Raw genomic sequence first — 115,343 nt, 5'->3', positions numbered from 1 at the left:
GGCACCCATGCCATGTGGCTCTATTACTGGCTAGGCAATTTCGGCATTAATCCGATGAAAGACACCAAGATTATCACTGTCCCGCCACCACAAATGGTTGCTAATATGCGCAGTGGCAACATGGATGGCTATTGTGTAGGTGAGCCATGGAATGCCCGCGCAATCATTGATGGTATTGGCTTTACAGCAACGACGACCCAGGCCATTTGGCAAGACCACCCAGAAAAAGCACTCGGCGCAACAGCGGAATTTACAAAACGTTATCCAAATACTTGTAGAGCAGTGATGTCGGCCATTTTAGAAGCTGGTAAATATATTGACTCTTCAGTAAGTAATAAACATTCAACTGCAGAAGTTGTTTCGGCTCCTTCCTTTGTCAACACAGATGTCAATGTGATTCAAGACCGGATGATGGGTCGTTATAACAATGGTATCGGTAAAACTTGGGATGACCCCAATGCCATGAAGTTTTATAACGATGGGTTAGTAAACTACCCTTATTTATCAGATGGAATGTGGTTCTTAACGCAACATAAGCGTTGGGGATTATTAAAGGATCATCCTGACTACTTAGGGGTGGCGAAGAAAGTAAATAATATTGCGCTTTACAAAGATGCTGCAACTGCCACGAAGACCCCTTTGCCGAAAAGTGATATGCGTTCAAGTAAGTTTTTTGATGGTGTTACTTGGAATGGATCAAATCCTGCAGCCTATGCTGATAGCTTTAAGGTTAAAGCATGAGGAAGCAAAAATTAGTATTAATTGGTAATGGGATGGCAGGTGTTAGAACGGTTGAAGAATTATTAAAATTTGATCCTGAGCTGTACGATATTACGATCTTTGGTGCTGAGCCACATCCTAATTACAACCGTATCTTACTCTCTCCAGTGTTGGCTGGCGAGCAAACGCTAGAGCAAATCGTTCTTAATGATTTGGCTTGGTATGAAACGAATGGGATCCATCTTCACCTGAATAAAAAAGTAGTGAAGATTGACCGTAAAGAAAGAACAGTTACCACCGATGATGGCATTATTGAGAGTTATGACAAGTTACTCTTAGCGACTGGTTCGCTACCATTTATTTTGCCAGTACCCGGTAACAACTTACCTGGAGTAATTGCTTACCGAGATATTAAAGATACCAACGAGATGATTGACGTTGCCACTCGTTATAAAAATGCCGTGGTCATTGGGGGTGGACTCTTAGGTCTTGAGGCAGCGAACGGTTTAGCGCTTCGGGGAATGAGTGTTACTGTAGTGCACCTTGCACCTTGGCTGATGGAACGTCAGCTCGATCAAGTAGCGGCTGATTTATTGCAAAGCTCTTTAGAAGAAAAAGGTTTGAGATTTTTACTCAGCACTTCGACCGAAGCAATCTTACCGAACGCTGCCGGTGATCGCGTTGGCGCTATTCGATTTAAAGGTGGCTTAGAAATTCAGGCTGATCTCGTGGTAATGGCGGCAGGTATTAAACCGAATACCGCTTTAGCAGAATCTGCGGGACTTTATTGTAATCGCGGCATTGTTGTGAATGACACGATGCAAACCTTTGATCCCCGTGTCTATGCGGTGGGAGAATGTGCGAGTCATCGGGGTATCGCTTATGGCTTAGTTGCGCCATTATTTGAGCAGGCTAAAGTCTGCGCCAATCATTTAGCAGAAATTGGTATTAATGTATATACAGGGTCAGTCACTTCCACCAAACTCAAAGTAACAGGCGTTGATCTCTTTTCAACGGGTAAGTTTATGGGCGGTGAAGGTACAGAAGAAATCACGCTAGCCGACCCCATTGGTGGCGTTTATAAAAAACTAGTCATCCAAGATGATCGTTTAGTCGGTGCTTGCATGTTTGGCGATACCAGTGATAGTACTTGGTACTTTAAGCTGATGCGAGATGCAAAAAATATTTCAGAAATTCGTGACTCTCTCATGTTTGGTGAATCGAACATTGGCGACGTTGGACATCAAGGCCACAACAAAGCAGCTGGCATGAATGATGCAGATGAAGTATGCGGTTGTAATGGAGTAACAAAAGGGACTATCGTTAAAGCCATTCGTGAACAAGGTCTGTTTACGTTAGATGAGGTCAAAAAATGTACCAAAGCAAGTAGTTCCTGTGGCTCGTGTACTGGACTCGTTGAACAAGTGCTGATGAATGTTTTAGGTACTGATTATTCGGCAACACCGCGTAAAAAATCTATTTGTGGCTGTTCAGAACATTCTCATGAGGAAATTAGAGAAGCGATTCGTGCCAAACATCTGATTTCTCAAGATCAAGTTCGTACTGAGTTAAATTGGCGGACACCCAACGGTTGTGCAACTTGTCGCCCTGCCCTCAATTATTATTTAATTTCAACTTGGCCCCATGAGGCACAAGATGATCCACAATCACGCTTTATTAATGAAAGAGCGCACGCAAACATTCAAAAGGATGGGACCTACTCCGTAGTGCCTCGGATGTATGGTGGCTTAACAACACCAGCAGAACTCCGGAGAATTGCTGATGTCGCTGAAAAATATAAAGTGCCAACTGTCAAAGTCACTGGTGGTCAACGGATTGATTTGCTAGGTATCAAAAAAGATGATTTACCAGCGGTCTGGAAAGAGCTCGATATGCCATCAGGTCATGCCTATGGCAAATCCATTCGTACGGTAAAAACCTGCGTGGGTGATGAACATTGTCGTTTTGGCACCCAGTCATCGATGAAAATGGGCGTTGACTTAGAACGTATGTTGTTTGGAATGTACTCGCCTCATAAAGTCAAACTCGCAGTCTCTGGTTGTCCTAGAAATTGCGCTGAGGCTGGTATCAAAGACGTTGGTATTATTGGCGTTGAGTCTGGCTGGGAGCTTTATATTGGTGGCAATGGTGGCATTAAAACGGAAGTTGCTGAGTTTCTTTGCAAAGTCAAAACCGATGAAGAGGTCCGTGAATATTCAGGAGCCTTTTTACAGTTGTATCGTGAAGAAGCTTGGTATTTAGATAGAACCGTGCACTATTTAGCGCGGGTTGGCATGGATTACATTAAACAAAAAGTCGTAGATGATGCTCAAAGTCGTAAAGCACTGTATGAACGTCTCTTATTTGATTTAAAAGATGCTCCAGATCCTTGGAAAGATTTTGAACAAGCTAAAGTGGATATACGACAATTTAAAACGATACCAATTGTTGAGGTAAACAATGTCGAATAATACGGACAACACCGTTTGGAAAAAAATCCTACCGGTAGATGATATTCCTGTGATGGGCTCCAGAATTTTGCAAGCTTCAGTTGGGCCAATTGCCATCTTTAGAAATGCACAGGATGAGGTATTTGCCATTCTCGATGAATGTCCTCACAAAGGCGGCCCCTTATCTCAAGGCATCATGCATGGTAAAACAGTCACTTGCCCCCTACATTCTTGGAATATTGATTTATCAACTGGCTGTGCTCAAGAGCCTGATGAAGGCTGCGCAAAATCATTTGCTCTCAAAATTGAAGCTGGTCAAGTCTATTTAAATCTAGAAGAAATACAAGCCCCTCATGCCTGAAGTTAAAAGTACCTGCTGCTATTGTGGAGTGGGTTGTGGCGTAATTATCGAAACTACTGCAAATCAGTCTGGCGATTTAGTAGTGTCTGGCGTCCGAGGTGATCCTGCTCATCCAGCCAATTTTGGCAAGCTCTGTAGCAAGGGCTCCACGCTACATTTGACGGCTCAGCCTCACCTGCAAAAACAAGGACGTCTAGGATTTCCAGCTATTCGACAAAACAGAGAAGATGACCCGATTCAAGTGACATGGCCAGAGGCCATAGATACAGTCGCCCGTCGCTTTGCAAAAATTATTCACCAATATGGTCCTGACTCGGTTGGGATTTATGTCTCAGGTCAACTACTGACGGAAGACTACTACCTATTTAACAAATTGATGAAGGGCTTGATTGGTTCTAACAATATTGATACGAATTCAAGGCTTTGTATGTCCAGTGCTGTGGCTGGCTATAAGCAAACTTTGGGGATGGATGCTCCCCCCTGTTCCTATGAAGATATCGAGCTAGCTTCAACCATTTTTATCACCGGCTCTAATACCGCCTTCGCTCATCCGATCTTGTATCGTCGCTTAGAAGCTGCTCGTCAAGCGCGTCCTGAAATGAAAGTGATTGTGGTGGATCCGAGAAGAACGGATACGGCAAAAGATGCTGACTTATACCTTCAGATCCAACCTGGTACGGACGTGGCTTTATACCATGGCATGCTCCATATAATGCTTTGGGAGAAGTGGCTGGATGAATCTTATATCGCAAGCTTCACAGTAGGCTTCGAAGAGCTGAAAAATTTAGTGAGGGACTTTACTCCTAAAGCAGTCGCAAAAATTTGTGGCATTGAGGAAAAGGATTTATATCAAGCAAGCCAGTGGTTTGCACAATCGCCGGGAACCTTATCTCTTTACTGTCAAGGACTGAATCAATCGGCCTCTGGAACCGCAAAAAATGCAGCCTTAATTAATTTGCATTTAGCGACGGGGCAAATCGGCAAACCGGGAGCTGGACCTTTTTCTTTAACAGGTCAACCAAATGCTATGGGTGGACGAGAAGTCGGTGGCTTAGCTAATTTATTATCAGCTCACAGGGACCTGAGCAACCCGGTCCACCGTAGTGAAGTCGCCAACTTTTGGGGGGTTGAACAAGTCCCTGAAAAACCAGGTTTGACGGCAATCCCTATGTTTGAAGCACTCCGTACGAAGGAACTAAAAGCCATTTGGATTGTCTGTACGAACCCCGCACAATCCATGCCTGACCTCAATGCTGTGCATGAAGGATTAAAAAATGCTGAACTCGTGGTGGTTCAGGAAGCCTATGCAAATACTGCGACGACTCTGTATGCGGATATCCTTTTACCTGCGACTACTTGGGCAGAAAAAATCGGTACTGTAACCAACTCAGAACGCACTATTTCTAAAGTAAACCCGGCCATTGCGCCCTTTGCGTCAGCAAAACATGATTGGCAGATTGCTCTAGAGATTGCACGTGCACTTGAGCAATTACTCACTAATCACAAAAAAGATGGCCTTACTACTTTATTCCCCTACAACAGTGCAGAAGATATTTGGAATGAACACCGCGCTACTACAGAGGGACGTGACTTAGATATTACCGGTTTAAGTTATCAAATTTTGGAAGATCATGGTCCACAACAGTGGCCCATGCCGAAGGGTGCTGCGCACGGCAAAAAGCGACTCTATGAAGATGGTATTTTTCCCACCAAAGACCAGAAAGCACACTTCATAGCTACGCCATACACGGCAACAGCTGAAACGGTAGATGCCCGCTATCCATTCGCATTAAATACTGGACGTCTGCGAGATCAGTGGCACGGGATGAGTCGGACGGGGACCTTGGGTACCCTGTTTGCTCATGCTCCTGAGCCGAGTATTGAGATATCCCCCAAAGATGCCAGTCGCATGTTACTCACGAATGGTGATTTAGTGCACGTGACGAGTCGCCGCGGTAGTGAGATCTTTCCTGTCAAAATTTCAGAAGATATTGCTAACTCCCAAGCTTTTATCGCCATGCATTGGGGATCGGAGTTCATCTCAGGATCTGCTGGCAAACACCCTAGTCGTGGAGTGAACGGGCTGACCTGCAGTCGGATTGATCCAATTTCTGGGCAGCCCGAGTTAAAGCATGCAGCAATTAAAATTCTTCCAGTCAATTTACCTTGGCAATTGGTGGCTTTTGGCCTTTTTCCGAAAGAACAAGCTTTTACTCTTCAAAATGCCTTGCGCAAGCTACTGCCACAATTTGCCTCCGCCCATTGCGTTCTTTTTGGCAGAGAGCAAGATAGTCAACAGATTGGTGTGTCTTTCAAAGCGGCACATCCAGAAGATCCCTCAAACGAGGTGGATTTATTAGCGGCCAATGCGGTGAAAGAAGTAATGAGACTGTTTCAACTCGACGAAACTGCGACTGACCCGATTATGCGTTACTCAGATAAAAGACGCGGTGTCGTCCGCTTGGTTCGAGCGAAAGAGAAAGTGCTGTCAGCAATGTTAACTGGCTCCATGGATAGTTTAGCGAGTACCGTTTGGCTTAGACAATATGTCGAACAGGGATTGGATGCGAAACTTCTCGGTCGTTCATTACTAGTGCCCTTCAGTAAGCCCCCTCTTGAATTAAAAACCGCAGGTAAGGCGATTTGTAATTGCTTTAATGTGAAAGAAGATACGATGCTCGATATTCTTCGTGCTGCTCAGGTGGACACCACTGATCAAGCCATGAATTTATTGCAAGAGAAAACACTTTGTGGGACGAATTGTGGCTCCTGTAAGCCGGAAGTCAAACAACAAATATTAAAGTATTTCGCCGCCCTACCAGTGGCATAATGCCTGAATGAGTATATCTTCATATTTAAAGATTATCGGTCGCGGGAGCAAGGGCTCTGGGGACTTGACGCGAGAGCAAGCACAAGCTGTTTTTTCTAGCATTCTATTGGGTAAGGTCAGCGACCTTGAGCTTGGTGCCTTTTGTATCGCCATGCGCATCAAAGGTGAAACCGTTAATGAACTCCTTGGCTTTATGGACGCTGTAGAACCTCATGTGATTTCACTAGAAACCAGCGCAAAACCAACGATTATTCTGCCCAGTTATAACGGTGCCAGAAAACAAATCAATTTAACGCCCTTACTAGCTGGTCTTTTAGTTAAAAATGGCTTTCATGTCATTGTGCAAGGAGTCACCGAAGATGCGAGCCGAGTCACTAGTTATGAAATCTTTCAACAATTAAATTGGCCGATTTTAGGTACCTCAGATGATTTCAAGCAACTATTGAACCTTAATCAACCCATCTTTTGTCCATTACAAGTACTCTCACCCCAACTGCAGAAGATGCTAGATTTGCGGCAGCAAATTGGTCTGCGTAACTCGAGTCATGTGCTTGCTAAGTTAATCAATCCGTTTAAAACGCCGGTTTGGCAGGTCTCTAACTATACGCACCCAGAATACCCACTCAAGCTACGCGAGTATTTTTTCGCTCGTTGTGCGAGTGCGATTTTAATGCGAGGAAATGAAGGCGAACCAACCGCTTCTATCCATCGACTCCCTGAAATGAGTTTTTTATATGCCAATCAAAGTAGTCGTCTGACACCAGAAGAACGTTTTGAATTTGCCTTGCCATTGACAGAAATTGACGCAGCTTCGACAGCGACCTGGACGACTCAGGTGCTCCAAGAAAAAACTTCTGCTCCGGATTCGCTACTGCGACAAGCAGAGCAAATTCAAGAACAAATTGGGCAGTGAGGTGGCCCTTGAAATGGGATGTTATTAACGTTAAATCGATTGCACCACTGGCTTTGCAAGTCCAGTTTGCAGATGGGACTGTTGGAAAGGTTATATTTGAAAGTAGTCATTTAACTGGTGTATTCGAAGCATTGAAGAACCCAGTTACTTTTAATCAGTTCCATATTGACAATGTTGCTGTTGCTTGGCCTGGAGATATCGATCTTGCGCCTGACGCAATGTACGCCCAAATTAAATCACATGGTGAATGGGTTCTGAGATGAAATCGCCGTTTTAAGATGATTATTATGGCCTTTGCCCACCAGTTTTCTCAACAATGGATATCCTCTTGAAAAGGACATCAACTTGGAACAATCTTAACGCTCAAGGTTGAAATGATTCAAGCAATGAAATGGCGACGAATCGCTTTTTCAATACCTGACTGATCCAGCCCACACTGCGCCATGAGTAATGCCACATCACCATGGTCAATAAACGCATCTGGCAAGCCGAGTTGCAACAGGTTCACTTGAATATTTTCACGGTTAAAAAACTCTTGGACAGCGCTACCGGCACCACCTGCGATCACACCATCTTCAATGGTCACAAAACCACGATGTGTCAGTGCTAATTCCTTTAGCAATTCTTCATCAAGCGGTTTCACAAAACGCATATCAACTAAGGTTAAATCGAGTGACTCACTCGTTGCTATACATTGCTGGAGTAAGGTACCAAAAGCAAGGACAGCTATCTTTTTAGCATTCTCTAAGGAAGAGTGGCGACGAATAACTGCTTTACCGAGTGGCACTGGTTCAAGACTATCGGTAATTTGTACGCCAGTTCCAGAGCCTCTAGGATATCGTACAGCACTAGGATGTTGGGAATGATAGGCTGTGTTTAAAAGCAGACGCATCTCATTTTCATCACTAGGTGTCATTACCAAGAGGTTGGGGATGCATCGCATATAAGCAATGTCAAAAGATCCAGCATGGGTAGCACCATCGGCGCCCACTAAACCGGCTCGGTCAATGGCGAATACCACTGGCAAATCCTGCAAGGCGATGTCATGAATCAGCTGATCATAACCACGCTGTAAAAATGTCGAGTAAATCGCTACGACGGGCTTGAGTCCTTCGCAAGCTAAACCACCAGCAAAAGTAACGGCATGCTGTTCAGCAATCCCCACATCATGATACCGAGTAGGAAATTGTCTTTGAAAATTGCCCATTCCTGAGCCCTCGCACATTGCCGGGGTAATACCAATCAATCGCTCATCAGCGGCTGCCTTATCACAGAGCCACTGACCAAATACTTGTGTAAAGGTCGGTTTGCTGGCTGGGGCTGATTTTTTAATCCCTACCAATGGATCAAACTTACCTGGCCCATGATAAAGAATTGGATCTTCCTCAGCCTGAGGGTAACCTTTACCTTTTTTCGTTACTACATGTAAAAATTGCGGACCATCTCCCTCTAGTGACATCCGTTTAATATTTTCAAGGGTCGGTACTAGTGAATCTAAATCATGGCCATCAATTGGGCCAATGTAATTAAAGCCAAACTCTTCAAAAATATTTGCTGGAACTAACATCCCCTTGGCTTGCGTTTCTAATCGTTTCGCAAATTCCTTGAGCGGGGGCAGAATTGATAAAACATTACCAACCCCATTTTTGGTGGCCTCATAAAATGGACTACTGATGAGACGCGCCAAGTAGCGGTTCAGAGCACCGACAGCAGGGGAAATCGACATATCATTGTCGTTTAATACAACCACTAATGGGAGTGTACGGTTGGTACCAGCGTGATTCATCGCTTCAAAGGCCATACCACCTGTCATGGCACTATCCCCAATAATCGCAACCGCAATTCGTTTTTCATGTTTTAACTGAGCGGCATAAGCCATCCCAGCTGCGGCAGAAATACTGGTTGAGGAATGGGCTGTGCCAAAAGCATCATAATCACTTTCGGAACGCTTTGGAAAACCAGAAATACCTCCCAGCTGACGCAAACCGGCCATCTGATCTTGACGACCTGTCAAAATTTTATGCGCATAACTTTGATGTCCAACATCCCAAATGAGTCGATCATCCGGAGTATTAAATACATAATGGAGCGCAACAGTCAGCTCCACAGTACCTAAATTAGAGGATAAGTGGCCACCTGTTGAAGATACCGAGTTGAGAATATATTGTCTTAACTCCTGAGCAAGGGCGGGCAACTCAGATCTCGAGAGTTTACGAAGTTCATGCGGGGATTGAATCGATTTTAAGGGACTAGTCATGGCGAAATAATACTGAAATTTTAATGCTTACGTTGATTTGCCATAAAGATTTGAGTCAACATTTTTTGATACTCTTCCATTGACTCGACATCTGACTGATGTAATGAATGCAAAGAACCATGCATAAATTTATTCGCTAGGCCTCTGGCCAGCTCTGTCATCACTTGCATTGGGTCTTCGCCACGAGCCAGTCGTCTTTTAGCTTTTTCGATTTCAATTTGCTGCAGTGCTTCGCTTTTCTCAATCAAACTATTGATAAAAGGTACGCTTGACCTTTTTTGCAACCAATGCATAAATTGGCTCACTTGAGTATCAATAATCCCTTCGGCGCCTTTAACAGCATTTGAGCGGAATTTCATCCCCTCTTTCACCACTTCCCCTAAATCATCCACGGTATACAAATAGATATCTCGTAAATGGTTAATTTCTGGTTCAAAATCACGTGGCACCGCTAAATCAACTAAGACCATCGGTTGATGTTTTCTAAGTTGCAATGCTGTCGTTATCATCCCGAGACCAATAATGGGTAAAGTACTCGAAGTACAAGAGACAACAATATCAAACTCATGCAAATGTTTAGGCACATCCGACAGTGGTAAAAACTTTCCCTGAAAACCTTGGGTACTTAGGGTTTGGACTAATGCTTGGGCGCGTTCTGCAGTTCGATTTGAAATCGTAATAGACTTTGGTGACTTCGCCGAAAAATGGGTGGCGCACAAATTAATCATCTCACCAGCGCCAATAAATAAAACGCGTTGGTTTTCCATAGCACCCAAGACGCGAGTACTCAATTTTACGGCTGCACTCGCCAACGAAATGGCGTGAGTACTAATTTCAGTGGTAGCTCGCACTTCTTTCGCGACAGAAAACGTTTTATTAAATAATTGGTTCAAATACGTACTTATAGAGCCTGCCTTTTGAGCATCTGCTGCGGCTTGCTTCATCTGGCCTAAAATTTGCGTTTCACCTAAGACCATAGAATCCAAACCACAACCAACTCTAAATACATGCCTAACTGCTTCAGAGGCAACGGAGGTCTGCACAAAGGGCATCAACTCATTCACTGAGAGCTGTTTTTGAGCGGCTAACCAGTCGAGCGTCTTGATTTGAATCTGGTTGTCAGAAATTTGTTGATCGTTGGCGGCACAGTAAACCTCCATACGATTACAAGTCGACAAAATAGCGACTTCCGAAGATTGATCAGCAGTTTGATTTAAGTAATTTTTAAGATCCGCTAGTGCATCTTGCATCGTATCAGGGGACAATGCTACTTTCTCCCGAATATCGACAGGTGCAATCTGGTGGTTAATGCCGATTGTTAGAAGATTCACAACACTCCTTCAACAACGATTGGCAAATAGGATCTATCCATTTTCATAAAAAAATTTGTGCAACTTCCTCAATTTGATGATTCCAAAAATTACCGTGAAAGGAATCTGGTAAAGATTGAAATAAGATACTGAATTTTATCCCATTTTGCACCTATTCAGCGCTTTGCGGGCGTTTCAGTCCGATTCAGTCCGCTAACGCGAACTTTCTAGTCCAATTACACCTTGAATTACAAGTAATTACTCTGTGAGATTAAAACCATGTAGCTCAGATTTTCTGTTTTACCGAGGTGATTTTACTTCCACGAATCTTGACGTTGAAGGTTATACTTAAACCTATGCCTGAATGCACTTTCATTACCTTACAAAAGACGATTCAAGGAACTACAAACTTGGTAGATGGCCTGACATTGTATTTTCTTGAGTCAACCCCATGTTGAATGCTAATTTATCTAAAATCCCTAAAGATTGGCCTAATTTAAGCTTAAGTACCAGTATTTTAGTCAATCAAATTCAGTGGCATGTGCAAATTCATCGGCATCCGAATCCTGAAGCGCGTACCATCCTGCTGATTCATGGCGCAGGGGCAAGTACCCACTCATGGGAAAATATCCTACCCAATTTAATGCAAGAATTTACGGTCATTGCACCAGATTTACCGGGGCATGGGTTTACCACCGGATATGATCAAAACTTACTAAAAGTGGACGATATTGCCTTTGACCTACATTTATTGCTCGAGGAGTTAGGTTTCCCGCACCCGGATATTTTGATTGGTCACTCTGCCGGCACCAACATTTGTTTAGCCTTAAGCGTGCTCTGTGAGGTGCCACCTCAGTTGATTATTGGCATGAATCCCGCGCTCGTCCCACCACCTAGTGCTTACAATATGTTTTTAGGTCCGTTGATTCATCCGATTGCAACCTCGTCCATCATGGCTCACTTTTTAGCGAGTACCTTACGCCTATCGGGCTCGATTGATAAAATTTTAGATTCCACGAACTCCGCATTAACGCCCCTACAGCGTTCGCGTTATAAGTTTTTATTTAACGATTCGAACCATATTAATAGTGCTTTGAGTTTTGTTGCGGCGATTAATATTCCCAAACTACTTAAACAAAGTAAGGAAGTGAATAGTCAGTTGGCATTTGTCCTAACCAAACAGGACTCATGGATTCAGTTGAACTCGGTCAGGGCCGTGATTAAAGAATACTATCCGCAAGCAATCCTTTTTGAGGAGGAAGGTGGGCATTTGTTCCACGAAGCGAATCCACTCCGAGCCTTAGAAATTATTCATACTACAATTCAAAATGTTCATTTTGATATTAAAGTTTCAGTTTAAATTTCATGCTCAGTGCTAACCATATTTCCTGTCAAAGAGGTCGTCAGATACTTTGGAAAGATTTAAATTTTCAAACTGAGCCTAGTACAATTACTTTTATTCGCGGCGCCAATGGACAGGGCAAATCATCCCTATTAAGAATCCTTGCCGGGATTAGCACCCCATATGCCGGAGAAGTACTTTGGCAAGATCAAGCCTTAAAAAAGAATCTCGAAGAATTTCATCGATCAATCAGTTATTTCGGTCACACGATGCCTTTAAAAGGAGATCTCAGTGCCATTAACAATTTGAGCTATTTAATGCAGATTCACGGCTTGAGTTACCACCATCAAGTCATTGAAGAGACGCTGCGAAATTGGGGTTTATCTACCAAAACGATTCATTTACCAGCGAAATTTCTGTCACAAGGTCAAAAACAACGCGTTTGCTTAGCGCAACTGAGTTTGTGTCAAAGTCTTGTTTGGATTCTTGATGAGCCATTTAATGGCTTAGATACCAACGGCTCCCACTTATTAATCACCGCTTTCGCTAAGCATTTGGAAAAACAAGGCAGCATTGTTTTAACTAGTCATCTTCACGCGAGTTTGCGCTCAGCAAACTCCTCTTTACATGATTTTGCAGAAAACATCATTGAACTGCAGGGGCGTGACGAATGATGACCAAGCCATCTATTAGTTCAAACTTAGTGATTTTATGGTCAGTCTTTAAAAGAGATATTGGGCTCGCCTTAACCCGTAAAACAGATACTCTGGGAGCTATTTTTTTCTTTGCTCTCGTGGTGAGTCTTTTTCCATTGGGAATTGGTTCAGACCCAAACCTTCTGCGCCAAATTGCACCGGGGGTCATCTGGGTGAGCGCCCTATTAGCTAGTATGTTATCGACCAATCGTTTATTTAACGATGACTTTCAAGACGGCATCCTAGAGCAGTTATTACTATCCCCGTGTCCTCTGGAATTGATTGTGCTGATGAAAATTTTGGCACATTGGTGCTGTACAGGCTTGATTTTGTTGTTAGTTTCCCCCATCTTAGCCTTGCAATTCGATATGAGCGAGCAAACAATTCAAGTATTAATGATGGGTTTAGCGATTGGTACCCCCATCTTAAGCTGTTTGGGTGCAATTGGTTCCGCCCTTACCCTTGGTCTCAAAAGCTCTGGGGCGTTAATTTCCCTCTTAGCTCTGCCACTATTGATTCCAGTCTTGATTTTAGGAACTTTGGCGGTAGGTGCTGTGGGCTCAAATATATCTTTTTCGGTATACTTGAATTTGTTAGCGGCACTGTGCGTGGTATCGATTTTTTTTGGTCCCATTGCTAGCGCTGCAGGTCTAAGAATTGCCTTGGACTAGCCCAATCATTTGACATAATAATGGATAATTCGCCTTTCAGTAATTCTCAATCCGTAAAAAAAGTAAACTGGTTTGCATTTTCTGCACCTAGTCGTTTTTATGCACTGACCCAAAAAATCATTCCATTCTGTTGGTTGATTGCAATCACGACCGGCATCGCTGGGTTAGTGATAGGGCTTTTATATGCACCAACGGATGCTACGCAAGGGGATTCTTATCGCATTATTTTCATTCATGTTCCAGCGGCCTGGATGTCGATGGTTCTGTACACCGCAATGGCCTTTTGGGCTGCCATCGGTTTAATCTTTAACGCTCGCCTAGCTTATCGACTGTCGATTTCGATTGCTCCTACAGGTGCTTTAATGACTTTCATTGCTTTATGGACGGGCGCTCTGTGGGGTAAACCAACTTGGGGTGCTTGGTGGGTTTGGGACGCACGTTTAACCACTGAGCTCATACTTTTATTTTTATATATCGGCTATATTAGCCTCTATCAAGCGATTGATGATGAACGGAAAGCCGCAAAAGCAGCTTCTTTATTAGCCATTATTGGCGTCATTAATGTACCTATTATTTATTTTTCAGTGAAGTGGTGGAATACCTTACATCAAGGCGCCACCATCACCATGACAAAAGCACCAAGTATGGAGCAATCGATGCTTCTCGCCCTTTTAATCATGACGATTGCTTTTTGGGCGTATGCGTTTGCCGTAGTTTTCACTCGGACTAATCAAGCTTCTCTGTTAGAAGACCACCACGCCGATTGGGTCAAAGGCATATTACAACCTTCAAAGGGGGCATGATGATTTGGGAATCTTTTTCTGAATTTATTCATATGCGTGGCTATGGCCTTTATGTTTGGGGTTCATTTGGCGTTACAGCTTTGTGCATCGCTTGGGAAGTTTTCCAATTGCGCAAAAAGAAACAAGAACTCTTTTTAGGGCAGGATCAATGAAACCAAGAAGTAAACGTCTCCTATTGGTATTGACTGGACTGATGGTCCTTGGTGTTGCGACCTTCTTTGTATTACGTGCCTTTAATGAAAACTTAGTTTTTTTCTATACACCTTCACAAATTGCGAATCATGAGGCACCTGCCAACAAAAGCTTTCGGATTGGCGGTATGGTGGTGGACAACAGTCTCAAACGCGAGCCCGGTGGCTTACAAGTCGAATTTATCGTAACCGATACGGTGAAATCGGTGCCTGTTCAATACTCGGGAATATTACCGGACCTCTTCAAAGAAGGTAAAGGGGTCGTTGCCGAAGGACGTTTAAATGCGGCAGGAGTGTTTATTGCTTCCCAAGTATTAGCGAAACACGACGAAAACTATATGCCACCTGAAGCTAAAGATGCCATCAAAGCAGCGCAAACTAATGCAAGCAATGCGGCTAAGACACTACAAAATACGGATACAAACAAATGATTCCAGAAATTGGTCACTTAGCACTCATCATCGCTTTAGTTGCGGCCCTGCTTCAATGTGTCCTACCATTATGGGGTGCGCATAAGAACCAAATCCAATTAATGCAAGTTGCACGCCCAACAGCCTATACACAGCTCTTTTTTGTAGTGATCGCCTTTTCATCACTCATGATTTCTTTTATTAATAAAGATTTCTCGGTCGTCAATGTAGTTCAAAACTCCAATGCAGATTTACCAACCATTTATCGTATTTGTGCAACCTGGGGCAGTCACGAAGGATCTATCTTGTTATGGGGACTGATGTTGGCCCTTTGGAGCAGTGCAGTGGCGCGATATTCCAAACATTTGACCTTGCCAATCCTAGCAAGAACGCTTGGGGTATTGGGATTTATTAGTTTTGGGACGATCTTATTTACCCTCATGACTTCTAATCCTTTTTTAAGGATGGTTCCGGCGGCCAATAATGGCACCGATCTCAACCCATTATTACAAGACCCCGGCATGATTATTCATCCACCGATGTTATACATGGGTTATGTAGGAACTTCGGTCGTTTTTTCTTTAGCCATTGCTGCCTTACTCTCTGGCAAGCTGGATACGGCTTGGGCTAGGTGGTCAAGGCCTTGGATCACGATTGCATGGTGTTTTTTAACCATCGGCATCGCTCTTGGCAGTGGTTGGGCTTACTATGAATTAGGTTGGGGAGGCTGGTGGTTTTGGGATCCAGTAGAAAACGCCTCGTTTATGCCTTGGTTACTGGGTACTGCGTTGATTCACTCTTTAGCTGTTACTGAAAAACGTGGTGGTTTTAAAATGTGGACCGCCTTACTCGCAATTCTGACTTTTTCAATGTCCTTACTGGGCACTTTTTTAGTTCGATCTGGCGTGATTACTTCCGTGCATGCTTTTGCCACAGATCCTGAGCGGGGAATTTTTATCCTTGTATTTTTAGCTATTGTTATCGGTGGTTCTCTCACACTGTTTTCGATTAAAGCCCCTAAAGCAGTGGCTGGAGAAGAGTTTGATATGGTGTCAAAGGACGCCATGTTGCTAACCAATAATATTTTATTATTAGTTGCTGCCGGAGCTGTTTTACTTGGCACTCTTTATCCTTTGATTTTAGAAGCCTTGGGGCTGGGTAAATTGTCAGTTGGTAAACCTTATTTTGATGCGGTATTTGTGCCCTTAATGACCCCGGCTCTCTTTCTCATGGGGGTTGGTCCGATTACCCGTTGGCGCAGTGCTAAACCCATTGACCTCATTACCCAATTAAGATGGGCACTCGCGGCTACTATCGTTAGTGCGGCATTTGCCCCCTTCGTCTTACGTAGCTGGTCACCTTCGATTGGATTTGGCTTATTTTTGGCAGCATGGATCGCCTCTGCGAGTTTCTTAAACCTCTTTAATCGTCTCAAATCCCATCCGTTACCTCTCATGCAAGCCGTGCGCCAACAAAGTGCTAGCTATTACGGTATGTTGATTGCGCACATTGGTGTAGCTGTATTTATTTTTGGTGTCACGATGGTCAATGGCTTTGAAGAAGAAAAAGACTTAAGAATGTCTGCGGGTACTTCAAATTCTCTCGCTGGTTACGATTTTGTGCTGAATAATGTCAAACAAGTACAAGGTGAAAATTATGTTGCAGCTCAAGCAAACATCACCGTTACTAAAAACAATGAATTCATCACCATCATGCAGCCAGAGAAACGAAAATACTTTTCTTCGCAAATGCTCATGACGGAAGCTGCCATTCATACCAGCTTCAAAGGTGATTTATACATTTCGATGGCCGAGGCGATTAGTAATTCAGAATGGGGTGTAAAAATCCAATTTAAACCATTTATTAATTGGATTTGGGGAGGTGCATTCCTCATTGCGCTTGGTGGTTTTTTTGCCGTAATGGACAAAAAATATCGCTTCAAAAAGAACAACAACTTCAATAAGAATTGATCCTGATGAAACGATTACCCGTCATTATTTTCGCCATACTCGTTGTGTTTTTAGTCATCGGGCTCACGCTCAAGCCCAAAGAGATTCCTTCACCATTTATTGGTAAGCCAGCACCAGCGTTTGAACTGGGTATCTTGAACCAAAGTGATCGGTTCGAACCGAAATCAATGCTCGGTAAAGTTTGGTTGCTAAACGTATGGGCTTCATGGTGTACTTCCTGTCGCGAAGAGCATCCTTTATTGATTGAATTTAGTAAACAAAAGTTGGTACCGTTGATTGGTCTGAACTATAAAGATAAAGATCCAGAAGCAATTGAATGGCTGAAAGAGCTCGGCAACCCCTATGATTTTTCAGTAGTGGACGCAAAAGGTAAAGTTGGCATTGATTATGGCGTCTATGGAGTTCCTGAAACTTTCGTGATTGATAAAGCAGGAAAAATTGTCCATAAACAAATCGGGCCTTTAACGCCTGAGGCGCTCAACAAGGATATATTGCCGTTAATCAAAAAGCTGAACTCTTAACATGCGCTTGTTCAAATTACCATCTCTCAAAAACACGCATTCCTGGCCGATGTATTCCATGCTGGGAATCATTACCTTAACTATTTGGATGACTTTCACACAGTCTGTTTATAGTCAAACCAATACTGCTCAGCCCCTAGCTAAAGACCCAGCAATGGAAGCTCGGGTCATGGATATTGCAAAAGATTTAAGGTGCTTGGTTTGTCAAAATGAAACAATTGCTGGTTCCCATGCAGACTTAGCCATCGACTTACGTCATCAAATTCAAGATCTTTTAGAAGCTGGAAAATCAAAATCAGAAATCATGCAATATATGGTGGATCGTTATGGTGATTTTGTTTTATATAAGCCCCCCGTCAAATCCTCTACCCTGGTTCTGTGGGTAGGTCCTTTTTTATTGATGCTACTTGGCCTGTGGGCTCTTAGAAATTTTGTTAAAAAACAAACTGCGTTAAAAAAAGTAGACGATTTTTCTGTTCAAGATTTATCCCATGCACGAGCCATGCTCGAATCTAAAGACTTTTTAAAGAAAGATACTGAGTGATTCTCTTTTTAGTGATTGCAGTACTCCTCATTGGTATTGGTACAACTCTATTGTTATTGCCATTTTTTAGATCGCCTCAACTTGATCAAAATAATATGGCTCCACAATCCCAGGCAAGCCTTGCCATCCTTCGTGAAAGCTTGACACAGTTACAAACCGAACATCAATCCGGTTTAATGACCGATGAAGAATTTTCTAAACAAAAGGAAGAGCTTGAACGTCGCACCATCGATGAAGTGGTTTTAGATGGACCACCGACGAAGTCTTTAGCCTCTCCCGCCATAAAAAGATTACCTGTATTTTTAGCTATTTTCATTCCTTTAGCAGTAGTAGGCTTGTATTTTATTATCGGCAACCCGAATGCTATCAATCCCCCCGCCAATCCTCAAGAGCAACAGATTTTGGAGATGGTTAAACAATTAGAAGGTCGATTAAAGACGGATCCCAATAATGCTCAGGGTTGGGTATTTTTGGCTAGAACTTATGGCGCCCTAAATCGAATTACTGATGCCAAAAATGCCTTTGATAAAGCCTTAACTTTGGACCCCAAAAATAGTGATACCTTGGCTGATTTAGCGGATCTCATTGCCTATGAAAATAAAACGATGAATGGACAGGCACTTGATTTAATTAATCAATCCTTACAAATTAATCCTAAGAATCCCAAAGCACTTGCACTTAAAGGTACTGCAGCCTTTGAAAAAGCGGATTACGCGGCGGCGATTAAAAATTGGGAGCTAGCAATACCAAATTTAGGACCCAATGATGCTGCCTTTGCTCAAGGATTAAATGCCAGTATTGCGGAGGCTAAAACCCTTTTACGGCCAAATGCCAAAGCTGATATCAATCCAGCACTAACCTTATCTGGCAAGGTATCCATTAGCCCAGGACTCAAGGGGCAAGTCAGTCCTAGTGATGTTGTATTCATCTATGCGAAGGCCATTGATGGACCAAGACTCCCACTGGCGATTATCAAGTCGACGGCTGCTCAACTGCCCATTACTTTCAGCTTGTCGGATGAACAATCGATGTCCCCCCAGTTCAAGTTAAGTCAGTTTAAAGAAGTGAGCTTAACTGCCAGAGTTTCTAAAACAGGCAATGCGATTCCAGAAAAAGGTGATCTGATTGGCGTTATCCCTAAATTAAACCTAGGCGAGAAAAATATTCAGCTGATTATTCAAGACGTGCAACCGTAACTATCCAGTCTTGCAGAGTGTATTCAGAGTAGTTGTGGTCAGTTTATAATGATTACACAACTACTATATAAAGACTTCCGTAATGACCAATGCGAATGCAGTACCTCAATTTTTCAATAAAAATCTCTTCTTACTGATTCTATGTCAGGGTCTTTATTTAACAAATAATGTAACTTTTATCGCTATTAACGGCCTGGTAGGTATGAGTTTGACGCCCATCCCGTGGATGGCAACATTACCACTCATGGCATATGTTGTTGGTGCTGCTTTAGCCACCTCTTTGGTCGCTAAAGTACAAAATCACTTTGGTCGTAAGACGTCTTTTCAGATTGCCTTAGCAGTTGCCTCTTTTTCAACCGGACTTTGTGCCTACGCAGCGTATAGCAAAAACTTTTGGCTACTGGCCCTTGGTACCGCAATTGCTGGATATTACAGTGCGAATGGCCTACTTTATCGCTTTGTCGCACCAGAACTTACCCACTCTAGTTTTAGAGAAAAGGCTGTCTCATTAGTATTGGCGGGTGGCGTGATCGGTGCCGTAGTTGGCCCCAACATGACTAATTGGACTAAAAATCTTTTACCTACACCGTTCTTAGGTCCTTATCTCGTCTTATCAATGGCCGGCCTGCTCGGTATTGTTATCATGCATTTTATCGACTTTCCTAAAGAAATTAAGACCGATAAAAATACCAATACAGGTAGATCAGTCAAAGAAATCATTTGCCAACCCGTTTTCATCGTCACTTTAATTTGTAGTGCTTTGGGTTATGGCGTAATGAACTTACTCATGGCAGGCACTCCACTCGCCATGGAAATTTGTAAGTTTCCCTTTTCTGATACGGCGATTGTGTTGGAATGGCACGTCATCGGCATGTTTGCCCCAGGCTTTTTTACGGGACATCTCATTAAAAGATTTGGCTCTCCAATCATGATGCGCACTGGGGTGTTATTAGTATTTATCAGTATTGGTATCCTTCAGCTAGGTAGTGGCTTTTATCACTTCCTCTTTGCCCTGGCAATTCTTGGTTTAGGCTGGAACTTTATTTTTACGGCAGCCACCACATTGGCGATTACGAGTTATCGTCCAGAAGAAAAAAATAAGGCGCAAGCAATTATTAACTTCTTTGTATTTGGCACCATGGCTTTTAGTTCGATTGGATCAGGTGCCATTATTGCTTCAGGCGGTTGGAATATTCTTACCTTGGGTTCTATTATCCCTACCGCGATCATGGCTCTTTCATTGGTTTATCTCTATTTTTACCAAAAAAAACAATCTGTATCAGCAGCGTAACTTCTCCATCACTCACGAATCTAATTGCAAAAATAGGCTTATTTTGCAATCACTACAGAGGGTTCGTGAGAAAATACTTCTTTAAGCTTTAATGAGCACCTAAATGAAGTCTAGAACCCATGTTGATATGACTCAGGTTCCTACCTTCGATGAAATTATCGATGTAAGAACTCCAGCAGAATTCGCCTTAGATCATATTCCAGGCTCAATCAATCGTCCTGTCCTCAGCGATGAGGAACGCGTCGTTGTGGGAACTATTCACAATCAAGAGTCACCTTTTGCCGCTAAAAAGGTTGGTGCGGCTCTCATTGCAAAACGTATTGCCGGCCATATTGAGGAAGATTTCTATACGCGTCCTAAAAACTGGCGCCCCTTAATTTACTGTTGGCGTGGTGGAAAAAGAAGTAATTCGATGGGGCACATCCTTCGTGAAATTGGCTGGAATGCCCACATCCTAGATGGCGGATACAAGGCTTATCGGACCAATGTTCTTGCAAAGTTAAATGACTTGCCAAATGTCTTTGATTATCGGGTGATAACAGGTTCGACGGGGAGTGGTAAGAGTCGTATTTTGGAAGTGCTCCACGAACTCGGCGCACAAGTATTGGACTTAGAGCAAATTGCGAATCATAAAGGCTCAGTATTGGGTAATATGCCAGACTCGAATCAGCCGAGTCAAAAATACTTTGAAAGTTATGTGCTCGATCAACTCGAAAGTTTTGATCCATCTCGGGTTGTTTTTATTGAGGCTGAGAGTAAAAAGATTGGTAATATTCAGGTTCCAGAAACCTTACTTCTAAAATTTCGACAAAGTCCCTGTATTCGGATTGAGGCCACCACCGAAGCGAGAATTGAATTTCTCATCAGAGATTATGACTATCTGATTAGCAACCCCAATCAACTGATTCAAAAACTATCTTTTTTAAGAGAGTTACATGGGCACGAAGTTTTAGATCGATGGACACACTGGATCAATCATCATGCTTGGCAGGATTTAATCAGGGATTTATTAGTTAGACATTACGATAAGCTCTATGAGAAATCTCAAGGTAAAAACTTCACGCAGTATTTGCAAGCTCCAAAAATACAAGTCGACGATTTAAGTCCTGCTTCTATCCAACTAATCGCTCAAGAAATTAATCGTCAATTTTCTTCAAATTAACGAACTAAGTAAAAACGCTGATTGTATTAGTGGGTTTGAAGAGTATTCTTTAATTAATAAACTGTTATTAAAGGAGACGTGAGTGAAATCATTTATTAAATTATTTTTTTGTAGCTGTGTTGCATTCTTCTCAATGAGTGGCAGTATTTTGAGTGCAGCGGATATTCAGTTACCGCCTGGTGTAATGAATATTCCCCCAGAAAAAATCAAATGGGAAAAAACTGCATCTGGTCGTGAACAATCTTTCTTGATGGGCAACCCTAATAAGCCGGGCCCTTATTTATATCTAGTCAAGTGGACTCCATTCGACAAAGCCTATGCCCACAAGCATCCTGAAGATCGTTACGGCATGGTTATTGCTGGCTTACATTATATTGGCTACGACACAAAGTTTGACGAATCCAAACTGCACGCTCATCCAGTAGGTAGCTATTTCACAGAACCAGCAAATACTCCACACTTTGGTAAAACCAATGCTGAAGGCGCTATTTTACTTTTTTATGGTATTGGCCCAACCGGTAGCACGCCTCTAGAAAAGGACCCGAGAGACACTAAGTAGTTGTACTGCTAAAAAAAAGCCATTTTTAAAAATGGCTTTTTTTCATTAATGCTACGGAAATTAGTTATCTTCTCATTACGCTAAATAGAACTGAATCAAGCCTTGAGTACCATCTTTGCTGTGGCCATTGGCTGCAAGCTGATCGTACAATTTTTTAGCTTGGATCAAGCCTGGTAATTCAAGGTTCATTGCCTTTGCTTCACTTAACGCAATGTTGAGGTCTTTGATGAAATGCTCAATATAAAAGCCAGGAGCAAAGTCACCGGCAATCATTTTTGGTCCAAGGATATTTAATTGAAAACCAGAGGCTGCCCCACCGCCGATGGATTGCATCACGCTACTTGGATCTAAGCCAACTTTCTTCGCGTAAGCAATTCCTTCTGATACACCCATAATGGTAGAGGCAATCACAATTTGATTGCACATCTTCGTATGTTGCCCCATTCCAGGACCACCCTGTAAAACAATGCTACCACCCATTAATTTGAGAACTGGTAAAGCATGGTTAAATGTTGCAGAGTCACCACCAACCATAATCGTTAATTTTGCATCTCTGGCACCAATATCACCACCTGAAACCGGGGCATCAATCGCGGCTAAACCTTTCGTTAATGCTGCCTCACTGATTGTTCTAGCAAGTGAAGGGCTTGAAGTGGTCATGTCAATCAAAGTTGTTCCTGGTTGGGCGTGATGCAAAATGCCCTGCTCACCCATATAAACTTCTTCAACATCAGACGGAAAGCCCACCATGGTAATCACTAAGTCAGAATTTGCTGCAATCGCACCTGGGGTATCAAACCATTTCGCGCCTTTAGCAACAATCGCATCCGTTTTAGCTTTAGTGCGGTTATATACATTAACGCCATAACCAGCGGCAAGTATGTGTCCCGCCATACTATTACCCATAATGCCAACGCCAATAAAGCCAACAGTTTTAATTTCTTTTAAGTTTGTCATCATTTTCCTAAGTGAATTTTTAATCTATGGTTAATAGTTTAACGAAAGATTAAAAAATTCACTTCATTTCAAGATATTGTGTGATTAGGCGTTCCAACGTGGCATCAATTTGACGGCATTACCACGCGTAATCAAATTCATGTCTTGTTGATTAAAGCCATAAGCTAACAAGCCCTTGATATTGTCTTCACTGGTACGGTATGGATAATCTGACCCGAATAATACTTTATCCTTTGAAACCAAAGCCAACAGTGACGGTAAGGCATAACCATTGGAGGCCCATGCAGTGTCATAGTAAAAGCGTTGCAACTCATGCATGACACCATTTGGCACCCGCTCAACTAATTTTTTATCAATCACCGGCATTTTTTGTAAACGCTCAGTTAAAAATGGCAAAGTACCACCGGCATGGGAGAAAATAAATTTAATATCTTGGCACTTGGCTGCAGTTCCAGAAAAGACAATATTTACAATCGTTCTGGTTGTGTCAGTACCGTACTCGACCACCGTAGGCGGTGTATCCGGTAATAAATTATTACAACAATTGGCAGAAGTAGGATGGGTATATAAAATGGCCTTACGACGATTCAACTCTTCCATGACCGGCGCAAAAAATGGATGACCTAACCACTTATCACCATAGCTTGTTAACAAGCCAATACCATCAGCTTTTAAAACATCCATTGAATATTCAATCTCACGCAAGGCATCATCCATATTTTGCATTGGTAGCATTGCAAAGGATCCAAAGCGCCCTTTGTGATCGCCCGCAACTTTGGCGGCATATTCATTATTCTCACGAGCAATCTTTTTCGCCATCACCGGATCTAAAAAACTCACTTGCGGGGTGGTTGCCGAAAGGATGGAGGTTTTGGTGCCCGCAGCATCCATGTCATCGATTGTATTTTTCACAGACCAATCGAGTGCTGGTTTTTGTGCCAATTTTTTGGAGACCATTTCTGCAACCAAGGTCGGAGCAAAAAAGTGATGGTGCGTATCAATTCGATCGCGATTACCAATGATGGCTGGCGATGATTGTGCATTGGCATTAGTTGGCAAAACAGTTGCCGCACCCAAGCCAGCTAAACTACTTAAAAAATTCCTACGCGTTACGCCGCATGAGCAATATAATTTTTTCATTCTTTAAATCCCTTATGGTTTTTTCCAGCCAGATTGTTCTAATAAGCGCAATTCCCAAGGAATAATCACCTTGGAAAAAATGTTAGCATCGGTCCATCCTTTGACTTCACGGCCCAAATGCCCTCCTTTTGGGTTAATCCAAAAATCCTTTGGTACATCACCCGCTTCCATTAACCTCTTGACGTCATCTAAAGGAACTTGGGTATCGTTTGCCCCAGCCAAAATCAGCATTTGGGTTGTTGGTCTCTGCAATAAGTTTTGATCTTTTAAAGACATTTTTGGTACATAGGCCAATAATTGCTCTAAATTAGTAACCCCTTCATAGACGTTGATACTCGCTGGTAAGTAATCAAACAAATATTCTGGTGTACTCAGTTTCTTTTCCACAAACTTAGCATCAAAAGTTTGGTGGACTGGTGGAGATTGTGCCACTGAGCCAAGTAGGCGATCTTTTTCAAGAATGCCCATTTTTGTTGCCCAATATGCGCCAAAACTCACCCCTGAAAAAATAATCCGCTTCTGATCAACTTCAGGTCGTGTCTGTAAATAATCTAATGCAGCAGAGAACATTCTTTCTGCTGTTGGACTTACTTTAATGGGTGCTTGACCAGTGCCGGGACCATCCACCACAAAAATACCAACACCATGTTGTAAGATTTGGCTGTAGCTATCTGCCACAGTTTCTTTGCGACTATCTAAACCACTCACAGCAAAAACCATTGGCACCTTTTGATTGGGATTCGCACCCTTTGGCAGACGTAAATAACCAACAATTTGCTTTCCCTCAAAAGGAATTTTGACCACTTCTAATGGAATGTCGAAGGTTTGCGCATATTTCAAATAGGCATCCAAGGCTTTTTGATAAGCAACTTCTTTGCCCTGTGAAGTTGGTGCTGGCCATTGACCAAAGAAATATAAACGCCAAGCCTTTTTATAAAGAACCCCTGCTTGCTCTTTAGAGCTTGCTGATTTTGCCTGTTGCATGTATTTTTCTGCCACTTGACTCCAAGCAGCGGCCCACTCATCAGGATTTCTTGTTTTAATCAGAGCAAGAGCTTCTTTGACATCGGACAACTCAAGATTAATGAGTGGATAGGCTCCGCCGTTTTCAGCGCGGTGTAACGATTCTTGTTTGATTTCCTCAATATTGCGATCTTTCACTTGGGCAGAGGCCTGTATTGAAAAACCTACCAAGGCAATCATCAAATACTTGATGAGGAATTTGCTCACCGTTGTCTCCATGAAGGTGTTTTTATAAATTTCACCTATGAATATACCTCGATTTATTCTATTTATTGCAATAAATCAGCGTAAATCCTAATAAGAATAGTTCTAATCAGGAGACTTTTTTACAAATCAGCGATCTTCAATGGAATTTAGTAATCTTTGCGCCAATAAAACTACTGGGCGATCAATCATTTTTCCATCTAGTTGAACCGCTCCACCTTGCGCTGTTTCGAAGGCCGCAACGATACTGCGCGCTCTGAGAACCTCAGCTTCAGTTGGCTGAAAAAATTGTAATGTAGTTGGAATTTGTTTCGGGTGTAAACATAACTTCCCAAGAAAACCGATCCCACGAGCACGCTCTAGATCCGCTAGTAACTGCGCCTCATTTTGTAAATCTACCGTCACTCCATCAATCGGCGGAGCAAGATCAAACAAGCGACTAAGTACCGTCATCTGAAAACGTAACCCCTGTAATTCCGACTCGGTACTATCACAGCGCAAACCTAAATCTGCTTGTAAATCAATATTACCGAGGGTTAATCGAATCGTCTGAGGATGGGCTGCGATAGCACGTAACTGATCGATGCCTTTAGCAGATTCAATCATGGGAATAATATAACTATCAGCTGACAAATACCTACTAATTTGATCTAACTGTTCACTCGACTCTGTCTTTGGATGAATTAAAGCCTTTAAAGGTAAGGTTTTAATTAAATCTAGATCTAAGGCAGCTTGATCGGTACTTAAACTATTCATGCGTAATAAAATACGATCACCAAATGTTTCAAACAGTGGCACCAAGTTTTGCACAATAGATGCTCTTGCCTGTGGTTTATCCACCAAGCCAACGGCATCTTCTAAATCCACAATAATATGAGCACCCGTCTCAAGTGCTTTGATAAAGCGTTCAGGTCGACTAGCTGGAACGAATAAAAATGCTTTAGCTAACCCACATGGAAGGCTTGCTTTGTCTTGAATCATAAAAGGTTCCCTATTGTTGCAAGTGTTTCAATTTTCCAAAGTTGCTCAATCACGTCACGCATTTCTGCTTCTGTAGCAGCGTTACTAAATAAGGCCAGACGGATGGCTTTCGTTTCAATTTCTAATCTAGTCAGCGTATTATCAGGATCACCCTTCGGATCATCTACACGGCCAGCATAAGTTTTTCCATCTTTGGCGATCACAGTCACTTTTCCAATCCACTTGCGGGGATACGCTTGATCAACCTCTGGGTCTAAGACCATTTCAACCTTCTGACAGAATGCTTGAATATCGTCGTTTGAAAAAGAGGATTCAAACTCATTCAAGCCCGCATAACCAAAGCGTGCGGCTAATGCCAAGACTGTTCCCATGGAGAATTTTGATTGGTGAACCGTTTTGGGATCGACTACTGGACCCAGCACATCAATCGCGCCCTGATGGACATGAGTAATCACTTTAGCAATTTGATCAATTTGTAATTGGTTCTCTTGCATGACTTTTAATAAGGCATCTGCCGCAGGGTGGGTATGTCGGCAAGAAGCATGATATTTAAAGGAGGTTTCTTCGGTAGCAAAGCGTGTACCTAAACCTTCAGTCAGTTTACTGACATCAGCATCGGTTGACATCCCAGCGGCCATCCCTTGGGGACCTTCTAAAATATGTTTAGCGCCCGTGAAACCATCTTTTGCCAAATAAGCTGACATCAAGCCTGTACTGGCAGCGTGGGCTGTATGCAATTGCTTAGAATCTGCTGCATCTCTTAAAAATTCCCATAAGCCTGCTGCTTGAGTACCTGCTGAGCCAAAGGCATTCAACATTTGTTCAGGGCTCAGATGTAACAGTCTTCCTACGGCAGCCGCAGCGGCTAAGCTACCGGCTGTTCCAGTCGTATGAAAAATTTTATAGTGTGAACGACCTAAAAATTCACCAACACGAATGCCCACTTCATAGCCGGCAACACAAGCCGTTAAAAACTCTTGACCACTCGCACCAATTGCCTGTGCTACAGCAAGAGCTGGGGAGAAAACTACGGTAGCTGGATGGAACACGGAAGCATTATGTACGTCATCTTGTTCAACCACATGAGAAGCAGCGGCATTGACCATCGCCGCAAACATGGGGGATGAGTAACTACGATGAATCAATATTTCGGCACTGCCAGGGTAAGCTTGCTGTTGGATGGGGGCCATATTCCCAGCAAACCTAGCAATCGATTCAACCGCTCTAGCACCTTTACCAGCAAGTGCTGAGCCCACCCAATCCACGAACAAGTCTTCTGTTTTACGAACGACTCTCGTTGGGATATCTGTAAATTGAAGGTTTGCCGCATACTTCGCCAAAGTTTGGGAAGGAAAATCTGTCTGTGTAGTCATCATTGTTTTGTTATAAATAAATTACATATGTTTAGTTATTAATATCCTAAAGTGAAATCTTAAATCACTAAAAACCAGTTACTCATCAATTTCGCTGCAATAGAATTTTATCCACTCCCTCAACTAAAGCGAGATACTTCTATTTTTTAAAAAAAACTCTTACACTTTTAGGAGTTTAACTAGCAAGTTTGTCGTAAAAATTCTGCGAATTGTCCTTCATCTAAAGCATCATTCACCACTAATACTATCCACTTACCTAAATCATTATTATCAAAATTTGGCGAATAGTTATGGGTCAGTAAAATCAAATGCACTACTGCAGCAGCCGTTCTTTTATTTGCGTCGTTAAAACAATGTGCTTTTGCTATAAATATTCCTGCACAAGCAGCATATTGGAAAACATCATTCATTAATCCGTAATTAATTCGATTCTGCAACCTAGCCAAAACACCAGACAAGGATTTATCAACTGCCAACCCTTGCAATTCGTGAGACCCTATCACACTGTCATGGATTTCGACTAGGTCAGACTCATCTAATAGATGAAAATGCAATTACTTATCCTTTAGGTAGTCAATGACATGATGAATCTTTGGTAAGCCATTTTTTATGTATTCTCGCAACTTTTCTTTACCTAATGGGGCTGCTGAAATGTCACTCAAAGCTCCTACGGGCACAAGATAAGCAACAACTTCGTTTCGATTAAGAATTGCTGTAGGTTCATTGCCTGATTTAGCCAATACCTTACCAGGCTCCCTAAATTCAGTCAGTGAAGCAATATTACGTGTTAGAAGCTTTTCCATATTCATTCCCTATCATATAAAACATACTTTAACATACATTTAAATACATATTTACCATAGGGAACAGCTATTCCTCAAAGAACTTAAATTTCAAACACTTCTATAACTATCTAATCAGAAATTACCGAGTATCTTGAGAAAATTAAATAGCTTTTGAACTTCGCATTGCTTTGATTTGTTCTGCGCTAAAACCAATTTCCGTCAAAATTTGCTCTGTATGCTCACCGATTGCTGGAATTGGATCCATCCGGTAATCATAAGCACTATTTTTGCCTGGGGGTAGTAAAGCTGGAATTTCACCAACTGGAGATCCGACGGATTGCCAGCGATTCCTGGCCTTTAATTGTTGATGATCCCACAGTCCTGCCATATCATTCATTCTGGCATTCGCAATTTGAGCATCCTCAAGGCGTTCTTCTACTTGAGTAATGGTTAGGGCAGAAAAGCATTGATCAATGATTGCTTTCAAAGCATTTCTATTTTCATTACGCTGTGAGTTATTAGAGAATCGGCTCTCTTTTGCAAGTTCTGGTTGAAACAATACTTTTTCACAAAACACTTGCCACTCTCGCTCATTTTGTAACCCCAACATCACAGTATCATTTTTTCCCACTGGAAATGGTCCATATGGATAGATCGTGGCATGTGAAGCTCCATTACGCGGTGGCGGAGTTGCCCCTTGATAAGCATAATAGAGGGGGAAACCCATCCATTCGCCCAGAGACTCTAACATCGACACATCAATATGAGAACCTTCTTGGGTTTGATTACGAAGTAATAACGCAGATAGCACATTCGTATAAGCGTACATACCAGCCGAGATATCTGCAATCGAATTGCCCGCCTTAGAAGGAACGTCTTGCGTGCCAGTAACGGATAAGAATCCAGCCTCACTTTGGATTAATAAATCGTAAGCTTTTTTATCCCGAAAAGGACCATCATTGCCGTAGCCAGAAATATCACACACAATCAAGCGTGGATTTAATTTCTTCAAGTTTTCATAACCTAGACCAAGTCTACTTGCGGCGCCTGGTGCTAAGTTTTGTATAAAAACATCCGCCGTAGATAACAATTTCATGATGGCTTGTAGTGCTAGAGGTTGTTTAATGTCTAGCGTTAAACTTTCTTTAGACCGGTTGGTCCAAACAAAGTGAGACGACATCCCCGCCACACGTTGATCATAGTTTCTAGCAAAATCACCGACTTCAGGACGCTCCACCTTAATTACTCTGGCGCCCAAATCGGCTAACTGCCTTGAACAAAATGGTGCCGCAATGGCGTGCTCCATGGAAATGACGGTAATACCAGTTAGTGGTTTCATGTTTAGAAAGATCTAGGCAAACCGAGGATATGTTCAGCGACGTAAGAGAAGATCAGGTTCGTTGAAATCGGCGCAACTTGATACAACCTTGTTTCACGGAATTTTCTTTCAACATCATATTCACATGCAAAACCAAAACCACCATGCGTTTGCAAACAAACGTTAGCAGCTTCCCAAGAAGCCTTAGCCGCAAGGTATTTCGCCATATTCGCTTGTGCACCACAAGGTAAATTCTGATCAAATAATTCACAGGCTCTAAAGCGCATTAAGTTAGCCGCTTCAGTTTCGATATAACTATCTGCAATCGGGAACTGCACCCCTTGATTTTTACCAATCGGACGATCGAATACCACGCGCTCATTGGCATAATTACGTGAGCGGTTCACAAACCAGTAAGCATCACCAATACACTCCGCTGCAATTAAAGCTCTTTCCGCATTTAAGCCATCCAAAATATATTTGAAACCCATGCCCTCTTCACCAATCAGATTTTCTGCTGGAATTTCTAGGTTATCAAAAAAGACTTCATTCGTTTCATGATTCACCATATTTAAGATTGGCGAAATCGTCATCCCACTAGCAAGCGCTTCGGCGATATTGACAATAAATATAGACATTCCTTCTGATTTTTTCTTTACTTCAGCAAGCGGGGTGGTTCTTGCTAGCAGAATCATTAAATCAGAATGCTGAATGCGAGAGATCCATACTTTTTGACCATTCACAACGTACTTATCCCCTTTTTTAACCGCCGTCGTTTTAAGCTTGGTGGTATCTGTTCCAGTCGTTGGCTCAGTAACAGCCATCGATTGCAAACGTAATTCGCCAGTAGCAATTTTGGGCAAATAGAGTTGTTTTTGAACTTCAGAGCCATGACGCAATAGCGTCCCCATGTTGTACATTTGACCATGACACGATCCGGCATTGCCACCTGCCAGATTAATTTCTTCCATGATGACAGAGGCTTCACACAGTCCTAAACCAGAGCCACCGTATTCAGTTGGAATCAGCGCTGATAACCAACCAGCCTTCGTCAATGCATCCACAAAAGCCTCTGGATAACCTCGAGCCTCATCCACTTTTTGCCAATACTGAGAATCAAAGCTACCGCATAAATCTCTCAAAGCCTCACGCAATTCTTGGTACTGATCTGCTGCAGGAATGATCATCGTCATGTTTTTTATCCGTTAAATGTTTGTAAAAGTTGCTCTACCTTGCATAGTGAGCCAACCTTCATGGTCTTTTGCCCATAAATCAACTGTTGCATTCGTTTCATCCACTTTGCCACAGACAAAGAAATGATTGATGTCAAAAGTAGGTCGCAGGGCTTTAAAGTCGAAAGTGACTAATTTTTTATCAGGAAATTGCAAGCGGAATTGGTCAACTAACATGGTTGAAATCAGTGGGCCATGCACTATCAACCCTGGATATCCTTCCACTTCAGTGACGTATTTACGGTCGTAATGGATCCGATGACCATTAAAAGTTACCGCGGAATACCTAAATAACAATACGGGGCTAGGATCAATTCGCACTTCCCAATCGGCTCCAGTTGGTGCCAAGGTAGGTGCTGGAGGAGCGTCACTTGGATTAGCCAAAGGGCGGTAAACGATATCATGCTGTTCTGTTAACGCCAGTCCTTGTGAACCATGCAATTCATGTTGCACCATCACAAATACCAAATCACCTGTCCGTCCCGATTTATGAGTGACTGATTTGACCTCTGAATGACGTGTTAACTCTTGTCCTAATTGAATTTCCTGATGCCAGGTATATCGACCACCGGCCCACATTCTGCGTGGAAGAGGTACTGGTGGTAAAAATCCACCCCGTTCCGGATGGCCGTCTGGACCAATTTCCGATTGCTTTGCCATTGGCAAAAAATAGAGCCAGTGCCACAACTCAGGGAGGCGATCTCCAAGCACAGGATCGGGATCATTCCGATCCAAAGTAACGGCAAGCGCTTTTACAGGAGCCAAGGTAATTTGATCAGTAAACGACTCTGTTTTGCCGATCCACTGTTTTAAGTGCTCAATATCCAGGATTGTCATGGTTTTTATTATCTTTATCTAAGTGTCAATAAAACCACTATTTTAACCTTTAGCGGTTTCGCTTGTTTAAATCACAAAATAATTGCAAGATAATGATTAAATGATCAAATCCTAAAGATAAAACCCCTTAAAAGTGTTAACATTTATCACGTTTTTCATCATTGTAAAAATTACCAATGGAGTAGTTATGAAATCTTTTATTAAAAAAATTGCCCTAATCACACTCATTGGCTTGAGCTCAATTGCCCAAGCTGACGTGTTTCCAAGTAGGCCAATCACTTTAGTAGTTCCATTTGCAGCAGGTGGTCCGACTGATGTGGCAGCCCGTATGATTGCGATCCCAATGGGTAAATCACTCGGACAAACAGTGATTGTCGAAAACACCGTTGGGGCCGGTGGCACTGTAGCTACCCAACGGGTTGCCAGAGCAAATCCTGATGGTTACACCATTTTCATCCATCACATGGGTATGGCAACAGCTCCTGCACTTTACAGAAAACTTTCATTCGATCCTTTAAAAGATTTTGAATATATTGGTCAAGTGATTGATGTGCCAATGACCATGTTGGCCCGTAAAGATTTCCCAGCAAATAACTTGCAAGAAATGATTGCTTATGTAAAAGCCAACAAAGACAAGGTTTCATTAGCAAATGCTGGTCTTGGTGCGGTTTCACATTTGTGCGGTATGTTATTTCAATCAGCCATTGGTGTTGAATTGAATACGATTCCTTATAAAGGGACCGGTCCTGCGATGAATGATTTAATGGGTGGTCAAGTTGACTTACTCTGTGATCAAACAACTCAAACTGTTCCTTTGGTTAAAGAAGGCCGTGTAAAGATTTATGGCGTAACAACCCTTAAACGCTTGAGCGCATTGCCCAATGTACCAACGATGGACGAACAAGGTCTCAAAGGTTTTGAAGTCAAAGTTTGGCATGGTATTTATGCGCCAAAAGGAACTCCTAAACCGACTGTCGATAAAATCAATGCTGCCCTCAGAGCTGCATTACAAGATCCAGCGGTTAAGCAACGGATGACAGATTTAAGTGTAGAAATCCCTAGTATGGATAAAGTGACGCCACAAGGACTACAAACGCATTTAGAGTCTGAAATCAATAAATGGGGTCCTGTGATCCGTAAAGCAGGTATTTACGCTGATTAACTGGTAATTTATTTAGTAAGGAAAAGGACTGAAAACATTCAGTCCTTTTTTTTGCCCCAAAGTAGTGATTTTGCAGACGATGAGGCGTTCTCCTTAAAGTCGTAACAAACTGTTACGGATAATAGTAGTTCTATACATGTTTAAAAAGGAACAGCAGATGGCAACGATTAATTTTATTGGTGGAGAAAAAGGTGGTGTGGGTAAATCTGTCACCTCTCGTTTGTTAGCGCAATACTATATTGACCATCAAATGGATTTTCAAGGTTTTGATACCGACCGGTCACATCAATCCTTTAAACGCTTTTATGAGGACTTTACCTCAAATGTAGTCGTTGATAGTTTTGAAGGTCTCGACGCCATTGTGCACGCATTAGAAAGTAATCCACATGCGAATTTAATTGTGGACTTGGCTGCTCAAACCTCTGCGCCCTTAGCTCACTGGATTAAAGAAGCTAATTTATTAGAAGTGCTTCTCGAGATGGGTGTTATCGTCAATTTTTGGCACGTGATGGATGACGGCAAAGACTCCGTGGAATTACTAGAGAAATTAACCAAGTCCTATGGTGCTGGGCCTAATTACATTTTGGTACAAAATAAAGGTCGCGGTGCAAATTTCTCAATTCTGCATCAATCAGAATCCTTAAAAAATGCTATTACCTTAGGTGCCTACCTAGTAGAGATTCCCAAACTATACGAGTCTAGTATGCGCAAAATTGATGAAGCAAACATGAGTTTTTGGCGGGCGATGAATCATCAAAATGCCGAGGGTGCACTGAGTCTCATTGATCGTCAACGCGTAAAAATGTGGCTCAAATCCTGTTATGCAGTGCTAGGCGGTTTACCAATTCAAACGGTAAAAACTAACTTAGATTAGGAAACAGGATCTCAGTAAATCCAAAGCGAGTAAAGTCTGTTACTCGCATTGGAAACAAGTAACCGAATAAATGATCGCATTCATGCTGAACAACTCTTGCATGAAAACCTGATGCTTCACGATCAATCAACTGACCATGCTCGTCAAGTCCTTGGTATCGAATCTTGTGATACCTAGGAACTATACCGCGTAGCCCTGGAACCGACAAACACCCTTCCCAGCCTTCTTCAAGCTCAGAAGATAAAGGCGTAATCACTGGATTGATTAAAATCGTTTGCGGGACAGGCTCAGCATCTGGATATCGAGAGCTTTTCTCAAAACCAAATACCACAATCTGCAAATCAATGCCAATTTGGGGAGCAGCTAAACCGGCACCATTGGCTGCCGTCATTGTTTCTTTGAGATCTTGAATAATCGATTGAATCTCAGGAGTTGAAATTTGTGTAATTTCCACAGGACTCGCTTTTTTGAGTAGTCTGGAATCACCCATCTTCAAAATTTCATGAATAGCCATATTGAAAAACACTTTAATAGATTTGACTGAGACAGGTCTAATGCACTAGTTTCAAAGTTTAACCTAAGTGCATTAACCATTCCATATCGAATTAAAGAAAGATGTTCTTCTTCACTGATGCATGAATTCCCCAATTACCATCCACCACTTGGGTAATGCCAAAGTCCACGGCAACAGACATCAATGAGATTGCTTCATCTTCATTCAAGTTCTTGGCCGTCATTAAGAAATGACGCATCTTGTGGTAAGCATCGCGCATAGCCAGATCCAAGGAGGATTTTCCAAAAATCTCTGTTTGGGCCTGCGGTCCTAATTCAGCTAAATAATTCGCGTAGCTAAAGCCATGAACCAGCCACTCATGTGGAGTTTCTAATAAAGGGTAGTTTAAATCAACCAAACTTGGGTTGGTAATCGACTCCTTCTTATGCAAAATAAATTGAAAGGTGCCGGTCAATGAGCATTCAATCGCTGTTCCACAAATTTCTGAGTCGCCCTGTGAAGCATGTGGATCGCCTACAAAAAACTTGGCCCCAGGTACCGCAACTGGATAGTAAATCGTCGCGCCCTTGCCGATACGCCAGTTATCAATATTACCTCCTGTATAGCTAGGTGGAACAGAAGAGGCAATTTCGACTTCTTTAGGTGCTACCCCGATAGTGCCAAAGTGGGGTCTTACTGGAATTCTGACATTCTTCAAAATATCAGTATTTTTAGTGATCGTACTATGATCTACCCTTACACCTGGATAATCGATTGTTGAATGTACCACACCGTAGGGATCAGTTTGAGGTGTCCAACGATAGTTATAAACAGCTCGCGCCCAGGTGTTTTCTGCACTCGCATCAATTTCATAAATGGTAATGACTTCTCGTTGCTTGGGTTCAGTTAATGTATCCCCATAATGAAAACCCCAATTAGCCGCCGCGTTTGAGCCAAATGTTTTGCCACTATAGATCTCATTGGCACAAGGTCTCGGTGCCACATCGATGATTTTAACTTCAAGTACATCACCCGGCATTGCACCAATAATCTCTACAGGCCCCGTACATAAGTGAACACCCAGGCCACCACCGGCACCATTAGGCGCAGACATCTCCCCTACTCCACGCCGATCAATTCCCTTACTTTTTGCATCCCAATGAAAAACCGCTTGCGCATTTAAATCGCCCAATATCATGCGCTCTTCGTCATCGTTTGCATGATGCGTTAGGGTCTCTATGGTAACAAAATCACCCGAATTCACTTTTACAGTAGATGGTGCTACTTGACTGAAATATCCCCATAAAATAGTTTCCTTGGTTGCTGGCACAAAGTGATGCGCACTAGTAGGACTTGTCTTAATTTTATTTACATGAGAGAAATGCGCGTGGACGGCTTTTTTTTCAATGCTCGTGGCGTCAAGTGAGCCGACCAGTTTAGACTTAGCCACCTCAAGTTCTTTTTGAATCTCGGGATCCTTTTGTAAATCAGATCCGTGGTTGCAATGTTCATTGCATTGATGATTGCTCATTAAATCTCCTGAATAAAAAATAAAGTTAGCTCTAACAAATTAATTTGGAATACCTAAAATTAAATCAATTTCGACTAATGCACCAACTGCTAAACCATGTACTCCAACGCAAGTCCGACTCGGTAACTCTTTGGTAAACCATGTCTTGTAGCAATCGTTAAACTCATCATAATCATCAAATGACTCAAGATAAACTCGGACCATTAAGGCATCGTCCAAAGTCAAGCCAAAATGGGCTACGACTGCTTCTAGATTTTTTTTGACTTGAATCGACTGAGGAATGAGGCCACCATCGACCACTTTTCCGGTATTTGGATCTGTAGGCATTTGACCCGTGACAAACAACAGATCACCCCAACGTGTAGCATGGGAGAATGGCCCCACTTGAGGTGGAACACCTGAGCTGGCTTTAAATGAAAAAGATTCTTTCTTTTTTTGCATAGTTGTATTTAATCCGCTGTCATAATATTCAAAAATCTCTGCGTCAATGGATGCTTTGGAGTCGTGAGAATTTCCTCTGCGGGTCCACTTTCAATGATTTTTCCACCACTCAGGAAAATTACTCGATCGGCAATTTCACGAGCAAATTTAAGTTGATGTGTTGAAATAATCATCGTTAACTTATCATCAATCGACAGCTTCCTAATCACTGATAAGACTTCGTGAACTAATTCAGGGTCTAAAGCAGAGGTTGGTTCATCCAACAATAACAAGCTTGGACTTGGCGCTAAGGCCCTTGCAATGGCAACCCTTTGTTGCTGCCCGCCAGACAAGTGTCTAGGTAATGCGTCTGCCTTATCTGCTAAATCTACGCGTTGAAGTAGCTCCATCGCTCTGGCGTAAGATTGCTTCTTTTCCATTCCATAAACCCAACGCAAGGGGCCTGCCACATTTTCAAGAACGGTCAAATGTGCAAATAAATTAAATTGTTGAAACACCATGCCAACCCCGACACGGGATCTTTGCAATGCGATTTCACTTGGATTCATGTGACGACCATCATGTTGCAAGCCCATCCATTGCCCTGCAATGTGGACTGAACCTGCATCTGATTGATCGAGTAGGTTGATACATCTTAATAAGGTGCTCTTACCAGAGCCACTTGGTCCCAATAGGACGACTACTTCACTCTTATTGACCTTCAGATCAAGTTCATTGAGGACAATCGTATCGCCATATTGCTTTACGAGTTTTTCGACATGAACAACTAATTCGGATTCATTGCTATTGTTCAGTGCCTGCGTTTTTTGCGAAACCTTAGGTACGGATACGAAATCTGATGAAAAAGGTACAGGTGCAGTTAAATGAACATTTATTCCTACCTCTTTTCTACCTAAAACAACATTCAACAATGACTTTAGTTGCTTTTGTCTTGCTGTTTTTTTATCTAAATCTAAAAGATACTCAGTGATTAACTGAATAATACTTACCCCGCTGGTAAGTAATAGGTATAACAATCCTGAAGCACAAAAAATTGAGAAAAAATCAAATGTTGAAGAGGCTAATTGTGTACTTCTGAGCGTTAACTCTTGAACGGATACAAAGGAAGCTAGTGATGAATTTTTTAAAGCGCTTACGGTTTCATTTCCAAACGCTGGAATCATCGTACGGATGGCTTGTGGCGCAATAATTCGCCTCATGAGAACCCAAGGTGTCATGCCTAAGGCTTGCCCTGCAACGGTCTGTCCTCGATCCACGCCAAGAATGCCAGATCTTAAAATTTCTGCAATAAATGGCGCTTCATTTGCAGCCAATGCTAAACCGGCTGCGGTCATGGCTGTAAACTTTAACCCAATATGTGGCAATGCGTCGTAAAAAAAGACCATTTGCAAAATTAAGGGTGTACCTCTAAAAATAACTGCGTAGGTTCTTGCAAACCCTGATATCCAGACATTCCTAGAAATCAACATACTCGCTAATATTGCACCTAACAGGAACCCTCCCAACAGTCCCAAACAAGTAACTTGAATAGACATTAAAATTCCGTCCAAGAGGTATTGCATAGTGAGGTAGTGAAGAAAGAGTTCCATATATATGATCCTTTAGGTGGCTAATTATTTGCTAGAAATAATCGTTGGCTCAGGAATTGAGGCTTCATCCAATCCCCATTTTTTGAGCATTTGCTTAACGCTACCTGTCTTAATAGAGTCCTTCAGTGCAGCAAAAATTGCATCTCTGAATTCGGGCTTATTCTTAGGAACACCAATACCTACAAAGTATGGCAAAGTTACAGCCACAGCCTTCTCAAGCTTATCCGGATACGCTTTAACAGCTTGATCAACAGTATTCACGTCATTCACGTAGGTGTCCGCTCTACCAGCCAAGATTGCTTGAATACAGGCAGCATTATTGTCATAGAGTTGCACAACGGGTACTGGCTTACCCTCTTTTTTACAAGCAGCAGCAAGATTCTCGATCAGTGGAACTTCTACATAACCAGTGTTCTCAGCTGCAATTGCGCCACAAAGAGAGGTATTAATACCAGTAATCTTTTTTGGATTGCCTTTAACTACCAAGACACCATCAGATACTTTTGAATAGGTAATAAAGTCAACTGCTTTAGCTCTATCTTCTGTAGCATAAATATCCGAAATCACGATGTCTGCTTGACCACTTTGCAAGGTTGGAATTAATGCTGCGAAAGCGACCGGTTTGTAGCTCACTTTAAATCCTAAGCAAGTACCAAGCTCCTCAACTAAATCGATATCAAAACCAATATATTTATTGGGATCCTTTGGGTCAAGAGATTCATAACCAGGCGTATGTGGGTTGATTGCATCAACAATTGTGATCCCTTTGAACTGAGGATACTTTGCTTGCAAATCCAAACATGCTTTAGTTGGTGCTGCGTAAGATGCTGTTGATGCCAACAATCCTAGTCCTAGTGCTGCAGTGAAGAGCACCTTGATCAATCTACTTGGGCTAGAACAATTTGCTCTTTCCTGTGATTTAAATACGTCGAAAATTGAAAACATAAAATCTCTCCTTGGTGGGTTTAAAAGTTCAATTTACCACTCGAAAAAATTTCACTTTTTTAGCAGCGTACCATTTTGGATTGATCAAGATTTCTTTTGGTGCAGTTCAATTATTTACACTCAACATTAAGCAGTTTTGTTGAACTCTTGCATCATCTTGGGACTAAAAATAATAAATAAAAAAATATTTTTTATTTAAACAATCTGATGTTGATGTTATTGATGTTGATGTTACTAATTCTTTATTATTTTTTTGCATCGATTACTTGTGCAAGACATATCCATCTAAACCCTTTACTGGATTGGCTCTAAGGTTTTCTAATTTTTTCTGAATGCTCGAATCAAGCTGTTAAATAAAAATTTTCAGCAAACTCTATCCACTCATTAGGTAGTTGCTCTACGAAAAATATTTCAATTCATCATCATTTTTTTAACAACAAAAAACTATTCATCTATTTCATTTCAAAGAAAAAAAATTTACGCAAATTTTTCATGGGCAGTGATTGTGAGTTACCGCAGAAAAGCACCGGCTTTAAATGCTACTCATCAATTAGTTTGAATGTTTCACTGAGGAGTGAATAAGCGAATTTCATCGCACATGGAGAGTCTCGCTGAAGTTTTTGATGCACGCTACAAAATCTTTTAATTAATTTGAAGATCAAGATTGTTGGTATGTTTTTGCACCAGCGAGGTGTTAATACATCTGGGTATTTGAGATGAGTAATGATTTTGGATTCGAAGAGTAATACCAACGCATCCAAAATCATCAGATGAAAAAATTTATCGTCATCTTCCTTAGGCACATGATTAAATGATCAATAATGTTACTTAGGATTTTTCTTTAGAAGAAGATTAAAACTGTACGCCTCTTGTCAAAGCACCATCCACTACTAAATTCGTACCGGTAATAAAACTTGCTGCCGGACTTGAGAGAAACACTACTGCATTTGCCATTTCTTGTGGAGTACCCATTCTGCCAGTTGGGTTCAAAGCCAAAGACTCTTTAAAGAGCTGCGGATTTCCCTCTTCGATTTGGTTCCATACACCACCAGGGAAATATGTGTTGCCTGGTGATACTGTGTTTGCACGAATATTTTGACCGGCTAATTGATATGCTAGTCCTTGCGTATAGTGAATCAGTGATGCCTTGAAACTACCATATGGGCCTGCGGCAAAATCAATCTCACGACCTGAAACACTAGAGATTGTTACGATGCTGGCTGCTTTACTTTTTTTCAACCAAGGCATCGCATATTCAATGAAGCGAACACTACCCATCACGTCAATATCAAATCCTTTTTTCCAACTCTCTTCATCTGTACCTATTGAAAGAGCACTTACATTTGAAACCACAAGATCTATGCCCCCTAAATATTCAGCAGAGCTCAACACCCATTTATTTAATTCACTGGCATCGCCGACATCCGCCTGCATGCCAAATATTTTTTGACTGAATCTCGATTGTAGAGACTGCAAGGTCTCATCTATTTCAGATTGATTTCTGGCGCAAAAAGAGACGTTAACCCCTTCCTGAAGGAGTGTTTCGACAATCGCTCGACCGATACCCTTTGTGCCACCGGTTACGAGTGCTGACATGCCTGCTAGTTTTAAATCCATTTGATTTTTCCTTTATAAATGTAAGCTAATTTTTTAAATCGTTAAATATTTTTTTTCAATTCCTGCCCCAACGGTATAGTTCGGGTCAACAAAGTTACCCAAACGAACCTTGCCACACTGACTTAGCATCATGTAAGCATCCCACTTGTCATAACCGTACTCAGCGCTCATCCACAAGATGAGATCACGGTAAGCAATGCGCGTCGCATCCTCTAGTGGGCGTGCACTCCCTATGGCCATAATTAAATGCTCATTTTCTAATCTGGGGGAACTGATCTCCCAGCCCTTGATCAAATCCACATGAATGGTTGTTGTGCTAGAAAACTCCACCGCAGTCCCACAAACTTCTCCATCGCCTTGACATGCATGAGCGTCCCCAATGAAGAGCCTGCCACCTTCTGAACGAACCGGTAAATAAGTAATACTGCCGGGTCCCATATCTGGTAAATCCATATTTCCACCATGACTATCTGGGGTCAATGAATTAATAGAATCAATTTCAGGCGAACAACTGAGGGTTCCAATATGCGGTTTGTAAGGCAGCGTGACGCGCTTACTCCAGTAAACCCCCTTCTCGTCTACATCCACTTTTCTGACTACTTCTGGTAAAGAAGGATGGAGCATCGCAGTTAAAGCAGTGCCACTGAGAGCCCCAAAGTCAGGAATCATGGCACAAGTACCTCGAGGGTTTTCTCCCCTAGGCTTGATTGATTCAATATAAACTGCAATCACATCACCTTTTTGGGCACCTTCAACCATGATCGGTCCATTCTGAGGGTTTACAAATGGCATTTGCAGAACCTTTGAAGGTAAGTCATTTTCCGTCTTCACCTTGCCTTCAAAAGCATCTTTTGTTTCTACGATGACTTTATCACCTGGCTGTATGACCAATACTGGCTCTGAATAAGGGCCGATGGTGTAATGAAATTTACCTTGGGCATCTTCTGTTAAATGATGCGTTTCTTTTGTTTTTCCAGAAGCTACTCCTCTTCTAGACATAATTGAATCAGGCAACCAAGACATGTTCATCCTTTTGAGAAAATTAAGAAATATGCTGAAATGCTACAAATCTTCTCAACCCAAAAAAACTTCCAAACAAAATTTACTTTATTGATACTCAAACGAAAAAGGTGCTTACTTTTATTCACTTGAATCGCCTCTCTCGGTAGACAGTGCTCAAAGAAGTTCATTCAATTTGGGTTTTACAAAAATTTTTAAGATAGAAGATTGCAACTCATATTTCATTATTAGATTTTTTTTGATTTGCCTTCAGTAAGGTCGCACCATGAAGATGAACTAGTGCACCAATTTACCTAAGACAAGGCTCGATAAATAGCTAGGGTGAAGATCCTTTAACGGCTCTTCTATATTTAATCTTGAATCACTACCGGACTAGGTGCTCCTCGGTAACTTACTCATTGGATGTAATGCTCTGTTTAGCAGTTGCCCAATCTCTAGCATCACTTTCGCAAGGCGTCATTTCTTTTCAATCTCATGATTACGCTTAATCACTATTACTACTAAAATTAATTCTAAAGTTTAGTAGTAATAGACTTGCCAAATTGGGGCATAAATTATTGAATTGTAATGATAATTCCTATATAGCGAGGAATGAAAAATTCAATCCTACTGGATAACATGGAAGCATTCAACAAAAAAAGTTGTAATGCTAGGTAGCTTTTACAAAGGATACTATTTATTGAATGAATTATTGTTCGGTTAAATCTCACCTTTTATCGAAATCGTTGGTGTAAAAACTGACGACCCAAAAAACACATTTATCAGCGCTGAAAAAAGGGTTTGGCAATATCCTCACACGATGACAGAAGCTGGCGTGGTAGAAAATTTAGCTCTAGAACATCAACTGCCAGTATTTAAAGGTCGAGTGAACTCAGAAGAGTTCTATGCTATTTTCAAACAGGATTGGCAAACGTGATGATGACCCTGAGACAACTCCGACCACCGTTGAAAAAGAACTTTGCTTGGAAACCAAAAGAGCATTTAATTTCTATTCAAATAAACAATATGCGCGTGCCAAAGACGAGTATTTAGCGATTGCGGCCAAATATCAAGATACAGTCAGCGTTGTTTTATCTGAAAAATGTCACCGACTTGAACTTACTCTTGAGGGTCCAATGGATGCGGAAGATTAAAAATTATCCTATAGTGCTCAATTTTTTAAGTCAATGACTACTAATTAGGTCTAATTACTATTTGTCGACATCAAGCCCCAACATTTATGCTTAGTTCAATGTTGGGGCTTTTTTATGGGTAAATTGTAGATAGAAGTTATCTGGATTACGAGCTACTCAACAAATGACGGTTAGTCATTTTTCTTTTTAGGTACTTTCTCCGTAATCGGAGCGCTTAAAAAATTAAAATCAACGCCTTGATCTGCTTGATTCACTTCATCTAAAAATAGTTTTAGGTAGCCCCTGGTGGCCTTGGGTTCTTGCACTGGATTATTTAAACTCCGCTGCGCAAGCTCTTGATCACTAATTAATAATTCAATGAGACGATTTTTAACGCTTAAACGTATTTGATCGCCGTTTTGCACATGCGCTAAAGGACCGCCAATCGCTGATTCAGGCGTCACATGTAACACGATCGTACCAAAAGCAGTACCGCTCATTCTGCCATCTGAAATACGGACCATATCCTTCACGCCTTGTTTTGCTAATTTTTTTGGAATTGGTAAGTAACCTGCCTCAGGCATGCCTGGGGCACCTTTCGGTCCAATATTTTTTAACACCAGAATATCCTCCGGCTGCACATCTAAATCTGGATCATCAATGCGGTTAGCAAGATCTTGCGCATTTTCAAAAACAACTGCTCGGCCAGTATGTTCCATCAAGCTTGCTTGAGCAGCTGATTGCTTGATGATGGCTCCCCCAGGTGCTAAATTCCCCCTTAAGACTGCAATCCCGCCTTGAGGATAAATGGGCTTATCTAAGGACTTCACAACTTCTTGCGGATAAGTAGGTCCGTAGGCATCAATCACTTGCCCTAGGGTTTGACCTGTCACCGTCAGCACGTCCAAATTCAATAGTGGCTTGAGTGTGCGTAATAACGTCGGCATGCCGCCAGCCGCATCAAAGTCTTCCATGTAATGTTGACCAGATGGTTTTAAGTCAATCAATACCGGGGTGGATTGGCCCATGGCATGAAAGGCGTCCAAGTCAATCGCCACGCCCATGCGTCCGGCAATCGCACTTAAATGCACCAAGCCATTGGTGGACCCACCAGTTGCTAACAAGACTCTTAAGGCGTTTTCGAAGGCTGCTGGGGTCAGAATTTTATCAATCGTTAATCGATCTTTTGCCAACTGCACGGCTTGCTCGCCAGTTTGTTCGGCAATGCGCATCCTCTGCGCCGTAACAGCGGGCGGACTTGCGCCACCAGGTACCGTCATCCCTAAAGCCTCGGCAATACATGCCATGGTACTAGCAGTCCCCATCACGGAACAAGTGCCAACACTAGGGACTAACTGCTCATTAACTTCCACAATTTCCTCTTGGTCAATTTCGCCCGCTCTGAATTTCGCCCAGTATCTTCTACAGTCTGTACAGGCTCCAACCCTTTCACCACGATGAGATCCGGTTAACATCGATCCAGTAATCAGTTGAATAGCGGGGATACCAGCACTCGCAGCCCCCATCAATTGAGCTGGCACCGTCTTATCGCAACCACCAATCAGAACAATCGCGTCCATCGGTTGCGCCTTGATCATCTCCTCTGTTTCCATCGACATGAGATTACGCAAATACATACTCGTAGGATTCGCAAAACTTTCATGGATTGAGATGGTCGGAAAATCCATCGGCAAACCACCCGCCATCAAGACGCCTCGCTTAACAGCTTCAATTAACTGGGGCATATTGCCATGGCAAGGATTATACGAACTGCCTGTATTTGTAATACCAATGACAGGACGATCTAAAGCTTTATCACTAAAACCCGCACCTTTAATAAAAGCCTTTCTTAAAAAAAGAGAGAACTCTTGATCACCATAGGATGTGAGTCCCTTGTTTAATCCTATCGGCCCTATTTGAGATTCATTTTTAGTTAATTTTGTCATCTTACAAAACTTTTTTAGAGTGATTTTTAGTAAACTTGCGTAATTTTATAGGGGGTTAAATCCAACTCAACATAATCGCCAGCAGCTTGTCGTTTAGGTAACTTTGTAAATTCAAATGGAAAGTCTCGATATTGAAACTGACTTAATAAATGCGTAATCAGATTCAGTTGACCACGCTTTTTATCGTTAAAATCGACCACATGCCAAGGTGCCCATTCAGTGTGAGTTCTTTTGAGCATCTCATCTCTAGCCCTTGAATAATCATACCAATGGCTTATTGACATGCCATCAATCGCTGATAGCTTCCAATTTTTACTAGCGTCACGATAACGATCTTCTAAGCGTTTTTTTTGCTCTTCTGGCCCCACTTCTAAATAATATTTAATCAGTACGATGCCCGATTCCACTAAATATTTTTCAAGCACGGGAGTTTGAATTAAGAATTCTTCTGTTTCATGGGGTTTACAAAAACCTAATACTTTCTCCACCCCGGCGCGGTTATACCAACTGCGATCAAACAATACAACCTCCCCTGCAGTAGGCATCAAGGACACATAACGTTGCATATAAATCTGCCCTTTCTCCCGATCATTCGGAGCTGGGAGCGCATAGACCCTAAACGTGCGGTGACTTACTCGATCAGTGATTGCTTTAATGACGCCACCCTTACCTGATGCATCTCGCCCCTCAAATAGAATGCAAACTTTTAAACCTTCAGCAATCACCCAACGTTGTAACTTGACAAGCTCAGCCTGTAAGGATTTCATTTCATTTTCAAAATGACCATTACTCAAGATATTCACCCCATTTTGATTGGGTGAAAAATTAGCTACTTCTGGAATGTCGGGCTTTGCCATAACGGTTCCTTACAGGTTATTTTAAATTACTAAGTCATACGACTATACTTCGCAACTAAACCTTGGTGTCTATCAACGTCTATTTTGCTACTCACCTATCGCTAGGAAACCGTGGCAGCTTTTTGCTAGGATCACTGATTTGATGATTCGCCATATTTAATTCCATGGCTAACAAGGAGTAATAGCCAACAATCCCCGTTAAATCAATCGCACCCTTTTTCCCCCAACGTTTCTCGACGGCCAGATAACTCGCATCGGAGACGCGTTTATTTTGCAACAATTCATAGGCAAAGTTGTAAGCCATCGTCTCATCTTCAGTCATTTTTGTTGGACGTCTACCATCACGAATCGCGTCAATAATTTCTTCACTGATCTTTTCACGCAGTGCAATTGGAGCATGCACAAACCATTCATAGTCTTGGGTGAAATGTCTTGCTGTTAGCAAAATAATCATTTCGCTGAGTTGGTTACCAAGCGCTGAACGATACCGCAAATAAAGTCCCATATTACTAGCATTGGTAAGCATCTCAGGGCTATGCAGTAACACTAAAAAGGGGCCCGTTAAAGGTGCTTTACGACTTTGAAAGAATTCTTCAGCAGCTTTTTTTTGCTCTGCAGTCAAATCACTGGGTTGCACAGGTTCAATCCGAGGCTGAGCAACACAAGATAAACTCAATAACACCAAACTAGTTGCAACTAGGGATTTTTTAATAAAGTATTGCATAGTACTTCCTCAATAAAAAGGCTAATTAAAAGACTGGTTAACGACACGCTCCATTACCGCCGCTTACATTTTGCTTAATGCTTTTTGATAGTATCTTAGATCAACTAAAGGGGTTGGGTCTAGTGGCTTCGCTTTTTCGAATGCGGCACGAATGTCTAACAAATTTTTAAAGCCTGCTTCAGAAAATTTTGCATCTTTATCTAAACCAAAGCCACTCGTTGTCAGCGTTTGATAGGAAGCCTCAACAATATCTTGCGGTTGCTTCATATTTTTTTGCAAAATGCTCATGACTTCAGTTTTATTCATTGGGTCAAGACCAAAACGAACCGCCTTAACCCAAGCAGTAATGTATTTTTCTATCGTTGCCTCATGTCCATTCACCCAAGGTTTTAAAGCAAACATTCCTTGCCCTTGATAAGGACCGACTAAATCAACTAAACGTCCAAGACTATGTAAACCTGCTTTTTTGGCTTCAAAAGAGAAAGGAGGATTCAGCGTCGAGGCACCGCTATCTTGAGGATTTTTCAACATTTCCTCTAGGCGCAGTCCAGTACGACCAACAATTTTTAAACTGAACTCGGTATCTTTCACGCCTGCCAAACTAAGAGCACGAATCGCTTGTAATGCATAGGCAGTATTGGGAGCGTCTACTAAAAGTTTTTTACCGCGCATATCCTGCATCGTTTTAATATTCGGTTGTACGAATAACTCATTCATACTGCTATCACCACCCATCAAAATGACAGAGGGACTGCCCGTTTGAACAACAATGGCGACGGAATTATCTACTGCAGAATGTGCAATCTGAAATTTCCCATTAATTAATCCGTTCCGTAAATCATCCGAATTCATGGTTAAAGTAACGTTAATATCTAAGCCCTGCTCACGAAAAAACCCCTTTTCTTGAGCAACCCAAAGGGCTAAATTTTGAGCCCCAGGGAACACAGTAATGTTGAGAGTTTCATTCGTTTGAGCGTAACCAAGCTGCTGAAAAAGAACAGCGGTAAATAAAGAAATTCCGGCAAAGGTATTTTGTAAAAATGAACGGCGCTGCATGCGATCTCCTGAGTTATATAAGTTGTTTAATGATACATGAGCAAACTTCATTCAAAGATCCTCTGAGTTGTATACTAATAGTATTCTAAGACTAATATTTTTGTAGACAACCACTATGAGACAGACATCAGCAGGAAAAGCATTCAAACAAGCACTTCATTCAGAAACTCCCTTACAAATCATCGGTGCAATTAACGCCAATCATGCTTTATTAGCTCAAAAAGCAGGTTATAAGGCAATTTATCTCTCTGGTGGAGGGGTCTCAGCCGGTTCTTTAGGGTTACCTGATTTAGGTATTTCTCAGTTAGAAGACGTACTCATTGATGCTCGGCGCATTACCGATGTATGCGACTTACCTCTATTAGTTGATATTGATACGGGTTTTGGTTCATCTGCGTTCAATATCGCACGCACGATTCGTTCTCTCGAAAAAGTAGGTGTTGCTGCAGTTCACATGGAAGATCAAGTGGGCGCAAAGCGCTGTGGTCACCGCCCCAATAAAGAAATTGTTTCAACTTTAGAAATGGTCGATCGGATTAAGGCAGCGGTGGATGCTAGAACTGATCCAGATTTTATCGTCATGGCGAGAACCGATGCAATTGCCTCAGAGGGTTTAGATGCCGCCATTGAAAGATCGATGCGCTATGTGGAAGGTGGCGCTGATATGATTTTTGCAGAAGCCGTCACCAACCTTGCAGACTTTGCAAAATTTAAGGCTGCTACTAAAGTACCCGTATTAGCCAATATTACAGAGTTTGGAAAAACGCCAATGTTTACGCTTGAAGAGCTGAGATCAGTTGGCGTCGATATTGCCCTGTACCCTTTGTCCGCATTTAGAGCGATGAATAAGGCGGCCGATAACGTCTATCGTACGATTCGTGCTGAAGGTACGCAACAGCAGTTAATCGCACAGATGCAAACAAGGGAAGAGCTATACGCTAGCATCAATTACCATGCGTTTGAGCAAAAGTTAGACGCGATGTTTAAAAAGGATTAAGTGCATGTTGCCCGAAAAAATTCCAGCCATATTTATGCGCGGAGGAACGAGTAAGGCCCTAATGTTCCATCGCCGAGATTTACCCGAACCATCTGAATGGGATGAATTATTTTTAGCGCTGATGGGTACGCCCGACCCCTATATGAGACAACTGAATGGGATGGGAGGCGGCGTGTCCTCCTTATCAAAAGTTGCCATCCTCGAAAAATCAAAGCATGCCGACGCTGATATCGACTACACCTTTGGTCAAGTCATGATCAATGAAAAGAAAGTGGATTACAGTGGCAACTGTGGCAATATCTCTTCCGCAGTAGGTCCTTTTGCTGTCGCAGAAGGACTCGTTCAGGTTACAGAGGGCGAAAATACTGTTCGTATTTTCAACACCAATACGAAAAAGATTATTCATAGTACTTTTGAAGTGCGCAATGGCAAACCAGTGGTTCAGGGTAGCTTAGAAATTCCTGGTGTAGCTGGGACTGGTGCACCGATTCGATTAGATTTTTTAAATCCTGGTGGTGCAACGACTGGTCAACTATTGCCCACCGGTAATATTACTGATTTGATCGAAGTTTCTAATATTGGCTCGGTTCGGGTAACCATGATTGATGCGGCGAATGCTTGTGTTTTTGTACAAGCCAAAGAGATTGGTTTGCAGGGGGATGAGTTCCCAAATGAGCTGAATCAGCGTCCCGAAATTCTACAAATTTTAGAAGAGATTCGACTTAAAGCATCTGTCAAGATGGGCATTAGTAAAAACTTAACTGAGGCGGCTCAAATCAAAACTGTCCCCTATGTAGGTTTTGTGAGTCCTGCAAAAAATGGTGTCACCATTAGTAACATGCCGATTGATGCGACAAGGATTGACCTAACCGCCAGAGCGATTTCCAATGGACAGCCCCATCTTGCACTGCCATTAACTGTTTCTTTATGCCTTGGAGTGGCCGCCAACATGACAGGTAGTGTCGTTGCTGAGGTTTTACAAAGTCCCTCTCAAGGGCAGGCAGTGCGGATTGGGATGCCCTCTGGAATTCTCACCGTTGGTGCTCAAGTGAGTAAATCTCCTACTGGGTGGGAAGCTCCAAAGGGTAGTTTTTACAGAACAGCGCGGCGTTTATTTGAAGGGTGTGTCTATCCTCATATTGGTCTAGAAAATGAATAACAACACTAAATTAGGATATCTTCGTGCTTATTTCAAGCTGGGATTGCTGATGATTGGCATCTACTGCCTGCCAAGTTTCGCCCTAGATTACCCAACAAAACCCATCAAAATGATTGTGCCGTTTGCACCTGGCGGTGGAAATGATGCGATTGGCAGAGTGATTGCCAAGAATTTAACAGAGCACTTAGGCCAACCAGTGATTGTCGAAAATAAGGCTGGTGCTGGCGGTAGACTTGGGGTCGAAAGTGGCGTCAAGGCGGACGCAGATGGTTATACCGTGTTACTCATTTCTAACAGTTATGCGGCCAATCCAAGTCTATTTAAAATCAATTTTGATCCAATCAAAGACATCACACCTATCGGCTTAATTGCTAAAACGCCTTTATTACTGGCCGTCAGAAAAGATTTGCCTGTAAATAACGTGAGTGAATTAATTCAATATTCAAAAGCCAATCCAGGTAAGCTCTCCTATGCATCCTCTGGACAAGGTGGGATTTCCCATTTATCGACTGAACTCTTTTTAAAGCTTGCTGGTATTGAAATGACCCATATTCCTTATAAAGGAACTGCGCCAGCTATCACGGATATTGTGGGTGGAGTGACCGATATTTTCTTCAGTACTAGTGGCGCTGCTTTGCCTTATCTCCAAGCAAAAAAAATTAAAGTGATCGCTGTTTCTACTAGTAGTCGGAGCGCTACCGAGCCGCAAATACCAACGGTCGCTGAGTCAGGACTACCAGGTTATGGTGTCACTGTTTGGTACGCGCTCATTGGACCTAAAAATCTCCCCGTAGAAATTGAGAAAAAATTAAACGCCGCTTTGAAAGTGGCGGTATTAGATAAAAAAACACTTGAACTTTTTAAGGCGACTGGTGATGTAGCTTCTCCGAGTAGTTCCGAAGAGCTCAAGACCATTATTTCTGATGAAGTGAACTTATGGCGGAAAGTTGTTTCCGATGCAAAAATCAAAGTAGACTTACCCCAATAACATCAATTTAAACTCAATTAAGATCGTAAACAATGCAAACAAAAATTCCTTGTATCATCATGCGCGGCGGCACTTCCCGCGGACCTTTTTTTAACACCAAAGATCTACCAGCAGATACTGCAAAAAGAGATGCCGTACTTTTAGCAGTCATGGGTTCTCCGCATGAGTATCAAGTTGATGGGATTGGTGGCGCAACGCCGTTTACCAGTAAGGTCGCCATGATTAGTAAATCAGAGCGCCCTGGTATCGACGTCGATTATTTATTTGCACAAGTGATTGTGAATGAAAAAATCGTTGACACCAAACCCAATTGTGGCAATATGCTCGGCGCAGTTGGTCCGTTTGCCATCGAGCAGGGCATGATTCCTGCTCAGGATGGCACCACCTCAGTGACCATTTACAACGTCAACACGGGTGCAGTCGTTGACGCAATTGTGCAAACCCCGGGCGGTGTTGTGAACTATGAAGGTGACGCAACAATTGATGGTGTGCCAGGTACAGCAGCACCGATTCTCCTCAACTTTAGAAGTGCCGTCGGATCTGTTACAGGAAAACTATTACCCACAGGTAATGTGGTCGATATGATTGATGGCGTTGCTGTCAGTTGTATTGATGTGGCAATGCCGATGATTCATATTCATGCCAAAGATTTAGGTAAAACGGGGCATGAAACTCCTGCAGAATTAGATGGTGATAAAGCGTTTATGGCCCGCATGGAAGAGATTCGGTTAAAAGCTGGCTTATTAATGGGGCTCGGCGATGTCTCCAAGATGGTGGTGCCAAAAGTAGGTTTACTCTCTTCCCCGGTGCATGGTGGCACTATTACTTCCCGCTATTTTGTCCCCTACTCTTGTCATAAAGCACATGCTGTAACTGGTGCAGTCTGCGTTGCATCGGCTTGTGCCATCCCTGGATCAGTCGCTTCGCAATTATCTGGTGTTTCACATCAAGGTCCGCAGGGAATGATTGATATTGAACATCCCTCAGGAAAAATCACCATTGACCTCGACGCAGACTTTACTGTCCCAGAACCAATTATGCGTAGAGCAGCCCTCGTACGCACTGCAAGATTGGTGATGGAAGGTAAAGTTTGTATTCCCTCTGGAATTCTTTAATTCATTACGACAATGCATACAGAACTCATTACGATCCCAACAGATACCCTGTCTCTAGAAGGCGTCTTTTATACGCCGGATGGCCCCATCAAAAATGCCATTATTTATTTTCATGGCAACACCATGAATTTCTATACTGGTGGGGCTAGATTTTTACCTGCCACATTGACAAAATCAGGTTATGCCTTTTTGGCGTTTAACCGTCGTGGTCATGATGTTTTATCCACGCGGAACAGTCGAATCGCAGAAGGTGGTGCCTTTCAGACGGTGCGTGAATCACTAAGTGATCATGAGTACGCCGCAAAATGGTTAGCCGCAAAGGGGTTTGAAAATCCGATCGTGATGGGTCACAGCTATGGTGGTATGTTGGCAACGCAATTTGTTGCCGATCATCCGCAGACCCCTGCATTAGTTCTCCTGTCTGCTGGCAAAGGTGGTCCTGATCAGGATCAAGTGCCAGGCAGTGAAAAGCTCTTTGCGATGGATCAAGGTCCTGCTTTAAAACAGCGCGCCCAAGAATTAGTGGCGATGGGTAAGCCAAAAGATTTAATGATGATGCCTGGTTGGTGGTATGTGATTTCAGCTGAGAGCTATTTAGACCGCATTAAAAATGTCCCTGATACGATTGCTCTGGCCTCAAAAATACATTGCCCAGTACTGGCAATTCGGGGAGATTTAGAAGATGTTCACAGATATCCAGCAGAAGATTTTGCCAAAGCATGTGCTGGTCATTGTGATGTAGAAATTATTAAAGATTGTGATCATTTTTACAATCAACAAGAAGATGTGGTGGCCAATTTAATCAATCAGTGGCTGCAAAACCAATAGGAATTCACGCTTTTTAACTCTTTGTAAGTTTCTTCAACCTTTGCTGTTAAAACAAATGGGACGTAAACATGATACAAGTAGCCGTTAATAAAAAAGAAGTAAGTGTCTTTTCTAAAAGTAGCAGTCTGTTGAAGTTGGGCTTAGTGACCATTTCTACTTTTTGTTTAGTGAATTGGTGTTCTGCACAATCGAATTCCCAGACTGCCACACCGCGCTACAATCCCAATGCAAAATATGAGTTAAAAATTACGGAGCTACCTTACCGTACGAATGCCAGTGGTAGAGTATTAAAAGCTCGGATTTATGAGCCAATTGGCACTGGTCCATTTCCGACCATGATTGATTTTCATGGTGGAGCTTGGAACAATAAAGACCGTTTAGCGGAACAACCGATGGATCAAGCAATTGCTAAAAGTGGAGTGTTAGTGGTTGCCGTTGATTTAACCTTAGCTGGCGATGCACCCTACCCTGCGAATCTACAAGATGCTAGTTATGCTATTCGCTGGGTCAAACATCATGCCGCGCAATGGCATGGTGATACGACAAAAGTGGGTGTTTACGGTAGTTCTAGTGGTGGGCACGTTGCTCAACTCTTAGCGTTAAGACCGAATGATGCCCGTTATAACGCCATCGTCTTCGAACAAAACCCTAAAATTGACGCGAGTATTGCCTATATTGCGACGCGCTCCCCAATCAGCGATCCCTTTGGCCGTTTTGCGAATGCGACCCGTTTAAAACGTGACCGCATGATCAACAATCATTACACCTACTTCAAGCCCTTTGAATCGATTCATGAGGCGAATCCTCAGGAAATCTTAGAGCGTAAAGAGCCCCATGGTAAGTTACCCCCGATGCTTCTGATGTATGGTGATTTAGACGATAACGTGCTGCCGGTTTTACAAGAAAAGTTTACACAGGCCTATCGCAATGCAGGTGGCTCGATTCAATTAGTTGAATTTAAAGACAGTGAGCACGAATGGGTTGCCCAAGAAAGTGCGCAAACTGATTTAGCGCGCAAAACGGTGAAGACCTTTATTGCTAAGCAATACCAAAAATAAGATTCATCGTTAATACCTATATGGTTTTTTTCGAATATAGGTATATTCGGAATTATTAATCTTTAAATGAAAGAATAAAGTATGCATTTTTCAAAATGGCTAATTGTCTCCTTAACCGCTCTAAATTTTGCTACAGTTACAAACATGGTCGGTGCACAGGAAAAATACCCTAGTCGTCCGATTCGTTTTGTCATCCCATTTCCTGCTGCTGGGGCAACCGATAATATTGCGAGGCCCCTCGCCGCTGAACTCGCTAATAGCGTTGGATGGAATGTGGTCATTGAAAACAAACCTGGGGCAGGCGCAAATATCGGTGCCGACTTTGTGGCAAAGTCCCCGGCAGATGGATATACCTGGTTAATGGCTTCGGTTGGCACCCATGGCATTAACCCGCCCCTTTACAATCAGGGCAACTATCGACTGCCATTTGATCCAGTGGCAGATTTTAAAGCAATCACTTTAGTCGCAGAATTGCCGAATGTTTTGGTAGTTAATCCTGATTTTGCAGAACGCAATAAAATTAATAATGTGAAGGATTTAATTGCGTACGCTAAAGCCAATCCAGGCAAAGTGAATATGGCATCCAGTGGTAGTGGTACTTCCATTCATATGGCTGGCGAACTCTTTAAAAGTATGACGAAGACTTTTATGCTGCATTTACCTTACAAGGGAAGTAGTCCAGCTCTGACGGATCTGATGGCAGGTAATACCGATATTATGTTTGATAATTTACCTTCATCCATCAACTTTATTCGTTCGGGCAAGTTAAAACCCCTCGCCGTTACGAGTGCTAAACGCTCCCCCTTATTTCCAGATCTACCGACCATTGCCGAAGCAGGTGATTTACCTGGATACGAAGCCACCTCTTGGTTTGGTGTAGTCATTCCTGCAAAAACACCAAAAGACGTTGCAGACCGAATTTCTAGTGAAGTGATTAAAGCGGTGAAGAGTCAAAGTGTCAAAGAGAAATTCTTCGCGATGGGCGCAAACCCGGTCGGCAATACCAACGAACAATTTAGCGACTACATTAAAAATGAAATCACTAAATGGACCAAGGTTGTCAAAGATTCTGGTGCTAAAGTCGAATAACTCCTAGATCTCCCAACTAAAACATGAGCTCAATCACAGCTCTTGCAATGTTTTGGTTGGGGTGATGGCATTGGGTTCAGTCAGCAGCTCAATCAAAGCGCCCTGACCATGGGCCAGCGCCTCTTGTAAAGCCGGGAAAAATTCCTCCGTCTTGGTGACTCGGTAACCTGCCATATCAAAGCTTTTTGCTAGTAGGACAAAATCAGGATTCGTTAAAAACGTGCCTGAAATTCGTTGTTTATATTCCCGTTCTTGATGCATGCGGATGGTGCCATACATACCGTTATTCAAGATAATTACAATCGGTTTTGCTTGATACCTCATACCTGTAGCTAGTTCCTGAATATTCATCATCACATCCCCATCACCAGCGATACAAATGACAGTACGATCAGGCATGGCAATTTTAGCGGCAATGGCCGCAGGTAAACCATAGCCCATCGAGCCGTTGGCAGGTGCTAATTGGGTTTTGAAGCCCCCATAAGCATAATATCGATGTAACCAAGTGGTAAAGTTTCCGGCACCATTCGTGAGGATGGCATCCTTCGGTAAAACCTCATTCAGCTTGTTAAATATTTCGGCTAATTGAATATTGCCGATAATCGGTAATGGCACTTGAAAAGCTTCTTGATCAAGACGCGCTTGCCGATACCACTCCTCATTTTTGGGAAGTGTCAAATTGGCCGCTATCAACTGTTTTACAAAATGTGTAGGTGCGCAATTCAGGGCTACGGTCGGTTGATAGACAAAGCCTAACTCATTTGCCCCAGGATGTACGTGGATCATTGCTTGTTTTGGATTAGGCAACGCAAACAAGGTATAGCCGAGTGTGGTGATTTCACCTAGTCGATCACCAATCACTAAAATCAAATCAGACTGTGCCACACGCTGCACTAATTTTGGATTGATGCCAAGGCCTAAAAAGCCAGCATAGGCAGTGCTATGGTTATCGATTAAGTCTTGATATCGAAATGACGTGACGACCGGGATGTTCTGCTGTTCAGCCCACCCTTGCAAATCTGCGCAACTCCTCACATCCCAGGAACTACCGCCAACCACTATCATCGGTTTTTTAGCCTGTTGCAACAATGCTTGCGCCTGTTCAAAAGCATCTAGGTCTACACCAGGCTGAATCCGCTGTGCTTGCTGAGCAACGTGATCTGGGCCAAGGCTCGACAAAATATCCTCAGGTAAGGCTAAGACCACTGGCCCCATCCGTCCCGATTGAGCTAGATGAAAGGCTTTAGATACATACTCATTGATACGCTCTACCCGATCAATACTACCGACCCATTTTGCACATTGGCTATACGTTTGCCGAAAATCCATTTCTTGAAAGGCTTCTCGCTCAATCATCTCCGAACTCACTTGACCCACAAAAACTACCATCGGCGTTGAATCTTGATAAGCAGTATGCACACCGACCATCGCATTAGAAGCGCCTGGTCCACGTGTGACCATTAAGACGCCCACTTTGCCCGTTAATTTTGCATAGGCGTCTGCCATATAAGCCGCCCCACCCTCTTGCCGACAGGTCACGAACTCAATTTGATTCTGCTGGTCATATAAGCCATCCAAAAGTGCTAAAAAACTCTCGCCAGGCACCCCAAAGGCATATTCAACCCCTTGACTGGCTAGTGCATTTGCTAAAATTTTTCCACCATGAATTGCAGGCTTATTTGGCATATTAGTCTCACTCATTTTTTATATTTTTCGTTTAAAGTAATAATAAATTCAATTCTAAAGTTATTTTTAATCAGTATGACCATTTTTCAAAGGGTTCGACATGCGTTGGTTACAGTTTTCAGTCAATAATAAAATTCAAAGCGGCTATTTAGTTGGTGAACAAGTCCATGTGATTCAAGGTGACTTCTTAGATGAATGGCAAGATACCGGCGAAACCTATCCCTTATCTGCGGTCAAAATTGAAATTCCAATTATCCCTAGAACATTTTATGCAGCAGGTTTTAATTACGCAATTCACGTAGCAGAAATTGCTAAGGCCATGGGTGAAAAACCTGTTTTACCTACCAGTGCTGATATTGGTTATCGTGCCAACAATGCCTTAATTGCCCATGATGAAGATGTCATTATTCCAGCTGATGCGACTGAGCAAGTCCAATATGAAGGTGAAATTGTGATGGTCATTGGCAAGAAGGTCAAAAATGTTTCTCCAAGTGAAGCCTTGGACTGTATTTTTGGTTACACCATTGGCAATGATGTCAGTGAGCGTACTTGGCAAAAAACAGATCGTACCTTCTTTCGATGTAAAAATACGGATACCTTTAAACCAATGGGTCCATGGATTGAAACAGACTTTGACATCGATCAAGCGATTACTACTATCCGTGTGAATGGTAAGCAAGAAATTCAATTTGCCACCAAAGATATGATTTTTAGCTTTGCAGATTTCCTCAGCAGAGCAAGCAAGTACATTACCTTCTATCCGGGTGATGTGATGTGGATGGGTACCGAAGGTACCTCACCCAACTTGGTTCACAATGATGTCGTAGAAATCGAAATTAGTGGCCTTGGTGTTTTACGTAATCGCTTCCTTAAAGAAGGTCAATAACTATTCAGGCTTAATGTTCTTTTCCCGAATAACTTTTGCCCAAAGTTCTTTCTCATCGAGCATATTTTGACTGAACTGGCCTGGGGTGTTGGCAACGAGATCGCTACCACCCTTTAAAACCATTGAGCTCACCTCAGGGGTATTCATGATTCTCATCACTTCAGTGCTTAATTTATTTTGAATCTCCTTCGGTAAGTTTGGTGGTGCTAAGAGTCCTAACCAAATATACGCCGCCATGTCTTGCAAGCCCATCTCGCCCATGGTTGGCACGGTCGGTGCAGCATTCGATCTTTTTTCCGAGAAAAGCGCTAAACCTTGCATCTTGCCAATATTTACCATCCCTTGTGAGTTCCCAACACTATCGCAAAACATTTGCGTCTCTCCACCAATCAAGGCGGCTTGTGCCGGGGCAGCCCCTTTATAGGGTACATGCACAATGCTAGTTCCGGCCGCACTATTAAACAGCTCACAAGCAAGATGGCCGCCACTCCCGATACCAACACTTGAATAATTTAATTTATTAGGATTATTTTTGGCATATTGGATAAATTCAGGTAAAGACTTCAATCCCAAATTAGGATTAACCAGTAAATACATTGGATACTTGAGAACCATCGAAATCGGCGAAAAGTCTTTCACTGAATCGTAGGGAATGGGTTGTCGTAATAAAGGACTAATGACGTGCGCGCTGTTGGAGGTAAACAATAAAGTATAGCCATCCGCGGGAGCATTCATCACAGCTAAAGTGCCAGGTAAGCCGGTACCGCCTGCTTTATTCTCAACTAAAACAGGTTGCTTAAAGGAATCTGACATTTTTGCAGCAATCAGTCTGGCATAGTTATCCGTTGGTCCGCCTGGTGGAAAAGGCACAATCACTTTAATCGGACGATTTGGGTAACTCGTTTGGGCAAAGCCCTTAGGGATCAGTACCAAGAGCAAGCCGATAATGAGCCAATAAATAATATTTTTAAGCCATTCATTCAATTGCATGTTGTCTCCTTTTTTCTGCATCCTAATCGAAAAAGTCATGTAATACAATCCGTAAGAACCATAGTGAGATGCAAGGACATTTACTTCAAAAAAAATTTTGGTAAATGCCTCATCAGCAATTAAAATACTTCATCAATAGAAAAATAATGAGACCAATATGTTGCTTCGCTCTCGTCGCGCTTTACTCCTTTTAGGATTGTGGTTGACAGCCCTTACATCACAATTTGCCTATGCACAGTATCCAAATCGCACCATCAAAATTGTTGTACCGTACCCTGCAGGGGGTGGCTCAGATACGATTTCTAGACCTTTAGCTCAAAAATTAACTGCAGAGCTCGGTCAATCAGTGATTGTGGATAACAAAGGGGGTGCGGGTGGTAGCATTGCCATGGAATATGTAGCGAAGTCTGCCCCTGATGGTTATACCTTGATTCTCGGCTTAACGCCTCAACTTGCTGCCAATGTCAGCTTATTTGACAAACTACCCTACGATTTACAAAAAGACTTCACGCCAATTACACTGTTGGCGGATGGTCCTTACCTGTTAGTCGTAAATCCGAATGTGCCCGTCAAAAATGTAGCGGAACTAATCGCTCTCGCTAAAGCGAAGCCATTAGAACTAAATTATGCAACCTCTGGCAATGGCAGTGGAGCGCACCTAGCGGCAGAGTTATTAGCCAATATGACGCAGATTAAAATGGTGCATGCTCCCTATAAGGGAGGAGCACAAGCACTTTCCGATGTTTTAGCTGGTCATGTCCAGGTATTATTCACGCCCCCGGTCAGTGCAACCCAACATATTCAAAGTGGCAAATTACGCGCCTTAGCTGTGACTGGATCCCATCGTTCGGCAGGTTTACCCAACATTCCAACCCTGTCTGAAGCCGGAGTCCCAGGTTACAACTCTGGAGTTTGGTACGGCGTCATGGCGCCGGCTGGCACCCCTAAAGAAATCATCGCGAAGCTCAACCAAGCTTTTCTGAAGGTCCTAAAACAACCTGACTTTACAGCATTGCTCATCTCAAGTGGTATTGATCCCATTGGTAGCACGCCCGAAGAACTGACACAATTTATCAATAAGGAAACTCTTAAATGGTCGAAAATCATCAAAGCAGCGGACATCAAAGTTCAGTGAGTCCCATTTGCCCATGGCATTCACTCGGTTATATTATTCCTCATAAATATACCGATCTAGACGCCTACCAATTTTATAAAGTAGCGCCTGAAGGCATGCTACTCGTGACCACGGGGCTCAATTTGGCGGAATACACATTAGCTTCCGTAGAAGATCAAATGCCAGATTTCTATCAAGCTTTAGACCTATTGGCCAAAAAGCCAGTTGATCGCATTTCTTTAAGTGGCGTACCGGTGGCTGCCGCCCTTGGCCGTGATCGGATGTTAAAACTGCTAGAGGAAGGCTCAAAGCGCACTGGGCTAGTTTGTGACACCGATTTAGAAGCGCATATTGCAACTCTCCATCACCTTGGAGTGACAAAAATTGCCATTGCCTCAAGGTGGTCAGACGCTGTCAACGAGGGATTAACTGAGTATTTACGGCAAGCCGGTATTACCGTTTTAGCGATTCGTTCAAAAGGGCGCTCACTTGCGCAAAATAAATCAGCTAGCGCCCTAGCCGATCATGAACTAGCAATCGCGCTTGGGACTGAAGTAATGACGGCCGCACCCGAGGCACAGGCCCTTTTAATGCCGGGTGGCTTATGGTTTGCCATTCATGCAGTGAAAGTCTTAGAGGATCAATTTAATAAACCCGTCTTACTCAACATTTTGAGTACAACGGCAAGTGCGCTGCGGGCTTATGAAAAATCTTCGGGCTTAGTTGCTCCCAAAGCAGATCCTCGGTGGGGTAAAGTTTTGTCGAATGTTTAAGGCCAGATGAAGGCAAAAATGAAGTTGCAGTAGGAATTTCAAATATCCTTCTAACAAACGACAAAAATCTAAGGTATGCTATGAATAGTTTAGATTGATTTTTATACAATTTTTTTATTATTAGGAAAACATCATGAAATTAAGATTAATCGCAATTTCTACCCTGGTTGCTGCTACTGCTCTCACTGCAACGATCGTAAATGCTCAATTTGCTAAGCCAGATGCTGCTATCAAATATCGTAAAGCAGCTTTCACTGTTATGGGCACACACTTTGGCAGAATTGGCGCAGTAGTTAAGGGTGAAGTCCCTTTCAACAAAGAAGACGTCGCTAAAAATGCAGCAATCGTCGCTTCCATGTCCCATTTACCATGGCAAGGTTTTGGTCCTGGCACTGAGGGTGGTGATGCATTACCATCAGTTTGGTCTGAAACAGCAAAATTTACTAGCAACTCTGAAAAATTAACTGCAGCTACTGCGGCTCTAAATACAGCCGCACAAAGTGGTGACTTGGATGCAGTTAAAAAAGCATTTGGTGCTGCCGGTCAAGCTTGTAAAGCTTGCCATGATGATTTCAAGAAAAAAGGTTAATTGAAATCATCTTGTAAGTTTGTATGGGATTGCGTGCATCATTACTTTTTGATCACCAAAAAATAAAATCCCGTAGCAATCACGACGAGTATGACCAACGCCAACCCACGAACTCCCCAATGATCTTTTGAGGGGTTTAAAGCGGTTGGCGTATTTGTATCTTCTGAAGACAAGTCCTTATCACCCGTCAACATAGGGCGAATTAAATCTTGCTTCTTCACTTTTTGGTAATAAAAAATAGCCAGCAAATGTAAGCCAACGAGTGCGTATATCAAATTCGAATTGAACTCATGCAACCCCGTTAACCAACTAGCAATTTCTGAGGACACGAAATGCGACAGAGGACCTTGGAAACTAATTTCATCATCCGTGAATAAGCCAGAGCTAGTTTGCACCAAAACCACCAAGAGTAACCCAAGCACGGACAAAGCGCCAAGTGGATTATGCCCAAGCTTGTCATGCACTGGGTGCTTAATAAATGCCTTTAATTGGCCAAGGGTTGGCACAAAATTAGCAAAGCGCGCATGCTCTGGGCCGACAAAGCCCCAAACAATACGGAAAATGACCAAAATACAGGCTGCATACCCAAACTTCGCATGTAATTCTGTTTCATCTAAATTGATGGTTATAAAAGCACCTGTAATAACGATCGCAAATAACCAGTGAAATAATCTAGTAGGTAGGTCCCACACGCGAATTTTTTTTAACATATTGATTCCACTTGACGGTTTTGTAGATTAATCAATTATAGGTATTTTCAAAAATAACACCTATCGTTTAGATGGTTTTGAGCAGATATTATCGAAGGATTGACCCATTCATAGCGTACTTGAATAAAAGTGTCTCGATGAACGCTGATCTACAGATGGCAGGCAATTTCAACAGCAAAAAATTCACTGTGAATAAAAACTCATTTCCAGGTTTTTATGTAAAAATACTCATAATTCTTTCTTAACCTTGTATTAAGAACCCAATCTCCCAACACGATAGCGGTTTCATCTTGAGCTTTTTATCACCTGAGTTTGCCTACCTTGCACTCGTTTTTTTTCCAATCTATTGGCTACTATCTAGTCGGCCAACATTGCAAAAACTATTTCTGCTCGCAGGTAGTTACAGCCTATATGCAAGCTGGTCAATTAAAACCGCTATTTTTTTAGGTATCTATAGTGCAATCATTTGGGCTTTGGGGACTTGGGTCCAATCAGGGGTAAATACTTCAAAACGATGGAAACTGTCCGCTAGTTTTCTCTTTGCGCTCTCTCTTTTATTTCTTACTAAATACTATGAGTTTTTTAGAGAGTTACTACTTCAACTGTTAGTTCAACTTGGCTTGCCTGCTTTTCTACCGGCCATCGATGTCATCGTACCCGTCGGTATTTCTTTTTTCACTTTCCAAGCGATTACTTTTGTGTTTTGGAAATACCAATCCAAAGTAAAAGTCTCCTTATTAGACCTGCTTTTATATCTTTCTTTTTGGCCCACTTTGTTTGCGGGTCCGATTATTCGGGCTAAAGATTTTCATGAGCAACTGCATGGTCGCCACTTTGGTCAACCGTTAGCGGCTCAGAAAGCGATCTACTTTATTTTTTTAGGCCTGTTTCAGAAAATGGTCTTAGCCACATGGCTCGCCACGCAGTATGTGGATGCAGTGTTTAAGTATCCTGAAGAGTATTTGGCAATCGATACACTACACGCAATCCTCGCCTACACTTTACAAATCTTTTTAGATTTTTCTGGTTATACCCTGATCGTTACTGGCTTTGGTTTATTACTCGGTTTTACCTTACCGTTGAACTTTGCGCAGCCTTATCTAGCCAATAACTTAAGAGAATTCTGGCAACGTTGGCATATTTCTCTCTCGAACTTTATTAAAGACTTTGTCTACATTCCAATGGGTGGTAACCGCAGAGGGTTTGCATGGTCACAGTGTAATGTTTTGATAGCCATGGTGGTGAGTGGCATTTGGCATGGTGCAGGTTTAGGCTTTTTAATTTGGGGAGTCATCCATGGTTTAGGGCTTGTCTTGTCGAATATTTCTCGCCAATATGTGCCCATACGTTTGCCCAATTTTTGTGGGCAAGTATTTACTTTCATTTTTGTTGCATTTGCTTGGGTATTTTTTAAAGCTTCCTCCGTAGAAAATGCGCTGAGTTTATTGTCACGCCTCAACGCATCAATGGGTGAATTTAAGACCGAGTGGTTGTATCTTTGGTTATTTAGTATCTTGTTTATGTTGCTGAGTAAATATGCATCTTGGCTTGAGGTTCAATGGATTGATGTTGTTCGCCGCATCAATTTCTGGCTCCTGATTCCAGTATTATGTGCGCTTGGATATTTACTCATTGAACTGTCTCCCGAAGGAGTTCCTTCGTTTATTTATTACCAGTTTTGATGGCTAAACCTTTCACACCCCTTCGCTTAGTCATCTTATTTGGATTGATCATTTTGACCAATTCTATACTCTGGTTGGACTCTCTCGACAACTACTTCAATAATCGAGACCATATTCAAGTCAGCAACTTTATTCCAAATTGGTTATTTTCGCCCTCTCAACAGTTGCATCTTCAAAAAAAGTTGATCCCCTTCAGCACCTCAGATAGCAAACCACAGAAGCATATCGCTGAAGAGTCACCAATACCAATTATTCAGTTCAGCCAGACTACCGGCAGTGTTCCTAAGGTGCTCTTTGCGGGGGACTCTTTAATGCAGGGAGTTGCACCGATTGCTATTGCCGAATTGAAAAAAATATATCCCAATGGTAAATTTGTTGACTTATCGCAGCAAAGTACTGGATTAACGGTTCGAAGGTATTTTGACTGGCCCAAGAAAATTGCAGAGGAAAGTTTGCGACAAGGCTTTAACACCGTAGTGATTTTTCTTGGCGCGAATGATCCTTGGGATATTTATGACAATAAAGCGCGCTATATTTTTCCATCTGACGAATGGCAGGATGCCTACCGTCAACGTGTGAATGAAGTGCTAGTCTTTGCCCAAGCGCATCAGATTCATATTATTTGGGTAGGGCTACCCAACATGGATGTGGAGCGCGTCAAAAATGGCGCCATTCTACAAAATAGTATTTTTGCATCTGAAACCAAAAAATATGATTTTGAGTTTATCTCTACTGAAAGCATTTTGGGGTCACTCGATGAGCCTTTCAAAAAATACCTACAAGATTCTCAAAAGGGCGCTATCCTGATCCGCGGGAATGATGGTATTCACTTTACGCCATACGGTTATCGCTTAGTGAGCAATCAAATCGTTCAATCATTCAAGGAGCGGTTTTAATGCGGTTCAAGCTTCTCACTATTTTTAGTATGCAGGCTTTTTGTCTGACCTTTACGCTGTGCGCGCAGGCTCAAATCCAGTTGCACTTTAATAATCAGGAACAGTTGCCAGCTGCCCTGATCTGTCCTGGACAAAAACCTTTAAACACGAAAGCAGCCTCGCCAGTTGCAGAAGAACAGTTAAGTTTTCCTACCCTAGACGACATCAGTACCGCCTTAGTGAACAATCCAGAAAAACACTTAGATAACCATTCAAAACTGACTCCTATCAATTTGGCAAAAAATCTCCAGCAACCTATAAAAATAGGGATTTGGGGAGATAGTCATCTGGCTGCTAATTTCTTTTCTGAGGAATTAATCAAATCAATTGGCTTTTCCAAGGAAGAGGTTTTACCCTCTTTTTTTGCGGCCAATATAGGTCGAGCTGGAGTAAGACTCCCCCTCAAAAAAACTTGTTTGGGTGGCGGGTGGAAATATAGTTATGCTTACAATACCCCCTCGGAATTTCCGATTGGTATGCTAAGAATGCAAGCCAAGAATAAAGAGAGCTACCTTTGGTTGGATTTTAGGACGAATAACGTCGGGAATGCACCACTTCAGTCTCTGGAAATTTTGTTAAATCCAAACGGCTCAGAGGAGCGAACGATCTTAGCAATCACCATAGACGACTTACCCAACGAATCCTTTATTGATGTAGGTAGTCAAGGCCAGATCAAGATTGATGCAGACTTCCCAATTTCTACCATCAAGATTCGTTTGATACATGGCAGTCTAAGTCTAGACGGTTTCATCCCACGTTATACGCAACCTGCCAAATTAATTGTAGATAATTTAGCAATTCCTGGCGCAACCTTCAAATCCTGGACGAATCTCACTCAGCCAGCCGGTTTTAAACCGACCTATGATTTAGTCTTTTTAGGTTTTGGCACTAATGAAGGAAATAATCCTAAATTTGATAGCGCTATGTATCAAGCAGATCTTCAACTGGGCCTAGCTAACTTTCGGCGCTTATACCCGAAAACTGCTTGTGTCTTAATCGGCCCACCGGACCGTGGCATTTTGGTTGCGAATACCAAGAAATCAAAAAAAGCTGCTAAACCTCGTCAGCCAGCCGATTTATTAAAATACGCCAAAGTTCATGCACAGATTGCCGCTATTCAAGCTACCGAAGCGGGTATTGCAGGTTGCTCATTTTGGGATTGGCAAAGCGCGATGGGGGGATTAGGGTCTGCCTACACATGGGCGTTCGAACAAGCGCCACTCATGTCCAAAGATCTAACCCATCTGAGCCTGCTAGGTTATCAAAGAAGTGCTCGTCAGTTGAGTGTTGATTTTCAACTGAAGAGTCTACTCAATCCCTAAACTTTGACCTTTTCACGTACCTCAGGCACAAAAATTTCATCAATCGCCATTTTCCTTGAGGTGATACCATGCTCAAATGCATACTGGGTAAAGGCTTCCAAGGTACTCGCATTTTCATTAAAGCCATACGGCCAAAAATCTTTACCTAAAATGGATTGGGAAGCTAATGCATAATCAGCAGACCATGGAATGGGATAGTACGAAGCAGTAATATCTGCAGCACGCTCTAAACTACGATCTTTGGCTAATTCAAAAGCACTCATCAAACTTCTCGCAATCCAAGGATTCGCTTCATAAACCGTCCGTTTAATGGCGATCACATGCATGATAGGAAAAATTTGTGTGCGTTGCCAGTATTCCAACTCTACCTCTCGGTAATTAGTAAATAGGCGCTTCACCACCTCAGGATGATGAATAAAAGCGTCTGGTGCGCGCGCGGATAACGCCGCATCTATCTCGCCGCTCAGTAACATTTGTGAGATGCTTTTATCAGGACAGGCTGTGTAACGGATGCCTTGCGGCAAGTTCAATTTCACTTTTTCGCGACGCCCCGGATCATTCACGCCTGCTTGGAACCACTCAATGGAAGTCAGGTCAACGCCATATTCATGTGCCAGCATCCCCCTAGAATAGATGGAAGCCGTTTGCGCCCATTCCGGAATACCAACTTTTTTACCAGTTAAATCTTGTGGAGTTTTAATATCTCCATCTTGTCTTACATAAATAGACGAGTGCCTAAATGCTCTTGAGGGAAAGACTGGGATTAACACCAACCAAGGGTTTGGTTGTGAAACCATCGCTAAGGCTTTAGCAAAAGAAACCTCTGAGACATCAAACTCTTGAAATTTAATAAACCGAAAAAACATTTCTTCGGTAGGCACATTAATCGGACGCACTTCAATACCGTCTGGAATCACCCTACCAGTAGTTAAATCACGCATGTGATCATAATCACCGACTGCTATCGATAAAGGTAAATTGGCCAAAGCGTACTCCTAATAATGATTGAAAAAAGTTTTTTAATTCAGTTTTAAATTTAATTTTTTAATGATGCTGCTGTACTTGAGTTGATCTTTTTTAATTAAATTTGAAAATTCTTCTTGGGTTGTGATCAGTGGTTCTATGCCACCGGCTTTAGCTAGCGCCTCGACCATCTCAGGGTCAAGGAGCGCCTTATTGACTTCTTGCCTTAACTTTACAATGACTGCGTCCGGCGTGTCTTTGGGGGCAAATAAACCAATCCAGATCGTATTATCAAAGCCTGGATAGGACTCGGCAATGGTGGGTACATCCGGTAAATCCTTAGAACGTTTTAGGCCAGAAACTGCGATCGCTTTCAGCTTCCCAGATCGAATCAAATTCGCATTCGAAGTGCCTGAAAACATCGCAATACTTTCACCACCAATGGTCGCCGTAGTGGCTTCAACACCACCTTTATAAGGTACGTGAAGCAAATCAATTTCAGCTCGGCCCTTCAACATTTCCATCGTTAAATGATGCTGACTGCCATTCCCACCCGAAGCATAAGCAGCAATAGGATTAGCCTTTTTTGCATAGTCAATAAACTCAGCTAAATTCTTCACCGGTAATTTACTGTTGATTGCTAAAACAAATTGATTACTTGCCAGCGTAGCCACTTGCCGAAATTCGTTATTGGCGTTGATTGATTTGGGGTAAAGGTAGGGATTGATCACAAATAAACTATCCATCCCAATGAGTAAGGTGTAACCATCCGCAGGAGAATGAGAAACGACATCCGCGGCAATATTGCCATTCGAGCCAACCTTATTCTCGACAAATACGGAAACCCCCATTTGGTTGGTCAAACGATTGGCTAAAGCGCGTCCCACAAGATCCGGGGCTCCGCCAGGAGGAATCGGCGAAATCAGGCGAATGGACTTATTCGGATAATTGGATGCATTGACACCAGAGTTACTTTGACTAGAAACAGCACTCGCAAACAACATCAATCCACACAGCATCAACAACTGAGAGGGCTTTAGCCCTCTGAAGCGAATGAGTTGGTTCATCACTGGCAGTAGTAGGAAATTAACGAATTACTCAGCTTTAATATTCGCTGACTTCACCAATTTACCAAATTTAGCGAGGTCAGTTTTGATCAGATTCCCGAGGTCATAAGGATTACCGTCATACGCTTCTACGCCAGCATTCGATAAGTTTTCTCTAACAGCAGGATCAGCTAAGATTTTTGTGACCTCAGTTTGCCATTTTTTTACAATCTCAGGCGGTAAATTTGCTGGTCCCATTAATGCATACCAAATCGAATCATCAATCGACTTTAAACCCTGTTCAGCGAAGGTTAATGATTGTGGCATTAAGTTATAACGCTTGGCAGTGGAAATGCCGACCGATTGCAAACGACCTGTTTTCACATATTGTGAAACAAGATTAGCGCTCACTACGGCTAGCTGAACTTGACCCCCGACTACATCAGTTACAGCTGGGGCACAACCTTTATAAACAATATGATTGGCCTTCACGCCGGTTTCAAATTTCACGAGTTCCATCAAAATATGTTGGGGCGAGCCGATGCCACAGGAACCGTAATTCAGGGAGTTAGGATTGGCCTTAGAGTAAGCGACTAAATCTTTTAAATTTTTGATCTTCGAGCTCTCACTCGCCACAATCGACATGGGCGTAAGGCCGAGCACCATAATCGGCGTCAAATCTTTTTCAGGATCGTAATTCAGTTTTCCAGAAATAGCGGCACTCCCCACCATCGTCGAATTTTGCATCACTAAGGTATAACCGTCACTTGGTGCGTGAACCACAGCCTCTGTACCAATATTGCCTGAAGCGCCGGGGCGGTTTTCAATCGCAATGCCCTGACCCCATAGTACTTGGAGTTTGGCACCAATTGCGCGAGCTAAAATATCTGAACCGCCACCCGTGGCATAAGGCACAATCATTTTAATTGGTCGAGTAGGATAATTACTTTGTGCTTGAACACTCATTGCACTCAAGCCAACAATACCAATTAAGCACGCAAGGCTGTTTTTTACATAGTTAGAAAACATCGGCATCTACCTTATTTAGTTTTTACTCAACTTGATCAGCAACTTGGCCAACCCAAAGGTCCCAAGCCCGTTTAATCTGTCCTTCATTAGTTACCATCGCATTATGGGCTTCTTTTTCATGCAAATAAGTAATCGGCGCATTCATACCCATTGCAGTTAACTGCAATTTGGCATTTGATTCTGCATAGTACGAGCGGAAAACAGCTACTTCAACACTTGGGGCAACAATCGTTGCGCCATGTCCACGCATTAAAACGCAATTAAAACCACCTAAAGATTTCGCCAAGGCTTCGCCCAAATACTTATCTCTAATTAATAGATCGTTATCTTCACCAACTGCGTCACGAATTTCAAACAAGGCTGTACCACCGCCGAGGAAACCACTCATGTGATAGATGGGTTTTAACTGAGTACCTGTAACACCAAAAGGAATCACGCTAGCAGAGTGACTGTGGACAATCGACATCACATCAGGACGACTACGATAAATCTCACTATGAATAAAACGCTCTAAATAGGAACGCTTATCGGTGGGATTGACGATATCTCCATTCAAGTCCAAGCAAAGAATATCATCTTTGGTTACCCGCCCAGGAGCGCGGTTGGCAGAAAGTAAAAAATGCTCGGGCGAGTTATCTAACCGACAGCTAATGTGTCCAAAACCGTCTAAAACGCCAAGATGATACAAAATACGATTGCCTAAAACGACTTTTTCGACAAGATCAGGGTTCACTAAAACGGTCATTTGACATTCCTTTCAATTGATTAGCACTGATTGGACTAATTGGAAATACCCATTCGAGTTTTGTCCCCCAAACAATGTTTTTATGAATTTATACTAGATTTAAAATAATTATTTATCATATCATTTTAATGATTTGAATCAAATCATTGGGATTTATACATATATTTACGATAAAAATCATCGAGACAGCCTATGCCCAAGAATCAGCCAGCCGTATTAATCGTCGGTGCAGGCCCTGTAGGACTTGCCAGTGCAATTGAACTTGGCCAACGTGGAATTGCATGCTTAGTAATTGAGCGCAATGAACGGGTCGGTTATGCGCCGCGGGCAAAAACAACCAATGCCAGAACCAGAGAGCATTTTCGTCGCTGGGGTATTGCGGATCAATTACGTAAAGCATCTCCTTTGGGCCTGAACTATCCATCGAATGTGGTGTTTTGTACGCGTTTATCTGGTTATGAGTTAATGCGCTTTGAAAACTCCTTTTATTGTGCCCCCGGTCGGAATCCTCTTTATTCGGAGCATTCACAATGGATTCCTCAGTACACCGTCGAAGAGGTGATGAGAGCCCATGCCTTGACCTTACCTAGTGTAAAAATTCTGTTTAATACCGAGTTACTAGAAGTAGAAACCTCACCGCAAAAGGTAGTGGCCAAATATAAAAATCGTCAATCGGGTGAGATTTCTGAGATTCATTGTGATTATCTAATTGGCGCAGATGGCTCTCGCTCAAAAGTAAGGGATGTGATCAACGCCAAGATGGAAGGACAGCAGGGTTTATCAAAAAACTACAATATTGTCTTTAGTGCCCCTGGCCTCGATAAAGCCCATGAACTTGGGCCGGCCATTATGTACTGGCAAGTGAACCCAGATGCGCCAGGCTTAATCGGGCCAATGGATCGAGATCGTTGGTTTTTCATGCCAACGGGTGTCGATAAAGACAAAAAGTTTGATTTAAATGGCGCCACGGAACTAATAAAAAAATCAACTGGGATTAACTTACCCTACGAAGTGCTCTCCTCAGATGAATGGATTGCTAGCCGATTAATCGCCACTCACTATAGCCAAGGCCGCATTTTTTTAGCTGGTGATGCCTGTCACCTGCACCCACCATTTGGTGGTTACGGCATGAATATGGGAATCGCCGATGGGGTTGACCTCGGCTGGAAAATTGCTGCCAATCTTCAAGGTTGGGGCGGGCCTGAATTACTAAATAGCTATGAGCTAGAGCGTCGTCCTGTGCATGACCTGGTGATGAATGAAGCAGTCGTCAATCATGCCGTATTAGGCAACCAATTATGGCAAGAAGGCTTAGAAGACGATAATGCACAGGGTCAGTCTCTACGACAGCAAATAGGCCGGAAAATTGAACAATCCAAGATGCGTGAATTCACGACCTTAGGGGTTATTCTTGGTTACCGTTATGAGCATTCTCCAGTCATGTTGTACGACGGCAAGCCCTACCCTGAGAACGACTTCATCAACTATGTTCCTTCCTCAAGAGCTGGTTGCCTGGCCCCGCACGCTTGGCTACACGATGGCTCCTCACTGTACGATCATTTTGGCCTTGGTTTTACGCTATTACTATCCGACCTTGATCCTACAGGGCAAGCCCAGCGGTTGATGAGCATTGCTCAAGAGTTACAAATCCCACTCAAAGTCATTCAACCAACCGAATCTGCCATCGGCCAACTTTATCCAAACCGCTTCACCCTCATTCGTCCCGACCAACATGTAGCCTGGACGGCTGATGAAATACCTGAGGATGCTAAAGTATTCTTATATAAAATTAGTGGTCAATATTAAAAATTAATAAATCATCTCTCTTTAGGAGGAGGCAATCATGCGTTTTTTTACAAAAATAGCTTTATTCTGCGGCTTCATCTCGTGCGCTCTGAATGCTCAGGCACAAAACTATCCAGATAAACCCGTTCGGATTGTCACTTCATTTTCAGCAGGTAGTGGACCAGATGCGCTGATGCGAAATGTGGGCGACAAAGTGGGCAAGCAAGTAGGCCAAGCCATCATTATGGATAATCGTCCAGGAGCGAATGGTTGGTTAGCTGTCGACGCGGTAAAAAAATCACCCGCAGATGGTTACACCTTTTTACAAGTGGACAATACCCACGTTTCACTACAACAGCATTTATTTAAAAAAATGCCCTTTGATTTTAATAAAGACTTTGAACCTGCGACACCTCTTTATTGGACCAACTTCTTTATCGTTGTACCAGCAAACTCGAAGTGGAATAGCGTGGGTGATCTGATTGCCTCAGCGAAAGAAAAAAGTGGTGCGTTAACTTTTGCCTCTTGGGGTGTTGGTAGTGCAGGACACGTTGGCGCGGCCATGTTTGAAGCCGAAACTAGCACGCAAATGAATCATATTCCTTATAAAGATTTGCCTTCCGTCTATAACGCTGTTGCCAATGGTGAAGTTGATTGGGCCTTTGGTACAGCTGCTTCTGCAGGTCCGCTGTACCGGGCAAAAAAGGTGAAATTTTTAGGTATTGCCGCACCCAAGCGTTTAACTGGTTACCTCGATATACCTACTGTTTCTGAAGCTGGTGGGCCAAAGAATTTTGAACTAAAAACGTGGGTTGCCATTTACGCTCTCAAAGGTACTCCTAAAGCTGCAATTGATAAGTTCAATCAAGAAACGCTCATTGCATTAAAAGATCCTGATGTCCAGAAGAATATGTCCACTTTTGGATTTGAGCCTTGGCTTACCAATCCTGCGGAAGTCGCCAGAGAAGCAGAACTGCAATCGAAGAAGTTTGAAATCGTTGTCAAGCAAGCAAAAATGTCGATTGAGTAAACAACACTAGAAAGTCTTCTAATGAAAAACCACCCTACTTGGATCCCAAAATCTCCCCTCCTATTGCTTGGGGTGATCACCTCCGTCATCACGATGTTTTCTTCTGTAGTGCATGCTCAGTCTGATGCTCAAAACTACCCGAGTAGACCAGTTACTTTAGTGGTACCGTTTACCTCTGGTAGTGGCAGTGACACGATTGCACGGATTATTAGCCCTAAATTAGCGGAGCGTTGGAAACAAGCTGTCATTGTTGATAATAAACCTGGTGCGAGTGGTAACTTAGGTACTGATAAAGTCGCAAAATCTCCGCCGGATGGGCTTACTTTATTGATGGCAATTGATACGATTACGATGACACCGTCCATCTATAAATCCTTGCCCTACGATCCAATGCGAGATTTAGCGCCAATTGCTAGATTAGCGGTAGCTAGTTACGGTTTAGCGATTAACAACGACGTACCGGCAAAAGATCTCAATAGCTTATTTACGCTCATCAAAAGTAAGCCTGGGAAAATGAACTATGCTTCTCCTGGTAGTGGGACCCCACATCACCTATCGATGGAGCTTTTAAAAAGTATCAAAGGTCTAGATTTGGTTCATGTACCTTATAAGGGTTTATCAGGCGCCCAAACAGATTTAATTGGTGGTCAAGTGCAAGTCATGATTGCTACTTTTAATTCTTTATTACCTTTCGCTAAATCAGGTAAAGTAAAAATGCTTGCCGTAACAGGGTCCAAACGTTCAGAGTTATTGCCGGAAATCCCAACTTTTTTAGAACAGGGCATCCCAGAGTTTGAAAATCTGTTCCCTTGGTATGGTGTTTTAGCTCCTGCAGGCACCCCAAAAGAAATTCAAAATAAGTTGTACAAAGACTTCACCGAAGTCATGGAATTAGACGATGTCAAAAAACAATTAAAAGATCAAGGGATCTTCGTCAACATTCTCAACGCTGAACAACTCAGTACTTTAATGAAAAATGACATGCAACGCTGGAAAAATGTTGTAACTCAAGCACACATCACCCAAGACTAATAAAGATAAATTATGGACACCAATCAACCTTGTATTGATATTTACAATCATGTCATGCCTCTCAAATACTTAGAGGAAATGAAAATTCACAGTAGTGATCCTGGCCTCGCCAAACGGATGAGTAGTTTGAAATTACTTTGGGACATTCCTGCCCGAGTAGAAATGTTGAAAAAATGGCCACATGTCAAACAAATTCTTTCTCTCGCAGTGCCTTCCCCTGAAATGTTAGGCGGACCTGATTTATCTCCTCAATTAGCTCGCATTGCGAATGAGGGAATGTATGAAATGTGTCAAACATGGCCGGATCAGTTCCCAAGTTTTGTGGCTAGTTTACCCATGAATAATCCCGCTGCTGCACTCGAGGAAATGGCATTTGCGATTGAAAAAATGGGCGCTGTCGGAGTTCAAATCTTAACGAGTGTGAATGGTCGAGCGATCGACAATCCTGAATTTTTGCCGATTTTTGAGCGCATGGCGAATCATTATCAGTTACCTATTTGGATGCATCCCATCAGGCTTGCCAACAAACCCGATTACGTCGATGAGGAAAAATCGAAATACGAGTTCTGGCAAGTATTAGGCTGGCCTGCTGAGACGAGCTTGGCGATGACTCGGATGGTTTTTTCAGGCTTATTTGATAAGGTGCCTGATTTAAAACTGATTACTCATCACTGTGGTGGCATGTTGCCCTATTTCGGGGGACGAGCAGAAACACTATGGGCGCAGTTAGGTGCAAGAAGTTCCGATGGTGCAGAAAAAGATGTTTTAAAGAACTTAAAAAAAGCTCCGATTGACTACTTTAAGATGTTTTATGGCGACACGGTTCTAGGCGGCTCTGCCTCTGCCCTGCGTTGTGGCTTAGATTTTTTTGGTAGCGAGCAAGTTGTATTTGCTAGCGACTGTCCATTTGATCCCGAAGGTGGCGAGATGTATATTCGGGAAGGGATTAAATCCGTGTTTTCTGTGGGCCTTTCCCCAGAGGATATCCATAAAGTATGTTGTGGGAATGCAGCCCAACTCATGAAACAAGATTTTTTTAAATAAATTACACAATTCACGGAGATATTATGTTCATCGAAGCAAATGGGATTCAAATGCATTATGAGTTAGATGGCAATCCCAATCGACCTTGGCTCACCATGGTCACCGGCATCACAAACGACACTACCATGTGGGTCGATCAAGTCGCTGCCTTAAAAGATGATTTTCATATTCTGCGTTACGACCTTAGGGGCCAAGGCAAAAGTTCAGCAACGCCTGCTCCCTATTCCATCGAATTATTAAGTGCCGATTTAATTGCTTTATGGGATGCCCTAGGTATTCAACAAAGCCACCTTACCGGTCTTGGTCTCGGGGCTTCTATTGCCTTAGCGATGGGTGTGCATCATTCTGAGCGCTTACTCAGCCTATTACCTTGTTGTTGTAGAGCAAAAATGGTGCCAGAGTTTGCGGCGATGTGGCATCAATTAATGGCGACAGTCAAACAAGGTGGCATTGAAGCGATTGTTGAAAACACTGCGCAAAGATGGTTTTCTGAGTCCTTTAAACAAGCCTATCCAGAAAAGTTAGAAGCAGTGCGGCAAATGATTCGGGGTACTAGCACGGAAGGTTATTTAGGAGTTGTCAGTGCCTTTGTGGGACTTGATGTAGAGGATCAATTGGGACAAATCAAAGTACCGACCATGTTGATGGGTGGTGCAGAAGATAAAGTGGGGGGACCGGAACCGATTATGCGAGAGATTGCGCAAAAAATTCCGAATGCTTATTACACACCTGTGCCAGGAGCTGCACATATTGCCAACTTGCAAAATCCAGCGGGATTTAATGAGATCATGAAGAGCTTTTTACTCAAAGTCTCTCAGGGCTAAGACAAACAATTATCAAGATAACAATAATAAATTACGATCAAACTCATTCAAGGAGACAGCATGATCCAGCAGAAACTTTTACGTAAAGGTTTATTCATCAGCTTAACTGGGCTGATGCTTTTTAGTTCACTTCCAAGTATTGCTCAAAACTATCCCAACAAGGTAGTCAAAATTATCGAACCAGCTGGCCCGGGTAGTGCTGTGGATAATGCAGCAAGAGATTTAGTACCTGGTCTCACGGAATTGTTTGGTCAACAAATTATTATCGACAACAAACCAGGGGCTAATAGCTCCATTGGCGCCGCAGAAGCAGCCCGTGCACCGGCGGATGGGTATACCTTATTCCATGGCAACGTCAACAATGCACTCAATGATCTTTTAACCAAAAATTCTTGTTGTAAATTGGGTGATGCCTTAGAACCAGTCACCCGCGTTGTGAGCGTGCCTCTAGTGATGGTTGTTCATCCTTCCCTGGGTGTAAATAATTTAAAAGAATTTCTCGCACTGGCTAAATCAGATCCACAAAAAATCACTTCCGCCTCAGGTGGTGCTGGCTCCATTACCCAACTATTGGGTGAACTCACCAAATCAAGAGCTGGCATCAAAATGACCGAAATACCTTATAAAGCCATTGGCGCTGAAATGCCTGATTTATTGGGTGGACATGTCATGGTGGCTTATTTAGCACCAGTAGTGATTGCACAGCACATTAAAAGCGGTAAATTAAAAGCATTAGGCGTTGCTGGGCCGAAACGTATTAATATTATTTCGGATGTGCCCACCCTTGCAGAAGCAGGTTTAAGCGGCGTAGAAGCATCTGGTTGGAATGGTATTTTCGTGCCAAAAGGGACACCACCCAATGTCATCACCAAATTATTTACTGACCTCAATAAAGTAATGAGTACTGATGCCTATAAAGCACAAGCTGCGACGTATGGCTATGACATCGGTAGTGATAGTCCTGAAAGCTTTAAACAGTTTGTCCGCAGTGAAGTCACCAAGTGGGACAAAGTGATTAAAGACGCCAACATTAAAATCGACTAAATTTTTTCATATCTCATTCATACTCTATTAGAAAGTTATCGAAATGCCTTACGCTGATATTCGTGGTGTACAAATTTTTTATGAAGTCATTGGAACGCAAGGTCCGTGGTTAGCTTTAAATTCTGGTGGACGCAATAGCCATCAAGAGATGGTGTTATTTGCTCAAACGATTGCTAAATACGGTTATCGCGTAGTAGTTCATGACCGCAGAAGTTTAGGTGCCTCCCAAATGCTCTTTGAGGGTGATGAAGGCGAAGAAGAAATTTGGGCCGATGACCTCTATCTGCTCATGAAAAGCTTAAATGCCCTGCCTGCATTTTTCAGTGGCTCATCAGCAGGTGCAAGGCTTTGTATGCTTGTAAAACGCAGGCACCCCGAGGCAGTGCGTGGTTTACTGTTAATGCGTGTGACGGGCGGTGAATTTGCGGCAGGTCGCTTACCTACCATGTACTATTTGCAATACATTAATGCAGTCAAAGAAGGTGGCATGGCAGGACTTTGTGAAACACTGCCCTATCAAGAACGATTAGCTCTCAATCCTGCGAACCGAGAGTATGTAATGAAGATGGACCCCAAGGTTTATATTGCACAAATGGAACACTGGTTAGGCAAGTTTTTGCAAGGTCCTAGAAGCCCTGTCATGGGGATGGAAAACGCTGAATTAGCTGCTTATCAACTGCCTGTCTTAGTGGTGCCTGGTAATGATAAAACCCATGCCAGCGTGAATGGTATTGCTGCAGCTGAATTAATCCCCAACAGCGAATTATTTCAGTTGCCGATAGAAGATCAAGATATTGATTTGATCCATTTCCCGATGTGGAAGGACTACTATCCACAAATGGCAGATAAATTTCACGAGTTCATGCAAAAACATTCGTAAAGATTACCGAAAATCATCTCTTTCCCGTTGGAGAAGAGGTGATTTTACCGGCAGATTTACCGGCAGAAATAATTTAAAATATTATCTTTTTATTTACTTAAATAACTGTTATTATTGATTATTATTTAATTTTTAACCGGCAAATTTACCGGCAGAAATGAGTCAAATCATAACTTCTCATTATTCTAAAATTCATCAATTTGAGCCTTTGTTGCCACAAACAAAGCTGGAATCATTAAATCCGAAAGCGATTGAGATTATAGAAAGGTCTTCTCGTTTAGGTCTTGGAATTCACTCGAGTACTCTTGCATCGATTCAAGAACTAGTTCGGTCTATGAACTCTTATTATTCGAACCGTATCGAGGGTCAAGGCACGCATCCAGTAAATATTGAACGAGCCTTAGTAAAGGATTTTTCGGATAAGCCGAACACTGCAAAACTTCAAAGAATTGCAGTTGCTTACATTGAAGCGGAGAAAGAACTTGAAAAGTTTACGACTTTAGGATTGGAAACCACTCTTAGTTCCTCCATTTTAGTAGATGCGCATCAGGCATTGTATAGTCGTCTCGCACCTCAAGACAGAACCACTCCTGATGCTAGAATTATTGAGCCTGGGCAGATTCGAAAAGAAGATGTAACTGTTGGTATCCATGAACCTCCAATTTGGACTAGCGTACCTAATTTTTTAGCAAGAATGGATAATGTTTACGCAAAATCAGTGAGTTTTCAACAAGGCCTCATTGCCATTGCATGCGAACACCAACGTGCGATGTGGGTTCATCCGTTCCTAGATGGTAACGGGAGGGCAGTACGTTTACAGACGCATTTAAGTCTACTTCCCCTAACAAAGGGACTTTGGTCCATGAATCGAGGGCTTGCTCGCAACCGTGATGCTTACTACGCATACCTTTCAGCAGCTGATTCACCAAGACAAGGTGATCTAGATGGCAGAGGAAACTTAAGTGACAAATCCTTATCGAAATGGTGCGATTGGTTTCTAAATATTGCAAATGACCAAGTAAGTTTTATGGAAAAAATGCTTGAACTGACAAAGATGAAGAATCACATTGAAGCACTTATCATTTTTTGGTCAAGCCAGGATAAATTAATTCGCAAAGAAGCAATAATACCCCTATACCACCTGTATTTAACTGGCCCCTTAAATAGAGGCGACTTCTTACAGATGACCGGACTAGGTGAACGTAATGCTAGATCATTACTATCTCGTTTGATTCAAATTGGTTTAATTAAAAGTAAAAGCCATAAATCACCTGTCCAATTCGCCTTTCCTTTAAAGGCTCTTCAGTTTTTACTACCAAATCTCTATCCTGAAGCAGCTACAACAAGTGATGACTAACTCATTAGACTTTGCCAACACTTAAAAGTTTTGCCTATGAATTAAACCTAAACTTTTGCCATCAGGCTCTATGTATAATTTTTTGATTGATTAACTCAGAATCAGGATTGAAAGAGTAACAAATATGCGCAAATTTACTTATATATCATTCACTTTAATTCTTACATTGGGACTGTATGCCTGCTCCCCTTCTAAAAATAATCCAGCGGTAGATCTAAATAAAGCAAAATGGGTCGACTTATCGCATGCCTATGATCAGTCCACTCTTTACTGGCCTAACAATGTAAAAGGTTTTGAACATACGGAAGAATTTAAGGGGTTGGCAACTGTATAAATAAACATATCTTTTTATTGCCTTTCATCATAAAATATCATCATGAAATTAAGTGTTTGGGCAAAAACTAAAGGTGTCTCTTATCGCAGTGCGTGGAATATGTATAAAAGCGATAAGTTACCCGTTCGTTCAGAGCAATTGCCGAATGGCACCATTCTTGTTTTTCCCGATGATGAGCCGGTGCAAACTGCAGCCATTTATGCCAGAGTCAACTCTGGCGACCAAAAGAAGGATTTAGATAGGCAACTATTAAGATTAGTAGACTATGCAATAGAACACCAAATCCTCATTTCCGACAAGGTTAAAGAGATCGGCTCAGGAATGAACGGTCAGCGCAAAGGATTGCTACGCCTACTTGCCAATAAAAATATCAACACCATTATTGTTGAGCATCGAGATAGATTAACGCGTTTTGGATTTAGCTATCTTGAAGCAAGCCTGAAAGCTAGCGGTCGCAAAATCATTGTTGTTGATGAAAATGAAGTCCAGGACGATATCGTACGAGATTTGCACGAAGTGATTGTGTCGATGTGCGCAAGACTATATGGCAAGCGTTCTGCGAAAAATAAGGCCGATAAAGCGATTGGCGCTATTCAGTTGGACATCAACGATGACTGAATCATCGGTTTTTACTTACCAAACTCGCTTGGACTTAAGCCCTGAGCAACTGTTAGCGTTAGATGCGCTTTGTGATTTACATTCGCGTTTAGAGCGAAAGCTGTATGCTATGCAAAAAGCGGAAAATCTTACGCGTAATGAATTAAAACGCTACTTTATTGAACATTTTGGTATTTCTGCGCGAATGTTTAATAGTATTGCGATATCCATTGATGGAAAAAAACAATCCATTAAAGAGTTGTTAACAAGATATATTAGCGAGACAAAGGTTCGCATTGGCAAAATGCGGATCAAGATTACTAACCTTAAAAAGAGAAAGTCTTTATCTCAGAAGCAATTATTTAGCCTCCATCAGTATCAGCGCAAGTTAGCCATATTGATGAGCAAATTGTCTGATTTTGAAAAGCAAAAAGAAATCAAATCGTATGCTATTTGCTTTGGTACACGCAAACTCTTTCATGCCCAATACCATTTGGAAGCCAATGGCTATCAAAATCATGAAGAGTGGCAAGCTGATTGGCGGGCTAGTCGCGCCAATCAATGCTTTTTCGTGGGTTCTAAAGATGAGAGTGCTGGCAATATGCTTTGCCAGCTAAAACAGGTCGACGGTCATTTCAGTTTGCAACTTCGCTTGCCAGATAGCCTCAATCTTGGAAAATATCTGCATATTACCGCTTTAGATTTTGCTTATGGCAAGGACAATATTCTTGCGGCGATCAATTCTTGTGTACGCGTAGAAAGAGCGGATGGCGATATGCGAAAGGGTAAACAGCGCATAGGCAATGCGTTGACCTACCGCTTTGTGCGAGATCAAGCAGGTTATCGTCTTTTTGTTTCTACCAATGTCATTGCACCCAAAAGAATCAGCAATCGCAATTGTGGTGCTATTGGCGTTGATTTGAATAGCGACCATCTTGCAGTATCGCAAATTGACCATCGCGGTAATTGGATATCGAGTAGTCAATTGCCTTTGCATTTGCATCACAAAACTAGCCGTCAGGCAGGCGCCATCATTGGCGATCAAGTAAAGGTACTGGTTGAGCTTGCCAAAAACACTTGCAGGCCAATCGTGATGGAACAATTGGATTTTTCTAAAAAGAAAGCAGCATTAAGCAAGTCCAATCCTGATTATGCTCGGATGCTTTCCAGCTTGGCGTATAACAAAATAATCCAAACCATTAAAGCTGCGTGTTTTAGAGCGGGGATCGAGGTGATTGAAGTTAATCCTGCCTTTACCAGCACCATCGGCGCAGTCAATTACGCGCAAGCACATGGTTTATCAATTCACCAAGCCGCTGCAATTGCCATTGCACGGCGAGGTTTAGGCTTTTCTGAGAACCCGACTAAGCGAGTGGTCTTTGTGCCAACTCGCAATGGTTCACATGTCACTTTCCCGTTACCTGCAAGGAATCACAGGAAACATGTATGGAGTCACTGGTCTGATATTCGGAAAAGTCTGATAGCCGCGCAAAAAGCGCATACACAGTCAGGTAATTTGCCTGCGCCCTTGAGCTCAATGAAGAACTTAAGCAGTGCTAACTGTGTATCGGGAATGCAAATGCCACGGGTTAGTCAGGGTTTACTGTTGCCTGACGTTGACCAAATTATTCCTTTTTAGGAATAAAAGTCAATATTTTTTTTAACGGCAAACGCCGGGTAATTATTTTTACTCGTCCTATACCATTAGTACACCTGAGCATGGTGGAACCCATTTAGATGCGCCTATTCATTTTGCAGAAAAAGGTTGGACTGTTGATCAAATTCCTCTCAGTTCACTCACAGGCCATGCTGTCGTGATTAACGTGAGTGCTAAGACGCAAAGTAATCCTGATTACTTGATTAGTCCTCAAGACCTGGTGGATTGGGAAAAAACAAATGGAGTGATTCCTAAGGGAAGTATTGTTTTATTCAATACAGGCTATGCCAAGTTGTATCCCAACCGAAAAGAATATTTTGGTACCGATAAAAAAGGCATGGAAGCAATCCCAGAATTACACTTTCCGGGTATTTCACCGGAGGCAAGTACTTGGCTAGTCGAAAACAGATTACCAAAATCGGTAGGGATTGATACGGCGAGTATTGATTATGGCCAATCAAAAGATTTTCAGACTCACCGGATTCTGTTAGGCAACAATATTTCAGGATTTGAAAATCTAACAAATTTAGATGCTCTACCAGTAACCGGGGCTTACATTATTGCTTTGCCAATGAAAATTGCTGGTGGTAGCGGTGGCCCACTACGGATTGTAGCGGCAATAAAAGCTGATTAAATAATGATTGCTGGAAGCGAAGATAGCAAAAAGCTCCTGATGGTTACTTCAGGAGCTTTTTTTTTCTAAACTTTATCAGGCACTAAAGCTTTACCAAGCAGGATTGAGTCCGTATTTTTTAATAATTGGCACTGCTTTAGGTGTTCTTAAAAAATCCATCCAAGCCAACACTAAATCTTTACTCTTTGGCGTATCCATCAAGACAAAAGAGAAAATAGTCGTACTGTTGAGCTCAGCAGGTAATGGGCCAGCATAATCAATTTTTGGAACGGATAAAATTTCTGGAATTTGTTGTAAGGCAATCTCAATCTCACCGCGCTCGACTAATGCGCCAACTGGTTCACCTTGCACAATTTTCAATTTAGGTTTTAGGGCTTCAGCAATGCCCATTCGATCAAATAAAGCGGCCAAGTAAACGCCACTTGGACCCGTTGAATAACCAACCGACTTCGCATTGAGTAGTGCTTCTTTCGTCGACTGCGCAGTACTTAAATCTGGTTTTTTTGCACCCTTTGGAATGCCAACGCCAATGGCAGATTTCACATAATCTTGACGCGTACCATTCAAAAGCTTGCCTTCTTTCATGAGTTGTTCAACGTTAATTGAAGACATAATCACTAAATCAAACTTTTCACCCGCCTTCAAACGATTCATAATTTCAACCGTTGGCAACCAAAGCGTGTTAATTTTTTTGCCTGTGATTTTTTCAAACTCAGGTTGCATCTCCAAATAAGCCTCTTTAAAGGCTACTGAAGCCATCACATTGAGATCAGCAGCCATGATCGTTTGTGATAAGGTTCCTAACAAACAAAAGCTCAAGGCACCTAACATTTTTAAAATTCGGTGTGACATGATGATCTCCCATATGATGATTTATAAATTGAACGCTCTTTTAATGTCCGACATGTAATGCATTTAAAAGTCTTGAGACCATGTTGTAAGAAGCAATCGTGGCAACTACCTCCAACACTTCTTGATCGTTGTAATTAGCCCGAATCGGCGCAAAAACTTCATCTGGCACTTGAATTTGCAAGGTCATCACGTCAGTTAAACGCAGCACAGCCATCTCAAGCGCATTAAAAATTGGTAAGATTTGTTCAAATGTTGGCGCTTTTAAGGCGTCTAATTGTTCATTAGAAAGTCCTGCTTTTAAAGCATGCGGAACATGCGCATCAAACTCATAAGGAGCACGGTTAATAATTGCAACACGCAAAATAATCATCTCACGCAGCGATGCGGGTAATGAGTTTTTATTACGAATTGCCGTTAATAAAGTCTCCCAGCCGTGCGCAATGGCGGGGCTATTCAATAAAGTTTGATAAAGAGGTGAGATTCTGCCTCTTTCTTTTAAGATGTTCGCTTCAATTTCAGCTAATTCAGGACGACTACCGGGTACTACTGGCGAGATTCTTTTTTGCATTTCAACAACCCTCTAAGGTCACACTTTAAAAAATAATTTCAATCTTTAATGGCATTACTCTGGTTTAATATTCTTTGCTTTGATCAATTTGGTCCATTTAGCGATATCTGCCTTCAGAATATGATCTAACTCCTCTGGACTAGAGCCGACCGGTTCTGCACCAGAAGCCAATAATTTGGATTTAGTTGCTTCAGTTGCCAAGACCTTCTTCACGGCGGCATTAATACGATCAATTTCAGATTTTGGAGTACCTGCTTTAGCGAACATTGCATACCAATTATTGGAGTCAACACCGGCGATTCCTAACTCCGTAAACGTTTTTACATCAGGTAAAACAACACTACGCTTAGGTGCGGCAATGCCGATGACTTTTAATTTGCCAGACTTGATATAAGAAATTAAACCAGGAATATCGCCAAAGAAGCCATCCACATGACCGCCCATGACGTCCGTAATTGCTGGGGCGGCACCTTTGTAAGGGACATGTAAAAAGCGTCCTTTCGTAGAGTCAGCTAACTGCTCCATCGCTAAGTGAGGCACACTCCCCGTGCCAGAAGAGGCCATCATGACATCTCTTTGCTTGGCTAATGCGACTAACTCAGAACCATTATTGGCGGGACTAGCCGGATTTACTACCAACGCTTCCACATTGTTTACAACCAGAGAGATTGCTGCTAAATCTTTTAACGGGTTATAAGAAAGTTTCTCATACAAGCCAGGATTAATTGCAACTGCACCGGCACTAGTAAACCATAAGACTTTGCCATCAGCAGGGTTTGCACCCATATATTCCGCAGCAATAGCACCATTGGCACCAGGCTTATTTTCAATCACAATTTGCACGCCTAGCTCTTTACCTAATGGCTCAGCAATGGTTCTTGCCACAAAATCTACCGGGCCTCCGGGCGGGAAGGCGACTAACATTTTAATTGAGTTCGATTGGGCTTGCGCTGTCGAAAAGGAGAGCGCCAAACCACACAAACTCAGTTGCAGAAATTTTTTATTCAAAATCATTTTCATTATTTATCCTTAATCGCAACGAGCGGACATACCACCATCAATCACAATTTCTGTGCCAGTAATAAACCTTGATTCATCAGACGCTAAAAACACTGCTGCGTTTGCAGTATCACGACCATCGCCCATAAATGGCAATGGAATTCTTGATTGACGCTGTGCGAGCAAAGCTTGCACATCGCCGCCGGCCCTTTGTCCAGCTAAACGCGTCTCGACCATAGGGGTATGTAACTGTCCAGGAACAATGGTATTCACGCGAATATTTTGCTTGGCGTATTGCACTGCCACTACTTTCGAGAGTTGAATGACGCCAGCCTTGGTTGCCGCGTAAGCAACTTGTGCGGCGCCTGTCCAACGCATGCCAGAAGTGGATGCCATATTAATAATAGATCCTGAATTTGCTGCAACCATATGCGGCAATACATATTTACAGGTCAAAAAGACACTTTTTAAGTTGTAGTCAACCTGTGTATCCCAAACTTCTTCCGGCATTTCAACGGGACCACCTTTTGCTGAACCACCTACGTTATTCATCAAAATATCAATCTTTCCATAAGCAGCAATACATTCTTTAACCATTTGCTCAATGGAAGAGGATTGCAAAATATCAACGAGTCCTGTCTTGATTCTGGGTGCTAAATCACCAGCCAACTTTAAAGTCTCATCCAATCTAGACTGATCGATATCTGTCGCAAAAACTAAGGCGCCTTCTTCAGCAAATCGAATGGCGCTAGCACGACCATTACCCCAACCTGGTCCAACAGAACCCGCGCCAGTAATTAATGCTATTTTGCCTGCTAATCTTCCTGTACTCATGATGTTTTTCTTCTAAAGTTAATATGACTATGGTTTTTAACGATGATGGGTTTGGCTAAACTAAGTTACCAAATCCATAAAAATGGTGTGGATTTTTTACCATTATATGCTCGATTTTTTCTGCATTATCAGCAATCCTAGCAATGGAATTGACCAAAACACCATCGTCTGGAATATGATGGTGGTTAGGATGTGGCCAGTCAGTACCCCACACACATCGGTCCGTAAATTCATCCACTAAAGTCTTAGCAAAAGGTACTCCATCCTCATAAGGCGGAACTTTTGAAATTCGGTCTAAGCCACTCACTTTGACATGAAACTTAGGATCTTTGAGGAGTTGTAATAAGCCTTGGAAATCTGGGTGGTTCACCCCTAAACTAGCATCGACTCTACCCATATGATCAATCATCACTGGTACTGCTGATTTTTTTAATTCGCCACTGAGGGAATGAACCAGACTCGGTTCAAAATGGATTTGTAAATGCATCCCTAAAGGCGCTAAGCGATGGGTTAAGGCCAAAATATCTGCCATCGAATCTTTAGTTTTTAAGTGCGCCATAAAGTTAAAGCGAATCCCTCGAAAACCCTGTTGATACAGTTTTTTTAACTCGTCTGTGCCCGTGACTGCAGGTGCTAAAGCAACCCCTAGATAATCTTTTGGTCGAGTAGCAATTGCATCGGCAGTTGCAGAATTATCGTAACCATGGAGGGCAGTTTGGACAATCACTCCTCGTTGGATTCCTAGACGATGGTGTAAGTCAAAGAGTTGCTCTTTGGTGGCGTCCACCGGCGTGAAATTACGGGTCTCAATATACGGAAAAGTACTGGCAGGGCCGAAAATATGAAAATGAGAATCACAAGCTAGCGCAGGTAATTTTAAGTTTACTGGGGCAATTTCATCTAAGTAGGTTTTGATTAATTCAGTCATAGTAATTATTGATCTATTAAATTTATTGAACTAAATGCTGTTGAATTCGCAACAACATCTCCTGTGCATCATTTAAGCCATTCATTCTCGAAGCGCCACCTAAATGTGGGGTAACCAATACTTCCGCAAATTGTAATAAAGGATCATCTTCCGCGGCCGGTTCTTGACGCATCACATCTAAACCAACCCCGCCTAATCGTCCGGCACTTAGCGCATCAATCAAATCTTTTTCGTCCACAATTTGGGCTCGTGAAGTATTGATTAAAAAAGCGCCTTGTGGCATTAACCCTAATAATTTCTGATTCACCAGTCCAGTAGTTTCTTCATTAAAAGGAATATGCACACTGACAAAATCATTTTCAGAAAAAAGCGCTTCTAAACTAAGGTACTTTAAGCGCAGACTTTCCTCTAAGGTTGCAGGTAAGCGCGATCTCTTGTAGTAAGACACCTGCATGCCAAAAGCATTCGCTAAAGGGGCTACTTCATAACCAATTTCACCGAGCCCCAAAAGTCCTAAACGCATTCCTGAGATAGTTTGCAACTTCGGAATACGCCCAAAATTTGCTCCTGCCGTATGTCTTTTATCGTATGGACGGATCGGAAAACCTGCTTCGGCTAATCGATTGCTTGTTACTAAGCCACTAATCAAGGGCATTCTTTTCGCCATCGCTAGCAATAAAGTCATCGTATGCTCGGCCATCGCAATATTCGTTCTACGACGTAAAGTAAAGACTTCAACACCTTGCTGGGCACAAGCTGATTGATCAATATTAAAAGTTAATTGGCCAAAATTTTGAACAACCTTGAGGCGCTTCGCGAGTCCTAATTCTGTAGACCCCACAGTGGCACTTTCCACAATCAAGACATCGGTATCAGGAAGATGGCTGTGCATTTCTTCTTCAGTTTGAAATAATACAATCTGAGCTGGATATAGTGCTGGTAAAGCTGCTCTCATCTGCTCTAGCCACCCTTGAAAATCGGGTTGGTCGGTAGAGTTAAAGTCAGCAAAAGCGGCCAACCGCTCTGCTGTACAACTTGGATCCAGTAACACTTGCATCAACCGTAGGATGCGGTCCTCTTCGACTAATATTTTCAGCATCGCTTAACCTTTATTTTTGATCTGCAACAATTTCATCCAATCCCGCAATTTCATTGCTGGCTGATCCATCCCAGCTAACACTTCCTCAATTTGACGCTCATCACAATATAAGCCTAAGCAATCTTTAAATTTATTTTGTAACTCCACACTACTTGCAGGATTTTTCGGTGAGCCTTTGTGAATCGGCACTGTTTCAGTAATCACACGGCCGTCTTGCAAGTGCATGTGAATCGTGACAGGTTGATCAAAGGGCGCTTTACGAACTGCCGGAATATCTTCTGACAAATGCGGTGGAACAACCACTTCAATCCGTTCAATCAACTCTTTAACAGCTGGTCGAGTGACCGCTTCATCAGTGAAAGAATTTAAAACAGGACGCTCGTCAACTAAACTCGTCGCAATACAGTACTCTAAAGAAGCTTTTGCTTGTAACCCGTTCACAGGACGCGTATGAATGAGCGTTCTTGGATATAGAAAACTCACCTCTGCCACAATTTTCTTCACATCAGCTAATTGGACGCCAAATTTTTCTTTTAAGAGTAAAACGCCATCCACCGCAAAGAGTGGTGGACGACCGCAAGGGTACAACTTAAAAGTTGGTCCAGGTTTTACAATAAAAAAAGGCGCACCCCACTCTGGTAGATTATCTTTTAATAAATCATTATTCCAATCCTTCGCAAAGACATCCCCGAAACTCATTTTGCCGTCGAATATTTCTGGGTCCCCAGTAAATCCTAATTTTGCTAATTGCGCAGCTTTGAGGCCATTACTAGCAGCAATACCGCTGTGCATCGACATGGTCATGGTGCCAAAATTACGTCGCACACCGCTTGCTTGTGAAGCATTAATACCAAAGGCATACGCCATTTGCTCAGGCGTTAACTTTAATAAATATCCAGCAGCAGCAACGGCAGCCAAACTGCCTTGGGTACAAGTTGCGTGCCAACCATTTTCATAATGGGTTGGATTTAAGATGGTACCAAAACGACATTCCACTTCATAACCGATGACAAACGCTTTTAATGCTTCTTCGATACTGGCGTTTGCTATTTCAGCTGCCGCTAAGACCGCGGGCAATAAAGGTCCGGAAGGATGACCGCGCATTTCTGCTTGATTATCATCAAACAGTTGCAAACTAATCATCGTGCCATTAATCAGCGCAATATCAGCTGCTCTGCCAGATTGACCATAACCAATCAAGGTACATTCACCTTGATGCGTAGCATCATGCAGGTAAAGTGATTTAAGGATTTCAATCGGTTTTTCTTGATAGGCTGTATAGGCGCAAGCAATACTATCAATCATGCAGTTTTTTGCTGCGTCTAGTTCAAGGCTAGTGATTTTAGAAGGTAATACCTCTAGGCATTGTCTTACGAGTTCTTGAGTAATTGTCATAGTAAATAGATTTAGTTAGCTTGAATATTGCTTGATTTAACCACCTTGGACCAGCGTTCAACTTCTTTTTTCACGAACGCTGCAAATTGTTCTGGAGTCTGATTGGGGACTGGTTCAAAACCAGATTTGAATAAATTCTTTTTCACATCTGATGATTGCAAAATCCCTTGCACATCTTGACTGATTTGCTGAACTAATTCTTTAGAAGTTCCAGCAGGAGCAAACAGGCCATACCAATTACCCAATTCAAAACCAGGTAAAGTTTTTCCTATCGGTGGCACATTAGGTAAGATGGCAATCATCTCCGAGCTAGTTACGCCAAGAGCAATCAGCTTTCCTGCTTGAATATAGGGCAGTGCGCCTGTAGTTCCCGACATAAATGCTTGAATTTGGTTACTCAATAAATCCGTTACCGCTGGTGATGCCCCTTTGTAAGGAACATGCAACATTTTCAAACCTGCCGTTTGATTGAAAAGCTCCATCGATAAATGACTAGCAGTACCGACCCCAGCTGAACCAAAATTCATTTTTTGAGGATTGGCTTTTACTAACTGAATAAATTCTTGTAAATTTTTAACGCCAAGGCTCGGATTTACCACCAACACATTTGAAGAATTAGCGACGAGGGCGATAGGGCTTAAATCTTTTAAAGGATCAAACTTTAAATTATTCAGGCTGGGATTTACCGCAACGACCCCCATTGAAGTGAGCAGTAAGGTATAGCCATCAGGGTTGGCTTTAGCCACAATCTCAGCGCCAATACTACCATTGGCCCCCGACCGATTGTCATTGATAACGGACTCGCCCCATTTAGAAGATAAGTAATGTGAGAGCTCTCTCGCCACTGTGTCTGCCGGACCTGCCGGTGCATGAGGGATCACAACTCGTACAGTACGGGTCGGAAAATTCTCCTTCGCTTGAACTCCCCCTACAACTACCGCCAGATTACTTAAAATACAGCAAAGAATTACTATGACCCGCTTCAATTGGGCGTTTATCACAATTACATCTCCTATTATTTTATTTATTTGAATTTTAACGATTATATTTGGAATTTATGGCTTTGGATCTTGCGCATGTTCTTCAATTAAATCTTTTAAATCCATTTTTCTTAAGGTAGGCGCCATAAAATAAGTGGCTCCAGCTACTAAAATTGTGACAACTCCACCAAAGGCAATGGATGGCACCAGCCCCAACAAACTTGCTGCTAGACCAGACTCTAAGGCACCTAACTCATTCGAGGATCCCACGAAAATGCCATTAATGGCACTTACCCGACCTCGCATTTGATCAGGAGTGGTTAATTGAAAAACCGCGGAACGCACCACAACGGAGATCGCATCAAAAAATCCTGTTAAGGTCAAAAATACAACGCTCAGTAGTACCGTTTGACTCAAACTAAAACCGATAATCGATACCCCAAAACCGGCCACTGCCGCAATCATATATTTACCGGAGTACTTTAAGATCGGATGACGGGCAAGATAAATACCCGTTAACATCGAACCAATAGCTGGCGCAGCGCGTAAAATTCCCAAAGCCTCTGGCCCAGCATGGAGTACCTCTTTCACAAAAGCAGGTAACATCGACACGGCTCCACCAAAAAGGACTGCCATCATATCAAGCGACATCGTGCTTAATAGTAAATGGTGGTTTTTTACGTAACTTAAACCAATCTTTAAACTTTTGAAAAACTGGTTTTTATGTTCCAAACTACTATGTTGCTTTTCATTTACTAAAACAATGGCGTACATACCAAACATGGCAAAGACACCTGCCGTTAGGTAGGTCCACTCTAGTCCAATTAAACCAATTAAGACACCGGCTATAGCAGGACCACTCACCACGCATGCTTGGAAAGCTGAAGACGCATATGCAGAATATTTAGGGGTCTCCTCACGTGGGATGAGTTCGCCAAACAGTGATTGATAAGAAGGTCTTAAGAGCGCGCGACCGATACCTAAGAGCGCAACGCCAAGATAAATTAAGGCAGTGGCAGGTTGGAGATAATCCAATGCAACCAACATTAAAAATATCCCCACGAGGACGTGTAACAGGCAAGCTAAAAATGCAATCAGTTTTCTCGAGTAATAATCAACAGCATGGCCAGCGTAGAGTGCGAATAAAAAATAAGGCACAAGCTCTGCTAGGCCAACTAAACCTAATGAAATGACGTCATGGGTAATTTCAAAGATATGCCACCCGACTGCGACCATCATCATTTGATAGCTGATGGTGGAGGCAATCCGATAAATTAATAAGTCTCTAAATGCTTTAGTTGTAGATTGTTTTGAATGCATAGCAATATTTTAAGCGAAGCCAAGGATTCCCTTGCACTTCGCTATTTTACAGACGACAGCCAGTTGCTGACGTGATAGTTTCCTAGAGCACATCCATTGGTTAATGTGAACTAGCTGATTCTGCATCGTGAGCTACGTCATTGGCATTGTGATCGACCGCTTGATGATGGTCTGCCGCTAAGAAATAATACATTGCTGGCACCACAAACAGGGTAAAGAGGGTTCCCAGTGCTAAGCCAGTAAAGATCACTTTACCCATGGAACTCGTACCTGCAGCTCCAGCACCAGAGGCCAATACCAATGGGATCACACCGAAAACCATCGCCGCCGTCGTCATTAAAATTGGCCTGAGACGAATACTTGTCGCTTCGATAATGGCTTCCAACTTTGACCGCCCTTCCGCTTGTAAGTGATTGGCGAAGTCAACAATGAGAATCCCGTGTTTACTAATGAGGCCAACTAAAGTCACAAGCCCAACTTTTGTGTAAATATTAATCGTCGTCCAGCCTAAATTAATAAAAATTAAAGCACCGAAAATTGCCATTGGCACTGAAACCAACACAACGATCGGGTCACGGAAGCTATTGTACTGAGCAGCTAACACTAAGAAGACGATTGCGATTGAGAACAACATAATCCCGACAAAGCCACCTGATTCTTGCACAGACTGACGGGTAGGTCCTGAGTAATCGACGGAGTAACCTGTTGGCGCCACTTCATAAATCGTTTTAGTAACGAAATCAATGATCTCACCCTCAGAAACTGTAGGCAAAAACGCTCCAACCAATTGCGCAGAATTTAGCTGCTGGAAGTGATTAATCGAACTTGGTATCACTTTATGAACAATCTTGGCAATGTTTCTGACTTGGATTAAATCGCCCTTCGGCGTACGAATGGTCTGATTAAGAATTTGATCCGTGTTTAAACGGTTCACCTGTAAAACTTGTGGAATCACCCGATAAGAACGACCTGCTGCCGCGAAGTAATTTACATATCCACCAGACATCGCAATCGACAACTCATTGGCCACATCCTGTTGTGTCATTCCCAGAGCAGCAATTTTGTCTTTATCAACTTCTAAGATATCTTGTGGTTTATTAATTTTTAAATCACTATCAACGAAGAAAAAGAGACCGCTTTTATAGAGTTTTTCAACCACCTTGAGTGTCACTTCATTTAAGTTCTCATAAGGCTCAGTCGTCTTAATAATCATCTGCAATGGTGCGCCTGTTGCCCCTGGTAAAGCTGGCATATGGAAAGCCTGCGCCCTAATACCCGCAATACTAGAAAATTTTTGCTGAATTTCTGATTGAAAAGTCAGTGAGCTTTTCGATCTTTCATCCCAATCTTTTAAGAGAATACCGCCAAAGCCACTATTCGCAAACGTTAACTGGAACATCTGCATAAACTCTTTTTCTTTTGAAGCGATTTCATACATTTGATTTGCATAGGTCTGCATTTGATTCACTGTCGCATTCGGTGGCCCGGACATACTTAAATAAATCAAGCCACGATCTTCCGTAGGAGCTAACTCCGTTTTGGAAGTGGCAAATAAATAGCCTAAGGAGAGCAAAATTAAAGCGCCCATAATGACCAGCACCTGCCAAGTGGTCAGCAAGCTTCTGAGGCGAACACGGAAGCTATTTTCTAATTTCAAGAAAAGACCATCAATCGTTCTGAGGAATCTACCAGGATTATGGTCATGCTTGAGTAACTTCGAGCACATCATCGGCGACAAGGTCAACGCAACAATCCCAGAAACGACGACGGAACCGGCTAGGGTAAACACAAACTCGGAGAACAACGCGCCGGTAATGCCTTTTTGAAAACCAATCGGAATAAATACCACTACTAACACAATCGTCATCGCAAAGATAGGCACACCTAATTCTCTAGCGGATAATAGAGCAGCCTCCATGGGAGACTTGCCTTCCTTCAAATGGCGGTCGACGTTTTCCACCACAATAATTGCATCATCCACCACCAGGCCAATGGCTAACACAAAAGCCAGTAAGGTCAGCAGGTTTAATGAATAGCCAAGTGCGGACATGATGATAAAGGTACCAATTAAGGATAAAGGCATCGCAATAATCGGAATCACAATCGCTCTAAAACTGCCCATAAATAAGAAGATAACGACCGTGACAATCACGAGTGCTTCAATAATCGTATGTTCAACTTGTTTGATGGAAGCTGTAATCGACTTCGTGGAGTCATACACAATTTGTCCGTGAACTCCTTGCGGTAAATCTTTCACTAAACTTGGGAAAACAGCCCTGACATTTTTCGCTACATCTAAGACGTTCGCATTAGGGGCTGCGTTAATACCAATAAAAATTGACTGTTTGCCACTAAATTGCACATTGATACTGTAATCTTCTGAGCCCAAGGTAACCGTTGCAATTTGATTTAAGCGCACAATATCGGCGCCATTGGCCTTAATCACTAGGCTATTAAAATCTTCGAGCTTTTGTAAATCCGTATTTGCCTTGAGGTCAATACTGACCATATCACCTTTAGTCGTACCTACCGCTGACAAATAGTTATTGCTTGCTAAGGCTTTGTATACATCGCTCGCACTGACATTTAAACCAGCCATTTTGTCTTGATCGAGCCATGCTCTAATCGCAAACTTACGACCGCCTAAAATTTCAGCATTTTGAACGCCTTCAACCGCATCTAACTTTGGTTTAACAACCCGTAATAGATAGTCCGTTAAGCTATTCGCCTCAAAATTTTCACTATTAAATCCCATGTACATTGCCGCTAGGGATTGCCCCGTTTTAATGTCCATCACTGAAGCCTGCGCTTGCGGAGGTAACTGGTTTTTGACGGAAGTGATTTTGGTCGTGATATTCGCTAAAGCCGCATTGGCATCATAATTCAGCTTCAAGGTAGCGATAATCGTAGACAGTCCATTCACGCTGGTTGAAGAAAGAAAATCAATCCCTTGAACTTGAGCAATCGCACCTTCTAATGGTTGAGTAATAAATCCAGCAATCGTTTGCGGATCTGCACCGTAGTAGGCGGTAGTAATTGTGATTGTGGAGTTTTGAGTTTTTGGATATTCGCTGAAGGGTAAGTTCATAAACGACTTATAACCCAGTAACACAATCAAAAAAGTTACCACTAAAGCCATTACTGGTTTTTTAATAAAAACGTCGGTGAAATTCATAGAATGGCTCTTTTCATACAATTCAACAATTTAGCGAAACAACAAAACATTATTTTTCCTGCGGAGTTGGGTTGATATTATTTGCAGGTATCACGCTGTTATTAATGATGAGTGGCGTACCTGTATTTAATTTCAACTGTCCAGAAGTAACGACTTCATCCCCGACGGCAAGACCTGTCAGGATAGCTACTTGATCGCCCCGGGTAGGACCTGTCGTTACCAATATTTGCTGAGCGACTAACTTCGGTGCACTATCAGCAGTTCCTTTATCTTTAGCGGAGTCACTGGTTGGTTCTTCAGCACGTTTGACCACATAGACCATCGCCCCATAAGGGTTGTAAGCAATCGACGTATTTGGAATCGTAATATATTTAACTTTCTCACCAGATTCAATTTTGACATTCGTAAACATGCCAGGTAGGAGCTTCTTATTCGCATTTGTCACTAAAGCTTCAATTTGGATATTTCTAGAATTTGAGTCTACTTTTGGACTAATCGCGGTAATTTTTCCAGAAAAATCTTGATTAATTCCTTCTGCCTTGACATGCACCACTTGACCAACTTTGATATTTTCAGAAGTGGTTTGTGCCATGGTAAAGTCAATATAAACAGGATCAACCGTTTGAATGGTAAACAATTTTTCACCCGTATTAATGTATTGTCCAGGATTAATGGACACGATACCGACTTTGCCACTGAATGGGGCGCGTAGGTTTTTCTTTTCAACTAAGGCAGTTTGTTGCGCTACTTGCGCTAATTTTGCCTTGTAATCAGCCTGACTCGAATCATAAGCATTTTTACTAATCGCATTAATCGCTAATTGGGCCTTGTCACGTTCACTAATAACCCTTGCTAATTCAGCTTGTGCTTGCAATGCCTGTAATTGAGCACGGTCAGCATCTTGTGACAGCTCAATCAATAAATCACCTTTTTTAACTTCTTGGCCAGATTTAACAAATACCTCTTTCACGAGGCCGGTTACTTCGGTGCCCAACTCGACGCCCCGAAATGCTCGAACATTACCAACTGTCGTTAATTGGGGTTGCCACAGCAAGGATTCAGCTTGAATAGATGTGACTGTTTGGGGAGGTATACCAGCACCAGCAATGTATTTTTTGATCATAATGCCTTTGAACACATTAAAGGCAATAATCAAACCCATCAAGATGCCAACGCTGGCAAGCATGATAATCATTCTTTTACGCATGGGTGACTTTGATAATTTGTTCGAACTAGAATCAGTTGGAGGAGTTGTCATATTCATAATCATTTCACTTCGTTAATTGCGTTTGAGAAATTGGCGCGTTACTATTTGCATTAGCCCGCAGGGACACTGGCCCTGACCGATGCCACCAGCCACCACCTAAGGTAGCGTAGAGTGCAGCTGAGTAGGCAAAGCGGTCTGCCTGAGCATTAATTAAATTAATTTTTGCTTGTTGGTACTGGGTTTGTGAATTGAGCACTGCCAAATAATTTGCTGTACCAAAGCGGTATTGTTGCTCTACCAAATTCAAATTGATCCCAGCATTTTTTTCTGCCGTAGCAGCAGCTTCTAAATTTTTAGCAGAGACTTCAAGCGCCTTCAAGGCATTCGATACCTCGACGAAAGCATTAATTACAACCGCTTCATAATTCAAGGCCGCTTGTTCATAATTGGCTTTTGCGGCCCTACGAGTTGCAGTTAAAGAACCGCCTTGAAACAACGGCTGTGTCAAACCCGCGCCTAATGTCCAAAGAGTAGCCTGTGGACCAAACAACATATCACTTAATAAAGCAGAAGTGCCCAGACTTGCGGTTAAATTAATTTGCGGCAGTAAATTGGCTGTTGCCACTCCAACTTGCGCATTGGTCGACTTGACCAATGCTTCGGCGGCCAAAATATCAGGTCGTTGCGCGATCAAAGCAGAAGGAACCATGGCGGGTAACTGCTCCGGCAAATGCAAAGTTTTTAAATCAATCTTAGGACTCGAAGTTCCCGGATAGCCACCCATCAAAGCAGCTAATTGATTTTGAGTAATGGTTAAATTCTTTTCAAAATTGAGTAATTGGCTTTGTGAATTTGCGACGAGTGTATTTTGGGAACTGACATCAATTTGCGAAACAGTACCAATTTCAAATTGTTTACCGACTAATTTTGCAAAATCTTGTTGCGATTCTAAGATTTTCGCCAGTGCTTCATACTGCTCTCTTTGGGAAGCTTCGCGAATAGCTGTTGCCACCACATTGGATGTCAAACTTAAGTAAGCACCTTCGAGTTGGTACTTCTGAAAATCTGCTTGTGCCAAAGCACTTTCAATTTGACGCCGAACACCACCCGTTAAGTCAAGTCGATAACTCACATTAACGCCTGCACCATATAAATTGTAGGTATTGTTGTTACCGCTCGTTTGGCCATAAGTTGCTGGAGGATAAGAGTTACGAGCTACATTTCCCGTCGCTGCAATGGTTGGGAACAATGCCCCATATTGAGCATTCGCATTTTCTTTGGCCGCTAATAAAGACTTATCCGCAGCAGCTAAAGTTGGATTTTTCTCTAAAGCCACTTGTACTAGTTGATTTAAAGCATCCGAGTGAAATTCACTCCACCACTGGGTTGGGAACGCTAAGGCGGCATCAATCCGTTGCTTTGAACCACCAATCGTATTGGGCACGCTAGTTAATTCTTTAGCGCTTACCACGGTTTGTAGGGATGAAAAACTAGGTAAAGTTGGCGACTGATAATCTGGGCCGGCAGCACATGCGCTGAGAAGCACCGTAACTGAACCTAAAATGGCTGTCGATCTAACAGAAATAACAGTTTTGTTTATCATGAATTAAATAGGTTTTTTAGTGGTTATAGCAATTAAAGTAAGTCCCATCATAACATTTTGAGATGAAATCTGATGTCAGTGAGCCCACTAACACCCTGACTTGGATTAATTTTTACGTCTATTTTTTAGAGGGATTATTTGTAAAGATTGACTAACATTTGCTAAATCACCCTCTAGTTGCGTCAAAATTTTACTGAGCGCTATTTCCTGTGCTTTTAAAATGTCGCGACTATCCAGCTTGCCGGTAATCGGCTCGATGACTGAATAGGTTTTCCGGTGGACCACTGGATTTTCTAAATCTAAATGACTCATTAATAAATAATTAATTTTGATGACAACTTTCGGGTCGCGGCGAATGTCAACGTATAAGTCCTCCACATTCCCTTGCAAAACATAGTTGGCATATAGGTTATTGTTATTGGGGTTAACAAATTGGAATACGCCTGCCTGCTCTAACCATTGGCGCGTGGCATTCGTGATCATTTCACCAGGCATTGAAATATATTCGTTGTAAAAATCTTTTTGGAACCTAGCTTCGTCCACCATAAATACCCAAGACTTGGTATCGAAAGGTGTGACCACGGTCATCCCACCTTGGGTAATCCAGAAGTTCGCTTTAGACGCATTAGGTGGCGCAGACCGAGAAGGCATTAAACGCCACTGTTTTACCTCATCGATTGGCTTCGTCAGACTACAGGCGCTCAGCACCAAAACAGTGCAACACAACACTAGTTTGAAAATTTTCATTTTCCGCTCTCACTTCCATTATTTACATTGGACGGCATCAGTACTTTTGCAGGTACTGGTCCTAAAATTGCCCCCGATGGATTCCTGCTCAGTTGTCGAGTTAAGTCGTTGAGTTGTTCTGCCATCATTTTGATTTGACTCAAGGTCATTTGTATGTCGCTATCACTACTACTTAAGCGATTACGAATCAAGATCGAAGAGTCAGCGGTATGTTTAATAATAGTATTCAACTCCGGATTATTCGATAATTTATTAACATTGATCATCAATTGATCTAAATCATTGACTGTGGTGATTAAGCCTGGATTCTTTTTGCCATCCCCGGCAATTAATAAATTCATATTCTTAATTAACAGCTCTAACTGCTGTTTAGTTTCATCCAAATTCAAATTATCGACTGCGTTAATTGCTTTTTGTACCGCCCCAATCACCATATCCGTCTGCGTAGGTAAAGATGGAATGACGGGATTGGCAGGCTGCCAAGCATATTGCAGGGCAGGATAGTTCGCACTATCTTTCACCACATTCAACTCAATATAATTAACGCCCGTCAAGCCCTGGCTTTTCATTTGGGTTCTTAAGTCTTTGGCGATTAAATCCTCAATATGAATTTCCTTGATTTGTTCTTCTTCAAGCTGCATCCTTACCACTACGTAATCATGACGATCGAACTGGGCTAACTTATTTTCATAGAGGGCGCTAGACAATTGAATCGAGGTAATTTTGCCAACTCTGACACCGCGATAACGCACAGAGGCACCCACATCTAGCCCCGTGACCGAACCCTCGAGGTAAGTTTCTACGGTATAGGTTTTATTAAATAACTTACCAGAACTAAAAACCACGGTTAATACAATCGTCATCAGAATTCCAAGTAAGACAAAAAGTCCCAGTCGGTAGTAACTAGCATTAGGATTTTTCACAATTTAGCATCCATTTCACGATTAAAAAACTTTCGAACTCTAGGGTCGGTACTTTCTATTTTTAATTGTCGAGGGTCTCCTCTGGCAATAATCCCCTGACTCTCTTTGTCCAACATAATAATGTGGTCGGCAATGGTTTCAATACTAGCAAGTTCATGCGTCACAATCACAAAGGTAATACCTAGGTTTCTGGATAAATCAAGGATGGTTTGATCCAATTCTGCAGAAGTTACCGGATCTAGGCCTGCGGAAGGCTCATCGAGAAACAAGATTTTGGGATCTAATGCCATGGCTCGCGCGATTGCCGCTCTTTTTTGCATGCCACCACTAATCTCACTCGGCATAAAATGCTCATAAGGTAATAACCCGACCAAATCCAATTTACATCTAGCAATTAACCGAATCGCTTGCTCATCTAGGGTGCTGTACTCTTGCATCATTAACATGACGTTATCGATGAGACTCATCGATCCAAATAAAGCACCCTGTTGATACATCACACCAAAATGCGTCATGATTTCTTGTAAAGCTTCACCACTCGCTTTGGTAATATCCGCTCCATCAATCAAGACTTCGCCAGAAAGGGGTTGGTAGAGGCCAAAAAGGTTTTTTAAGAGGCTCGACTTACCGCAACCTGAACCCCCTAAAATCACAAAAATTTCCCCCTCTTTCACCTGAAAGTTGAGATTTTTGGAGAGAACTTTGGTCCCGTAACCAACCGTCAGATTTTTAACTTCTAGCACATTCATCAGAAGCCCGTCTTCGTAGAAACGTAGGCAAAAATGCCATCAACGACGACAATCATAACAATACTACTCACCACCGCACGGGTCGTTGAAATGCCAACTGCAGCAGCCCCGGTCCCGGTTTGCATACCCCGCATACAACCAACACCCGAAACAACGATGCCAAATAAAATCGACTTGAATAACCCAGAGAAAATATCGTTGAGATGTACGGTATTTAATAGGCCGTTATAGGAAGTAATCAGTGGGATTTTATACATCGTCATGGTGATACAAACGGCAAAGACACTAATTAAATTCGCAAAAATGGTCAAAATAGGCGCAACTAATACTCCAGCTAAGACGCGTGGAATGACTAAAAAACGCATCGGATTCAGACCGGCTGTGACTAATGCATCCACTTCGTTATTCACGGTCATCGTGCCAATCTCGGCAGCAAAGGCCGCCGAAGAGCGTCCTGCCAGTAAAATCGCTGTAATCAGTGGCCCTAGTTCACGAAAAATACCTAAAGAAACTAAAGGCGCGACAAAAGTTTGCGCGCCGAATTGGCGCATCCCAACAGCCGACTGAAAGGCTAAAATCACACCAATCAGAAAAGAAACTAATGCGACAATGGGTAAAGCGGCGATACCAGCCTGAACAGCGGCAACCACAAAATCATTCCAGCGCACTTTGAGTGGATGGGTAGTAGCCCAAATTAAATCGGCTAACAAGCGCCCAATGAAGGTAACCAATAATTTCAAGTCTTGCAAAGCACTTGAAGTTGTTTTACCAAGGCTAACAATCAGCCCATCACTTACTGGTTCAGCTTCTTCGGGGAACAACTGCTCTATCGGTTCAAACTGTTTTAGCAGTGGCAAGAAACGTTCAGCTAGGCCGATAATTTGTACCCCACTCTGAGATTTCTGCTGAGCGTGTTGAATATCGATCAGAAAAGCCACCCCTGCACCATCTAGATAGGTCACTTTTGTAGCATGAATTTCTAGGATTTTAGTACTGGATGGTAGTTTGAGCCATTGATCTTGCGCGTTACGAATGGTTCGCCATACATTTTGTAACGAATGGATAGTTACATTACCTTGTAACACCAACTTGGCGAGCGTTGGACTATTTACCTGCCAAGAGGCAATCGAGGTCTCATGGATCGGCTGCAGTGCACTCGCCTGAAGCGACGCTGACTGTAATGTATTCATTAAATTGAAGTCGATTATTTTAGGTAATTGCCGTACTGAGCTAGCAAACGAATTTTTGATTGTAAAACTTATGATACCTTACTATTTTAACGATGAATGCGGCTCAAGAATAGCCAAGGTGCACGAATAAGCTCTAATATTTGGGGGAGTTCAAAGTAAAACAGATTTGACCTTGGAAATAACTTCCTGATCAAATCTGTTCTATTGGTACATCTAGCTAACACAAGCCTAGAGTTGTCAAACTACACTGACTTATTTCTTTGGAATGACTGGGCATAACAGGTAAGATTGATGCGCACCTCCCGTATGCAAAGTCACCTGACCATCAAAAATTTCAGGTGGACGATCTTTTGGATGATTGTGCGTAAACGGTCCTACTCCAGTAAATGGATGCTTCATGTTCGACAATTTAGCGCCCGTTGCACCCGGATAGACATAGTCTTTGCCGCGTACTGTTAAACCAATACGGTATCCCGCTGGAATCACAATACAAGTCGGTAGAATTTCAACGTCTAACTCATAAATTTCACCGGGGGTGAGCATTTCACGCTTCAAGTGTGGATGATATGGCCGATATGGCTTGGACTTCTCTACATCCAAAGCACGATGAGAAGCTCTTAACCAACCTTGCGCAACTGGCGTGTTCGGATCCAAAGCTCCCTGGAAAGTCACTTCTTTCATATTCGCATCAAACAAACGTACGATTAAGAATAAATCCGCATCCTGCGTACTAGAAGATACAAATAACTTGGCAGCAAGTTGACCGGTAATTTCCATATCTTGATCGGTAGGCTGCGTCAAAAAGGTTAAACCCTCTGACAAACCACGATAAGATACTTGAGCAGACGTTTGTACTGCATTAGGTTGCAAAGTTTGATTGTTCGCATCCAGGTACATATTGGTCCACTGGGTAGAAGCGAGTGGCCATGATGTTTCAGCACGAGCCACAAACTTTTCACCCGGATGTCTCACTTGTAAATAGACTTTCGGTTGACTACGCCAATCATTTTGTTCGCCTTTGAGGAAGTAATCAAAAAAGCGTTTTTGAAGATTACGGCCATAATCTGTATAAAAATGCGTCCAATGCTCAATACCATGCATTTCTAACCACTTATCTTCGGAAGCGGCATTCAAAAATCCTTCGACGTTACCGCGCGTGTGTAAACCTTGTCCACCCCAGTTCCCTGCGGACAGAAGCGGCACTTTGATTTTGCTGTAGTCTGGGGTACGACTTTTCCAAAACTCATCATCAAATTCGTGCTCAAAAGCGAGTCCGCCAAAATCAAATCGATTGGCACCAAGTTCTTCCGTAGTTAAGGTCTCAGGACCAGAAACCCAGTCACCGGTTAACTTACTACGATAGCCATTTTTACCTAAGCCATACTGTACTGACTTCACCTGCATGTCGTACCAGTTTTCAATAAAGTTACATAAAATACCGCCATGATGCGCTAAGTCGCGATAAAAGTCATTCGCACCTTCCCAAATACAAATACCAGCTAAATGTTTTGGTTGTAACGCAGCCACTTGCCATTGATTCATACCGTAATACGAGATACCATTAATCCCGACTTTACCGTTAGACCAAGGCTGGACACCAGCCCAATCGATACAAGTTGCAAAGTCTTGCGCCTCACGGGCACTCCAGAGTTCTACATAACCTGGAGATCTGCCGCAACCACGTGAATCAACGCGAATACAAATATAACCATCCGGCACCCATTTTTCTGGATCAACGACTTCCCAAGATTGGAATTGATTCGTGGAACCATCCCCAACTTCCGGGAAAGTCTCAATCATTCGATCCCAGCAAGTTTTATAGAGTTGTTCAAAATGTAAATATTTTGCATAAGGTCCATAAGTAATAATGACAGGATATTTGCCATCTGCTACTGGTCTGAAAATATCAGCGCGAACCTCAATACCATCATCCATCCGAATAGGCACATCCCAATCGATTTTCATGCCAGCACGAATTTCTGTTTTAAAACTCATTACAACTCCTTTAAAATTTTTGTTATTAACTATTTTTTTTGATCAATTGTTATAAAAAATCCAGGAAACTTTGACCACTATTTCCTGGATAGACTTGCTGAATCCATTAGAAAATACCTTGTACTTTGAGTAACTGCGCCGCATTTAAGCCCAAAATTTGTGCCTTCTCTTTATTCGAGAGTGGCGTACTTAAAATATGGGTAATTGGATCATCATTCCAAGGAATTGGCTGATCGGTACCAATCATGACTTGGCTTGCGCCGACTTCTGCCACTAAATGGCGTAAAGCTTCAGGAGTAAATACTAAAGAGTCAAAGTAAATTTGCTTCAGATAATCGGTTGGTTTTTTCTTAAGAACAATTTTAGGGTCGCAGTTGGTTGGTGAGATAAAACAAGTCACATCCATTCTAGGGGCGTAGGAACCTAAGAATCCACCACCGTGTGGGGCGAGTATTTTTAAATTCGGGAACTTGTCTAATGTGCCATCAAAGATTAAGTGTTCTAGGGCAATCGTTGTATCTAATGGATTACCAATCGTATTCGATAACCAACCATTCCCTTTGAAGCGATTCGCCAGTTGCGGAGTGCTCTGTGGGTGCATAAATAATACCGCGCCTAGTTCTTCAGCTTTGGCTAACACGGGCTCAAACATCGGGTGGGAGTAATCTGTTTCCAGCATCTTCGCTTGAATGGCAGCACCTTTCATGCCAGGCATTTTCATCAGTGCTTCCAACTGTTTGACTGCTAAGTCTGGGAATTGCATCGCAATGGAACCAAATGCCGCAAATCTACCCGGATGCGCCATGCACAAGGCAGCGAGATTTTCATTATTAATCCGACAAATTTCGGTCGCGACTTCTCTGGTTTTGTTATACCAAAAAACATTCACTGACAAAACCTGCATGTCAATGCCCATGGCGTCCATCGTATCTAAACGGTACTGAACTGCCTCACGATTGGACATCGGAATGTAATGTTGTGGACCACCTTTAACAGAAGCATTAATATTGGCGCCTTCACCAGCTAAAGCAACTGCTTCTGGAAAGAAACAATGGGCATGTGTATCAATGGTATTAATTCGTCTACCATCAATAAATGTAGGTTTGCGTTTATTGCCCATATTGGGATGGCGGTAATTATTTTTAGGATCATTCCCAGCGTCTTTGGTGATCGCAACTAAGCGTTTTTGCTCCTCAGTCAATGGATACTGTGCAAACGCACGGTCTAACATACCGCAAGAACAAAAAGCGATACCAGAAAATACTGAATTTTTAATAAAGGAACGTCTTGATGTCATGTTGTCTCCATGATAGTTATAGTTAGTAATACAAAAGATTTTTACTCAAACCATCTTAATCAATTCAAAGCAGGGCGATATAGGGGTTTTCACTCAGTAGAAAGAGTGTTAACTTAATCTTCTGGCATGATCATGCCGCCTTCAGGAACTTGTAAACGAATGGCATTCAGGATCATGGATACAAAACCAAAGTAACCTGCCGTTGCTAAGATATCTAACACGGTTACTTCACCAAAACGAGCCATCGCTTTATCAAAAGTTGGGTCGGTGATTTCCCCATCATTGAGTAGCTCGGTCACAAAATCAAACACAATCGTTTCATCCTCAGTGAGCCCCTGTGGACGCTGACGGTGGCCAATTGCAGCAATTTTCTCATCAGCAAAACCAAGCCCTTTCAGAATCATGCCATGCGCATGCCATTCATATCTGGCTTTAAAAAATCTGGCGACCATCAAAATCATCATTTCGCGCAGGGTGTCCGGCAAACTACTTTCAAAGCGAACGCTATCACCTAACTGACTGACTCGATCAGCGAGTTGTGGGTTACGGAGTAAAGCGCCAAATGGCCCACGAATCCCTTTACGAGGGCCGTTCACTAATTTGTCATAGACTACTTTTTGGGCTGGTGATAAAGCTTCTACTGGAAGATGTGGAAAGCGTGGTGTGGTATTCGTCATAGGGTGCTCATTCGTCTTTCATTTAGGATGGTTGAATATTTAATTTTTGTAAAATTTCTGAATATCTTTTGACGTCATCACGTAGTAACTTCGCCATCTGTTCTGGCGTCCCGCCATCAGATACATAACCTGCCACAGAATTACTCAGGGTTTGTTTTAATACGGGTTGTTGTAAAACGCGTGAGAATTCTTTATTTAATCGTTCTACAATATTTTTTGGTAAATTAGCTGGGCCAAAGAGTCCCATCCATGTACCCTGAAATACCATATCTTTGATTCCTACCTCGGCCATCGTTGGCACCTCTGGTAGCTCGGGCAAGCGTTTCTCGCCTGTAAAACCAATTGCACGGAGCTTGCCACTGCGAATAAATGGCATCACAATGCCTGGCGGCATAATCGCAACTTGCACTTCACCACTCACCAATGCATTCAGAGAAGGTGCGCTGCCTTTATAAGGCACATGCAACATATGCGTACCGGTCTTTTGATTAAACAGTTCACTGGCAATATGAATCGTATTCCCTATTCCAGGCGTACTATACGCAATCGTTTGATTGGATTTCTTTTCATAGGCAATGAATTCCGCTACCGTTTTTACGGGAAGTGACGGATGCACAACCATGACAAAGCCAACCCCTTGCATGATGCAGGTAATCGGCGTGAAATCTTTGAGCACATCATATTTCATCTCTTTATAGATACTAGGATTCAGTGCAAAAGAAGCAGTCACTGCAAGCAGGGTGTAGCCGTCAGGATTTGCTTTAGCAACCAAATCAGTACCAATCATGCCATTTGCCCCAGCACGATTATCAATTAAGATAGGTTGCCCTAAATTTTCTAGGAGCGCTTGACTAATGGGTCGCAAGGCGACGTCCAGAGTACCACCTGCAGCAAATGGCACAATTACTTTAATTGGTTGCGTTGGATACTTATTAGGATCAGCCTGGGCGCTGGCTTCGTTCATTAGTGGATAGCCGAGTGCTAAAGAGCTAGCACGTAGCACACTCCGTCGTAGTCGAAAGTTTGGCACTTATTGTCCCTCTGCTTCAACACCAATCGTAAATTTCCAACCCATGCTTTGTAGTTTTTCTACCATGCCTTGACCATATTTCTTAGCAATATTTTCAGCGGTTTGTGGTACACGATCAACGTCATCAAACTCTTCGCGCTTACCCTGAATGATGACCATCAAATGAGCATCTTCATTAGAACGATTAATAAAGCGTCTCGTCACACCTTTAGGCATCGCCACTAAATCCAAGTGCTCCAAAATAATCGACTCTTCACCAAAATCACCCCATTGAATTTCCCAACGACCAGTCAGGGCCATAAAGGTTTCTTCAGTGTTGTAATGGACATGTAAACCAGGACCTTGATTAGGTGGGCAAGTAGCAATTCCTAGACGAAACACACCAGCTTCACCGCCCGTTACAGCAGGCTTGGGCGACAACTGACCTGGCAACGGCCCAGGTGACATCACATTACGTGTGGTCTTCGCCATAATCATTTCTAACACTTCAGGCGGAATACCCTTTTCCTCTAAATGATGTTTTTTTACAGGCACGATTTCATTAAAACGTGCGATTTGTTTTTTCATTTCTTCTTGGGTTGGGGTCCATCTTTGCATGTTGTTATCTCCTTAAATTAAACTTTTTATTTTTTATTGATACTACATTTGATCCGTCTTCAAGCATCGATTCATTTTACTCAGCTGTAAAAAAGCCTTTCATCACTTGCACGCTTTCTCTCAGTGCATCCAAAGCTGGTTGCAAACTACCTGTCCACATTAAAAAACCATGTGGTAAGTTGGGAAAGGTTTTTACTTGAGGGTCAATCCCAATCGCTTTTAATTGATGCGCTAACTTATTGGTATCCGTAATGAGTGGATCATCCGCTCCCACCCCCTGCCAAATGGGTGGCAAGCCAGTAACACTGCCTAATAAGGGAGTGGCCTGTGCATCATCTAAAGGGGTATCTGGCCCTAAGTATTGTTGCCAAACCCACTGTGAATACTCCCGAGCTTCTGGTTTAAAACCACCCGCATTGTTATAAAACAAAATTAAACCAGCAAGTGCATCGTTATTTTGATCTCTTAAAGCTTGAGCAGCACTCAGGGCAATTGTGGCACCAGCAGACTCACCAAAGAGCACCGGCTTACCATGAATACCAAGACTCATTTGTTGTGATTTGAGGTACTCCAGCACCGCAATCACTTCATTGCGTTGGACGGGAAAGTGAAAATCAGGGGCGCGGCGATAATCAATCCCGCACACGACGCAACCACTTTCCAGCGCTAAGGTTCTCATTGTTCTTGCGTGCGAATCTAAGGATCCTGCCCAAAACCCTGCGCCCCGAATAAAAATCAAATACCGAGTAGGTTCCTTTGTTTGGGGATACACCAATCGAATTGGAATCTCGCCACTAGGCCCTGCAATCAATCGATCCTCAATTTTTGCAACTTCTGGCAAATCTTGATTCAGCGTTTGAAAATACTGTTCTTGTTGCTGCCTGGCCTGTTCTAACGGTTGGGTTAATGGATCCGCTGATTTGATACCTGACTGCGCTTGGGCATTTGCTGCCTCTTTATAGTGATTAAACATAAGTCTCCCTGATTTAAATCATGTCCTTGTTATTGCCTTTTTGACTTTAATTCGTAATGGTTTGCATCAGACTAAATAGGTTATTTTGCCCTTCAAATCCAATACCTGGCCGATCAGATAAATTAATTGATCCCTCTGTCACAATCGAATCATCCGCAAAACCTGCAAAAGCACCAAAGACATCGGGGTAAGCTTCGCAACCACCCAAACCAAATCCTGCAACGATGGCTAATGTCATCAAGTTGCCACCATGGGGGAACACTTGTGAACGTTGCCAGTTTCTTTCCGCCATCATGTCCAAGGTTCTTGAAAACTGAGTAATCCCGTAGGATTGGGGCACATCAATCTGGATAATATCTCGATCACTGCGCAAGCCACCAAACTGAATTAAGTTACGAATATCTTGAGTAGAGAACAAATTTTCTCCAGTCGCAATCGGGGCTTCATAAAAACCACTTAACTCAGACAATAACGCATAATCCAGAGGGTCTGTTGGCTCTTCTAACCAACGCAGACCATAAGGAGCTAATGCTTTTGCGTACGTCAACGCGCTTTCACGTTGCCAAGCCGCATTTGCATCAACGGCGATACTTTGCGGTGAGCCCATTACTTCGATAGCAGCGTCTAATCTAGCTAAGTCTTCCGCGAGTGGCGCACCACCCACCTTGACTTTCATGACCGTATAGCCCTCATCTTTACGACGTGAAATTTCGTCTTTTAACTCTGGAATGCCCTTACCCGGAGCATACCAACCGCCGCCTACATAACACGGCACTTTGGTCGGAATCTTGCCTTGATTAAAGCGTTCGGCGAGGACCACGTAAAGTGGCTTATCAGCCACCTTCGCGACTAGATCCCAAACTGCTACTTCAATCGTGCCAATCGGAACTGAGCGTTCAGAGTGTCCCCCTGGTTTTTCTCGGAGCATCATCCTTGCAAAGATTTTTGCAGGATCAAAATTACTACCGCTGGCATCCAGTAAATCATCTGGATTCGCACTTAAAATTCTAGGAATTAAGCGTGAGCGCATCTGCGCACCACAAGCATAGCGCCCAGTGGAATTAAAGGCATAACCAATCAACGGTTTACCATTACGAATCACATCTGAAATGACAGCAACGACTGAGGTAGTCATTTCACTAAAGTCAAATACCGAGTTACGTAAGGATGACTTTAACGGGATGGCAATTTCTTTTATATCTACAATCTTCATAACATTTTTTCTTAACTTAAAGGGTCGGATGAATACTTCAAAAAGCCTGGTCGTTTTTTTACTTCTTGATACCAGCGTTCGACATTCGGGAAACTTGGACGTTCAATCGGAATATTGAACCAGCGATAAGCCACGAGAGCAACAGGGATATCCGCCAGAGTAAATTGATCACAGGCCACAAATTTAAACTTGGTCAATTGATCTTCCAGAATGGTTAATACTTTAATCATTTGTTGACGTGCAGATTCGAGCTCTTGAGCATTCCGCTCTGCCTCAGGCGTTCTCACATAGCCCCAGAACAAGGTTCTCATCGGCGGCCAACAGACCGTGTTGTACCAATCGTGCCATTGCTCGATCTTCGCTTGAATTTGATTGTCATTAGGATAAAGTTGACCTAACGTTGTTTGTTTTTTAGCGAGATAACGCATGATTGTGTGAGACTCCCAAAGAATGAAGCCATTATCATCAATCATGGGCACTAGGCCATTGGGGTTTTTCTGCAAATACTCTGGTGTTTTGTTCACACCAAAATGCAAGCCAGCATCAATACGTTGAAAGGGAATCGCCAATTCTTCAAGAGTCCACAAGACTTTTTGAACGTTAATTGAGTTCAGACGACCCCAAAGGACTAGTTCATCCATTTTTATCTCCATATTTGTTATTTATACTAATATGATAGACCATGTAATGACATATTCACTATTTTTAGGAGCTCGAAATGAACTTTCTAGTGCGCCACTTTAAGAAAGTATTGCCACTCGTTTTTTTCCCATTCACCTTAGCGTTTAGTACAGGTGCATATAGTCAATCTAGCGCTGCTCCCTATCCCGAGAAAGTCGTCAGGATCATTGTGCCTTTTGCACCGGGTGGCCCCTCAGATATCATCGCACGTCTACTGGCTCAAAAATTATCTGAAAATTCAGGAAAATCATTTATCGTCGAAAACAAACCAGGTGGTGCGGCGAATATTGGCGCTGTACAAGTGGCAAAATCAGCTCCGGATGGATATACCCTGCTGCTCATGAGTAGTGCTTATGTGATCAATCCTTCCCTCTATGAAAATCCTGGCTTTCATCCATTAAAAGACTTTGCGCCAGTGGCACTCCCTGTAAGCTCGCCGAATGTCCTCGTTGCCAGTCCAGATTTTGCTGCGAAAAACTTTAAAGACTTCGTCGCTTATACAAAAACCAATCCCGGTAAAGTGGATTATGCGACACCAGGGAATGGTACCGGCCCTCACCTCAGTATGGAATTACTAAAGATTCGCGGCAACTTAGATATGAAACATATTCCTTATAACGGTGGTGGTCCAGCTTTACAAGCAGTCCTTGGTCATCAAGTTCCAGTTGGATTTTCGGCATTACCGCCAGCGATGGCTCAGATTAATGCAGGCAAGCTCATTGCTTTAGCGATTACCAGCAAGGCGCGCTTTGCGACGATTCCAAATGTACCAACCATTAATGAATCTGGTTTTCCTGACTTTGAAGGAGATACCCAGCAATTTATTTCCGCTCCAGCTGGAACGCCTAAAGCCATTGTGAATTACCTGAATCAGGAAATTACCAAAATTGTTCAAGAGCCAGTCATGCGAGAAAAACTAGTAGGCTTAGGCTACATTGTGCTTACGCCAACGCCTGAACAAACAACTCAGATTATTCAACAGGAAGTCGAGAAGTGGGCGAAGGTAGTTAAGGCTGGCAACATTAAACCAGATTAATCAGCACCTACTACGCTTTATCTGTTGACGAGACAGGTCTAAAGGTCACTAATGGAAAGAACTAAATATTTATAACAAGTATTTAGTTCTTCACCTGACTACTAATTTCACCCTGGTTCAACTGGACAATGAATCACACCTTCTTGCGTATGAATAATAAGTTGAATTTTTTCCTTGGCGCCTTACTCTTGCGCTTTAATGTTCAGCATTTTTAAGAGTTCAGAATATCTAGTTTGTTCGGAGTTTACATAGGTTTTGAAATGCTCTGGACTGTCGATTACAGGCTCTAAACCAATTTGCACAATACTGTCTTTCACGGATTTATTTTCAATCGCCAGTTGAATCAGTTGTTGAATTTTATTGACTGTATCTGGAGGTGTGCCAGCGGTTGTAAATAAGCCAAACCAACCCCCATCAATTTCAAAAGTAGGAAATCCTTGTTCTGCAACGGTAGGAACATCTGGCAAGAAAGATGCTCGTTTTAAGCCCGTGTAGGCGATGGCTTTAAACCTACCATCCTTAATATAGGGCAACACAGATGGTGGCGTTGTGATTAACACTTGAATTTGTTCCCCAAGTAGCGCTGTAGTCGCAGGGCCAGCACCCTTATAAGGAATATGGGTCATATCCAGCCCCATCTTCTGATTGAAATATTCGCTAGAAACATGCAAATGATTCCCATTGCCTGGACTTCCGTAAGAGACCTTATTTTTGGGGTCCTTGGCAAACTTCAAAAATTCACTCAGATTTTTATAAGATGATTTTGCATTAACAACCACCAGAAGTGCTTCGACACTACCAAGGTTCGTCACTGGAATTAAGTCCTTTTTTAAATCAAAAGGAAGCTTTTTGTAGTAACTAGGATTCACCACAATCGATGAAGAAGTAACTAAGAGCGTATAGCCATCGGGCTTTGCTTTGACAACTAAATCCGTACCGATAATTCCATTAGCGCCGGGATGGTTTTCAGTATAAAAAGACTGGTTCGTTTTTGCAGTCAATTCTTTTGCCAAAATCCGCGCTAAGGAATCGGGTGTTCCCGTTTCAAATGGCACAACCATTTTCACTGTTTTTGTGGGATAACTTTGCGACCAAGCAAATGGTGCTATCAAACAAAAGAGTAGGCTAGTTAAAAGTGTTTTCATCATGATCACTTCATTGACTCAGTTGATGGCGTTGGGATGACTTCTTTGGTAGCGCCCTTCCAGCCATGTTCACTAATATCTACGACGACACCATGAGGGTCAAAGTATTTCACTTCATAAAATCCGCCATCATGTCTCACATCGCCCATCCAATAGGTGGCGCCATTTTTTTCTAGTGATTTCCTGGTTTGACCAACATCATCGACCCAGAACCCCAAATGATGTAGCCCAACAAAGTTCGCACCCCGATCACCTGCTGAGGCGTCGTTTTTATACTTCAGTAAGGCCAAATTCATCGTGCCATCACTCAAATAAACGCCTTTTGCATTTTCCCAATCGGTGCCACCAACTCTTTTCATATCAAAGGTATTAATGTAGAACTCCGCAGCAGCTTCTGGATCCTCAACGGTAATCGTGATATGTCGAAGTTTGGCCATGTTTGTCTCCTATTTTATTTGAATGTATTATTTCAATCCATCTTACAACATCCCTTAGGTGATGTGTATTGGCGAGCATTAAATGGCAGGTTCATTGACTTATATCTGAAGAATGATTGCTGTCTTTAAAAAACCAAGTTCAAGTCAAACCATAAAGCCCACTAAGGTTTGACTTGATGGATTTTTTAAGGAAAGGATTTTGCAGTATTTAGAAAATAATGGTTATTTAAGTTGATCAGCGACTTTATCTAATGCAGCTTTTGCACAAGCTTCATCTTTATCACCGCCAGGTGCGCCAGAGATCCCTATCCCACCAATTGTTTCATCACCAAACTTAATGGGTAAACCACCTTGATTAGCAATCACATTACTAAGATGTATTAGGGGAAAGCTTGGGTCATTTTTTAAGCGAGTCACAATGTCGCCGGAAGGTACACGAAAGGTCCGCGCTGTATAAGCTTTTCTAAAACTGTTTTCAACTGTATGCATTCCAGTATCATCGCCACGCACTTGAACAATGATTTCTCCATTCCTGCCAACGACACTGACTGATATTACATAACCATTATTTTTACAAGTGGCGATTGCTGTCTGAGCCATTGTCATGGCAATGGAAGCAGTCATATCTTTATGGTTCAGAAGCTGAGCCTGCGAACTTGAAACGACCATTAAAGCCGCCAATGAAACGGTGGCTTGAGTAAGTAATTTTGAAACTTTTTTCATATTGATCTCCATTATGGTTATTTCTTTCATCCTAAGCTCCTAGGTGTCAGCCTACAAGAGGAGTAAACCCTGAGAAGCTGTTTTCAAAGCAATTGAATACAGTTTTATGAATCAACCGCTTTGGTACTTGCTTCAAAAGCAGCCACCGTATTTAAAATCTCCTGCGGCGAAATCAGGTAATCCGTTTTCTCTTCAATTGCCCGAGCAAACGCCTCTAGCTGAAATTGCAACGCATTTATTGGCGCAAACTCTTTCACAACTGCCTCTTTACCTGACATGCTCTGAATGCTTTGCAATGGACCTCTGGACTCGATATTGCCATGTTGACCGAATACATGTACTCGCCAAAATACCGGTGATGGTCTAGGTGAAGATAACAGTCCGGTTGCGCCAGATGCAAAATCCACCAGCAAGGCTAAAGTATCCATCGTGCCACCATCCATTTGACGATAAATACCTTCTACGGATTTGATAGGGCCCATGAGGTTGGTAAAGGCATCAACAATATGAATCCCAGTCGCCGTTAAGTTCCCACCTGGGACATTCTCCGGAAGATCACGCCAAGAAGTTTGGAAATTTTTTAGATTCTCATTGGTAAAGTTTCCCTCAATATGAATCAACTTACCAAGTTCACCTGATCTGACAACCTGCTGGACATGCTGCATCGAGGGCCAAAAACGTTTGTCATGTCCGACCCCCAATAAGACCTGATGCTCTTGGCAAACAGCTACTGCACGCTGGGCTTCCTCTAAATTCAAAGCCAGCGGCTTTTCACAAAAAACTGCTTTACCGGCTTTTGCTGCTGCAGTAATTTGTGGCAAGTGCAACAGGTGGGGTGTCGCTAAGACAATCATCTGGATCGATGGATCGAGCAAGACTTCGTTTGGGTCAGCAGTTACTACTAACTGCTTTTCCTGTGCAAAATCTAGATGTTTTTGAGGATTCGTGACGACTGCCTTTTGAAAGCGGACAACATCACTATGCTCAACCGCATTGACGAGATTTCTACCCCAACGACCTAAACCAAAAATAGCTGCATTGACCATTACGCTTTTCCCACAAAGCCAGTAATCGCCTCAATATTTTTGATCGCCGCCACATGATCCAGTAAACGTTGTGCAGTTTTAGACATCGCTAAATCAACTAACTTACCGTCAACAGTGGTACTAGCAACGCCACGCGTTAAGGCTTCTTGATAAGCGTTTACCACTCTAGAGTAATATTCGATTTGCGCAGCGGTTGGGGTATAAATATTATTAGCATCCTCAATTTGATTCGGATGAATCACAGTACGACCGCGATAGCCTAAACGCTTCGATAATTGTGTATCGCTCCTAAAACCCTCTGGGTCTTTCACATTGGCAAACACGCCGTCAAGTGGACAATCAAAATTTGCCGCTCTAGCAGACACTAAAGAAAATTGCCGCACAAACATCATTTCTGGGCCGGGACTCGTCCAAGTAGCACCAAGTGAGACATTCATATCACCATCTTCTCCACCACCATAAATCATGGTCTGAATCCGAGGGCTACTGGTCATAATGGCTCTTGAGTCAAGGACCCCACCAGCACTTTCCATCATCACAATTATGGGAGTTGATCCGACAGTAAGTCCACGACGAATCTCAAGACTTGCCATCAGCTTATCCACCGTATTTACATCCGCTAAGGAATCCATTTTAGGCACAATTAAGCCCGTCAGACCCGGCGCGCCGATGAGGGCATCTAAATCCTCATGCATAAATCCTGTAGATAAACCATTGACCCTGACCCAACTGCGGTCACCTTTTACCTTTGGCATGACATCTAGAGTCATTTGTCTGGCATTGTTTTTTTCGGGATCAGGAATCGTATCTTCTAAATCAAAAATAAAACCATCTGCTGGTAATGAATCTAATTTATTCAACATACGTTCTTGGTTTGCTGGAACAAAGAGGAGGCTGCGCCAAATTTTCATAGAGAATCTTTCTTTAATAATGGGTTTTCAATAAAATTAATGCTGCGGCTGATGCAATAACACGACACCCTGCTGCGCATAGGTTTGGATTTGGTCTGCGGTATAGCCGAGTTCTTGTAATATTTCTGCTGAATGCTCACCCAGACTAGGTGCGTGCAGTCTGATCGTTGGACTACCTTCCTCAAATAAAACAGGATTACGAACTGCTTTCATTTTGCCCATCACCGGATGCTCAATATCTACGGCCACCTTGCGATCAATAATATGTGGGTCTTCAAATACTTCCTTAATATTATTCATGCGAGCACATGGTACTCCCGCTTGCATTAAGAGCGCTTCTAATTCATCCGATGCCCTTCTAGACACTGCCGGTTCAACAATGGCTAATAGGTGCGCTTCATTTTCCTTACGTAGCACATAACTAGAAAAACGTTGATCCGTGAGGTGTTCACTTAATTCAAGGGCCACCATAAAGCGTCTAAATAACTCATCATTCGGCGTGCCGATTGCCAAGTATTCCTGATCAACCGTCTCAAATAACTGATAGGGTGTATTTAAACGATGTTGATTTCCCATTCGCTCAGGAACATCATTCGTGGCGAGGTAATAAGCCGTTTCCCAAGCAGCCGCTGCAATCGAAGCCTCAACTAAAGAGACATCGGCAACTTTACCGCCGCGCCCTTTTAAGACACTAATCAAACCACTTAAGGCTGCGTAGGTAGCAAACAGAGCACCAAAAATATCCGCTGTCTGAATCCCGGGACGCATCGGCATCTCCCCTGGCGCGCCAGTGACGGATAAGGTGCCAGAAAATGCTTCGACAATTAAATTCACGCCCGCACGCTTGCGATGGGGTCCTGTTTGACCAAAACCAGAAGCTGATACATACACAATGTTTGGATTAATTGCTTTTAAGTCCGCCGCACCTAGGCCTAATTTTTCTAAAACGCCAGGACGATTGTTTTCTAAAAAAACATCGGATTCTTTGACGAGTTTTTTTAAGATTTCAATCGCTTCTGCTTGCTTTAAATCTAAAACCAAACTTTTTTTATTACGGTTCAGCGCTGCAAAACTTGCGCTATGGCCATTGACCATCGGTGGCATGGCGCGGGTTTGATCGCCATTTTTTGGTCTTTCAACTTTTATCACCTCAGCACCCATATCGCCGAGTAACATCCCGCAAAAGGGTCCAGCAATAAAATTGCCGAGTTCGATAACTTTAATTCCTTCTAAAGGTAATGACATATTTTTTCTTTATAAATTATTCAGTAAATTTGATATTTGTTGCTAAACGCTTATTGAGTTCAATTTCATTGGCAATGACTTTTGAGAACTCTTCTGGGGTAGAACCAACCACCTCAAAACCTTGGTCAAAAAACGCTTTTTTAGTTTCAGGCTGTTCTAATACTTTGACAATTTCTAGCCGCATTTTGTTAACGATTTCTTTTGGCACACCCGCTGGGTACCAATAGCCGTAAAATGGAATATAGGCAAAATCTTTTAGTCCAGCTTCATCGGCAGTCGGTACATCAGGGAGTTCTGACCAGCGCTTTTTAGCAGTGATGGCTAATGCTTTAATTTTTCCGGCTTTAATATACGTGGAAAGACCGGTACCGGGGCCTAATACAAAGTCAATCCGGCCTGCCATAAGTTCTGTAATCGCTTGGCCGACGCCCTT

The 115,343-nt window shown here is 42.5% G+C and carries 110 protein-coding genes (2 of these 110 running past the window's edge); 49 read left to right on the top strand and 61 right to left on the bottom strand.

The genetic code is table 11. The features are described from left to right. The 6 genes in view from B8983_RS01090 to B8983_RS01065 are tightly spaced (at most 8 nt apart) and all read left to right on the top strand, a layout consistent with a single transcriptional unit that may run on beyond the window. Positions 1–741, top strand: the 3' portion of a protein-coding gene (locus B8983_RS01090) for a CmpA/NrtA family ABC transporter substrate-binding protein (RefSeq protein WP_084282011.1). 555 nt of this gene lie to the left of the window's left edge; only the last 741 of its 1,296 coding nucleotides appear in the window; its start codon lies beyond the left edge, outside the window; it ends in the stop codon at positions 739–741. After that, the gene (nirB, locus tag B8983_RS01085; protein ID WP_084282010.1) at positions 738–3,191 is read left to right on the top strand and encodes a nitrite reductase large subunit NirB; all 2,454 of its coding nucleotides are present in this window, start codon (positions 738–740) and stop codon (positions 3,189–3,191) included. The genes B8983_RS01090 and nirB overlap by 4 nt, the downstream gene beginning before the upstream one ends. Then, positions 3,181–3,531 (top strand): nitrite reductase small subunit NirD, encoded by a 351-nt coding sequence (gene nirD / locus B8983_RS01080; protein ID WP_084282009.1) that lies wholly within the window; start codon positions 3,181–3,183, stop codon positions 3,529–3,531. Before nirB ends, nirD begins: the two co-directional genes overlap by 11 nt. Then, the gene (locus B8983_RS01075) at positions 3,524–6,361 is read left to right on the top strand and encodes a nitrate reductase (protein ID WP_084282008.1); all 2,838 of its coding nucleotides are present in this window, start codon (positions 3,524–3,526) and stop codon (positions 6,359–6,361) included. The genes nirD and B8983_RS01075 overlap by 8 nt, the downstream gene beginning before the upstream one ends. A gap of 7 nt (positions 6,362–6,368) precedes the next feature. After that, positions 6,369–7,274, top strand: a complete 906-nt coding sequence (gene ybiB, locus B8983_RS01070; protein WP_084282007.1) for a DNA-binding protein YbiB — start codon at positions 6,369–6,371, stop codon at positions 7,272–7,274. Between the two features lie 8 nt (positions 7,275–7,282). Then, complete coding sequence (locus tag B8983_RS01065; RefSeq protein ID WP_084282189.1) at positions 7,283–7,537, top strand: DUF2442 domain-containing protein; 255 nt, start codon at positions 7,283–7,285, stop codon at positions 7,535–7,537. Positions 7,538–7,653: 116 nt separating this feature from the next. On the opposite strand, the gene dxs is transcribed toward B8983_RS01065, so the two are convergent. Further along, a complete protein-coding gene (dxs, locus tag B8983_RS01060) occupies positions 7,654–9,531 on the bottom strand; it encodes a 1-deoxy-D-xylulose-5-phosphate synthase (protein WP_084282006.1) in 1,878 nt (625 codons plus the stop codon). Between the two features lie 20 nt (positions 9,532–9,551). Beyond that, a complete protein-coding gene (gene hemA, locus B8983_RS01055) occupies positions 9,552–10,862 on the bottom strand; it encodes a glutamyl-tRNA reductase (protein WP_084282005.1) in 1,311 nt (436 codons plus the stop codon). A 430-nt stretch (positions 10,863–11,292) separates the two neighbouring features. Here hemA and B8983_RS01050 point away from each other — a divergent pair, with 430 nt between their 5' ends. From B8983_RS01050 to B8983_RS00990, 13 genes are all read left to right on the top strand, one after another. Continuing rightward, on the top strand, positions 11,293–12,201 hold the full coding sequence (locus B8983_RS01050) for an alpha/beta fold hydrolase (RefSeq protein ID WP_084282004.1): 909 nt from the start codon (positions 11,293–11,295) through the stop codon (positions 12,199–12,201). Positions 12,202–12,206: 5 nt separating this feature from the next. After that, entirely contained in the window at positions 12,207–12,857 is a 651-nt protein-coding gene (gene ccmA, locus B8983_RS01045; protein ID WP_084282003.1) for a heme ABC exporter ATP-binding protein CcmA, read from the top strand. Further along, positions 12,854–13,549 (top strand): heme exporter protein CcmB, encoded by a 696-nt coding sequence (ccmB, locus tag B8983_RS01040; protein ID WP_369405835.1) that lies wholly within the window; start codon positions 12,854–12,856, stop codon positions 13,547–13,549. The genes ccmA and ccmB overlap by 4 nt, the downstream gene beginning before the upstream one ends. A gap of 20 nt (positions 13,550–13,569) precedes the next feature. Next, positions 13,570–14,352 carry a heme ABC transporter permease CcmC gene (gene ccmC, locus B8983_RS01035; RefSeq protein ID WP_084282002.1) on the top strand — a complete coding sequence of 261 codons (783 nt, stop codon included), beginning with the start codon at positions 13,570–13,572 and terminating at the stop codon, positions 14,350–14,352. After that, positions 14,349–14,504 (top strand): heme exporter protein CcmD, encoded by a 156-nt coding sequence (gene ccmD, locus B8983_RS01030; protein WP_143736055.1) that lies wholly within the window; start codon positions 14,349–14,351, stop codon positions 14,502–14,504. Before ccmC ends, ccmD begins: the two co-directional genes overlap by 4 nt. Then, positions 14,501–14,974 (top strand): cytochrome c maturation protein CcmE, encoded by a 474-nt coding sequence (gene ccmE / locus B8983_RS01025; protein ID WP_084282000.1) that lies wholly within the window; start codon positions 14,501–14,503, stop codon positions 14,972–14,974. The genes ccmD and ccmE overlap by 4 nt, the downstream gene beginning before the upstream one ends. Further along, complete coding sequence (locus B8983_RS01020) at positions 14,971–16,923, top strand: heme lyase CcmF/NrfE family subunit (RefSeq protein ID WP_084281999.1); 1,953 nt, start codon at positions 14,971–14,973, stop codon at positions 16,921–16,923. Before ccmE ends, B8983_RS01020 begins: the two co-directional genes overlap by 4 nt. 5 nt (positions 16,924–16,928) lie before the next feature. Next, a complete protein-coding gene (locus tag B8983_RS01015) occupies positions 16,929–17,444 on the top strand; it encodes a DsbE family thiol:disulfide interchange protein (protein ID WP_084281998.1) in 516 nt (171 codons plus the stop codon). Position 17,445: 1 nt separating this feature from the next. Next, a complete protein-coding gene (locus B8983_RS01010; protein ID WP_234986837.1) occupies positions 17,446–17,988 on the top strand; it encodes a cytochrome c-type biogenesis protein in 543 nt (180 codons plus the stop codon). Next, on the top strand, positions 17,985–19,184 hold the full coding sequence (gene ccmI, locus B8983_RS01005; RefSeq protein WP_084281997.1) for a c-type cytochrome biogenesis protein CcmI: 1,200 nt from the start codon (positions 17,985–17,987) through the stop codon (positions 19,182–19,184). Before B8983_RS01010 ends, ccmI begins: the two co-directional genes overlap by 4 nt. Positions 19,185–19,266: 82 nt before the next feature. Then, positions 19,267–20,475, top strand: coding sequence for an MFS transporter (locus B8983_RS01000; protein WP_084281996.1), 1,209 nt, complete (start codon positions 19,267–19,269; stop codon positions 20,473–20,475). 103 nt (positions 20,476–20,578) lie between these two features. Continuing rightward, complete coding sequence (gene mnmH, locus B8983_RS00995) at positions 20,579–21,637, top strand: tRNA 2-selenouridine(34) synthase MnmH (RefSeq protein ID WP_084281995.1); 1,059 nt, start codon at positions 20,579–20,581, stop codon at positions 21,635–21,637. A gap of 82 nt (positions 21,638–21,719) precedes the next feature. Beyond that, positions 21,720–22,196 (top strand): cupin domain-containing protein, encoded by a 477-nt coding sequence (locus tag B8983_RS00990; RefSeq protein ID WP_084281994.1) that lies wholly within the window; start codon positions 21,720–21,722, stop codon positions 22,194–22,196. Between the two features lie 75 nt (positions 22,197–22,271). Here the strand turns inward: B8983_RS00990 and B8983_RS00985 are convergent, their stop codons facing one another. The 10 genes from B8983_RS00985 to B8983_RS00940 form a co-directional block, all read right to left on the bottom strand. Next, the gene (locus B8983_RS00985; protein WP_234986836.1) at positions 22,272–23,156 is read right to left on the bottom strand and encodes an NAD(P)-dependent oxidoreductase; all 885 of its coding nucleotides are present in this window, start codon (positions 23,154–23,156) and stop codon (positions 22,272–22,274) included. Positions 23,157–23,237: 81 nt separating this feature from the next. After that, complete coding sequence (locus B8983_RS00980) at positions 23,238–24,293, bottom strand: amidohydrolase family protein (RefSeq protein WP_084281992.1); 1,056 nt, start codon at positions 24,291–24,293, stop codon at positions 23,238–23,240. A gap of 12 nt (positions 24,294–24,305) precedes the next feature. Next, positions 24,306–25,523: an alpha/beta hydrolase family protein gene (locus B8983_RS00975; protein WP_159460778.1), complete on the bottom strand. Its 1,218-nt coding sequence runs from the start codon at positions 25,521–25,523 to the stop codon at positions 24,306–24,308. A 126-nt stretch (positions 25,524–25,649) separates the two neighbouring features. After that, positions 25,650–26,501: an HpcH/HpaI aldolase/citrate lyase family protein gene (locus B8983_RS00970; protein ID WP_084281990.1), complete on the bottom strand. Its 852-nt coding sequence runs from the start codon at positions 26,499–26,501 to the stop codon at positions 25,650–25,652. Continuing rightward, positions 26,498–27,874: an MmgE/PrpD family protein gene (locus B8983_RS00965; protein ID WP_084281989.1), complete on the bottom strand. Its 1,377-nt coding sequence runs from the start codon at positions 27,872–27,874 to the stop codon at positions 26,498–26,500. Before B8983_RS00965 ends, B8983_RS00970 begins: the two co-directional genes overlap by 4 nt. A 179-nt stretch (positions 27,875–28,053) precedes the next feature. Continuing rightward, a complete protein-coding gene (locus B8983_RS00960) occupies positions 28,054–28,428 on the bottom strand; it encodes a type II toxin-antitoxin system death-on-curing family toxin (RefSeq protein WP_084281988.1) in 375 nt (124 codons plus the stop codon). Next, positions 28,429–28,677 (bottom strand): hypothetical protein, encoded by a 249-nt coding sequence (locus B8983_RS00955; protein WP_084281987.1) that lies wholly within the window; start codon positions 28,675–28,677, stop codon positions 28,429–28,431. Between the two features lie 142 nt (positions 28,678–28,819). Continuing rightward, a complete protein-coding gene (locus B8983_RS00950; RefSeq protein WP_084281986.1) occupies positions 28,820–29,998 on the bottom strand; it encodes a CaiB/BaiF CoA transferase family protein in 1,179 nt (392 codons plus the stop codon). Between the two features lie 2 nt (positions 29,999–30,000). Continuing rightward, positions 30,001–31,164, bottom strand: a complete 1,164-nt coding sequence (locus B8983_RS00945; protein WP_439650332.1) for an acyl-CoA dehydrogenase family protein — start codon at positions 31,162–31,164, stop codon at positions 30,001–30,003. Between the two features lie 18 nt (positions 31,165–31,182). Then, positions 31,183–32,046: an HTD2 family dehydratase gene (locus B8983_RS00940; protein WP_084281984.1), complete on the bottom strand. Its 864-nt coding sequence runs from the start codon at positions 32,044–32,046 to the stop codon at positions 31,183–31,185. Between the two features lie 187 nt (positions 32,047–32,233). On the opposite strand from B8983_RS00940, the gene B8983_RS00935 reads away from it, so the two are divergent. Together B8983_RS00935 and B8983_RS00930 are read left to right on the top strand one after the other, a co-directional pair. Beyond that, positions 32,234–33,208, top strand: coding sequence for a tripartite tricarboxylate transporter substrate binding protein BugD (locus B8983_RS00935; RefSeq protein WP_084281983.1), 975 nt, complete (start codon positions 32,234–32,236; stop codon positions 33,206–33,208). 157 nt (positions 33,209–33,365) lie between these two features. Beyond that, positions 33,366–34,082, top strand: coding sequence for a P-loop NTPase family protein (locus tag B8983_RS00930; protein WP_084281982.1), 717 nt, complete (start codon positions 33,366–33,368; stop codon positions 34,080–34,082). On the opposite strand, the gene def is transcribed toward B8983_RS00930, so the two are convergent. The 7 genes from def to B8983_RS00895 all read right to left on the bottom strand — a co-directional run bounded on the left by def (position 34,069) and on the right by B8983_RS00895 (position 41,721). After that, positions 34,069–34,596 (bottom strand): peptide deformylase, encoded by a 528-nt coding sequence (gene def, locus B8983_RS00925; RefSeq protein WP_084281981.1) that lies wholly within the window; start codon positions 34,594–34,596, stop codon positions 34,069–34,071. The genes B8983_RS00930 and def overlap by 14 nt on opposite strands. A 91-nt stretch (positions 34,597–34,687) precedes the next feature. After that, entirely contained in the window at positions 34,688–36,106 is a 1,419-nt protein-coding gene (locus tag B8983_RS00920) for an acetamidase/formamidase family protein (protein WP_084281980.1), read from the bottom strand. Between the two features lie 39 nt (positions 36,107–36,145). After that, positions 36,146–36,547: a RidA family protein gene (locus B8983_RS00915; RefSeq protein ID WP_084281979.1), complete on the bottom strand. Its 402-nt coding sequence runs from the start codon at positions 36,545–36,547 to the stop codon at positions 36,146–36,148. An 8-nt stretch (positions 36,548–36,555) separates the two neighbouring features. Next, positions 36,556–38,082: an amino acid ABC transporter permease/ATP-binding protein gene (locus B8983_RS00910; protein ID WP_234986835.1), complete on the bottom strand. Its 1,527-nt coding sequence runs from the start codon at positions 38,080–38,082 to the stop codon at positions 36,556–36,558. A gap of 78 nt (positions 38,083–38,160) precedes the next feature. Continuing rightward, positions 38,161–39,081 (bottom strand): ABC transporter substrate-binding protein, encoded by a 921-nt coding sequence (locus B8983_RS00905; protein WP_084281977.1) that lies wholly within the window; start codon positions 39,079–39,081, stop codon positions 38,161–38,163. An 852-nt stretch (positions 39,082–39,933) separates the two neighbouring features. Continuing rightward, a complete protein-coding gene (locus tag B8983_RS00900; protein WP_084281976.1) occupies positions 39,934–40,698 on the bottom strand; it encodes an SDR family NAD(P)-dependent oxidoreductase in 765 nt (254 codons plus the stop codon). 33 nt (positions 40,699–40,731) lie between these two features. Then, positions 40,732–41,721, bottom strand: coding sequence for an acetamidase/formamidase family protein (locus B8983_RS00895; protein ID WP_084281975.1), 990 nt, complete (start codon positions 41,719–41,721; stop codon positions 40,732–40,734). A gap of 881 nt (positions 41,722–42,602) precedes the next feature. Here B8983_RS00895 and B8983_RS00890 point away from each other — a divergent pair. Then, the gene (locus B8983_RS00890; RefSeq protein ID WP_084281974.1) at positions 42,603–42,851 is read left to right on the top strand and encodes a hypothetical protein; all 249 of its coding nucleotides are present in this window, start codon (positions 42,603–42,605) and stop codon (positions 42,849–42,851) included. 170 nt (positions 42,852–43,021) lie between these two features. On the opposite strand, the gene B8983_RS00885 is transcribed toward B8983_RS00890, so the two are convergent. From B8983_RS00885 to B8983_RS00870, 4 genes are all read right to left on the bottom strand, one after another. Continuing rightward, on the bottom strand, positions 43,022–44,776 hold the full coding sequence (locus tag B8983_RS00885; RefSeq protein ID WP_084281973.1) for an IlvD/Edd family dehydratase: 1,755 nt from the start codon (positions 44,774–44,776) through the stop codon (positions 43,022–43,024). 26 nt (positions 44,777–44,802) lie between these two features. After that, the gene (ppk2, locus tag B8983_RS00880) at positions 44,803–45,633 is read right to left on the bottom strand and encodes a polyphosphate kinase 2 (RefSeq protein WP_084281972.1); all 831 of its coding nucleotides are present in this window, start codon (positions 45,631–45,633) and stop codon (positions 44,803–44,805) included. Positions 45,634–45,724: 91 nt separating this feature from the next. Next, a complete protein-coding gene (locus tag B8983_RS00875; protein WP_143736054.1) occupies positions 45,725–46,357 on the bottom strand; it encodes a carboxymuconolactone decarboxylase family protein in 633 nt (210 codons plus the stop codon). Positions 46,358–46,420: 63 nt separating this feature from the next. After that, the gene (locus B8983_RS00870; RefSeq protein ID WP_084281971.1) at positions 46,421–47,464 is read right to left on the bottom strand and encodes an ABC transporter substrate-binding protein; all 1,044 of its coding nucleotides are present in this window, start codon (positions 47,462–47,464) and stop codon (positions 46,421–46,423) included. Positions 47,465–47,528: 64 nt separating this feature from the next. Here B8983_RS00870 and prpB point away from each other — a divergent pair, with 64 nt between their 5' ends. The 7 genes from prpB (at position 47,529) to B8983_RS00835 (ending at position 54,647) form a co-directional block, all read left to right on the top strand. Beyond that, a complete protein-coding gene (gene prpB, locus B8983_RS00865; protein WP_084281970.1) occupies positions 47,529–48,410 on the top strand; it encodes a methylisocitrate lyase in 882 nt (293 codons plus the stop codon). 4 nt (positions 48,411–48,414) lie between these two features. Beyond that, positions 48,415–49,569, top strand: coding sequence for a 2-methylaconitate cis-trans isomerase PrpF family protein (locus B8983_RS00860; RefSeq protein WP_084281969.1), 1,155 nt, complete (start codon positions 48,415–48,417; stop codon positions 49,567–49,569). Continuing rightward, positions 49,562–50,557: a Bug family tripartite tricarboxylate transporter substrate binding protein gene (locus B8983_RS00855; protein WP_084281968.1), complete on the top strand. Its 996-nt coding sequence runs from the start codon at positions 49,562–49,564 to the stop codon at positions 50,555–50,557. The genes B8983_RS00860 and B8983_RS00855 overlap by 8 nt, the downstream gene beginning before the upstream one ends. 32 nt (positions 50,558–50,589) lie before the next feature. Further along, positions 50,590–51,672 carry a 4-oxalomesaconate tautomerase gene (locus B8983_RS00850; protein ID WP_084281967.1) on the top strand — a complete coding sequence of 361 codons (1,083 nt, stop codon included), beginning with the start codon at positions 50,590–50,592 and terminating at the stop codon, positions 51,670–51,672. 12 nt (positions 51,673–51,684) lie between these two features. Next, positions 51,685–52,500: an alpha/beta hydrolase gene (locus B8983_RS00845; protein ID WP_084281966.1), complete on the top strand. Its 816-nt coding sequence runs from the start codon at positions 51,685–51,687 to the stop codon at positions 52,498–52,500. Positions 52,501–52,568: 68 nt separating this feature from the next. After that, on the top strand, positions 52,569–53,558 hold the full coding sequence (locus tag B8983_RS00840; protein WP_084281965.1) for an alpha/beta hydrolase: 990 nt from the start codon (positions 52,569–52,571) through the stop codon (positions 53,556–53,558). Positions 53,559–53,639: 81 nt separating this feature from the next. Next, the gene (locus B8983_RS00835) at positions 53,640–54,647 is read left to right on the top strand and encodes a Bug family tripartite tricarboxylate transporter substrate binding protein (protein WP_084281964.1); all 1,008 of its coding nucleotides are present in this window, start codon (positions 53,640–53,642) and stop codon (positions 54,645–54,647) included. A gap of 33 nt (positions 54,648–54,680) precedes the next feature. Here B8983_RS00835 and B8983_RS00830 read toward each other — a convergent pair whose 3' ends face one another. Next, entirely contained in the window at positions 54,681–56,333 is a 1,653-nt protein-coding gene (locus tag B8983_RS00830) for a thiamine pyrophosphate-binding protein (protein ID WP_143736053.1), read from the bottom strand. Between the two features lie 100 nt (positions 56,334–56,433). On the opposite strand from B8983_RS00830, the gene B8983_RS00825 reads away from it, so the two are divergent. After that, complete coding sequence (locus tag B8983_RS00825; RefSeq protein ID WP_084281962.1) at positions 56,434–57,219, top strand: fumarylacetoacetate hydrolase family protein; 786 nt, start codon at positions 56,434–56,436, stop codon at positions 57,217–57,219. Here the strand turns inward: B8983_RS00825 and B8983_RS00820 are convergent, their stop codons facing one another. Next, positions 57,220–58,209 carry a Bug family tripartite tricarboxylate transporter substrate binding protein gene (locus tag B8983_RS00820; protein ID WP_159460777.1) on the bottom strand — a complete coding sequence of 330 codons (990 nt, stop codon included), beginning with the start codon at positions 58,207–58,209 and terminating at the stop codon, positions 57,220–57,222. It abuts the gene before it with no gap. A gap of 157 nt (positions 58,210–58,366) precedes the next feature. On the opposite strand from B8983_RS00820, the gene B8983_RS00815 reads away from it, so the two are divergent. The 3 genes from B8983_RS00815 (at position 58,367) to B8983_RS00805 (ending at position 60,685) form a co-directional block, all read left to right on the top strand. Then, a complete protein-coding gene (locus B8983_RS00815) occupies positions 58,367–59,344 on the top strand; it encodes a Bug family tripartite tricarboxylate transporter substrate binding protein (RefSeq protein WP_084281960.1) in 978 nt (325 codons plus the stop codon). Next, entirely contained in the window at positions 59,302–60,096 is a 795-nt protein-coding gene (locus B8983_RS00810; RefSeq protein ID WP_084281959.1) for an aspartate racemase/maleate isomerase family protein, read from the top strand. Before B8983_RS00815 ends, B8983_RS00810 begins: the two co-directional genes overlap by 43 nt. A gap of 133 nt (positions 60,097–60,229) precedes the next feature. After that, positions 60,230–60,685, top strand: coding sequence for a c-type cytochrome (locus B8983_RS00805; protein WP_143736052.1), 456 nt, complete (start codon positions 60,230–60,232; stop codon positions 60,683–60,685). Between the two features lie 41 nt (positions 60,686–60,726). Here B8983_RS00805 and B8983_RS00800 read toward each other — a convergent pair whose 3' ends face one another. After that, positions 60,727–61,395 (bottom strand): cytochrome b/b6 domain-containing protein, encoded by a 669-nt coding sequence (locus tag B8983_RS00800; protein WP_084281957.1) that lies wholly within the window; start codon positions 61,393–61,395, stop codon positions 60,727–60,729. A gap of 290 nt (positions 61,396–61,685) precedes the next feature. On the opposite strand from B8983_RS00800, the gene B8983_RS00795 reads away from it, so the two are divergent. The 3 genes from B8983_RS00795 to B8983_RS00785 are packed head-to-tail and all read left to right on the top strand — an operon-like array spanning position 61,686 to position 65,334. Then, positions 61,686–63,077, top strand: coding sequence for an MBOAT family O-acyltransferase (locus B8983_RS00795; protein WP_159460776.1), 1,392 nt, complete (start codon positions 61,686–61,688; stop codon positions 63,075–63,077). Positions 63,078–63,130: 53 nt separating this feature from the next. After that, entirely contained in the window at positions 63,131–63,973 is an 843-nt protein-coding gene (locus B8983_RS00790; RefSeq protein WP_159460775.1) for an SGNH/GDSL hydrolase family protein, read from the top strand. Continuing rightward, the gene (locus B8983_RS00785; RefSeq protein ID WP_084281954.1) at positions 63,973–65,334 is read left to right on the top strand and encodes an SGNH/GDSL hydrolase family protein; all 1,362 of its coding nucleotides are present in this window, start codon (positions 63,973–63,975) and stop codon (positions 65,332–65,334) included. Before B8983_RS00790 ends, B8983_RS00785 begins: the two co-directional genes overlap by 1 nt. On the opposite strand, the gene B8983_RS00780 is transcribed toward B8983_RS00785, so the two are convergent. Genes B8983_RS00780 through B8983_RS00765 form a run of 4 tightly spaced genes read right to left on the bottom strand, consistent with a single transcriptional unit; the run spans position 65,331 to position 69,117 of the window. Next, positions 65,331–66,320: a PhnD/SsuA/transferrin family substrate-binding protein gene (locus tag B8983_RS00780; protein ID WP_084281953.1), complete on the bottom strand. Its 990-nt coding sequence runs from the start codon at positions 66,318–66,320 to the stop codon at positions 65,331–65,333. The genes B8983_RS00785 and B8983_RS00780 overlap by 4 nt on opposite strands. A 33-nt stretch (positions 66,321–66,353) precedes the next feature. Next, positions 66,354–67,364 carry a Bug family tripartite tricarboxylate transporter substrate binding protein gene (locus tag B8983_RS00775; RefSeq protein ID WP_084281952.1) on the bottom strand — a complete coding sequence of 337 codons (1,011 nt, stop codon included), beginning with the start codon at positions 67,362–67,364 and terminating at the stop codon, positions 66,354–66,356. A gap of 27 nt (positions 67,365–67,391) precedes the next feature. Beyond that, on the bottom strand, positions 67,392–68,372 hold the full coding sequence (locus B8983_RS00770) for a Bug family tripartite tricarboxylate transporter substrate binding protein (RefSeq protein WP_159460774.1): 981 nt from the start codon (positions 68,370–68,372) through the stop codon (positions 67,392–67,394). Between the two features lie 22 nt (positions 68,373–68,394). Further along, positions 68,395–69,117, bottom strand: coding sequence for a class II aldolase/adducin family protein (locus tag B8983_RS00765; RefSeq protein WP_084281950.1), 723 nt, complete (start codon positions 69,115–69,117; stop codon positions 68,395–68,397). Positions 69,118–69,309: 192 nt separating this feature from the next. Between B8983_RS00765 and B8983_RS00760 the strand changes: the two genes are divergently transcribed. The 12 genes from B8983_RS00760 to B8983_RS00705 all read left to right on the top strand — a co-directional run bounded on the left by B8983_RS00760 (position 69,310) and on the right by B8983_RS00705 (position 81,335). Next, entirely contained in the window at positions 69,310–70,923 is a 1,614-nt protein-coding gene (locus tag B8983_RS00760; RefSeq protein WP_084281949.1) for an FAD-dependent monooxygenase, read from the top strand. A gap of 37 nt (positions 70,924–70,960) precedes the next feature. Further along, entirely contained in the window at positions 70,961–71,932 is a 972-nt protein-coding gene (locus B8983_RS00755; protein ID WP_084281948.1) for a Bug family tripartite tricarboxylate transporter substrate binding protein, read from the top strand. Between the two features lie 21 nt (positions 71,933–71,953). After that, on the top strand, positions 71,954–72,964 hold the full coding sequence (locus B8983_RS00750) for a Bug family tripartite tricarboxylate transporter substrate binding protein (protein WP_084281947.1): 1,011 nt from the start codon (positions 71,954–71,956) through the stop codon (positions 72,962–72,964). 12 nt (positions 72,965–72,976) lie between these two features. After that, the gene (locus B8983_RS00745; RefSeq protein WP_084281946.1) at positions 72,977–74,008 is read left to right on the top strand and encodes an amidohydrolase family protein; all 1,032 of its coding nucleotides are present in this window, start codon (positions 72,977–72,979) and stop codon (positions 74,006–74,008) included. Between the two features lie 23 nt (positions 74,009–74,031). Next, the gene (locus B8983_RS00740) at positions 74,032–74,832 is read left to right on the top strand and encodes an alpha/beta fold hydrolase (protein ID WP_084281945.1); all 801 of its coding nucleotides are present in this window, start codon (positions 74,032–74,034) and stop codon (positions 74,830–74,832) included. Between the two features lie 60 nt (positions 74,833–74,892). Then, the gene (locus B8983_RS00735; protein WP_084281944.1) at positions 74,893–75,876 is read left to right on the top strand and encodes a Bug family tripartite tricarboxylate transporter substrate binding protein; all 984 of its coding nucleotides are present in this window, start codon (positions 74,893–74,895) and stop codon (positions 75,874–75,876) included. Between the two features lie 43 nt (positions 75,877–75,919). Beyond that, positions 75,920–76,756, top strand: a complete 837-nt coding sequence (locus B8983_RS00730) for an alpha/beta fold hydrolase (RefSeq protein WP_084281943.1) — start codon at positions 75,920–75,922, stop codon at positions 76,754–76,756. A gap of 334 nt (positions 76,757–77,090) precedes the next feature. Further along, complete coding sequence (locus B8983_RS00725; protein ID WP_234986834.1) at positions 77,091–78,113, top strand: Fic family protein; 1,023 nt, start codon at positions 77,091–77,093, stop codon at positions 78,111–78,113. Positions 78,114–78,237: 124 nt separating this feature from the next. Further along, a complete protein-coding gene (locus B8983_RS00720) occupies positions 78,238–78,447 on the top strand; it encodes a hypothetical protein (RefSeq protein WP_084281941.1) in 210 nt (69 codons plus the stop codon). 42 nt (positions 78,448–78,489) lie between these two features. Then, complete coding sequence (locus B8983_RS00715; protein ID WP_084281940.1) at positions 78,490–79,065, top strand: IS607 family transposase; 576 nt, start codon at positions 78,490–78,492, stop codon at positions 79,063–79,065. Then, positions 79,058–80,683: an IS200/IS605 family accessory protein TnpB-related protein gene (locus tag B8983_RS00710; protein ID WP_159460773.1), complete on the top strand. Its 1,626-nt coding sequence runs from the start codon at positions 79,058–79,060 to the stop codon at positions 80,681–80,683. Before B8983_RS00715 ends, B8983_RS00710 begins: the two co-directional genes overlap by 8 nt. 64 nt (positions 80,684–80,747) lie before the next feature. Further along, positions 80,748–81,335: a cyclase family protein gene (locus B8983_RS00705; protein WP_084281938.1), complete on the top strand. Its 588-nt coding sequence runs from the start codon at positions 80,748–80,750 to the stop codon at positions 81,333–81,335. A 90-nt stretch (positions 81,336–81,425) separates the two neighbouring features. Here B8983_RS00705 and B8983_RS00700 read toward each other — a convergent pair whose 3' ends face one another. From B8983_RS00700 to B8983_RS00585, 24 genes are all read right to left on the bottom strand, one after another. After that, complete coding sequence (locus B8983_RS00700; RefSeq protein WP_084281937.1) at positions 81,426–82,187, bottom strand: molybdate ABC transporter substrate-binding protein; 762 nt, start codon at positions 82,185–82,187, stop codon at positions 81,426–81,428. 40 nt (positions 82,188–82,227) lie between these two features. Beyond that, positions 82,228–82,755 carry a carboxymuconolactone decarboxylase family protein gene (locus B8983_RS00695; RefSeq protein ID WP_084281936.1) on the bottom strand — a complete coding sequence of 176 codons (528 nt, stop codon included), beginning with the start codon at positions 82,753–82,755 and terminating at the stop codon, positions 82,228–82,230. Positions 82,756–82,809: 54 nt separating this feature from the next. Beyond that, positions 82,810–83,775 (bottom strand): Bug family tripartite tricarboxylate transporter substrate binding protein, encoded by a 966-nt coding sequence (locus tag B8983_RS00690; protein WP_084281935.1) that lies wholly within the window; start codon positions 83,773–83,775, stop codon positions 82,810–82,812. A 9-nt stretch (positions 83,776–83,784) separates the two neighbouring features. Beyond that, on the bottom strand, positions 83,785–84,588 hold the full coding sequence (locus B8983_RS00685; protein ID WP_084281934.1) for an SDR family NAD(P)-dependent oxidoreductase: 804 nt from the start codon (positions 84,586–84,588) through the stop codon (positions 83,785–83,787). Positions 84,589–84,643: 55 nt separating this feature from the next. Next, the gene (locus tag B8983_RS00680) at positions 84,644–85,516 is read right to left on the bottom strand and encodes an amidohydrolase family protein (protein WP_084281933.1); all 873 of its coding nucleotides are present in this window, start codon (positions 85,514–85,516) and stop codon (positions 84,644–84,646) included. Positions 85,517–85,538: 22 nt separating this feature from the next. Next, positions 85,539–86,615: an NAD(P)-dependent oxidoreductase gene (locus B8983_RS00675; RefSeq protein ID WP_084281932.1), complete on the bottom strand. Its 1,077-nt coding sequence runs from the start codon at positions 86,613–86,615 to the stop codon at positions 85,539–85,541. Positions 86,616–86,618: 3 nt separating this feature from the next. Next, positions 86,619–88,010 (bottom strand): MmgE/PrpD family protein, encoded by a 1,392-nt coding sequence (locus B8983_RS00670; RefSeq protein ID WP_084281931.1) that lies wholly within the window; start codon positions 88,008–88,010, stop codon positions 86,619–86,621. A gap of 11 nt (positions 88,011–88,021) precedes the next feature. Then, positions 88,022–89,011, bottom strand: coding sequence for a Bug family tripartite tricarboxylate transporter substrate binding protein (locus tag B8983_RS00665; protein WP_159460772.1), 990 nt, complete (start codon positions 89,009–89,011; stop codon positions 88,022–88,024). 54 nt (positions 89,012–89,065) lie between these two features. After that, positions 89,066–90,310, bottom strand: coding sequence for an MFS transporter (locus B8983_RS00660; protein ID WP_084281929.1), 1,245 nt, complete (start codon positions 90,308–90,310; stop codon positions 89,066–89,068). A 100-nt stretch (positions 90,311–90,410) separates the two neighbouring features. Continuing rightward, positions 90,411–93,485 carry an efflux RND transporter permease subunit gene (locus B8983_RS00655; RefSeq protein WP_084281928.1) on the bottom strand — a complete coding sequence of 1,025 codons (3,075 nt, stop codon included), beginning with the start codon at positions 93,483–93,485 and terminating at the stop codon, positions 90,411–90,413. A 49-nt stretch (positions 93,486–93,534) separates the two neighbouring features. Further along, positions 93,535–94,743 carry an efflux RND transporter periplasmic adaptor subunit gene (locus B8983_RS00650; protein ID WP_234986833.1) on the bottom strand — a complete coding sequence of 403 codons (1,209 nt, stop codon included), beginning with the start codon at positions 94,741–94,743 and terminating at the stop codon, positions 93,535–93,537. A 13-nt stretch (positions 94,744–94,756) separates the two neighbouring features. Next, positions 94,757–96,295: an efflux transporter outer membrane subunit gene (locus B8983_RS00645; protein ID WP_084281927.1), complete on the bottom strand. Its 1,539-nt coding sequence runs from the start codon at positions 96,293–96,295 to the stop codon at positions 94,757–94,759. Between the two features lie 105 nt (positions 96,296–96,400). After that, positions 96,401–97,042, bottom strand: a complete 642-nt coding sequence (locus B8983_RS00640) for an ABC-type transport auxiliary lipoprotein family protein (protein ID WP_084281926.1) — start codon at positions 97,040–97,042, stop codon at positions 96,401–96,403. After that, the gene (locus B8983_RS00635) at positions 97,039–97,965 is read right to left on the bottom strand and encodes an MlaD family protein (protein ID WP_143736051.1); all 927 of its coding nucleotides are present in this window, start codon (positions 97,963–97,965) and stop codon (positions 97,039–97,041) included. The genes B8983_RS00640 and B8983_RS00635 overlap by 4 nt, the downstream gene beginning before the upstream one ends. Further along, complete coding sequence (locus tag B8983_RS00630) at positions 97,962–98,714, bottom strand: ABC transporter ATP-binding protein (protein WP_084281924.1); 753 nt, start codon at positions 98,712–98,714, stop codon at positions 97,962–97,964. Before B8983_RS00630 ends, B8983_RS00635 begins: the two co-directional genes overlap by 4 nt. Continuing rightward, the gene (locus tag B8983_RS00625) at positions 98,714–99,904 is read right to left on the bottom strand and encodes an MlaE family ABC transporter permease (RefSeq protein WP_084281923.1); all 1,191 of its coding nucleotides are present in this window, start codon (positions 99,902–99,904) and stop codon (positions 98,714–98,716) included. The genes B8983_RS00630 and B8983_RS00625 overlap by 1 nt, the downstream gene beginning before the upstream one ends. 252 nt (positions 99,905–100,156) lie before the next feature. Continuing rightward, positions 100,157–101,899, bottom strand: coding sequence for a CocE/NonD family hydrolase (locus tag B8983_RS00620; protein WP_234986832.1), 1,743 nt, complete (start codon positions 101,897–101,899; stop codon positions 100,157–100,159). 106 nt (positions 101,900–102,005) lie between these two features. After that, positions 102,006–103,196 carry an amidohydrolase family protein gene (locus B8983_RS00615; RefSeq protein WP_084281922.1) on the bottom strand — a complete coding sequence of 397 codons (1,191 nt, stop codon included), beginning with the start codon at positions 103,194–103,196 and terminating at the stop codon, positions 102,006–102,008. Positions 103,197–103,309: 113 nt separating this feature from the next. Then, positions 103,310–103,873 (bottom strand): carboxymuconolactone decarboxylase family protein, encoded by a 564-nt coding sequence (locus tag B8983_RS00610; RefSeq protein WP_084281921.1) that lies wholly within the window; start codon positions 103,871–103,873, stop codon positions 103,310–103,312. A 22-nt stretch (positions 103,874–103,895) separates the two neighbouring features. After that, complete coding sequence (locus B8983_RS00605) at positions 103,896–104,903, bottom strand: Bug family tripartite tricarboxylate transporter substrate binding protein (protein WP_084281920.1); 1,008 nt, start codon at positions 104,901–104,903, stop codon at positions 103,896–103,898. Further along, positions 104,904–105,500: a cupin domain-containing protein gene (locus B8983_RS00600; protein ID WP_084281919.1), complete on the bottom strand. Its 597-nt coding sequence runs from the start codon at positions 105,498–105,500 to the stop codon at positions 104,904–104,906. It lies immediately after the preceding gene. A 76-nt stretch (positions 105,501–105,576) separates the two neighbouring features. Further along, positions 105,577–106,473 (bottom strand): alpha/beta hydrolase, encoded by an 897-nt coding sequence (locus B8983_RS00595; RefSeq protein WP_084281918.1) that lies wholly within the window; start codon positions 106,471–106,473, stop codon positions 105,577–105,579. A gap of 46 nt (positions 106,474–106,519) precedes the next feature. After that, the gene (locus tag B8983_RS00590; protein ID WP_084281917.1) at positions 106,520–107,686 is read right to left on the bottom strand and encodes an enolase C-terminal domain-like protein; all 1,167 of its coding nucleotides are present in this window, start codon (positions 107,684–107,686) and stop codon (positions 106,520–106,522) included. Positions 107,687–107,697: 11 nt separating this feature from the next. Beyond that, complete coding sequence (locus tag B8983_RS00585) at positions 107,698–108,327, bottom strand: glutathione S-transferase family protein (protein ID WP_159460771.1); 630 nt, start codon at positions 108,325–108,327, stop codon at positions 107,698–107,700. Between the two features lie 77 nt (positions 108,328–108,404). On the opposite strand from B8983_RS00585, the gene B8983_RS00580 reads away from it, so the two are divergent. After that, on the top strand, positions 108,405–109,403 hold the full coding sequence (locus B8983_RS00580) for a Bug family tripartite tricarboxylate transporter substrate binding protein (protein ID WP_084281915.1): 999 nt from the start codon (positions 108,405–108,407) through the stop codon (positions 109,401–109,403). Positions 109,404–109,585: 182 nt separating this feature from the next. Here B8983_RS00580 and B8983_RS00575 read toward each other — a convergent pair whose 3' ends face one another. From B8983_RS00575 to B8983_RS00545, 7 genes are all read right to left on the bottom strand, one after another. Beyond that, entirely contained in the window at positions 109,586–110,551 is a 966-nt protein-coding gene (locus tag B8983_RS00575; RefSeq protein WP_084281914.1) for a Bug family tripartite tricarboxylate transporter substrate binding protein, read from the bottom strand. A gap of 2 nt (positions 110,552–110,553) precedes the next feature. Continuing rightward, complete coding sequence (locus tag B8983_RS00570; RefSeq protein WP_084281913.1) at positions 110,554–110,985, bottom strand: VOC family protein; 432 nt, start codon at positions 110,983–110,985, stop codon at positions 110,554–110,556. Positions 110,986–111,207: 222 nt separating this feature from the next. Further along, positions 111,208–111,708, bottom strand: coding sequence for a GlcG/HbpS family heme-binding protein (locus B8983_RS00565; protein ID WP_200806850.1), 501 nt, complete (start codon positions 111,706–111,708; stop codon positions 111,208–111,210). Positions 111,709–111,812: 104 nt separating this feature from the next. Further along, positions 111,813–112,754 (bottom strand): Gfo/Idh/MocA family protein, encoded by a 942-nt coding sequence (locus B8983_RS00560; protein WP_084281912.1) that lies wholly within the window; start codon positions 112,752–112,754, stop codon positions 111,813–111,815. After that, positions 112,754–113,665 (bottom strand): HpcH/HpaI aldolase/citrate lyase family protein, encoded by a 912-nt coding sequence (locus B8983_RS00555; RefSeq protein WP_084281911.1) that lies wholly within the window; start codon positions 113,663–113,665, stop codon positions 112,754–112,756. Before B8983_RS00555 ends, B8983_RS00560 begins: the two co-directional genes overlap by 1 nt. 36 nt (positions 113,666–113,701) lie before the next feature. Beyond that, positions 113,702–114,910: a CaiB/BaiF CoA transferase family protein gene (locus B8983_RS00550; protein ID WP_084281910.1), complete on the bottom strand. Its 1,209-nt coding sequence runs from the start codon at positions 114,908–114,910 to the stop codon at positions 113,702–113,704. Between the two features lie 16 nt (positions 114,911–114,926). Further along, a protein-coding gene (locus tag B8983_RS00545; protein ID WP_084281909.1) for a Bug family tripartite tricarboxylate transporter substrate binding protein crosses the window boundary here: on the bottom strand, positions 114,927–115,343 show its final stretch. The gene runs 594 nt beyond the window's last position; only the last 417 of its 1,011 coding nucleotides appear in the window; the start codon falls outside the window, past its right edge — the gene reads right to left on this strand; its stop codon occupies positions 114,927–114,929.

It is taken from the genome of Polynucleobacter kasalickyi, assembly GCF_900176405.1.
Taxonomy (GTDB): Bacteria; Pseudomonadota; Gammaproteobacteria; order Burkholderiales; family Burkholderiaceae; genus Polynucleobacter; species Polynucleobacter kasalickyi.
Note: the sequence above shows the minus strand (reverse complement) of the source record. Positions and strands in the feature narration are given on the sequence as shown.

What these genes read in the sequence shown, in the direction of transcription:
- nirB (WP_084282010.1), top strand. Translation starts at nt 738, where the DNA reads ATGAGGAAGCAAAAATTAGTATTAATTGGTAATGGGATGGCAGGTGTT.
- nirD (WP_084282009.1), top strand. Translation starts at nt 3,181, where the DNA reads ATGTCGAATAATACGGACAACACCGTTTGGAAAAAAATCCTACCGGTA.
- B8983_RS01075 (WP_084282008.1), top strand. Translation starts at nt 3,524, where the DNA reads ATGCCTGAAGTTAAAAGTACCTGCTGCTATTGTGGAGTGGGTTGTGGC.
- ybiB (WP_084282007.1), top strand. Translation starts at nt 6,369, where the DNA reads ATGAGTATATCTTCATATTTAAAGATTATCGGTCGCGGGAGCAAGGGC.
- dxs (WP_084282006.1), bottom strand. Translation starts at nt 9,531, where the DNA reads ATGACTAGTCCCTTAAAATCGATTCAATCCCCGCATGAACTTCGTAAA.
- B8983_RS01050 (WP_084282004.1), top strand. Translation starts at nt 11,293, where the DNA reads ATGTTGAATGCTAATTTATCTAAAATCCCTAAAGATTGGCCTAATTTA.
- ccmA (WP_084282003.1), top strand. Translation starts at nt 12,207, where the DNA reads ATGCTCAGTGCTAACCATATTTCCTGTCAAAGAGGTCGTCAGATACTT.
- ccmB (WP_369405835.1), top strand. Translation starts at nt 12,854, where the DNA reads ATGATGACCAAGCCATCTATTAGTTCAAACTTAGTGATTTTATGGTCA.
- ccmC (WP_084282002.1), top strand. Translation starts at nt 13,570, where the DNA reads ATGGATAATTCGCCTTTCAGTAATTCTCAATCCGTAAAAAAAGTAAAC.
- ccmD (WP_143736055.1), top strand. Translation starts at nt 14,349, where the DNA reads ATGATGATTTGGGAATCTTTTTCTGAATTTATTCATATGCGTGGCTAT.
- ccmE (WP_084282000.1), top strand. Translation starts at nt 14,501, where the DNA reads ATGAAACCAAGAAGTAAACGTCTCCTATTGGTATTGACTGGACTGATG.
- B8983_RS01020 (WP_084281999.1), top strand. Translation starts at nt 14,971, where the DNA reads ATGATTCCAGAAATTGGTCACTTAGCACTCATCATCGCTTTAGTTGCG.
- B8983_RS01015 (WP_084281998.1), top strand. Translation starts at nt 16,929, where the DNA reads ATGAAACGATTACCCGTCATTATTTTCGCCATACTCGTTGTGTTTTTA.
- B8983_RS01010 (WP_234986837.1), top strand. Translation starts at nt 17,446, where the DNA reads ATGCGCTTGTTCAAATTACCATCTCTCAAAAACACGCATTCCTGGCCG.
- B8983_RS01000 (WP_084281996.1), top strand. Translation starts at nt 19,267, where the DNA reads ATGACCAATGCGAATGCAGTACCTCAATTTTTCAATAAAAATCTCTTC.
- mnmH (WP_084281995.1), top strand. Translation starts at nt 20,579, where the DNA reads ATGAAGTCTAGAACCCATGTTGATATGACTCAGGTTCCTACCTTCGAT.
- B8983_RS00985 (WP_234986836.1), bottom strand. Translation starts at nt 23,156, where the DNA reads ATGATGACAAACTTAAAAGAAATTAAAACTGTTGGCTTTATTGGCGTT.
- B8983_RS00980 (WP_084281992.1), bottom strand. Translation starts at nt 24,293, where the DNA reads ATGAAAAAATTATATTGCTCATGCGGCGTAACGCGTAGGAATTTTTTA.
- B8983_RS00970 (WP_084281990.1), bottom strand. Translation starts at nt 26,501, where the DNA reads ATGATTCAAGACAAAGCAAGCCTTCCATGTGGGTTAGCTAAAGCATTT.
- B8983_RS00965 (WP_084281989.1), bottom strand. Translation starts at nt 27,874, where the DNA reads ATGACTACACAGACAGATTTTCCTTCCCAAACTTTGGCGAAGTATGCG.
- B8983_RS00955 (WP_084281987.1), bottom strand. Translation starts at nt 28,677, where the DNA reads ATGGAAAAGCTTCTAACACGTAATATTGCTTCACTGACTGAATTTAGG.
- B8983_RS00950 (WP_084281986.1), bottom strand. Translation starts at nt 29,998, where the DNA reads ATGAAACCACTAACTGGTATTACCGTCATTTCCATGGAGCACGCCATT.
- B8983_RS00945 (WP_439650332.1), bottom strand. Translation starts at nt 31,164, where the DNA reads ATGATCATTCCTGCAGCAGATCAGTACCAAGAATTGCGTGAGGCTTTG.
- B8983_RS00940 (WP_084281984.1), bottom strand. Translation starts at nt 32,046, where the DNA reads ATGACAATCCTGGATATTGAGCACTTAAAACAGTGGATCGGCAAAACA.
- B8983_RS00935 (WP_084281983.1), top strand. Translation starts at nt 32,234, where the DNA reads ATGAAATCTTTTATTAAAAAAATTGCCCTAATCACACTCATTGGCTTG.
- B8983_RS00930 (WP_084281982.1), top strand. Translation starts at nt 33,366, where the DNA reads ATGGCAACGATTAATTTTATTGGTGGAGAAAAAGGTGGTGTGGGTAAA.
- def (WP_084281981.1), bottom strand. Translation starts at nt 34,596, where the DNA reads ATGGCTATTCATGAAATTTTGAAGATGGGTGATTCCAGACTACTCAAA.
- B8983_RS00920 (WP_084281980.1), bottom strand. Translation starts at nt 36,106, where the DNA reads ATGAGCAATCATCAATGCAATGAACATTGCAACCACGGATCTGATTTA.
- B8983_RS00915 (WP_084281979.1), bottom strand. Translation starts at nt 36,547, where the DNA reads ATGCAAAAAAAGAAAGAATCTTTTTCATTTAAAGCCAGCTCAGGTGTT.
- B8983_RS00910 (WP_234986835.1), bottom strand. Translation starts at nt 38,082, where the DNA reads ATGTCTATTCAAGTTACTTGTTTGGGACTGTTGGGAGGGTTCCTGTTA.
- B8983_RS00905 (WP_084281977.1), bottom strand. Translation starts at nt 39,081, where the DNA reads ATGTTTTCAATTTTCGACGTATTTAAATCACAGGAAAGAGCAAATTGT.
- B8983_RS00900 (WP_084281976.1), bottom strand. Translation starts at nt 40,698, where the DNA reads ATGGATTTAAAACTAGCAGGCATGTCAGCACTCGTAACCGGTGGCACA.
- B8983_RS00895 (WP_084281975.1), bottom strand. Translation starts at nt 41,721, where the DNA reads ATGTCTTGGTTGCCTGATTCAATTATGTCTAGAAGAGGAGTAGCTTCT.
- B8983_RS00890 (WP_084281974.1), top strand. Translation starts at nt 42,603, where the DNA reads ATGCTATTTTCAAACAGGATTGGCAAACGTGATGATGACCCTGAGACA.
- B8983_RS00885 (WP_084281973.1), bottom strand. Translation starts at nt 44,776, where the DNA reads ATGACAAAATTAACTAAAAATGAATCTCAAATAGGGCCGATAGGATTA.
- ppk2 (WP_084281972.1), bottom strand. Translation starts at nt 45,633, where the DNA reads ATGGCAAAGCCCGACATTCCAGAAGTAGCTAATTTTTCACCCAATCAA.
- B8983_RS00875 (WP_143736054.1), bottom strand. Translation starts at nt 46,357, where the DNA reads ATGCAATACTTTATTAAAAAATCCCTAGTTGCAACTAGTTTGGTGTTA.
- B8983_RS00870 (WP_084281971.1), bottom strand. Translation starts at nt 47,464, where the DNA reads ATGAAGTTTGCTCATGTATCATTAAACAACTTATATAACTCAGGAGAT.
- prpB (WP_084281970.1), top strand. Translation starts at nt 47,529, where the DNA reads ATGAGACAGACATCAGCAGGAAAAGCATTCAAACAAGCACTTCATTCA.
- B8983_RS00860 (WP_084281969.1), top strand. Translation starts at nt 48,415, where the DNA reads ATGTTGCCCGAAAAAATTCCAGCCATATTTATGCGCGGAGGAACGAGT.
- B8983_RS00855 (WP_084281968.1), top strand. Translation starts at nt 49,562, where the DNA reads ATGAATAACAACACTAAATTAGGATATCTTCGTGCTTATTTCAAGCTG.
- B8983_RS00850 (WP_084281967.1), top strand. Translation starts at nt 50,590, where the DNA reads ATGCAAACAAAAATTCCTTGTATCATCATGCGCGGCGGCACTTCCCGC.
- B8983_RS00845 (WP_084281966.1), top strand. Translation starts at nt 51,685, where the DNA reads ATGCATACAGAACTCATTACGATCCCAACAGATACCCTGTCTCTAGAA.
- B8983_RS00840 (WP_084281965.1), top strand. Translation starts at nt 52,569, where the DNA reads ATGATACAAGTAGCCGTTAATAAAAAAGAAGTAAGTGTCTTTTCTAAA.
- B8983_RS00835 (WP_084281964.1), top strand. Translation starts at nt 53,640, where the DNA reads ATGCATTTTTCAAAATGGCTAATTGTCTCCTTAACCGCTCTAAATTTT.
- B8983_RS00830 (WP_143736053.1), bottom strand. Translation starts at nt 56,333, where the DNA reads ATGCCAAATAAGCCTGCAATTCATGGTGGAAAAATTTTAGCAAATGCA.
- B8983_RS00825 (WP_084281962.1), top strand. Translation starts at nt 56,434, where the DNA reads ATGCGTTGGTTACAGTTTTCAGTCAATAATAAAATTCAAAGCGGCTAT.
- B8983_RS00820 (WP_159460777.1), bottom strand. Translation starts at nt 58,209, where the DNA reads ATGCAATTGAATGAATGGCTTAAAAATATTATTTATTGGCTCATTATC.
- B8983_RS00815 (WP_084281960.1), top strand. Translation starts at nt 58,367, where the DNA reads ATGTTGCTTCGCTCTCGTCGCGCTTTACTCCTTTTAGGATTGTGGTTG.
- B8983_RS00810 (WP_084281959.1), top strand. Translation starts at nt 59,302, where the DNA reads ATGGTCGAAAATCATCAAAGCAGCGGACATCAAAGTTCAGTGAGTCCC.
- B8983_RS00805 (WP_143736052.1), top strand. Translation starts at nt 60,230, where the DNA reads ATGAAATTAAGATTAATCGCAATTTCTACCCTGGTTGCTGCTACTGCT.
- B8983_RS00800 (WP_084281957.1), bottom strand. Translation starts at nt 61,395, where the DNA reads ATGTTAAAAAAAATTCGCGTGTGGGACCTACCTACTAGATTATTTCAC.
- B8983_RS00785 (WP_084281954.1), top strand. Translation starts at nt 63,973, where the DNA reads ATGCGGTTCAAGCTTCTCACTATTTTTAGTATGCAGGCTTTTTGTCTG.
- B8983_RS00775 (WP_084281952.1), bottom strand. Translation starts at nt 67,364, where the DNA reads ATGAACCAACTCATTCGCTTCAGAGGGCTAAAGCCCTCTCAGTTGTTG.
- B8983_RS00770 (WP_159460774.1), bottom strand. Translation starts at nt 68,372, where the DNA reads ATGTTTTCTAACTATGTAAAAAACAGCCTTGCGTGCTTAATTGGTATT.
- B8983_RS00765 (WP_084281950.1), bottom strand. Translation starts at nt 69,117, where the DNA reads ATGACCGTTTTAGTGAACCCTGATCTTGTCGAAAAAGTCGTTTTAGGC.
- B8983_RS00760 (WP_084281949.1), top strand. Translation starts at nt 69,310, where the DNA reads ATGCCCAAGAATCAGCCAGCCGTATTAATCGTCGGTGCAGGCCCTGTA.
- B8983_RS00755 (WP_084281948.1), top strand. Translation starts at nt 70,961, where the DNA reads ATGCGTTTTTTTACAAAAATAGCTTTATTCTGCGGCTTCATCTCGTGC.
- B8983_RS00750 (WP_084281947.1), top strand. Translation starts at nt 71,954, where the DNA reads ATGAAAAACCACCCTACTTGGATCCCAAAATCTCCCCTCCTATTGCTT.
- B8983_RS00745 (WP_084281946.1), top strand. Translation starts at nt 72,977, where the DNA reads ATGGACACCAATCAACCTTGTATTGATATTTACAATCATGTCATGCCT.
- B8983_RS00740 (WP_084281945.1), top strand. Translation starts at nt 74,032, where the DNA reads ATGTTCATCGAAGCAAATGGGATTCAAATGCATTATGAGTTAGATGGC.
- B8983_RS00735 (WP_084281944.1), top strand. Translation starts at nt 74,893, where the DNA reads ATGATCCAGCAGAAACTTTTACGTAAAGGTTTATTCATCAGCTTAACT.
- B8983_RS00730 (WP_084281943.1), top strand. Translation starts at nt 75,920, where the DNA reads ATGCCTTACGCTGATATTCGTGGTGTACAAATTTTTTATGAAGTCATT.
- B8983_RS00725 (WP_234986834.1), top strand. Translation starts at nt 77,091, where the DNA reads ATGAACTCTTATTATTCGAACCGTATCGAGGGTCAAGGCACGCATCCA.
- B8983_RS00720 (WP_084281941.1), top strand. Translation starts at nt 78,238, where the DNA reads ATGCGCAAATTTACTTATATATCATTCACTTTAATTCTTACATTGGGA.
- B8983_RS00715 (WP_084281940.1), top strand. Translation starts at nt 78,490, where the DNA reads ATGAAATTAAGTGTTTGGGCAAAAACTAAAGGTGTCTCTTATCGCAGT.
- B8983_RS00710 (WP_159460773.1), top strand. Translation starts at nt 79,058, where the DNA reads ATGACTGAATCATCGGTTTTTACTTACCAAACTCGCTTGGACTTAAGC.
- B8983_RS00700 (WP_084281937.1), bottom strand. Translation starts at nt 82,187, where the DNA reads ATGTCACACCGAATTTTAAAAATGTTAGGTGCCTTGAGCTTTTGTTTG.
- B8983_RS00695 (WP_084281936.1), bottom strand. Translation starts at nt 82,755, where the DNA reads ATGCAAAAAAGAATCTCGCCAGTAGTACCCGGTAGTCGTCCTGAATTA.
- B8983_RS00690 (WP_084281935.1), bottom strand. Translation starts at nt 83,775, where the DNA reads ATGAAAATGATTTTGAATAAAAAATTTCTGCAACTGAGTTTGTGTGGT.
- B8983_RS00685 (WP_084281934.1), bottom strand. Translation starts at nt 84,588, where the DNA reads ATGAGTACAGGAAGATTAGCAGGCAAAATAGCATTAATTACTGGCGCG.
- B8983_RS00680 (WP_084281933.1), bottom strand. Translation starts at nt 85,516, where the DNA reads ATGACTGAATTAATCAAAACCTACTTAGATGAAATTGCCCCAGTAAAC.
- B8983_RS00675 (WP_084281932.1), bottom strand. Translation starts at nt 86,615, where the DNA reads ATGCTGAAAATATTAGTCGAAGAGGACCGCATCCTACGGTTGATGCAA.
- B8983_RS00670 (WP_084281931.1), bottom strand. Translation starts at nt 88,010, where the DNA reads ATGACAATTACTCAAGAACTCGTAAGACAATGCCTAGAGGTATTACCT.
- B8983_RS00660 (WP_084281929.1), bottom strand. Translation starts at nt 90,310, where the DNA reads ATGCATTCAAAACAATCTACAACTAAAGCATTTAGAGACTTATTAATT.
- B8983_RS00655 (WP_084281928.1), bottom strand. Translation starts at nt 93,485, where the DNA reads ATGAATTTCACCGACGTTTTTATTAAAAAACCAGTAATGGCTTTAGTG.
- B8983_RS00650 (WP_234986833.1), bottom strand. Translation starts at nt 94,743, where the DNA reads ATGACAACTCCTCCAACTGATTCTAGTTCGAACAAATTATCAAAGTCA.
- B8983_RS00645 (WP_084281927.1), bottom strand. Translation starts at nt 96,295, where the DNA reads ATGATAAACAAAACTGTTATTTCTGTTAGATCGACAGCCATTTTAGGT.
- B8983_RS00640 (WP_084281926.1), bottom strand. Translation starts at nt 97,042, where the DNA reads ATGAAAATTTTCAAACTAGTGTTGTGTTGCACTGTTTTGGTGCTGAGC.
- B8983_RS00630 (WP_084281924.1), bottom strand. Translation starts at nt 98,714, where the DNA reads ATGAATGTGCTAGAAGTTAAAAATCTGACGGTTGGTTACGGGACCAAA.
- B8983_RS00625 (WP_084281923.1), bottom strand. Translation starts at nt 99,904, where the DNA reads ATGAATACATTACAGTCAGCGTCGCTTCAGGCGAGTGCACTGCAGCCG.
- B8983_RS00620 (WP_234986832.1), bottom strand. Translation starts at nt 101,899, where the DNA reads ATGAGTTTTAAAACAGAAATTCGTGCTGGCATGAAAATCGATTGGGAT.
- B8983_RS00615 (WP_084281922.1), bottom strand. Translation starts at nt 103,196, where the DNA reads ATGACATCAAGACGTTCCTTTATTAAAAATTCAGTATTTTCTGGTATC.
- B8983_RS00610 (WP_084281921.1), bottom strand. Translation starts at nt 103,873, where the DNA reads ATGACGAATACCACACCACGCTTTCCACATCTTCCAGTAGAAGCTTTA.
- B8983_RS00600 (WP_084281919.1), bottom strand. Translation starts at nt 105,500, where the DNA reads ATGCAAAGATGGACCCCAACCCAAGAAGAAATGAAAAAACAAATCGCA.
- B8983_RS00595 (WP_084281918.1), bottom strand. Translation starts at nt 106,473, where the DNA reads ATGTTTAATCACTATAAAGAGGCAGCAAATGCCCAAGCGCAGTCAGGT.
- B8983_RS00590 (WP_084281917.1), bottom strand. Translation starts at nt 107,686, where the DNA reads ATGAAGATTGTAGATATAAAAGAAATTGCCATCCCGTTAAAGTCATCC.
- B8983_RS00585 (WP_159460771.1), bottom strand. Translation starts at nt 108,327, where the DNA reads ATGGATGAACTAGTCCTTTGGGGTCGTCTGAACTCAATTAACGTTCAA.
- B8983_RS00580 (WP_084281915.1), top strand. Translation starts at nt 108,405, where the DNA reads ATGAACTTTCTAGTGCGCCACTTTAAGAAAGTATTGCCACTCGTTTTT.
- B8983_RS00575 (WP_084281914.1), bottom strand. Translation starts at nt 110,551, where the DNA reads ATGATGAAAACACTTTTAACTAGCCTACTCTTTTGTTTGATAGCACCA.
- B8983_RS00570 (WP_084281913.1), bottom strand. Translation starts at nt 110,985, where the DNA reads ATGGCCAAACTTCGACATATCACGATTACCGTTGAGGATCCAGAAGCT.
- B8983_RS00565 (WP_200806850.1), bottom strand. Translation starts at nt 111,708, where the DNA reads ATGAAAAAAGTTTCAAAATTACTTACTCAAGCCACCGTTTCATTGGCG.
- B8983_RS00560 (WP_084281912.1), bottom strand. Translation starts at nt 112,754, where the DNA reads ATGGTCAATGCAGCTATTTTTGGTTTAGGTCGTTGGGGTAGAAATCTC.
- B8983_RS00555 (WP_084281911.1), bottom strand. Translation starts at nt 113,665, where the DNA reads ATGAAAATTTGGCGCAGCCTCCTCTTTGTTCCAGCAAACCAAGAACGT.
- B8983_RS00550 (WP_084281910.1), bottom strand. Translation starts at nt 114,910, where the DNA reads ATGTCATTACCTTTAGAAGGAATTAAAGTTATCGAACTCGGCAATTTT.